The 114537-nt window shown below is 72.6% G+C and carries 103 protein-coding genes, 1 tRNA gene and 2 pseudogenes (1 of these 106 only partly in view); 48 read left to right on the top strand and 58 right to left on the bottom strand.

Translation table 11 applies throughout. The features are described 5' to 3' along the window. Positions 1-1872, bottom strand: partial view of an FAD-binding and (Fe-S)-binding domain-containing protein gene (locus B124_RS04875; protein ID WP_496501384.1) — the 5' portion only. 1173 nt of this gene lie to the left of the window's left edge; the window shows 1872 of its 3045 coding nt (coding positions 1-1872); the start codon lies at positions 1870-1872; its stop codon lies beyond the left edge, outside the window. A gap of 183 nt (positions 1873-2055) precedes the next feature. On the opposite strand from B124_RS04875, the gene B124_RS04870 reads away from it, so the two are divergent. The 8 genes from B124_RS04870 (at position 2056) to serC (ending at position 12774) form a co-directional block, all read left to right on the top strand. Then, positions 2056-3426: a glycoside hydrolase family 10 protein gene (locus tag B124_RS04870; protein WP_496501383.1), complete on the top strand. Its 1371-nt coding sequence runs from the start codon at positions 2056-2058 to the stop codon at positions 3424-3426. Between the two features lie 178 nt (positions 3427-3604). Then, positions 3605-4261 (top strand): hypothetical protein, encoded by a 657-nt coding sequence (locus tag B124_RS04865; protein WP_496501382.1) that lies wholly within the window; start codon positions 3605-3607, stop codon positions 4259-4261. 119 nt (positions 4262-4380) lie between these two features. Beyond that, positions 4381-5235: a hypothetical protein gene (locus B124_RS04860; RefSeq protein ID WP_496501381.1), complete on the top strand. Its 855-nt coding sequence runs from the start codon at positions 4381-4383 to the stop codon at positions 5233-5235. Positions 5236-5428: 193 nt separating this feature from the next. Continuing rightward, complete coding sequence (locus tag B124_RS04855; RefSeq protein WP_496501380.1) at positions 5429-9985, top strand: DUF6531 domain-containing protein; 4557 nt, start codon at positions 5429-5431, stop codon at positions 9983-9985. A gap of 79 nt (positions 9986-10064) precedes the next feature. After that, on the top strand, positions 10065-10436 hold the full coding sequence (locus tag B124_RS04850) for a hypothetical protein (RefSeq protein ID WP_496501379.1): 372 nt from the start codon (positions 10065-10067) through the stop codon (positions 10434-10436). Positions 10437-10530: 94 nt separating this feature from the next. After that, positions 10531-10959, top strand: coding sequence for a DUF7919 family protein (locus B124_RS04845; RefSeq protein ID WP_496501378.1), 429 nt, complete (start codon positions 10531-10533; stop codon positions 10957-10959). Between the two features lie 55 nt (positions 10960-11014). Then, the gene (locus B124_RS04840) at positions 11015-11344 is read left to right on the top strand and encodes a hypothetical protein (RefSeq protein ID WP_496501377.1); all 330 of its coding nucleotides are present in this window, start codon (positions 11015-11017) and stop codon (positions 11342-11344) included. Between the two features lie 311 nt (positions 11345-11655). Next, complete coding sequence (serC, locus tag B124_RS04835) at positions 11656-12774, top strand: phosphoserine transaminase (protein WP_496501376.1); 1119 nt, start codon at positions 11656-11658, stop codon at positions 12772-12774. A 69-nt stretch (positions 12775-12843) separates the two neighbouring features. On the opposite strand, the gene B124_RS04830 is transcribed toward serC, so the two are convergent. After that, positions 12844-13737 (bottom strand): ABC transporter permease, encoded by an 894-nt coding sequence (locus tag B124_RS04830; RefSeq protein ID WP_496501375.1) that lies wholly within the window; start codon positions 13735-13737, stop codon positions 12844-12846. Next, positions 13734-14738, bottom strand: a complete 1005-nt coding sequence (locus B124_RS04825; RefSeq protein ID WP_496501374.1) for an ATP-binding cassette domain-containing protein — start codon at positions 14736-14738, stop codon at positions 13734-13736. The genes B124_RS04830 and B124_RS04825 overlap by 4 nt, the downstream gene beginning before the upstream one ends. 84 nt (positions 14739-14822) lie before the next feature. Here B124_RS04825 and B124_RS04820 point away from each other — a divergent pair, with 84 nt between their 5' ends. Next, positions 14823-15677 (top strand): TetR/AcrR family transcriptional regulator, encoded by an 855-nt coding sequence (locus B124_RS04820; RefSeq protein WP_496501373.1) that lies wholly within the window; start codon positions 14823-14825, stop codon positions 15675-15677. 165 nt (positions 15678-15842) lie between these two features. Here the strand turns inward: B124_RS04820 and B124_RS04815 are convergent, their stop codons facing one another. After that, a complete protein-coding gene (locus tag B124_RS04815) occupies positions 15843-16859 on the bottom strand; it encodes a TolB-like translocation protein (protein ID WP_496501372.1) in 1017 nt (338 codons plus the stop codon). Between the two features lie 106 nt (positions 16860-16965). Here B124_RS04815 and B124_RS04810 point away from each other — a divergent pair, with 106 nt between their 5' ends. Together B124_RS04810 and B124_RS04805 are read left to right on the top strand one after the other, a co-directional pair. Beyond that, positions 16966-17949, top strand: a complete 984-nt coding sequence (locus tag B124_RS04810; protein ID WP_496501554.1) for an aldo/keto reductase — start codon at positions 16966-16968, stop codon at positions 17947-17949. Between the two features lie 253 nt (positions 17950-18202). Continuing rightward, positions 18203-18793: a Uma2 family endonuclease gene (locus B124_RS04805; RefSeq protein ID WP_496501371.1), complete on the top strand. Its 591-nt coding sequence runs from the start codon at positions 18203-18205 to the stop codon at positions 18791-18793. Positions 18794-18811: 18 nt separating this feature from the next. On the opposite strand, the gene thpR is transcribed toward B124_RS04805, so the two are convergent. The 3 genes from thpR to B124_RS04790 form a co-directional block, all read right to left on the bottom strand. Beyond that, positions 18812-19420, bottom strand: coding sequence for an RNA 2',3'-cyclic phosphodiesterase (gene thpR, locus B124_RS04800; protein ID WP_496501370.1), 609 nt, complete (start codon positions 19418-19420; stop codon positions 18812-18814). 153 nt (positions 19421-19573) lie between these two features. Beyond that, entirely contained in the window at positions 19574-22105 is a 2532-nt protein-coding gene (locus B124_RS04795) for an HAD-IC family P-type ATPase (RefSeq protein WP_496501369.1), read from the bottom strand. A 10-nt stretch (positions 22106-22115) separates the two neighbouring features. Beyond that, the gene (locus B124_RS04790) at positions 22116-22382 is read right to left on the bottom strand and encodes a DUF2530 domain-containing protein (protein WP_496501368.1); all 267 of its coding nucleotides are present in this window, start codon (positions 22380-22382) and stop codon (positions 22116-22118) included. A gap of 80 nt (positions 22383-22462) precedes the next feature. Here B124_RS04790 and B124_RS04785 point away from each other — a divergent pair, with 80 nt between their 5' ends. The 3 genes from B124_RS04785 (at position 22463) to B124_RS04775 (ending at position 25855) form a co-directional block, all read left to right on the top strand. Next, on the top strand, positions 22463-23926 hold the full coding sequence (locus tag B124_RS04785; protein ID WP_496501367.1) for an NCS2 family permease: 1464 nt from the start codon (positions 22463-22465) through the stop codon (positions 23924-23926). Positions 23927-24009: 83 nt separating this feature from the next. Next, on the top strand, positions 24010-24471 hold the full coding sequence (locus tag B124_RS04780) for a MarR family winged helix-turn-helix transcriptional regulator (protein ID WP_496501366.1): 462 nt from the start codon (positions 24010-24012) through the stop codon (positions 24469-24471). Positions 24472-24499: 28 nt separating this feature from the next. Next, positions 24500-25855 (top strand): MFS transporter, encoded by a 1356-nt coding sequence (locus B124_RS04775; RefSeq protein WP_496501365.1) that lies wholly within the window; start codon positions 24500-24502, stop codon positions 25853-25855. Positions 25856-25880: 25 nt separating this feature from the next. Here the strand turns inward: B124_RS04775 and B124_RS04770 are convergent, their stop codons facing one another. Beyond that, complete coding sequence (locus tag B124_RS04770) at positions 25881-29105, bottom strand: sacsin N-terminal ATP-binding-like domain-containing protein (protein ID WP_496501364.1); 3225 nt, start codon at positions 29103-29105, stop codon at positions 25881-25883. Positions 29106-29276: 171 nt separating this feature from the next. Here B124_RS04770 and B124_RS04765 point away from each other — a divergent pair, with 171 nt between their 5' ends. The 3 genes from B124_RS04765 to B124_RS04755 all read left to right on the top strand — a co-directional run bounded on the left by B124_RS04765 (position 29277) and on the right by B124_RS04755 (position 32232). Next, on the top strand, positions 29277-30503 hold the full coding sequence (locus B124_RS04765) for a hypothetical protein (RefSeq protein WP_496501363.1): 1227 nt from the start codon (positions 29277-29279) through the stop codon (positions 30501-30503). A 78-nt stretch (positions 30504-30581) separates the two neighbouring features. Beyond that, positions 30582-31523 carry a 2-oxoglutarate and iron-dependent oxygenase domain-containing protein gene (locus B124_RS04760; protein ID WP_496501362.1) on the top strand — a complete coding sequence of 314 codons (942 nt, stop codon included), beginning with the start codon at positions 30582-30584 and terminating at the stop codon, positions 31521-31523. 28 nt (positions 31524-31551) lie between these two features. After that, complete coding sequence (locus B124_RS04755) at positions 31552-32232, top strand: HAD family hydrolase (RefSeq protein WP_496501361.1); 681 nt, start codon at positions 31552-31554, stop codon at positions 32230-32232. Between the two features lie 25 nt (positions 32233-32257). Here B124_RS04755 and B124_RS04750 read toward each other — a convergent pair whose 3' ends face one another. Further along, positions 32258-32509: a hypothetical protein gene (locus tag B124_RS04750; protein WP_496501360.1), complete on the bottom strand. Its 252-nt coding sequence runs from the start codon at positions 32507-32509 to the stop codon at positions 32258-32260. Between the two features lie 169 nt (positions 32510-32678). On the opposite strand from B124_RS04750, the gene B124_RS04745 reads away from it, so the two are divergent. Continuing rightward, positions 32679-33062 carry a cold-shock protein gene (locus tag B124_RS04745; RefSeq protein WP_496501359.1) on the top strand — a complete coding sequence of 128 codons (384 nt, stop codon included), beginning with the start codon at positions 32679-32681 and terminating at the stop codon, positions 33060-33062. Between the two features lie 356 nt (positions 33063-33418). Here the strand turns inward: B124_RS04745 and B124_RS04740 are convergent, their stop codons facing one another. Beyond that, on the bottom strand, positions 33419-33556 hold the full coding sequence (locus tag B124_RS04740) for a hypothetical protein (RefSeq protein WP_496501358.1): 138 nt from the start codon (positions 33554-33556) through the stop codon (positions 33419-33421). Between the two features lie 374 nt (positions 33557-33930). On the opposite strand from B124_RS04740, the gene B124_RS04735 reads away from it, so the two are divergent. Continuing rightward, the gene (locus B124_RS04735) at positions 33931-35385 is read left to right on the top strand and encodes an NsdA family TPR-like regulatory protein (protein ID WP_496501357.1); all 1455 of its coding nucleotides are present in this window, start codon (positions 33931-33933) and stop codon (positions 35383-35385) included. Between the two features lie 8 nt (positions 35386-35393). Further along, a complete protein-coding gene (locus B124_RS04730) occupies positions 35394-35882 on the top strand; it encodes a hypothetical protein (protein ID WP_496501356.1) in 489 nt (162 codons plus the stop codon). A gap of 287 nt (positions 35883-36169) precedes the next feature. On the opposite strand, the gene B124_RS04725 is transcribed toward B124_RS04730, so the two are convergent. Genes B124_RS04725 through B124_RS04710 form a run of 4 tightly spaced genes read right to left on the bottom strand, consistent with a single transcriptional unit; the run spans position 36170 to position 39834 of the window. Further along, a complete protein-coding gene (locus B124_RS04725; protein WP_496501355.1) occupies positions 36170-37105 on the bottom strand; it encodes a 1,4-dihydroxy-6-naphtoate synthase in 936 nt (311 codons plus the stop codon). Beyond that, entirely contained in the window at positions 37102-37827 is a 726-nt protein-coding gene (locus tag B124_RS04720; RefSeq protein WP_496501354.1) for a futalosine hydrolase, read from the bottom strand. The genes B124_RS04725 and B124_RS04720 overlap by 4 nt, the downstream gene beginning before the upstream one ends. A gap of 16 nt (positions 37828-37843) precedes the next feature. After that, on the bottom strand, positions 37844-38380 hold the full coding sequence (locus B124_RS04715) for a hypothetical protein (protein ID WP_496501353.1): 537 nt from the start codon (positions 38378-38380) through the stop codon (positions 37844-37846). 26 nt (positions 38381-38406) lie between these two features. Next, positions 38407-39834: an MFS transporter gene (locus tag B124_RS04710; RefSeq protein ID WP_496501553.1), complete on the bottom strand. Its 1428-nt coding sequence runs from the start codon at positions 39832-39834 to the stop codon at positions 38407-38409. A 272-nt stretch (positions 39835-40106) separates the two neighbouring features. On the opposite strand from B124_RS04710, the gene B124_RS04705 reads away from it, so the two are divergent. Next, positions 40107-40967, top strand: a complete 861-nt coding sequence (locus B124_RS04705) for a DUF3027 domain-containing protein (RefSeq protein ID WP_496501552.1) — start codon at positions 40107-40109, stop codon at positions 40965-40967. A 109-nt stretch (positions 40968-41076) separates the two neighbouring features. Further along, on the top strand, positions 41077-43689 hold the full coding sequence (locus tag B124_RS04700; RefSeq protein ID WP_496501352.1) for a helicase-associated domain-containing protein: 2613 nt from the start codon (positions 41077-41079) through the stop codon (positions 43687-43689). Between the two features lie 51 nt (positions 43690-43740). Here the strand turns inward: B124_RS04700 and B124_RS04695 are convergent, their stop codons facing one another. Continuing rightward, positions 43741-44235, bottom strand: a complete 495-nt coding sequence (locus B124_RS04695) for an SRPBCC family protein (RefSeq protein ID WP_496501351.1) — start codon at positions 44233-44235, stop codon at positions 43741-43743. Between the two features lie 92 nt (positions 44236-44327). On the opposite strand from B124_RS04695, the gene B124_RS04690 reads away from it, so the two are divergent. Then, on the top strand, positions 44328-44807 hold the full coding sequence (locus tag B124_RS04690) for an iron chaperone (protein WP_496501350.1): 480 nt from the start codon (positions 44328-44330) through the stop codon (positions 44805-44807). A 111-nt stretch (positions 44808-44918) separates the two neighbouring features. After that, positions 44919-46565: a DNA repair helicase XPB gene (locus B124_RS04685; RefSeq protein WP_496501349.1), complete on the top strand. Its 1647-nt coding sequence runs from the start codon at positions 44919-44921 to the stop codon at positions 46563-46565. Positions 46566-46598: 33 nt separating this feature from the next. On the opposite strand, the gene B124_RS04680 is transcribed toward B124_RS04685, so the two are convergent. The 12 genes from B124_RS04680 to B124_RS04625 form a co-directional block, all read right to left on the bottom strand. Next, positions 46599-46973, bottom strand: coding sequence for a hypothetical protein (locus B124_RS04680; RefSeq protein ID WP_496501348.1), 375 nt, complete (start codon positions 46971-46973; stop codon positions 46599-46601). Between the two features lie 242 nt (positions 46974-47215). Next, positions 47216-48232 carry a Gfo/Idh/MocA family protein gene (locus B124_RS04675; RefSeq protein ID WP_496501347.1) on the bottom strand — a complete coding sequence of 339 codons (1017 nt, stop codon included), beginning with the start codon at positions 48230-48232 and terminating at the stop codon, positions 47216-47218. A gap of 26 nt (positions 48233-48258) precedes the next feature. Then, complete coding sequence (locus B124_RS04670) at positions 48259-49200, bottom strand: TIM barrel protein (protein ID WP_496501346.1); 942 nt, start codon at positions 49198-49200, stop codon at positions 48259-48261. A 67-nt stretch (positions 49201-49267) separates the two neighbouring features. Next, positions 49268-50770, bottom strand: coding sequence for a CoA-acylating methylmalonate-semialdehyde dehydrogenase (locus tag B124_RS04665; RefSeq protein WP_496501345.1), 1503 nt, complete (start codon positions 50768-50770; stop codon positions 49268-49270). 82 nt (positions 50771-50852) lie between these two features. Further along, positions 50853-52754: a 3D-(3,5/4)-trihydroxycyclohexane-1,2-dione acylhydrolase (decyclizing) gene (iolD, locus tag B124_RS04660; RefSeq protein ID WP_496501344.1), complete on the bottom strand. Its 1902-nt coding sequence runs from the start codon at positions 52752-52754 to the stop codon at positions 50853-50855. Then, positions 52751-53647 (bottom strand): 5-deoxy-glucuronate isomerase, encoded by an 897-nt coding sequence (gene iolB / locus B124_RS04655; RefSeq protein ID WP_496501343.1) that lies wholly within the window; start codon positions 53645-53647, stop codon positions 52751-52753. Before iolB ends, iolD begins: the two co-directional genes overlap by 4 nt. Then, on the bottom strand, positions 53644-54558 hold the full coding sequence (locus B124_RS04650) for a Cgl0159 family (beta/alpha)8-fold protein (RefSeq protein ID WP_496501342.1): 915 nt from the start codon (positions 54556-54558) through the stop codon (positions 53644-53646). The genes iolB and B124_RS04650 overlap by 4 nt, the downstream gene beginning before the upstream one ends. Positions 54559-54874: 316 nt before the next feature. Next, positions 54875-55873: a 5-dehydro-2-deoxygluconokinase gene (gene iolC, locus B124_RS04645; RefSeq protein WP_496501551.1), complete on the bottom strand. Its 999-nt coding sequence runs from the start codon at positions 55871-55873 to the stop codon at positions 54875-54877. A 51-nt stretch (positions 55874-55924) separates the two neighbouring features. Then, positions 55925-56749 (bottom strand): carbohydrate ABC transporter permease, encoded by an 825-nt coding sequence (locus B124_RS04640; protein ID WP_496501341.1) that lies wholly within the window; start codon positions 56747-56749, stop codon positions 55925-55927. After that, complete coding sequence (locus tag B124_RS04635) at positions 56746-57648, bottom strand: carbohydrate ABC transporter permease (protein ID WP_496501550.1); 903 nt, start codon at positions 57646-57648, stop codon at positions 56746-56748. The genes B124_RS04640 and B124_RS04635 overlap by 4 nt, the downstream gene beginning before the upstream one ends. Next, a complete protein-coding gene (locus tag B124_RS04630; protein WP_496501549.1) occupies positions 57648-59024 on the bottom strand; it encodes an extracellular solute-binding protein in 1377 nt (458 codons plus the stop codon). The genes B124_RS04635 and B124_RS04630 overlap by 1 nt, the downstream gene beginning before the upstream one ends. A 63-nt stretch (positions 59025-59087) precedes the next feature. Next, the gene (locus tag B124_RS04625) at positions 59088-60188 is read right to left on the bottom strand and encodes a carbohydrate kinase family protein (protein ID WP_496501340.1); all 1101 of its coding nucleotides are present in this window, start codon (positions 60186-60188) and stop codon (positions 59088-59090) included. Between the two features lie 118 nt (positions 60189-60306). On the opposite strand from B124_RS04625, the gene B124_RS04620 reads away from it, so the two are divergent. The 3 genes from B124_RS04620 to B124_RS04610 all read left to right on the top strand — a co-directional run bounded on the left by B124_RS04620 (position 60307) and on the right by B124_RS04610 (position 63107). Next, positions 60307-61065 (top strand): DeoR/GlpR family DNA-binding transcription regulator, encoded by a 759-nt coding sequence (locus tag B124_RS04620; RefSeq protein WP_496501339.1) that lies wholly within the window; start codon positions 60307-60309, stop codon positions 61063-61065. Next, positions 61062-62393 carry a 6-phospho-beta-glucosidase gene (locus tag B124_RS04615; RefSeq protein WP_496501338.1) on the top strand — a complete coding sequence of 444 codons (1332 nt, stop codon included), beginning with the start codon at positions 61062-61064 and terminating at the stop codon, positions 62391-62393. The genes B124_RS04620 and B124_RS04615 overlap by 4 nt, the downstream gene beginning before the upstream one ends. 123 nt (positions 62394-62516) lie before the next feature. Then, positions 62517-63107, top strand: coding sequence for a Uma2 family endonuclease (locus tag B124_RS04610; protein ID WP_496501337.1), 591 nt, complete (start codon positions 62517-62519; stop codon positions 63105-63107). 21 nt (positions 63108-63128) lie between these two features. Here the strand turns inward: B124_RS04610 and B124_RS04605 are convergent, their stop codons facing one another. Then, positions 63129-63767, bottom strand: a complete 639-nt coding sequence (locus B124_RS04605) for a TetR/AcrR family transcriptional regulator (protein ID WP_496501336.1) — start codon at positions 63765-63767, stop codon at positions 63129-63131. Between the two features lie 111 nt (positions 63768-63878). Between B124_RS04605 and B124_RS04600 the strand changes: the two genes are divergently transcribed. Both B124_RS04600 and B124_RS04595 read left to right on the top strand, forming a co-directional pair. Then, on the top strand, positions 63879-64523 hold the full coding sequence (locus B124_RS04600) for an FMN-dependent NADH-azoreductase (RefSeq protein ID WP_496501335.1): 645 nt from the start codon (positions 63879-63881) through the stop codon (positions 64521-64523). A gap of 282 nt (positions 64524-64805) precedes the next feature. Further along, positions 64806-65897: an amidohydrolase family protein gene (locus B124_RS04595; RefSeq protein ID WP_496501334.1), complete on the top strand. Its 1092-nt coding sequence runs from the start codon at positions 64806-64808 to the stop codon at positions 65895-65897. A gap of 80 nt (positions 65898-65977) precedes the next feature. On the opposite strand, the gene B124_RS04590 is transcribed toward B124_RS04595, so the two are convergent. The 4 genes and pseudogenes from B124_RS04590 to B124_RS04575 all read right to left on the bottom strand — a co-directional run bounded on the left by B124_RS04590 (position 65978) and on the right by B124_RS04575 (position 68672). Further along, positions 65978-66418, bottom strand: a complete 441-nt coding sequence (locus B124_RS04590; RefSeq protein WP_496501333.1) for a hypothetical protein — start codon at positions 66416-66418, stop codon at positions 65978-65980. 129 nt (positions 66419-66547) lie between these two features. Then, positions 66548-66790, bottom strand: a pseudogene (locus B124_RS04585) (dienelactone hydrolase family protein); the annotation flags it as partial. A 61-nt stretch (positions 66791-66851) separates the two neighbouring features. Beyond that, positions 66852-68360: an MDR family MFS transporter gene (locus B124_RS04580; RefSeq protein WP_496501332.1), complete on the bottom strand. Its 1509-nt coding sequence runs from the start codon at positions 68358-68360 to the stop codon at positions 66852-66854. A gap of 235 nt (positions 68361-68595) precedes the next feature. Beyond that, positions 68596-68672, bottom strand: a tRNA-Thr gene (locus B124_RS04575). Positions 68673-68850: 178 nt separating this feature from the next. On the opposite strand from B124_RS04575, the gene B124_RS04570 reads away from it, so the two are divergent. The 3 genes from B124_RS04570 to B124_RS04560 all read left to right on the top strand — a co-directional run bounded on the left by B124_RS04570 (position 68851) and on the right by B124_RS04560 (position 71465). Further along, the gene (locus B124_RS04570) at positions 68851-69987 is read left to right on the top strand and encodes an ABC transporter ATP-binding protein (protein ID WP_496501331.1); all 1137 of its coding nucleotides are present in this window, start codon (positions 68851-68853) and stop codon (positions 69985-69987) included. A gap of 261 nt (positions 69988-70248) precedes the next feature. Next, positions 70249-70662, top strand: a complete 414-nt coding sequence (locus tag B124_RS04565; RefSeq protein ID WP_496501330.1) for a hypothetical protein — start codon at positions 70249-70251, stop codon at positions 70660-70662. Positions 70663-70742: 80 nt separating this feature from the next. Beyond that, positions 70743-71465, top strand: a complete 723-nt coding sequence (locus B124_RS04560; RefSeq protein ID WP_496501329.1) for a nucleotidyltransferase family protein — start codon at positions 70743-70745, stop codon at positions 71463-71465. 138 nt (positions 71466-71603) lie between these two features. Here the strand turns inward: B124_RS04560 and B124_RS04555 are convergent, their stop codons facing one another. From B124_RS04555 to B124_RS04525, 7 genes are all read right to left on the bottom strand, one after another. Continuing rightward, positions 71604-72842 carry an IS110 family RNA-guided transposase gene (locus tag B124_RS04555; protein WP_496501328.1) on the bottom strand — a complete coding sequence of 413 codons (1239 nt, stop codon included), beginning with the start codon at positions 72840-72842 and terminating at the stop codon, positions 71604-71606. A 236-nt stretch (positions 72843-73078) separates the two neighbouring features. Then, on the bottom strand, positions 73079-74785 hold the full coding sequence (locus B124_RS04550; protein ID WP_496501548.1) for a DoxX family protein: 1707 nt from the start codon (positions 74783-74785) through the stop codon (positions 73079-73081). Positions 74786-74983: 198 nt separating this feature from the next. Further along, positions 74984-75937, bottom strand: a complete 954-nt coding sequence (rlmB, locus tag B124_RS04545) for a 23S rRNA (guanosine(2251)-2'-O)-methyltransferase RlmB (protein ID WP_496501327.1) — start codon at positions 75935-75937, stop codon at positions 74984-74986. A gap of 100 nt (positions 75938-76037) precedes the next feature. Then, on the bottom strand, positions 76038-77438 hold the full coding sequence (gene cysS, locus B124_RS04540) for a cysteine--tRNA ligase (RefSeq protein WP_496501326.1): 1401 nt from the start codon (positions 77436-77438) through the stop codon (positions 76038-76040). A gap of 321 nt (positions 77439-77759) precedes the next feature. Further along, a complete protein-coding gene (gene ispF, locus B124_RS04535) occupies positions 77760-78320 on the bottom strand; it encodes a 2-C-methyl-D-erythritol 2,4-cyclodiphosphate synthase (RefSeq protein ID WP_496501325.1) in 561 nt (186 codons plus the stop codon). Then, complete coding sequence (ispD, locus tag B124_RS04530) at positions 78310-79119, bottom strand: 2-C-methyl-D-erythritol 4-phosphate cytidylyltransferase (RefSeq protein WP_496501324.1); 810 nt, start codon at positions 79117-79119, stop codon at positions 78310-78312. The genes ispF and ispD overlap by 11 nt, the downstream gene beginning before the upstream one ends. Positions 79120-79779: 660 nt before the next feature. Next, positions 79780-80262, bottom strand: coding sequence for a CarD family transcriptional regulator (locus B124_RS04525; RefSeq protein ID WP_496501323.1), 483 nt, complete (start codon positions 80260-80262; stop codon positions 79780-79782). A gap of 556 nt (positions 80263-80818) precedes the next feature. Between B124_RS04525 and B124_RS04520 the strand changes: the two genes are divergently transcribed. Continuing rightward, a complete protein-coding gene (locus tag B124_RS04520) occupies positions 80819-81574 on the top strand; it encodes a hypothetical protein (protein ID WP_496501322.1) in 756 nt (251 codons plus the stop codon). Between the two features lie 91 nt (positions 81575-81665). Here B124_RS04520 and phoP read toward each other — a convergent pair whose 3' ends face one another. Both phoP and phoR read right to left on the bottom strand, forming a co-directional pair. Continuing rightward, positions 81666-82346 carry a two-component system response regulator PhoP gene (phoP, locus tag B124_RS04515; protein WP_496501321.1) on the bottom strand — a complete coding sequence of 227 codons (681 nt, stop codon included), beginning with the start codon at positions 82344-82346 and terminating at the stop codon, positions 81666-81668. Between the two features lie 97 nt (positions 82347-82443). Beyond that, complete coding sequence (phoR, locus tag B124_RS04510) at positions 82444-83730, bottom strand: two-component system sensor histidine kinase PhoR (protein WP_496501320.1); 1287 nt, start codon at positions 83728-83730, stop codon at positions 82444-82446. Positions 83731-83901: 171 nt separating this feature from the next. Here phoR and phoU point away from each other — a divergent pair, with 171 nt between their 5' ends. Continuing rightward, positions 83902-84579: a phosphate signaling complex protein PhoU gene (gene phoU, locus B124_RS04505; protein WP_496501319.1), complete on the top strand. Its 678-nt coding sequence runs from the start codon at positions 83902-83904 to the stop codon at positions 84577-84579. A gap of 482 nt (positions 84580-85061) precedes the next feature. Here phoU and B124_RS04500 read toward each other — a convergent pair whose 3' ends face one another. Next, positions 85062-85820: a phosphoglyceromutase gene (locus B124_RS04500; RefSeq protein ID WP_496501318.1), complete on the bottom strand. Its 759-nt coding sequence runs from the start codon at positions 85818-85820 to the stop codon at positions 85062-85064. Positions 85821-85960: 140 nt separating this feature from the next. Between B124_RS04500 and B124_RS04495 the strand changes: the two genes are divergently transcribed. From B124_RS04495 to B124_RS04460, 8 genes are all read left to right on the top strand, one after another. Continuing rightward, the gene (locus tag B124_RS04495; RefSeq protein ID WP_496501317.1) at positions 85961-87268 is read left to right on the top strand and encodes an MDR family MFS transporter; all 1308 of its coding nucleotides are present in this window, start codon (positions 85961-85963) and stop codon (positions 87266-87268) included. 118 nt (positions 87269-87386) lie between these two features. Beyond that, positions 87387-87659: a hypothetical protein gene (locus tag B124_RS04490; RefSeq protein ID WP_496501316.1), complete on the top strand. Its 273-nt coding sequence runs from the start codon at positions 87387-87389 to the stop codon at positions 87657-87659. After that, positions 87656-88858: a putative T7SS-secreted protein gene (locus B124_RS04485; protein WP_496501315.1), complete on the top strand. Its 1203-nt coding sequence runs from the start codon at positions 87656-87658 to the stop codon at positions 88856-88858. Before B124_RS04490 ends, B124_RS04485 begins: the two co-directional genes overlap by 4 nt. Further along, on the top strand, positions 88846-89502 hold the full coding sequence (locus tag B124_RS04480) for a hypothetical protein (protein WP_496501314.1): 657 nt from the start codon (positions 88846-88848) through the stop codon (positions 89500-89502). Before B124_RS04485 ends, B124_RS04480 begins: the two co-directional genes overlap by 13 nt. Positions 89503-89509: 7 nt before the next feature. Next, positions 89510-90148, top strand: a complete 639-nt coding sequence (locus B124_RS04475; RefSeq protein ID WP_496501313.1) for a hypothetical protein — start codon at positions 89510-89512, stop codon at positions 90146-90148. 66 nt (positions 90149-90214) lie between these two features. Continuing rightward, the gene (locus tag B124_RS04470) at positions 90215-91057 is read left to right on the top strand and encodes a class I SAM-dependent methyltransferase (RefSeq protein WP_496501312.1); all 843 of its coding nucleotides are present in this window, start codon (positions 90215-90217) and stop codon (positions 91055-91057) included. A 393-nt stretch (positions 91058-91450) separates the two neighbouring features. After that, positions 91451-92818 carry a D-inositol-3-phosphate glycosyltransferase gene (gene mshA, locus B124_RS04465; RefSeq protein ID WP_496501311.1) on the top strand — a complete coding sequence of 456 codons (1368 nt, stop codon included), beginning with the start codon at positions 91451-91453 and terminating at the stop codon, positions 92816-92818. 22 nt (positions 92819-92840) lie between these two features. Beyond that, complete coding sequence (locus tag B124_RS04460; protein ID WP_496501547.1) at positions 92841-93335, top strand: type III secretion system chaperone family protein; 495 nt, start codon at positions 92841-92843, stop codon at positions 93333-93335. Here the strand turns inward: B124_RS04460 and B124_RS04455 are convergent. Then, entirely contained in the window at positions 93301-93924 is a 624-nt protein-coding gene (locus B124_RS04455; RefSeq protein WP_496501310.1) for a TetR/AcrR family transcriptional regulator, read from the bottom strand. The two genes, B124_RS04460 and B124_RS04455, sit on opposite strands and share 35 nt — an antisense overlap. Before the next feature lie 82 nt (positions 93925-94006). Between B124_RS04455 and B124_RS04450 the strand changes: the two genes are divergently transcribed. Then, complete coding sequence (locus tag B124_RS04450; RefSeq protein ID WP_496501309.1) at positions 94007-94423, top strand: VOC family protein; 417 nt, start codon at positions 94007-94009, stop codon at positions 94421-94423. 16 nt (positions 94424-94439) lie between these two features. On the opposite strand, the gene B124_RS04445 is transcribed toward B124_RS04450, so the two are convergent. The 4 genes from B124_RS04445 to mshD all read right to left on the bottom strand — a co-directional run bounded on the left by B124_RS04445 (position 94440) and on the right by mshD (position 99378). Beyond that, positions 94440-94874: an NUDIX hydrolase gene (locus B124_RS04445; protein WP_496501308.1), complete on the bottom strand. Its 435-nt coding sequence runs from the start codon at positions 94872-94874 to the stop codon at positions 94440-94442. Further along, entirely contained in the window at positions 94871-95902 is a 1032-nt protein-coding gene (locus tag B124_RS04440) for a hypothetical protein (protein ID WP_496501307.1), read from the bottom strand. The genes B124_RS04445 and B124_RS04440 overlap by 4 nt, the downstream gene beginning before the upstream one ends. A 7-nt stretch (positions 95903-95909) precedes the next feature. Continuing rightward, a complete protein-coding gene (locus tag B124_RS04435; protein WP_496501306.1) occupies positions 95910-98171 on the bottom strand; it encodes an RNA degradosome polyphosphate kinase in 2262 nt (753 codons plus the stop codon). 262 nt (positions 98172-98433) lie between these two features. Continuing rightward, entirely contained in the window at positions 98434-99378 is a 945-nt protein-coding gene (gene mshD, locus B124_RS04430; protein WP_496501305.1) for a mycothiol synthase, read from the bottom strand. A 129-nt stretch (positions 99379-99507) separates the two neighbouring features. On the opposite strand from mshD, the gene B124_RS04425 reads away from it, so the two are divergent. Together B124_RS04425 and B124_RS04420 are read left to right on the top strand one after the other, a co-directional pair. Next, a complete protein-coding gene (locus tag B124_RS04425; protein ID WP_496501304.1) occupies positions 99508-101364 on the top strand; it encodes a bifunctional metallophosphatase/5'-nucleotidase in 1857 nt (618 codons plus the stop codon). Between the two features lie 138 nt (positions 101365-101502). Beyond that, positions 101503-102309 carry an SAM-dependent methyltransferase gene (locus tag B124_RS04420; protein WP_496501303.1) on the top strand — a complete coding sequence of 269 codons (807 nt, stop codon included), beginning with the start codon at positions 101503-101505 and terminating at the stop codon, positions 102307-102309. A gap of 69 nt (positions 102310-102378) precedes the next feature. Here the strand turns inward: B124_RS04420 and B124_RS04415 are convergent, their stop codons facing one another. From B124_RS04415 to B124_RS04400, 4 genes are all read right to left on the bottom strand, one after another. After that, the gene (locus B124_RS04415; RefSeq protein WP_496501302.1) at positions 102379-102798 is read right to left on the bottom strand and encodes an SSI family serine proteinase inhibitor; all 420 of its coding nucleotides are present in this window, start codon (positions 102796-102798) and stop codon (positions 102379-102381) included. A gap of 189 nt (positions 102799-102987) precedes the next feature. Then, entirely contained in the window at positions 102988-104487 is a 1500-nt protein-coding gene (locus B124_RS04410) for a sensor histidine kinase (protein WP_496501301.1), read from the bottom strand. Continuing rightward, positions 104484-105221, bottom strand: coding sequence for a response regulator transcription factor (locus B124_RS04405; protein ID WP_496501300.1), 738 nt, complete (start codon positions 105219-105221; stop codon positions 104484-104486). The genes B124_RS04410 and B124_RS04405 overlap by 4 nt, the downstream gene beginning before the upstream one ends. 4 nt (positions 105222-105225) lie before the next feature. After that, a complete protein-coding gene (locus B124_RS04400) occupies positions 105226-106251 on the bottom strand; it encodes a S1C family serine protease (protein WP_496501299.1) in 1026 nt (341 codons plus the stop codon). 285 nt (positions 106252-106536) lie between these two features. Between B124_RS04400 and B124_RS04395 the strand changes: the two genes are divergently transcribed. Further along, on the top strand, positions 106537-107103 hold the full coding sequence (locus B124_RS04395) for a Uma2 family endonuclease (RefSeq protein ID WP_496501298.1): 567 nt from the start codon (positions 106537-106539) through the stop codon (positions 107101-107103). Positions 107104-107539: 436 nt separating this feature from the next. Here B124_RS04395 and B124_RS04390 read toward each other — a convergent pair whose 3' ends face one another. Together B124_RS04390 and B124_RS04385 are read right to left on the bottom strand one after the other, a co-directional pair. After that, positions 107540-107749 (bottom strand): DUF397 domain-containing protein, encoded by a 210-nt coding sequence (locus B124_RS04390; RefSeq protein ID WP_496501297.1) that lies wholly within the window; start codon positions 107747-107749, stop codon positions 107540-107542. Positions 107750-107767: 18 nt separating this feature from the next. Further along, on the bottom strand, positions 107768-108208 hold the full coding sequence (locus tag B124_RS04385) for a DUF5753 domain-containing protein (RefSeq protein WP_496501546.1): 441 nt from the start codon (positions 108206-108208) through the stop codon (positions 107768-107770). On the opposite strand from B124_RS04385, the pseudogene B124_RS04380 reads away from it, so the two are divergent. Continuing rightward, positions 108130-108495, top strand: a pseudogene (locus B124_RS04380) (ATP-binding protein); the annotation flags it as partial. The gene B124_RS04385 and the pseudogene B124_RS04380 sit on opposite strands and share 79 nt — an antisense overlap. Before the next feature lie 143 nt (positions 108496-108638). Here B124_RS04380 and B124_RS04375 read toward each other — a convergent pair. From B124_RS04375 to B124_RS04365, 3 genes are all read right to left on the bottom strand, one after another. Next, on the bottom strand, positions 108639-109655 hold the full coding sequence (locus tag B124_RS04375; RefSeq protein ID WP_496501296.1) for a LacI family DNA-binding transcriptional regulator: 1017 nt from the start codon (positions 109653-109655) through the stop codon (positions 108639-108641). A 73-nt stretch (positions 109656-109728) separates the two neighbouring features. Beyond that, positions 109729-110469 carry a response regulator transcription factor gene (locus tag B124_RS04370; protein ID WP_496501295.1) on the bottom strand — a complete coding sequence of 247 codons (741 nt, stop codon included), beginning with the start codon at positions 110467-110469 and terminating at the stop codon, positions 109729-109731. Further along, complete coding sequence (locus B124_RS04365; protein WP_496501294.1) at positions 110466-110612, bottom strand: hypothetical protein; 147 nt, start codon at positions 110610-110612, stop codon at positions 110466-110468. The genes B124_RS04370 and B124_RS04365 overlap by 4 nt, the downstream gene beginning before the upstream one ends. 89 nt (positions 110613-110701) lie before the next feature. Here B124_RS04365 and B124_RS04360 point away from each other — a divergent pair, with 89 nt between their 5' ends. Further along, positions 110702-111637, top strand: a complete 936-nt coding sequence (locus B124_RS04360; protein ID WP_496501293.1) for an alpha/beta hydrolase family protein — start codon at positions 110702-110704, stop codon at positions 111635-111637. Here B124_RS04360 and B124_RS04355 read toward each other — a convergent pair. Then, positions 111625-112221 (bottom strand): Uma2 family endonuclease, encoded by a 597-nt coding sequence (locus B124_RS04355; protein WP_496501292.1) that lies wholly within the window; start codon positions 112219-112221, stop codon positions 111625-111627. The two genes, B124_RS04360 and B124_RS04355, sit on opposite strands and share 13 nt — an antisense overlap. A gap of 89 nt (positions 112222-112310) precedes the next feature. Then, positions 112311-114149 carry an ABC transporter ATP-binding protein gene (locus B124_RS04350; protein ID WP_496501291.1) on the bottom strand — a complete coding sequence of 613 codons (1839 nt, stop codon included), beginning with the start codon at positions 114147-114149 and terminating at the stop codon, positions 112311-112313. Positions 114150-114537: the final 388 nt, after the last annotated feature.

Raw genomic sequence — 114537 nt, 5'->3', positions numbered from 1 at the left:
CGCCTCGCGCACCTCCTCCGAGCGCCACCCGTCCGTGATGACCTCCCCCGCGAGCATCTCGTGCAGCAGGCGCGCGCGCCCGCGCGTGGAGTGCCGCTCCTCGCCCGTGGCCCGGAACGACGGGCACATCACCCCCGGACTCCCCGCCGGGTTCCGGCACTTGGCGACCCCGACGCACCGTCGCACCGCCGCCGCGAAGTCGCCGCCCTCAGGACCGTCGTGCGGATACCCGAACGCCACCGGCACCGGACCGCGCGGCAGCGGCGCGAAGCGCAGGTCGGCGTCGAGGGGGGCGGGGCGGGCGATCACGCCGGGGTTGAGGGCGTCGTCGGGGTCCCAGAGGTCCTTGAAGCCGCGGAAGAGGCCGGCGAGTTCGTCCCCGTACATCGCGGGCAGCAGCTCCGAACGCGCCCGCCCGTCGCCGTGCTCGCCGGACAGCGACCCGCCGTGCGCGACGACGAGGTCCGCCAGTTCCCCCGAGAACTCCCGGAAGCGGGCGACGCCGCCCGCGGTCAGCAGGTCGAAGTCGATCCGCACGTGGATGCAGCCGTCGCCGAAGTGCCCGTACGGCAGCCCGCGCAGCCCGTGCGCGGCGAGCAGCGCGCGGAACTCGCGCAGATACGCCCCGAGCCGCGCGGGCGGCACCGCGCAGTCCTCCCACCCGGGCCACGCCTCGCTGCCGTCGGGCATGCGGGTGGCGGTGCCGGAGGCGTCCTCGCGGATACGCCACAGGGTGCGCTGCGCGGCCGGGTCGGCGACGACGGCGTGGTCGACGGCGTCGGCGGCGCGGCACACCGCCTCGGCCGCGGCCCGCGCGGCGGCGGGGGTGTCGCCGCCTGTTTCGACGAACAGCCAGGCGCCGCCGCGGGGCAGCGCGTGCGCGTCGGGTACGAGATCGGCGGCCATCCCCTCGACGGTCAGGGGCCGCAGCGGCAGCAGCCCGGCCGCGGCCTCGGCGGCGGCGGACTCGTCGGCGTAGCCGAGGACGGCGAGGGCGCGGGCGCCGGGTGCCTCGACGAGGCGGACCGTGGCCTGGGTGAGGACGGCGAGGGTGCCTTCGCTGCCGGTGAAGGCGCGGGCGAGGTCGGCGCCGCGCTCGGGGAGGAGGGCGTCGAGGGCGTAGCCGGAGATGCGGCGGGGAAGGTCGGGCCAGCCGGGGAGGTCACGGGGGTACGAACCGGAGGCGCCGCCTCCGTCCCGTACGCCACCCGCCCCTCCCCCCGTCCTCCCGCCCGTACGCAACGTGGCCAGATGCCCGGCGACGAACTCGCCAAGACCCGGCAGCACCCCCAGATCCCGCTCCAGCCGCATCCCCCGCCCCCGGTACGTCACCACGTCCAGCGACCGCACGTTGTCGGCCGTCGTCCCCCACGCGACGCTGTGCGAGCCGCAGGAGTTGTTGCCGACCATCCCGCCGATCGTGCACCGGCTGTGCGTGGACGGATCCGGCCCGAACGTCAGCCCGTGCTCCGCCGCCGCACTCCGCAGCCGGTCGAGCACGAGCCCCGGCTGCACGACGGCGGTACGCGCCTCGGGGTCGAGCGCGACGAGCCGGTTCAGGTGCCGGGTGAAGTCGAGGACGACGCCCGCACCCACCGCGTTGCCCGCGATCGACGTACCGCCGCCGCGGGCGACGACGGGCGCGCCGTACTCCCGGCACACCTCCAGCGCGGCGGCGGCGTCGTCGGCGTCGCGGGGGGCGACGACGCCGAGGGGGACGCGGCGGTAGTTGGAGGCGTCCATGGTGACCAGGGCCCGGTCCCGGGTCCGGAACCCCACGTCGCCGCGGACGGCTTCGCGCAGCCGCCGCTCCAGCGCCACGACGTCCACACCGGTGTCCGTACCCGCGTCCGTGCCCGTCTGCGTATCCATGGCCCCAGCGTGCCGGACTCCCCCGCCCCGTCGCGCGTATTGACGTGCCCCATTTGCGCCTCTACCGTCCGACCCCAGAAAGATTCGAAATCAGTCCCGAATGTTTCGACACCCCGTGTCAACCGGATCCGGCGCCATCACTCCACCACCGCCCGCGCCCGCCCGCGGGGGAAGAAGGGGAACATGCGAAGACTCCGCAGCAGGCGGCCCAGGGCCCTGTTCGCCGCGCTCGCCGGCGCCCTCTGCCTGTACGGCCTCGGCACCGCCACCGCCGCCCCGGCGCACGCGGCTGACTCGCTGAACCAGCTCGCCGAGGCGCACGGCAAGTTCATCGGCTCCGCCGCCGCCACCTCGCACTTCTCCGACACCCGGTACACCGGGATCCTGGGCACCGAGTTCGGCCAGGTCACAGCGGAGAACGAGATGAAGTGGGAGACCAACGAGCCGTCCCGCGGCCAGTTCAACCACGGCCCCGGCGACCAGGTCGTCGACTTCGCCCAGCAGAACGGCCAGTCGGTCCGCGGCCACACCCTCGTCTGGCACAGCCAGCTCCCGGGCTGGGTCTCCAGCCTGCCGAGCAGCGAGGTGCGCACGGCGATGGAGAACCACGTCACGCAGGTCGCCGGACACTACGCGGGCGACATCTACGCCTGGGACGTGGTCAACGAGCCCTTCAACGAGGACGGCTCGTTCCGCAGCAGCCCGTTCTACAACGCCATGGGCACCGACTACGTCGCGCACGCGCTGCGCGCCGCGAAGGCGGCGGACCCGAACGCGAAGCTGTGCATCAACGACTACAACATCGAGGGCATCAACGCGAAGAGCACCGCGATGTACAACCTGGTACGCGACCTGAAGGCAGACGGCGTACCGATCGACTGCGTCGGTATCCAGGGCCACCTGGCGATCCAGTACGGCTTCCCGAACGACCTGCAGCAGAACATGCAGCGCTTCGCCGACCTCGGCGTGGACGTGGCCGTCACGGAGCTGGACGTACGGATGCAGTTGCCGGCCGACTCCCAGAAGGAAGCCACCCAGTCGCAGTACTACGCGAACGTCATCGACGCCTGCCTGGCCGTCGACCGGTGCGTCGGCGTCACGGTGTGGGGCTTCCCGGACAAGTACTCCTGGGTGCCGGACGTCTTCCCCGGCGAGGGCTCGGCGACCCTGTGGAACGACAGCTACCAGCCGAAACAGGCGTACAACGCCGTGGCGGAAGCCCTGGGCGGCGACCCGGGCCCGGGCCCGGGCCCCGGTGACGGCTGCAGCGCGAGCTACGCCGTACCCCAGGAGTGGAACGGCGGCTTCACCGGCGCCGTGACGGTGAGCTGCGACGGCGACTCGCTGAGCAGTTGGTCGGTCTCGTGGGACTACACGGCGGGCCAGCGCATCAGCAACGCCTGGAACGCGACGTGCCAGCAGAGCGGGGCAAGGGTGACCTGCACCAACGCCGCGTACAACGGCACGGTCCCGGACGGCGGCTCGGTCACGTTCGGCTTCAACGGCACCTGGACGGGAAGCAACCCGACCCCGGCAACACTGACCCTGGGCTGAACCCCCACCCGCCCGCCGGGGCCGCCGCCGAGGGCGGCCCCGGCGGACTGCTGTGTACGGGGCCCGTGGGGCTTCGGTGAAGCGTCGGCATCAAGCCAACGAACGTGCTGGCGAAACCCCGCACGCCACGGATAGCGTCTTCTACCCGTAGTGATCCCTCTCCTACCGGGAGCCTGACGTGAGACGCCGCCGCACCCTCCCCGCCACCCTCGCCGCCTTAGCAGCCACGAGCCTGCTGCTCACGGCCTGCGGTTCCGACGACGGGGACGGGGGTGACGACGAGAAGATCAAGGGCGCGGACGACGCTTCGTCGGCGCCGCCGTCACCGAAGGAGAGCGAACCGGAGGCAGACCGCCCGGAGATCACCTTCCCGTCATACGCGAAGAACGAGTTCGAAGCACAGGGGACGGGTGACCCCAAGAAGGACGCTGTTCTCGCAGACAACGCTGAGCGGATCAATTCGATCGATGACGCCATCTTCAACGGCACGACCGACACTGAGGCGCTGAGCTTCTACAGCACAGGCGAAGCACTGGCCAGCGCCAAGGAGTTCATCAAGGGCTACGTCGAGGCAAACGACAAGTGGGCGGGAGTCACTCGGTACTTCGACCGCACTGTGAACTTCCGGGACGACGGAGCCGCGGTGGTGATCTACTGTTCCGACGAGAGCGGCTCGGTGATCAGCAAGAATCCTGAGAGCGAGAAGCTCCCCGACGAGCCGGGCTCGGACAGAGCATATGTCTTGTACAACACTCGGCTTGAGAAGAACGGGGACGGCGTCTGGCAGACGACGAACGTCATCTCGAAGCGGGGGGCAGAACAGTGCACACCTTGAGCCGAGCAGGACGATTCGGCGTCGTCATTCTCTTATCCACCGGCGCGGTGTTACAGACCCATGGCCAGGCAATCGCCCAAACGAACGACGGGCGCGATGGCCACAGCAACGAGTCGGAGGTGGAGGACCCTGGCGGCTCCGGCCCCTCAGGGGGGAGCGGCAACGGCAACATCTATGCCCAGGTCGAGATCGTGTGGGACGAGGCCCGCAACGGTCCCGGCGGGGACGGCGGCGGGGCCGTGACCCCGGTGAGCGACTGGGAGCCGCCCCCCTGCTGGTACGGCCCGGCCTACACTCCCGACAAGTTCGAAGAATTGGCCCGGCGGGTATTCTTCGCAATGGTCCACGACCCCGACGGGCAGGACATCGCCTCGGACTTCATGGACAAGTACAGCGGCGGCGAGCCCTACGAGAACTTCAACCACGACAAAGCCGGTGAAGGCTACTGGTGGGACGACTTCTACGACAAGAGCCGCGTGAACGACCCTGCTGTCTTTGACTGCATGGAGCCGTGGTTCTGGGTCGACAAGGGTGAACCCCCGCCAGCGGAATACGAGAACGCCGTCACCCCCACGGTCCTGGCCGAACTCGCCTACGACAGGCTCCGCATCCCCCGCGACGAGGCGACCCTCCGCCCCGCAGCAGCCAACCAGAAGGTCAACCTGCCGACCTGGGTGTGGCTGGACGAAGGCACGTTCCACCCCGTGTCAGTCACCGCCTCCATCCCGGAAATCGGCATCGAGGCGACCACCACGGCCCGCCCGGTGGGCCTGCACATCGACCCCGGCACGGACGACGCCGAGCTGTACCCCGACGGCGGCGTCTGCCGCATCAACGACGACGGCTCCATCGGCACCCCGTACACGGCCGGCCGCTCCGGGGAAGCGCCGCCCTGCGGCCTGACATACCTCCGCTCCAGTGAGAGCACGGGCCCGTACGACCTGACGGCCACGGTCACCTGGGAGATCAGCTAGACCGGCACGGGCCAGTCCACCCCTGAGCGGTTGCCCGACGGTGTCTTCAACGCGACCACCGAGGTCGAGGTCGCAGAGATCCAGACCGTCGTCCGCTGACACCGACGCCGGCCGCCTTACCACGTAGCCATTACCTGACCAAGCCGTCCCATAGCCCGTTCGGGGCTACGCGCCGCTACCTCAGGGGGGATCCGTGAGCACCCGCCCCACCGACTGGCACATACTCGACCTCGACGAGGACCCGACGCCCGGGGATCCGGAACGGGTGAAGCAACTGGCCCGGGAGTTGCACGACTTCGCCGACGACGTGGCGGAGGCGTTACGCCAGATCAAGAGCATGGCGGGCGAGGACGCAATCCTGCGCTGGGCGGGCAAGACCGCGAAGACGTTCCAGGAAGAGTTCGAGGAAGTCCCCAAGAATCTCAAGAAGCTCCAGCGGTCGTACGACCTCGCCGGGGACGCACTCGCCGCGTACTGGCCGAAGCTGGAGCGCGCCCAGTCCCTGGCCGACAAGGCGTTAGCCAGGGGCCGCGAGGCCCGCAACGAGTTGTCGTCGGCGACCGGCCGGCTGGACTCGGCCAACTCCTGGCTCGAACGCGCCACCGCCAAGACCGAGGAGTACGACGAGAAAGAAGGCAAGGAAAAACCCGACGAGTCCGACGTCCGCGCCGCCGCCCGCAACGCCACCGACGCCAAGTCCGCCCAGACCAGCGCCCAACGGGCCGTCGACAACGCCGAAGGCGGCCTCGAAGCCGCCAAGAAGATGGCCGCCGACGCCAAGAAGATGCGCGAAGACGCCGCATCCGACGCCAAGGACACGCTGGAGGACGCCTCCGACGCCGGGATTCAGAACCGCAAGTGGTGGGAGAAGGCGGTCGACTGGGTCAAGGACAACTGGGACACCATCGTCAACGTCTGCAAGGTCATCGTCGCCGTCCTGGGCATCGTCGTCCTCATCATCGGCGGACCCCTCGCCTGGGTGGTCCTCGCCGCCGCCCTCGTCGTCCTCGCCGACACCCTCGTCAAATACCTGAACGGCCAAGCGAGCCTCTGGGACGTCGCCTTCGCCGCCCTCGACTGCATCCCCGGCATGAAGGGCCTCACCACCCTGGGCGGGCTGGCGAAGATGGCAAAGGGAGGCATGAAGGCCATGAAGAGCCTCAAGGCCATGAAAGCCGGGGTGCTGGGCCTGGCCAAGCGTGGACGCACCATGGTCGGCGACGCGGCACGAGGCGCCCGTGACCGGTTCAAGAGCGTCGTCAATAAACTCACCGACCCGATCGACCTGGCCACCGGTGAGATGTACCTCCCCCAGACCGACATCGAGTTACCCGGTCTTCTGCCCTTGGCATTCAACCGTCGCGTCGGCTCGGCGTACCGGTGCGGGTGGTGGTTCGGCCCCACCTGGACCTCCACCGTGGACCAACGACTGGAAATCGACGAGCAGGGTGTCATCTTCATCACCGAGGACGGCCGTCTGGTCACCTACCCCTACCCCACCGGCCCCGATGACGTGGTCCTGCCCGGCTCAGGCCCTCGCTGGCATTTGGCCCGTCTGGAGACCGGCGGCTACACGGTCACCGATCCACTCACCGGGCACACCCGCCACTTCCGGAGCCCGGACGACGACGGCCTCGCCCCGCTCCACCAGATATCCGACCGCAACGGCCACACCATCACCTTCGCCTACGACGACGCAGGCGCTCCGACCGACATCCGCCACTCCGCCGGCTACCACCTCCGCCTGACGACGGCGGACGACCGGGTCACCGCCCTCCACCTCGCAGGCGCCGCCGCCGACGGCACCGACGTGGAGATCAAGCGCTTCGGATACGACGAGGACGGCAACCTCACCGAGGACTACAACTCCTCCGGCCTCCCGCTCACCTTCACCTATGACGACCGCCTGCGCGTCACCTCCTGGACCGATCGCAACAACCACTCCTACGCCTACACCTACGACCAACATGACCGCTGCATCGCTGAAGGCGGCGAAGCCGGTCACGTAGCACTCACCCTTACCTACGGCACCACGGATCCCGCCTGGCCCGACTGCACCCTGACCACGCTCGCCACGACGGACGGCTCGACCACTCGGTTCGTCATCAACGACAACTCCCAGGTCATCGCCGAAATCAACCCCCTCGGCGCGGTCACGCGCAGCGAATACGACCACCACCACAACCTCACTGCAGAAACCAACCCCCTCGGCCACACCACCCGCTACAGCTACGACGACGACCGCTGCACCACCGTCACCCGCCCCGACGGAAGCGAGACCCACGCGGTCTACGACCGCCACCCCACCCCTGTCGAACTCATCAGTGCGGACGGCACGGTCTGGCGCCAGACCCTCGACGAGCGGGGTAACCGGACGGCACTGACGGACCCCGCGGGAAACACCACCCGCTACGCCTACGACGACGCAGGCCGGCTGGCATCGGTAACCGATCCATTGGGCGCAGTCACCACGGTGGAATGCAATGCCGCAGGCTTAGCCACCCGCATCACCGATCCCACCGGTGGTGTCGCCGCCTATGACTGGGACGCCTTCGGCCGTCTGATCGCCGCTACGGAACCCACCGGCACGACAACCCACCTGGAATGGACCGTCGAAGGTCAGCCCGCCCGTCAGATCGCTCCCGACGGAGCCGAGCGACGGTGGACCTACGACGGCGAAGGTAACTGCCTGACGCTCACCAACCCCACCGGGCACGCGACAACGTTCACCTACACCCACTTCGACCGGGTCGCCACCCGCACTGACCCCGACGGCACCACCCACACCTTCACGCACGATCACCACTTACGCCTCACCCAGGTCACCAATCCCCAAGGTCTGACCTGGGACTACGCCTACGACCCGGCTGGCCGGCTCATCGCGGAGTCCGACTTCGACAACCGCCACACTGTCTACGAACACGACCCCGCCGGCCGGCTCATCACCCGCACCACCCCCCTCGGCGCAACCCTCACCTACCGGCGCGACGCTCTCGGCCGTCTCACGGAGAAAAACACCGGCGACGCCGTCACCCGCTACACCTACGACCCGGCCGGCCGACTCGCATCGGCCACCGGCCCCGACGGCGAACTCAGTCTGCAACGCGACCTGATCGGGCAGATCACCGCGGAGGTGTGGAACGGCGAAACCGTCACCTTCGCCTACGACCCGGCAGGCCGCCGCACGCACCGGACCACTCCGTCCGGTCACACCAGCACCTACGCATACGACCCTGCGGGCCGCCGCACCCAGCTGACGACCGGCAGCCACACCATGACCTTCGCCCACGACCCCGCAGGCCGGGAAACCGAACGCCGCATCGGCGCTCTCACCCTCACCTCGGACTGGGACCCAGCCGGCCGCCTCGCCCGGCAGACCCTCGCCGCGGGGCTCACTCCCGTCCAATCCCGCGCCTACACCTACCGCCCGGACGGGTACCTCCTCGCTCTCGACGACCGGCTATCAGGCAATCAGACCTTCGACCTCGACCCCACCGGTCGCGTCACCCAGGTCACCGCCGCCGACTGGACCGAGACCTACGCCTACGACTCCCTCGGCGCCCAGATCACCGCCACCTGGCCCGCCGAACACACCACCCCCGACGCGACAGGGCAGCGCACCCACACCGGCACCACCCTCACCCGCGCCGGCCACTACCGCTACCAACACGACGACGCCGGACGGCTGATTCGCCGCACGCGGACCCGCGTCTCCAAGAAGCCCGAAACCTGGCGCTTCGCCTACGACACCGAAAACCGCCTCACCCACGCAGCGACCCCCGACGGCACCGAATGGCGCTACACCTACGATCCCCTCGGCCGCCGACGCAGCAAGACCCGCCTCACCCCCGGCACCGACAAAACGGCAGAAAAGACCACCTTCGCCTACGACGGCTCCACCCTCATCGAACAGAGCACCCACGCCCCCGAACTACCCAACGCCCTCACCCTCACCTGGGACCATGACGGCATCATCCCGATCTCCCAGACCGAGCGCATCACCGACGCCACCAGCCAGGACGAGATCGATGCACGCTTCCTCGCCATCGTCGCCGACCTCATCGGCACCCCCCGCGAACTCATCACGTCCAACGGCGACATCGCCTGGCGCACCCGCACCACCCTCTACGGCACCACCACGTGGAACCGCGGAGCGACCGCCCACACTCCCCTCCGCTTCCCCGGCCAATACGCCGACCCGGAAACCGGCCTCCACTACAACCTGCACCGCTACTACGATCCCACCACCGCCCACTACACCACCCCCGATCCCCTCGGCCTCGAACCCCACCCCAACCCCACCACCTACGTCCACAACCCCCACACCTGGGCCGACCCACTCGGCCTCGCCCCCTGCATTGCTCTCGGCCTGAGCCAAGGCGGACATCTGGTGGACTTCGCCAGACGAAATTCATTCGAACACTTCATGGGATTGTCCCTTGAGGACGCGCTGGCAAACGTCAGACACGTCGCCCACGAGGAACCGCAAAGGAGGATCCATGTCCTGCTCGACGGATTCGAAACCAGAGCTATGAATCCGTCACCACAAGAGCAGTTCGAGCATTTTTACCAACAGGGGATGGCGGGTTCGAATTGGATCACGACTCAGCGGGAGATGAACATAGTCGGTGAGTCTGTCCGACGCGGCAGTAGAGACTGGTCGTCCATCACATTTTGGCGCGATGGAGAGATTCAGGACCTGATAGAGCCGAACTTCGACGAGCTGCGGAGATCCTCTGGACTGGGGTAGCTCGACGCCATGTCGAACATGCGCCATACTTCCAGGCTGTGACTGCCCCGTGGGAACCAAGCGAAAGAGAGTGACATTCATGATGCTCGTTAGCTGGGAGCGCAACTTCAAGGTCTGGCATTACACATTTAGCTGGTCCCGGCTACTGCTCAGGAGCGGACGCCGAAATGAAGGCGAAACAAGGATCGAGGTTCTCTTTTCGAACGTCATCTATCTGCAGATTCCTACAGTACTGAGTAGGTTGGAAATTTCAGAAGCCCCCCTCTCCGAAGTGGATCTCCCGGAGGGAGTCAGCGAGGAGCCTGGTCGGCCCTGTAAGGTGTTCCGCCTCAACGAAGGTGCGGGGATGGTGATTGCGACGCATTGCGACTGGCGCGAGGACAACGAACAACTGGACGCACCCACCTCTTTCAGCCCCATGCGCGGAGTTCCGGGAATTGAGGTTGACTGAATTTACGCCAGGCACGCCGTGATCTCACCAGAAGTCGACCCGGCCGACGAACAGCGACTTATCTTTCTCGCTCTTACTGGAGCGGAGTGATTACGTGACAGCATTCGACGATCTTTCACCATATTCTTACCTTCCCGATAGCATCCCTCCGGGCGTGCCCATCCTCAACGTAGGCTGGCTGGATCCAGGGCACGTCTTTCCGGTAGGAAAAGCGCCCGCGAGCTTCCTCGAGAAGCTCGGTATCCTCTGCGCTCGCCATGCTCATGCGAAAACACGCGGCTGGCACTCGTGCAAACTGCAGCATGCGGGGTGCACCCCTCCCTATCCGATCACCATCCAGGTGGAGGACCGCTCGATTGCACTCGGGGGAGCTGAGATTCGCGTCGTTGACCGCAATGGCACCTGGCTGGCCGCTCCGGACCTGATCTACCACTACGTGGAGGAACACGATTATCTCCCGCCGGGAGCGTTCATCGACGGGGGGATGTGCCACAGGCTGGCCAGCGAGGACCACCAATCGTGATCCTTGCCGAGTTGTCGATCTACCGTGTGGGGTCCAGGAAGCGGTGAGACCGACTGTGGCAAACACCTGGAACGACTGGCTTCGCGCCTACGAGAGCGCGTACCTCTCCCCAGCGCCTCCGCTGCAATTGCCCTGCCCCAACTGCGGAGCACGCTCGCTGTTCCTCCTGTTCCGGGAGAAGACCCCCGACGCCATCGGGCACGCTTTCTTCTGGTGCGGATCGTGCTTGTCCGGGATCCATCTTTGTCGCGTCGAGGTGCCGGACGGTGCCGCTTTCGTCCCCTACGGCATGCCCGCGGACGAGCACCCGACTCCATCTGGCTACACCTTGATTCGTCCGGAACCCTCGGACGACGACGGAGATATCGAATCCGAAGCCTTCTGACGTGATGCGAGGAGCGCCTGACAAGTAACCGGTCGAGCGCAGCTCGGGGAGCACGTGCGGTACTTGGAGCACATGGTGGTGCCGGTCGGAATCGGCCGCCGTCTGCCGGCGCCGGGCTTCGTGGAGCGGGTGGACCCGGTGCTCGGGGCACGGGTGTGTTGCGGAAGTCGGCGCCGCGTGTGGTGTGCGGGTCGGGGCTGGCGCGGTGGTTCACGCCCCGCCCACTGCAGGTGGCCCAGTCTGTGGCTGTTCTTGTCTCAGAGGGTGGACGGGAGGGTCGTTCCGGCCGGGGCACGCCGTAGGCTTCGGGGGTGGCTGAGATCGAGATTCCCGCTGACATCAAGCCCGCCGACGGTCGCTTCGGATCGGGTCCGTCCAAGGTGCGCACCGAGGCGCTCGAAGCCCTGGCGGCCACCGGTTCCTCCCTTCTCGGTACGTCCCACCGGCAGGCCCCCGTGCGGGACCTCGTCGGCCGGGTGCGTACCGGGGTGCGTGAGCTGTTCTCGTTGCCCGAGGGGTACGAGGTGGTTCTCGGTAACGGTGGGGCCACCGCGTTCTGGGACGTCGCCACCCACGGGCTGATCGAGCGCAAGTCGCAGCACCTGTCCTTCGGCGAGTTCTCCTCGAAGTTCGCCAAGGCCGCCAAGCTCGCCCCGTGGCTGGACGAGCCGACCGTCGTCTCCTCCGAGCCCGGTACGCACCCCGAGGCGCGGGCCGAGGCCGGGGTCGACGTGTACGCGCTGACGCACAACGAGACCTCCACCGGCGTCGCCATGCCGCTGCGGCGGGTGGGCGGGGCCGACGACGGGGCGCTGGTGCTCGTCGATGCGACGTCCGGGGCCGGGGGGCTGCCGGTGGACGTGGCGGAGACCGATGTGTACTACTTCGCGCCGCAGAAGTCCTTCGCCTCCGACGGCGGGCTGTGGATCGCCGTGTTCTCGCCGGCCGCGCTGGAGCGGGCCGCGCGTGTGCACGCCTCCGGGCGGCATGTGCCGGAGTTCTTCTCGCTGCCCACGGCGATCGACAACTCCCGCAAGAACCAGACGTACAACACCCCCGCCCTCGCCACCCTCTTCCTCCTCGCCGATCAGCTGGAGTGGATCAACGGGCAGGGCGGGCTGGACTGGGCCGTGCGGCGCACCGCCGCCTCCGCCCGTACGCTCTACGACTGGGCCGAGGAGACGAAGGCCACCACGCCGTTCGTCGCCGACCCTGCCCAGCGGTCGCAGGTCGTCGGGACGATCGACTTCTCCGACGACGTGGACGCCGCCGCCGTCGCCAAGACGCTGCGGGCCAACGGCATCGTGGACACCGAGCCGTACCGCAAGCTCGGCCGCAACCAGCTCCGGATCGCCATGTACCCCGCCGTCGACCCCGCCGACGTCGAGGCGCTGACCCGCTGCATCGACTACGTGCTCGAGCGGCTCTGACAGCGGTTCAGCTGAGACGGCACGGGCCTGGCGCGGTTGCGCGCCGGGCCCGTGCCGTACGGGCACCGGTCAGTGCGACAGCCGCTGGTACCGCCGCACCGCCAGCGGCAGGAACACCGCCGTGATCACGACCGGCCACACCAGCGCCATCGCCATCGCGTGCTGCTCGATCCACGAGTCGCCCAGCCGCCCCGGGTTGCCGAACAGCTCGCGCACCGCGTTGGCCGTGGAGGACACCGGGTTCCACATGGCTATCGCGCCCAGCCAGTCCGGCATGTCCGCGGGTGACGCGAAGACGCTGGAGACCATGCCGAACGGGAAGGCGATCGCGAAGAGGTTGCCCGCCGCCTCCTGGTTGGGCACCAGCAGGCCGAGTACCACGCCGACCCAGATCAGCGCGAAGCGCAGCCACAGCAGCAGCGCGAACGCCGCCGCGGTCTCCAGCGCCGTGCCGTCCGAGCGCCAGCCGATGACCAGCGCGATCGACGCCATCACCGCCAGGTCCAGCGCGGCGCCGATGAGGTCGGACACGCCCCGGCCGCTGACGACGGCGGAGGGGGACATCGGCATGGAGCGGAAGCGGTCGGTGATGCCGTGTTCCTTGTCGATGGCGATCAGCATGGCGGTGTTCATGAACCCGAAGGCCATGGTCATCGCGAACATGCCGGGCATCGCGTACGACTTGTAGGCGTCGGCGCCGCCCTCCATCGCGCTGCCGAAGACGTAGACGAACAGCAGCACGGAGACGACGGGGAAGCCGAGCTGCCAGGCGATGTTCGACGGCTGCCGGCGGTAGTGCAGCAGCCCGCGGCGTACGACGGTCCAGCAGTCGGCGAACGCCCACTTCAGCGCCCCGCCGGGGGCCTGCTCTCGGGCGGGGGGCCGGGGGCCCTTGGCGATGCTGGCGGTGGCGGTGGCTGCGGCAGTGGCAGTGGCGGTGTCCGTTTCGGTGTCGGGGCTCATGCGGTTGCGGCCTCCTCCTTCTTGTCCGTGTTCTCTGTCGTCTCCTTCTCCGCCGTGGTGTGGCCCGTCAGGCTCAGGAACACGTCGTCGAGCGTGGGCCGGCGCAGCGCTATGTCGTCCACCGCGACCCCCTCGTCCTGCAGCGTGCGCGCCACCTCCGTCAGTGCCGCGACCCGGTCGGCGACCGCACCGTGCACCCGCAGCTCCTCCAGGTCGATGCTCGGGTCGGCGCCGGAGACCCGGGCGACGGCCTTCACCGCGTCCGGGATCTCCTCCGCCGAGCCGACGACGACCTCGATACGGTCGCCGCCGACCGTGTTCTTGAGGGCGGCCGGGGTGTCGTCCGCGATGGTCCGGCCGTCATCGATGACCGCGATGCGGTCGGCGAGCTTGTCGGCCTCGTCCAGATACTGCGTCGTCAGCAGCACCGTCGTGCCGCCGGCCACCAGATCCCGCACCGCCTCCCAGACCTCGCCGCGGCTGCGCGGGTCGAGGCCGGTCGTCGGCTCGTCCATGAAGAGCACGTCCGGCGCGAGGATCATGCTCGACGCCAGGTCCAGCCGGCGCCGCATGCCGCCGCTGTACTCCTTGGCGCCCTTGTCCGCGGCGTCGGTCAGCCCGAACTGTTCCAGCAGCTCCGCCGCGCGCTCGCGGGAGCGCCGGGGGCCGAGGTGGAACAGCCGGGCGAACATCTCCAGGTTCTGCCGGCCGGTCAGCACCTCGTCCACCGCCGCGTACTGCCCGGCGAGGCCGATCCGCCGGCGCACCTTGACCGGCTCCTTCATCACGTCATGCCCGCCGACGCGGGCCTGTCCGCCGTCCAGGCGGATGAGGGTGGACAGGATCCGGACCGCCGTGGTCTTGCCGGCGCCGTTCGGGCCGAGCAGGCCGTAGACCGTGCCGTACGGGACGGTCAGGTCGAAACCGGCGAGGGCCCGCTTCTCCCCGTAGCGCTTCTGCACGCCGTCCGCCGCGACGGCGTCACCCGTGCTTGCGTTCACACTCTTCCCCCTTATCTGAGTACGCCGTACTCATTTACGCATACGCCGTACGCAGATGGCAAGTCCGCAGCTAGACTGGGGTACATGGCGGCACGGGAACACAGCGGCAGCGGCGACCTCAGCCGCAGCATGGCCCTGCTCTGGGGCATCGAGGAACACGGCAAGCGCGGTCCGAAGCCGGCCATCTCGGTGGACCGGATCGTCTTCACCGCGATCCGCATAGCGGATGCCGAGGGGCTGGAGGCGGTCTCGATGCGCAAGATCGCCGGCCATCTGGGCGTGGGCACCATGTCGCTGTACCGGCACGTGCCCGGCAAGGCCGAGCTGCTCGACCTCATGCTCGACGGCGTCGGCCCCGTCGAGCCGGAGGACGCCGAACGCTTCCGGAGCTGGACCTGGCGGGAGCGGCTGCGCGCCCTGGCCCAGGGGTTCTGGCAGCACTACCTCGCCCACCCCTGGCTGCTCCACGTCGACCAGGGCCGGCCGGTGCTCGGCCCCAACGGGCTGGACGGCTTCGAGCTCGCCCTCAGCGGCTTCGACGAACTGCCGCTCACCGACCAGGAGAAGGTCGGCTTCGTCACCGCCGTCGACGCCGCCGCCTCCGGCCTCGCCCGGACGCACGTCAACGCCAGGCAGGCGGAGGAGCGTACCGGGATCAGCGACCAGGAGTTCTGGGAGGCCCAGTCTCCGGCGCTGGAGAAGGCGATGGAGTCCGGGCGCTATCCGCGGATCGCGAAGCTCGCCGAGAACGCCTTCTCCGGGGCGCCCGAGGAGGCGTTCATGTTCGCGGTCGACCGGATGCTGGAGGGCCTGGAGGCACTGCTCGACGCCCGCCGTGCGGCGGGGTGGACACCGCCGCCGGTCTCCTGGCGGGTCTCCGACGTGATGGACGGGCCCGCGGGGAGCGCGCCGGGGTGCCATGAGGAAGAGCACGCCTGAGGGCTCCGCGCGCCCGTTCTGTCTGCAGGGCCCCGCGCGCCCGTTCTGCCTTCAGGGCCCAAGCCCCGCACACCCACCCCAGGGTAGGCCGCCCCACCGACAATCACGTCTCCGTACGACCGCCGGGCCCGGCCCCGCGCCCCCTGCTCCCGGTCCCGGTCCCGGTCAGTCCGCCCGCGGGCGCCGCGCCAGCGCGCGGCGCAGCAGCAGCACCGCGCCGACACCGCCGCCGACCAGCAGCACCGACGTCACCGGGCTGCGGTCCTCGTCGTCCCCGTCCCCGCTCGCGCCGTCCCCGGCACCGCCCCCCGGCTCACCCGAGCCGCCCGACTCCGACGACGACTCGCCGCCCCCCTCGGCCTCCCGCCAGATCAGGTCGCTCTGCTCCCCCTCGCTCCCGAAGACGATCGCCGACCCGTCCGCCGTGTACGTCATCGACTCACCCTGCGACTGCAGCGGCGCGTCCAGCCGCCCGGCCTCCTCCGGCTTGCCGTTCTCGAACCGGTACATCCGCCCGCCGAGGTAGCTGCGCAGCGCCATCCGTGTGCCGTCCGGCGAGAACGCCCCGTCCGTCACCCACAGGTTGACCGGCCCGACCCGCCGGAAGATGTTCATCGACCCCGTCGACAGCTCCTTGGGCCCGGCGTACATCGCCGCGCCCCCGTCCTTCTTCTTGCTCACGATGTACACGCGCCCCGTCTTCGGGTGCACCAGCAGCGCCTCGGCGTCCCGCGGCCCGTCCTCGTACTGCACCTCGTACTGCACGGCGTCCACGGTCGCGTTCCTGAGCTGCTTCGGCTCGGGGAAGCGGTAGACCCACACGTACGACCAGGAGCCTCCCATGTTGTCGCCGATGTCGCCGACGTAGAGCTGGTTGCCGGGACCGAGGGAGATGGCCTCGACGTCGCGCGGCTCCCCTATGCCGCGCAGCGTGATCGTGGCCAGCGTCTCGCCGGTCTCGCCGTCCACGGCGTAGATGTACGGGCCGTCGTCGGAGTCGTTGTGCGTCCAGTACACGCCCTCGTGCTGCCGGCTGGCGGCCAGGCCGCTGGACTCGGTGATACGGGGGTCGGTGAGTATCACGTCGTCCTGTGCCGCGGCGGGCGGGGCGTACGCGGCGGAGGTCGCCACCGCCGCCGCGGTGAGCAGGGCGGCGGCGGTCGGCAGGCGGTGGGCGCGCATGGTGCCAAGCCTGCCATGTCCGCGCCCGTACGCGGACCGGATGCGCCCCCGCTCCGCGCGCGATGTGCTTGCTTCGAGCGCGCTCGAAGGAGTTGGCTTGATCCTCATGAGGTATACGCAGTTGGGACGTACGGGACTCAAGGTCAGCCGCCTCGTGCTCGGCACCATGAACTTCGGGCCGCACGCCGACGAGGCCGACAGCCACGCCATCATGGACGCCGCCCTCGACGCCGGCGTCAACTTCTTCGACACCGCCAACGTCTACGGCTGGGGCGAGAACAGGGGCCGTACCGAGAAGATCCTCGGCACCTGGTTCGCGCAGGGCGGCGGGCGCCGCGACAAGGTCGTGCTCGCCACCAAGGTCTACGGCTCGATGGCCGCGGACCGCGGCACCACCTGGCCCAACCACGACCGGCTCTCGGCGCTCAACATCCGCCGCGCGGTCGACGCCAGCCTCCAGCGGCTGCAGACGGACCACATCGACCTCTACCAGTTCCACCACGTCGACCGGCACACGCCGTGGGACGAGATCTGGCAGGCGATCGACGTCCTCGTCCAGCAGGGCAAGATCCTCTACGCCGGCTCGTCCAACCACGCGGGCTGGCACATCGCGCAGGCCAACGAGGCGGCGCGGCGGCGCGGCTCGCTGGGTCTGGTCAGCGAGCAGTGCCTGTACAACCTGCACGAGCGGCGCGCCGAGATGGAGGTGATCCCGGCCGCCGAGAGCTACGGCCTCGGCGTCATCCCGTGGTCCCCGCTGGGCGGCGGGCTGCTGGGCGGCGCGCTGCGCAAGGAGCGCGAGGGCGGCGCGGCGCGGTCGGCGGATGCGCTGTCGAGCGACGCGGTGCGCGCGAAGGTGCAGGCGTACGAGGACCTGGTCGCCGGACACGGCCTGGACCCGGCGGAGGTGGCCCTCGCCTGGCTGCTGACGCGCCCGGGCGTCACCGGCCCGATCGTGGGCCCGCGCACGAAGGAGCAGCTCACGTCGGCGCTGCCGGCGCTGGACCTGACGCTGTCGGACGAGCTGCTGGCGTCGCTCGACGAGATCTTCCCGGGGCCGGGGCCGGCGCCGGAGGCGTTCGCGTGGTGAGCGTGGTGCGCGTTCGGTAGCCGGGGGCTCAGCCGCCGAAGGCGGCGGCGATGGCGACGACGGCGAAGATCAGCACGAGCGTGGCGCTGACGACACGGATGCGGGTCTTGGCGTTCACGCGTACGAGCTTACGGGCCCGCCGCCCCGAGAGGGCGGCGGGCCCGCGCCATTGGCGCGGGCCGTGACGACTCACCGTGAGTATCGTTGTACTACCGGCTGCGGCGTTTGGGCGGCAGCGGGGAGGAGCGGCACGATGACCGTCGTGGAGACCGACAGGATCGAGATGGCCGACAAGAGCGACGAACTCACCCTCGACGTGATGTTCGAGTGGCTGGAGCGCATGCCCGTCCCCGAGGGATACAAGGTTGAGATCGTCGAGGGGAATATCTACATGTCGCCGCAGCGGCAGACGCACTGGGAGATCACGCTCGCCATCATCGAGCAACTGCGCGGCCGGTATCCCCGGAAGCGCATCGCCTCCGACGTCCGCATCGACTTCCCCGGGTACCTGAACGGCTTCGCCTCCGACGTCACCGCGTTGGCAGAGAACGCCGTGCGCGGGACTGGGAACCGCTGGCGCCCGCAGGACGTGGAGTTCGTGGCCGAGGTGATCTCCAAGAGCACCGCCGCCAACGACTACGGCCCGAAGAAGGCCGCGTACGCCACTGCGGGCGTGCCCGCCTACCTGATCGCCGACCCGTACACCGGCAAGTGCCATCTCTACAAAGTGCCCAGGGACGGCGAGTACCGCAGCGAACTCACCATCGACTTCGGTGAGCAGATCGACCTCACCGACACCCCCGTCGGACTCAAGCTGGCCACCGACGAGTTCCCCCGCGACTGACAGTGACTGAGCCCCGCGCTACGTCCCGCCCCCGCCCAGGGGCCACGTGGCCAGGGGCTCGTAGTCGGGCTGGGCGCCCGGGTGACCCGGGGGTGGGGGGTGGCTCTGGACCAGGGTGAGGTCGGTGATGTCGCGTCGGGCGGTGGTGAAGTCGCGCAGGGCGTACGTGAACGGGGTCAGGTCCGTGCCGGCGCCGTGGCGCTGGCGGGCCAGGGTCAGGTGCGGGTGGTAGCACCGCTCGGGGGCCTGCCGGGCGCCCCTCGGCGCCGTCGGCGGCACCCCCGACGTGCGGCGGCCCGCCGCCCCCGCGCCCGCCGCGAGCCGGCCCAGCTCCTCGACGTCGCCGGCCGCCCCCGTCCACAGCAGCGTGTCGGAGAACCGCCCGCCCCCCGTCAGCCGCAGTCCGACCGGCCCCCGGCGGCGCCGCGCCGCCCGCGCCAGCCGCTCCCCCAGCTCCGGGACGGACCAGGCCGGCACCTCTCCGTAGAACGCGACCGTGACGTGCCACCCCTCCGGCTGCACCCAGCGCAGCCGCCCGGCGCCGGGCAGCCGCCGCAGCCGCTCCACCGCCGCAGCCAGGTCAGCCAGCACCTCCGCCGGGGGGATCAGGGCCGCGAACAGCCTCACCGGAACCACCTCACGGGGACAGCCTCACCGGGGCCGCCGCGCGGGGACCACGTCGCGGGGACGACCTCAACCAGACCGCCGCACCGGGACCACCTCGACCGGACCGCCACACCGGGATCATCTCACCGGCGCCGTCTCAGTCCGGGAACCGTCTCAGTCCGGGAACCGTCGCCCCACCCACCGCCACGCGAACTCCAGCAGCACCGACGCCGCCACCGCGACCCCCACCGCCGTCCACGGCATCTCCGTACCCACCAGCTTCAGCGCGAAGAAGTCCTGCAGCCACGGCGTGACCAGCACGATCACGAACCCCAGCGCCATCGTCACGACCAGCCCGACCCGCCACCACGTGTACGGCCGCGCGATGATCGCCAGCACCCACATCGCGATCAGGAACAGCGTCAGCGTCGCCGCCGACGTCTCCGCGTCCAGCGCGCCGTGCCCCGAGTAGTGCCGCCGCGCCAGCATGTACGTCAGGAACGTCGCCGTCCCCGCGATCAGCCCCGCCGGGATCGCGTACCGCATCACCCGGCGGACGAAGTGCGGGCGCGCCCGCTCCTTGTTCGGCGCCAGGGCCAGGAAGAAGGCCGGCACGCCGATCGTCAGCGTCGACAGCAGCGTCAGGTGCCGCGGCAGGAAGGGGTACGGCACCTGGGTGGCGACGACGAGCAGCGCGAGCAGCACCGAGTAGACCGTCTTGACCAGGAACAGGTTCGCGACCCGCTCGATGTTGCCGATGACCCGGCGGCCCTCGGCGACCACCGAGGGGAGGGTGGAGAAGCTGTTGTTCAGCAGGACGATCTGCGCGACGGCCTTCGACGCCTCCGAGCCCGAGCCCATGGACACGCCGATGTCCGCGTCCTTCAGCGCCAGCACGTCGTTGACGCCGTCGCCGGTCATCGCCACGTCGTGGCCCCGGGACTTCAGCGCGGCGACCATGTCCCGCTTCTGCTGCGGGTTGACGCGGCCGAAGACCGCGTTGTCGTCGAGGACGGCGGCCATCTCGTCGCGGTCCTTCGGCAGCGTGCGCGCGTCGACCGTACGGTCCGCGCCCGCCATGCCCAGCTTCGCGGCCACCGCGCCCACGGACACCGCGTTGTCGCCCGAGATGATCTTCGTTTCGACCCGTTCCTCCGCGAAGTACCTGAGGGTCTCGGAGGCGTCCGGGCGGAGCCGCTGCTCCACGACGACCAGCGCGGCCGGCTCGACGTCGCGCGCCACCTCCGGGTCGTCCAGCTCCCGGGCGGCGCGGGCGAGGAGCAGCACGCGCAGGCCCTGCGCGTTCAGGTCGTCGATCTCGGCGAGCGAGGCGTCGCCGGCCGGCAGCAGCACGTCGGGGGCGCCCAGCAGCCACGTACCGGCGCCGGCGGCGAAGCCCGCGTCGCTGAACGAGGCCCCGCTGTACTTGCGCGCCGAGGAAAACGGCAGCGCCTGCGTGCAGCGCAGCTCCTCGGTGTCCGGGTACGCCTCGACGATGGCCTGCAGGCTGGCGTTCGGCCGCGGGTCGGACGAGCCGAGCGCGCCCAGCACCCGCCGTACGCCGTCCTCCGCGGCGCCGCCCAGCGGGCGCAGCTCGGTGACGTCCATGCCGCCCTCGGTGAGGGTGCCGGTCTTGTCGAGGGCGACGACGTCGACCCGCGCGAGCCCTTCGATCGCGGGCAGCTCCTGCACGAGGCACTGCTTGCGGCCGAGCCGGATGACCCCGATCGCGAACGCCATGGAGGTGAGCAGCACCAGCCCCTCGGGCACCATCGGCACGATGCCGCCGACCATGCGGCGGATGGCGTCCTGCGGGCCCTCGTTCTCGACCACGAGCTGGCTGATGACCAGGCCGATGGCGGCCGGGATCATCATGTACGTCACGTACTTGAGTATCGTGCTGATGCCGCTGCGCAGCTCGGAGTGGACGAGCGTGAAGCGCGACGCCTCCTCCGCCAGTTGCACGGCGTACGCCTCGCGCCCCACCTTCGTCGCCGTGAACGCGCCGCCGCCGGCGACGACGAAGCTGCCGGAGAGCACCTTGTCGCCGGGCTGCTTGACGACGGGGTCGGCCTCGCCGGTGAGCAGGGACTCGTCGATCTCCAGGCTGTCGGACTCCAGCACCTCGCCGTCGACGACGACCTTGTCGCCGGGGCCCAGCTCGACGAGGTCGCCGAGGACGATCCCGGCGGTGGGGATCTCCTGGGTCCGGCCGTCGCGGCGCACCTGCGGCTTGGCCTCTCCTATGACGGCGAGGCTGTCGAGGGTCTTCTTGGCGCGCAGCTCCTGGATGATGCCGATGCCGGTGTTCGCGAGGATCACGAAGCCGAAGAGGCTGTCCTGGATGGGCGCGACGGCCAGCATGATGATCCACAGGACGCCGATGATGGCGTTGAAGCGGGTGAAGACGTTGGCGCGGACGATGTCGGCGGTGGAGCGGGAGGAGCGTACGGGGACGTCGTTGACCTCGCCGCGGGCGACGCGCTCGGCGACCTCGGCGGTGGTGAGCCCGTCGTGGCGCCGCGCAACGGCAGCCGCCTCCGTGCCCGTTGCCCCGCCCGCCTGGCCGTCCGCCGTACTGTCCGCCGTGCCGTCCCGTTGCCCGTCCGGCTTTCCGTCCCGTTTCCCGTCCTGCGCCCCACCCGGCCCGCCGCCCGGCTCCGGCCCCTCGCCGCCGTCGGAGGCTGTCTCGACCCGCTGCGTCATGCGTACGACGTTACGTGTTCGGCTGAGCGCCTGCGCGCCCGCCCCGGGCGAGCGCGGCCTCGCGGCGGCGTACGTACCAGATGCCGACGAGGCCGAGGCCCGCGCCCGCGAGGCACGTCCACAGCCACCACAGGCGGTCGTGGTCGTCCAGCCAGCCGACGAACGGCAACTGGATCAGGAAGAGCACCAGCCACAGCACGGTGCCGCCGACGGTCACCGCCATGATGTCGCCCTCGAACGGCTCCGGCGCGGGATGCCTGTACGCCTTCTTGGCCATGTCACCAGGGTACGGGCAGGTCGCGGCGGCATACTGAGCGGGCGCCGAAGTCCGGCCGCTGTTCAGCGCGAAGGTCACGCATGCCCCCCACAGCGAAGACCGCCGGCACCGGCCCCGCCAGCGGGCCCCCGCCTTCCTCGCCCCTCGACGCCTACTTCCACATCTCGCGGCGCGGCTCGTCCATCACCCAGGAGCTGCGGGGCGGGCTGGCGACGTTCTTCGCCATGGCGTACATCATCGTGCTGAACCCGATCATCCTGGGCTCGGCGACGGACAAGTTCGGCCACAGGCTGGACCACGGCGAGCTGGTCACGGCCACGGTGCTGGTCGCCGCGGTGACCACGCTCCTCATGGGCGTCCTCGGCAACGTCCCCGTGGCGTGCGCCGCGGGCCTGGGCCTCAACGCGGTGGTCTCGCTCCAGCTCGCGCCGGAGATGGCGTGGGCGGACGCGATGGGCATGGTGGTGCTGGCGGGGCTGATCATCATGCTGCTGGTGGCCACGGGGCTGCGGGAACGGGTGATGTCCGCGATCCCGGACGGCCTGCGCAAGGCCATCGCGATCGGCATCGGCCTGTTCATCGCCCTCGTCGGCCTGGTCGACGCGGGCTTCGTCACCCGCAACCCGGACTCCGCGCACACCACCGTCCCGCTCACCCTGGGCACCGCGGGCCGCCTGGAGGGGTGGCCCGTGCTGGTCTTCCTGCTGGGCCTGGGGCTGACCTTCGTGCTCCTGGTCCGCCGCATCCGCGGCGCGATCCTGGTCAGCATCGTGACGATGACGCTGGTCGCGATGGTCATCCACGCGGTCGACGACCTCCCGGAGGACGCGTGGGGCCTGACCGCCCCGGTGCTCCCCCACACCGTCGTCGAGGCTCCCCACTTCGGCCTGCTCGGCGAGGCGAGCCTCTTCGGCGGCTTCCGCGAGGCGGGGATCCTGACGGGCTGTCTGTTCGTCTTCACCGTGCTGCTGTCCGGCTTCTTCGACGCGATGGGCACGATCCTCGGCGTCACCGAGGAGGCCCACCTCCTCGACGAGCACGGCCGCCTGCCGGAGATGAACCGGGTCCTCATGGCCGACGGCGCCGCCGTCGCCCTCGGCGGCGCCGCCTCCGCCTCGGCGAGCACGGCCTTCGCGGAGTCCACGGCGGGCGTCGGCGAGGGGGCGCGTACGGGCCTGGCGAACCTCGTCACGGGCGCGATGTTCCTGCTGGCGCTGGTCTTCACCCCGCTGGTGACGATCGTCCCGTCCCAGGCGGCGACGCCGGCGCTGGTGGTGGTCGGCTTCCTGATCATGGCGTCGAACATCGGCAGCATCGACTGGTACGACCTCACGATCGCGGCCCCGGCGTTCCTGACGATCGTCCTGATGCCCTTCAGTTACAGCATCACGGTCGGCATCGGCATGGGCTTCCTGGCCCACGCGCTGCTGCGTACGGTGGCGGGCCGCCCGAAGAGCGTCCGCCCGGCGCTGTGGGTGACGTCGGTGGTGTTCGTCGTCTACTTCGCCCTCGACCCCGTCGAGCGCTGGCTGGGCCTCGACTGACAGTGCGCCGCCCGGGCCCGTAACCTCCTCTGTCCCGGCTCACTCATTTTACTTAGATAAAGTAATGAGGTACTCTAATGAACATGCCTGACCTGTCCCAGGAGGAGAACGCCGCCGCGGTGAACTCGCTCCGCTCCGCGATCATGCGGCTGACCCGCCGGCTGCGGCACCAGCGCGTGGACGAGTCGCTGAGCCCGACCGAGATGTCGGTGCTCGGCACGCTCTTCCGCTGCGGTCCCCTCGGCCCCGGTGAGCTGGCGCGCAAGGAGCACGTACAGCCGCCGTCGATGACGCGCATCGTCGCCATGCTGGAGACCAAGGGGCTGGTCCGGCTGGAGCCGCACCCGGAGGACCGGCGGCAGAAGGTCGTCAGCCAGACCGAACAGGCCGTCGCGATGCTCGAGGAGAGCCGCCGCAAGCGCAACGCCTGGCTGGCAGACCTGGCCGGCGGGCTGTCCGAGGAGGAGTGGGCCACGCTGCGCGCCGCCGCGCCGGTGCTCGAAAAGCTCGCTCACCTGCCGATGCAGGAGGCCGCACCACGCTGACGAAGGACGATGACCGGAGGAGAAAGCCTTGAGTACGGGACCCGGAGCAGACTCCGCACCCGCACCCATACCCGATGACTACGAAGAAGAGGAGCGCAGGAAACAGGGCACGTTCAGCTCACTGAGGATCCGCAACTACCGGCTCTTCGCCGGCGGCCAGGTGGTCTCCAACACCGGCACCTGGATGCAGCGCATCGCCCAGGACTGGCTGGTGCTCAGCCTCACCGGCTCCGCCACCGCCGTCGGCATCACGACCGCGCTGCAGTTCCTGCCCATGCTGCTCTTCGGCCTCTACGGCGGCGTCCTCGCCGACCGGCTGCCCAAGCGCAAGCTGCTCTTCGCCACCCAGGCGTCCATGGGCCTCATCGGCCTCGCGCTCGCGGCGCTCACGCTGAGCGGAGCCGTGACGGTGTGGCACGTCTACCTCATGGCGTTCCTGCTCGGCCTCGCCACCGTCGTCGACAACCCGGCGCGGCAGGTGTTCGTCGCCGAGCTGGTCGGCAAGGACCAGATGCAGAACGCCGTCAGCCTCAACGCCGCCAACTTCCAGACGGCCCGCCTGCTCGGGCCGGCCGTGGCCGGTGTGCTGATCACCGCCGTCGGCAGCGGCTGGGCGTTCCTGCTCAACGGGCTGTCGTTCCTCGCCCCCATCACCGGGCTGCTGCTCATGCGCACCGCGGAGCTGCACCGCGTCGAGCGCGCGCCGCGCGGCAAGGGGCAGTTGCGCGAGGGCCTGAAGTACGTCGCCGGGCGGCCCGAGCTGCTGTGGCCGATCGTGCTGGTCGGCTTCATCGGCACGTTCGGCTACAACTTCCCGATCTGGCTCACGGCGTACGTGGACGAGGTCTTCCACGGCGACGCCGGCACCTACGGACTGCTGAACTCGCTGATGGCCGCCGGCTCCCTGGGCGGCGCGCTGTTCGCGGCGCGGCGCGGCGCCAGCCGGCTGCGGCTCGCGGTGGTCGCGGCGGTGGCGTTCGGCGTGCTGGAGATCGTCGCGGCGGTGTCGCCCGCGTTCTGGCTCTTCGCGGCGCTGCTGGTGCCGGTGGGCGCGTTCGGGCTGCTCTTCAACACGACCGCGAACGCCCACATCCAGCTCACCACGGACGAGGCCATGCGCGGGCGGGTGATGAGCCTGTTCGTCATGGTGTTCGTCGGCGGCACGCCGATCGGCGGGCCGGTCGTCGGCTGGGCGACGGACGCGTTCGGCGCCCGGATCGGCTTCCTGACCTGCGGGGTGATCTCGGCGGTCGCGGCCGTCACGGTGGGTCTTGTGCTGGCCCGGGTCGGCGGGCTGCGGCTGCGGATAGACCTGCGGCGGGGGCGCAAGCACGTCGCGTTCGTCCCGTCGCAGCGGGCGGAGGAGCTGGCCCCGGCGGCGTGACGCCGGGGCGCTCCCGTACGGGCCCTCAGTCGAACCAGCGGGCCTCCTCCAGCTCCCGCGTGCGCGTCGGGTCCTCCAGCAGCGCCGCCGCCTCGAACCGCCGCTGCCACTGCCCCGTCGCCCACGCAAGACCCGCGGCCAGCCCTTCCATCGTCGCCGCGTGGACCGTGCCGTCCGGGGTGCGGCGCCAGTCGAGTTCGGCGCCGCCGGCCGTCAGGTGTTCGTGTTCCTCGTACGTCGCCGGGGTGTCCGGGCCCAGCAGGTCCCGTACGGGCTGCGGGACCTCGCGGGTCTCGCCCGCCGTCTCCACCCTGGCTGCCGTCGCCTCGTATGCCTCCGTCAGCCGCCGCACCTGCAGCAGCTCCCCCAGCGCCGCCGCCTGCGGCGGGGCGACCGGGAGCAGGGGGCGGCCGGTGGCCAGCGGCACCAGGTCGGGGGCGTCCGCGACGAGGGCTTCGCCGGCCGGCACCACCTCCGTGGCGCCGTCGCGGACCGCGCGGAGGTCGTCCGGGAGGGTGACGTCGGCGGGGTCGAGATCGGCGAGGAGGGTGTACAGGGCGTGGAGCTGGGGCGGGGTGACGTCGCTCGCGGGGTCGGCGAGGCGGGCCAGCAGCTCCGCGGCGCCGCCCGGTTCGTCCAGGAGCGCGGCGGCGGAGGTGCGTACGCCCAGGGCCCGCAGCACCTGCTCGTCGGCGACCGCGGAGGCGTCGGCCGGCTCGTACAGCCCGGTGAGCAGCGGGTCGCCGCCCGCGGCGCGCAGGCCGGCGGGCGGGCGGCCGTCGAGCACCGGGTTGCCGCGCAGCCACCAGGCGGTGTACGGGCGTACGAGGTGCGCCTCGCCGTCCGGCAGCAGGACGCGCGCCGGGCGCGTCAGGGCCTCGCGCAGCGGCGGGCGGGAGAGCAGCGCGAGCGCCTGCGGCCAGTGCGCGTCGTCGACCAGGTCGAGGTCCCGTACGCCCACCAGATCGGTCAGCACCGGCGGCACGGGGGTGTCGGGCAGTTGGTCGAGGACGTCCTCGCACCACACGTCGACCGCGTCGAGCAGCCCGGCGTCGTCGGCCTGGGGGTAGGGGTCGTCGCGGGGCTCCAGCTCGTCGGGGTCGAGGACGACGTCCTCGGCCCGTACGAGCACGAAGTCCGCCTGCACCCCGACCGCCGTCAGCGGCTCCCGGCCCCACCGCTCGACCAGGTCGGCGGCGCAGACCGCCAGCTCCCCCGGCCGGATGACGGCGGCGAACGGGCTGCCGGGGCAGACGAGTTCGGCGGCGGGCGCCGGGTCGCCGTCCTCGTCGGGCAGCGCGAGGGCGCCCAGCCACGGCTCGTCGCCCGGTTCGAGGTGCGCGTCGCGTACCAGCCCGAGGACGATGTCCGCCAGTTCCTCCGGATCCGGCGCGCCCTGCTCGGGCCCCTCGTCGAACCACACCTCCCCCGCGTCCAGCGACCCCGCCACCGCCGCCCGCACCTGCGGCGTCGTCAGCACGGCGCGCGGCGTGGCGGGCACGGCGCCCAACTGCTCCAGCACGGGGTGCGCGGCGACGGGGTCGGCGACGCGCAGCCCGAGGCGGGCGAGGCGGGCGGACTGGCCGGGGTGGTGGGGGTGGCCGGACTGGTCGCCGGGGCCGCCGGCGGGCAGCAGCACCTGGCGCGGGCCGATGACGACGCGGCCGTCGGCGAGCGGTACGGGCAGGCCGCTCAGCTCCTCGGGGTCGGTGCCGGCGAGGGAGTCGTAGAGGCCGTGCCACCAGGCGGCGGGGCGCTCGACGCCGCTGAGCCGCTCGACGAGTTCGCCGAGCGGCACCCGCGCGACGCCGAGGGTGCGCAGCTCGCCGCGGCGCTCCAGGCCGGCGGGCAGCAGGTGCGGGAAGACGTCGCCGAGCCGGCGCACCGTCTCGGCGCCGGCGCCCTCGGCGACGAGCGCGTCGCGGGGGCGCAGCGGCTGCGGCTTGGCGCCTTCCTCGGGCACGGCGGGCGGCAGGAACGCGACGCCGGGGAGGAGTTGCAGGATGCCGGCGCGCAGGGCGCCGTCCAGCTCGCCGCGGCCGAGGGGGCCGGGGACGAGGTCGATGGTGCCGGGGGTCAGCGGGTCCCAGTCGGCGAGGAGTCCGGCGTACGCGTCGGCGGCGCGCTCGACGAGGAAGTCGGTGAGCGGGCCGGGGGCGAGGTGGCGGCGGGTGGGTTCGAGGGGGAAGGAGGCGATGAGGAGCGCGGGGACGCCGAGGGGTTCCTCGGTGGGGGTGGGGGCGTGGAGTACGGGGGCGGTGGCGGGTGCGGCGGGGGTGCCGTCGGCGGCGACGGGGACGGCCCAGGTGACGGTCCAGGTGGGGCGGAGGCGTTCCTCGACGGGGCGGTCGGCGAGGAGACCGGGGTCGAGGCGGCCGGCGGCGGTGCGGGTGCGGTAGCGGGTGGCGGTGGGCGGCTCGGCGGCGTGGGGCTGTCGGTCCGTACGGCCGGTGTCCTCGATGACCGTGTACGGGCCGTCTTCGCGGCGGCGCAGCGTGCGTACGCCTTCGGGGGCCTCGACGACGACCTCGGCGAGGCCGGGCAGGGCGAGCAGGAGCGCGTCGTCGATGCCGGCGAGCAGGCGGACGGCGAGGGCGGCGGCGGCCGGGTCGCGCAGCGGCAGGCGGACGGCGGTGTCGTACCCCTCGGGCACGGCCGGGGCGTCGGCTTCCGCGAGGGGCAGGGGGAGGCGGAGCAGGGGGACGTGGCCCTCACGGCGGGCGGCCTCGTCGGCGAGCGCGGGGTTGCGCTCGGCGGCCGTACGGACCAACTCCCGCGCCTCCGCCAGCGACCACCGCACCCGCGCGCCGCCCCGCGAGACGGCCTCCGGCGCGTCGCTGACGGCCAGCACGGCGGAGAACCCGACCCCGAACCGCCCGACGGCCTCGCCGGTGTCCTCCCCCCGCTTGGCGGACGCCCGCAGCGTGGCCAGCGACTCGACACCGGCGGCGTCGAGGGGGGCACCGGTGTTGGCCACGGTCAGCACCCCGGCGGACTCCGCGACCCCGACGGCGGACTCCGGGCCCGCTGTCAGCGTCAACCGGAGGCGCCCCGACGCCCCCGTGCGGGCCGCCGCGTCTGCCGCGTTCTGCGCCAGCTCGACCACCAGGCGGTCGCGGTAGCCGCCGAGGGCCAGGTCCTCCTCCGCGTTGGCGTCCTCCCGGAAGCGGGCGGCCGATGCCGCCCAGGCGTCGAGCGCCGCGGTGCGCAGCCGGTCGGTGGGGTCGACCAGGGGGTCCAGGGGGTCCACTGAGGCTCCTTGTCGCGGGGGGTGCCGGTCGCCGCAGCGTATTCGGTCCCCCGCCGCATACGCGCGGCGCACCGCCCGCCACCGGTGGCGGGCGGTGCGCGCGGGGGCGAGAGGGTGCCCGTACGCGCGGTACGGTCGAGAGGTCAACAGCGCACGGCCGTAGGGGATTCGGTGGGCATCGAGAGCGACCAGCTCGTATACGACTACCTGAGCCGCGTCGGCGACATCGCACAGCAGCGTGCCCTGCCCTCCGGGCAGCGCATGCGGCTGGTCAACGAACTGCGGGCCGGCATCGACAAGGTGCGCGCCGCCGAGGGCGCGCACAGCGTGGCCGCGGTGAAGCAGGTGCTCGCCCGGTTCGGCAGCCCCGGGGACATCGTCGAGGCCGCCAAGCGGGACCCCGCCTCCGCGGTGCCGGATGTCGCGGTGCAGCCCGGGGAGCCGCCGGCCGGGGGCGGCGGGCTGACGTCGCGGCTGCCGCGACCGCGGGTGGGCGGGTCCGAGAGGTGGCTGGGCAAGCTGCCCCGGCCCCGTACCGGCACCGAGCCGGGGCGCCAGAAGCCGAGGCGGCCCGCGCCCGAGGTGCCCGGGCCCGCGCCCGAGGACTTCACCCCGCCCGCCGAGCCGCCCCCCACCGCCGCCGCCCCGCCGCACCTCGCCGGCGAGGACGAACTCGACTCCGCGCACGCCGACCCCGACTGGTGGCGGGTGGAGCCCGCGCCGTTCGCCGGCCCGATGCCCGGCGCCGGCAGCGGCGCCGACAACATGCCGGGGTTCACCGGCGGCATCGAGATCCCGGAGCTGTTCGAGCAGCCGGAGCAGCAGGACGGCGACGAGGGGGAGAAGGGCGGGCAGAAGGGCGACGGCACGGGCGCCATGGGACGTGCCGCGCGCGCCGCGAGGGCGGCCAGGGACGCGAACGCCGGGCGCGCGGCCCGCGCGGCGAAGGCCAAGCAGGCCCGCCGCGAAGCGGCGGAGGCCGAGGCCGAGGACGACTTCGAGGACGAGGAGCCCGCGGCCCCGAGCCGCCGCGGCGCCGCCACCCGCGAACTCCTGCGCAGCGCAGGACTGCTGGAGGTGCTGGCGATGGGCGCGCTGCTGGGGGGCGCCGCGCTCGGTCAGTGGATGGCCTCGGTCGTCGGCTGGGCGCTGGTGTACACCTCGCGCCGGCTGTCGATGACGGAGAAGAAGTGGGCGGCGCTCGGCGTGCCGGGCACGGTGGGGTTCGCCGGGCTGGCGTGGCTGTGGGGGCGGAATCAGGGGCGGTGGGGCGAGCCGTTGAAGGACGGCACGCTTGGGCAGGAGTTCGAGAACATGCTGCCCGCCCTCGTCCAGTTCGCGGCGGTCGCCTCGACGCTCTTCCTGCTGTGGCGGGCACGGCGGCGGCTGCGCGGATAGGGCCGGGCAGGGCGGAGCTGTACGGCACCGTCCCCCGACGCCACAATGAGGCCCACGACTCCGCAGAGAGGCAGCCCCATGAGCAACTCCCCCGTCGGCCTTGTCGACCTCGCCTCGTGGCGCTCCGGCGGACCCGAGGAGCGGCAGCAGGTCCTCGACCGGCTCGACGCGTCGCTGCGCGGGACCGGGTTCGTCATGGTGACCGGCCACGGCGTGGACCCCGCCCTGCGCGAGCAGGTCAGGAAGGCCGCCCGTACGGCCTTCGACCTGCCGCCCGCGGTCAAGGACGGCTACCGCAACGAGGGCAACGGCGGCTGGACCGGCCCCGGCGGCATCTCCGCGGGCGCCATCCAGGACGCGGCGAGCCTCCCGGACCTGGTGGAGCTGTGGAGCCTGTATCCCCACCACCCGGGAGTGTGGCCGGCCGAGGCGCCCGCGCTGCGGGAGCCGCTTGAGGAGTACGCGCGCCAGATGCGGCGCCTCTCACTCGACCTGCTGGAACTCCTCGCCGCCGCTCTCGGCGAGCCCGCCGGCTTCCTCACCCGCTACGACGCGGACGCGGCCTGGACGTGCAACGTCAACTGGTACGGGAGCAGGCAGCAGACCGGCGAGCCGCGCCCGGGGCAGTTCCGCCTCGGCGCGCACCAGGACTGGGATCTGATGGCCGTACTGGACCGTCAGCACGGCCTGGGGTGCCTGCAGATCCGCACGGGCCCGTCGGACGACGCGGACCCGGAGGCCGGCTGGGAGGACGCCCCGTACCACCCGGAGGCCGACGCCCTGACCGTCAACCTCGGTGAGCTGGGGGCCATGTGGAGCAGCGGGCGGTGGCGGGCGGGCTGGCACCGCGTGCTGCCGCCGCCGGCGGACGCGCCGGCGGAACAGCTCATGTCGCTGGTCTGGTTCTACAACCCCGGCCCAAAGACGCCGATGCCCCCGGCCGCCGCCGCGCAGGGGGAGGCCGCCGCCACCGTGGGCGAGTTCCTCGACGAGCGGCTGAAGGCCATCCTCCTGTCCTGACGCCGCAGGCAGCAGGCACAATCGACGTGTGCCTACTCCCTTTTCTCCGCCGCCCTCCGCCCCATCGCCGGCGTTCACCGTCGGCTTCGACCTGGACATGACCCTCATCGACTCCCGGCCGGGAATCAAGGCGGTGTACGAGGCGCTCGTCGCCGAGACCGGCGTGTACATCGACACCGACCTCGTGACCTCCCGCCTCGGCCCGCCGGTGGAGAGCGAGCTGGCGAACTGGTTCCCCGCCGACCGCGTGGCCGCCCTCGGCGACCGCTACCGCGCCCTCTACCCCGACCACGGCGTCACCCCCGCCACCGCCCTGCCCGGCGCCGCCGCGGCGATCGCGGCGGTGCAGGCCGCCGGCGGCCGGGCCCTCGTGGTCACCGCCAAGAGCCGGCCGCTGGCGAAGCTGCACGTCGACCACCTGGGCCTGGCCCCGGACGCGGTGGTCGGCGGGCTGTGGGCGGACGCGAAGGCGCAGGCGCTGACGGAGTACGGGGCGTCGGCGTACGTCGGCGACCACGTCGGGGACGTCGCGGGGGCGCGGGCGGCGCGGGTGCTGTCGGTGGCGGTGACCACGGGGCCGTGCCCGGCGGCGGAGCTGCGGGCGGCGGGGGCCGATGTCGTACTGCCGGATCTGACGGCGTTCCCGGAGTGGCTGGCGGCGTACCGGGCGGAGGCCCGGGGCGGCGCGGGCGGCGGCCGGGGCGCGTAACGCCGCGGGCCTGTGCGCCGCCGCGCTACGGCGCCGCCTGCCCGGCCGCCTGCCGGGCCGCGCGCCGGGCCGCGGCGGCGGAGCGGAACAGCCCGGCAAGCGCCAGCCCGAAGCCGGCGCCCATCAGCATCGACACGAGATACGCGGCTGTCGGCAGCGGGTCCGCCCCGATGAAGAACGGGATGAAAGTGACGAGCGTGCCGAGTGCGCCGACGAGGAAGACGATCGCCCCGGCGCGCACGAGCAGGTCCCCGGGGCGGGAGGTTCCGGTGTTCACGCAACCAGAGTAGGCGTCGTCGCCGGTGGCGGGGGATATGCGCTGAGGAAGCACCCGGCGACATCTTGTCACCACGCGGGGGACCATTAGCCTTGAGGTGGCGGGTCACTGGACCCGCTCTCCTGCTCTTTCAGCAGCGAGTACGGAAACGAAGACAGGGCGACGACACGTGCCTACCGGCAAAGTCAAGTGGTTCAACAGCGAGAAGGGCTTCGGCTTCCTCTCCCGCGACGACGGCGGTGACGTCTTCGTGCACTCGTCGGTGCTGCCGGACGGGGTGGAGACGCTCCGGCCGGGTCAGCGCGTCGAGTTCGGCGTGGTGGCCGGGCAGCGCGGCGACCAGGCGCTGTCCGTGACGCTGCTGGACCCCACCCCGTCGGTCGCCGCCGCGCAGCGGCGCAAGCCGGACGAGCTGGCGTCGATCGTGCAGGATCTGACGACGCTGCTGGAGAGCGTGACGCAGCAGCTCGAACGCGGCCGGTACCCGGACAAGGCACACGGCCGCAAGATCGCCGGGATGCTCCGGGCCGTCGCCGACCAACTGGACATCTGAGGACGCCGGGCGGAGAAGGCTTCCGCTGCCCGAGCTCCCCGGCGGGACACCCCGGGCGGGTTGCGGGTGCGGGTCGGGTCGGGTCGGGTCGGGTCGGGTCGCCGGACGACATCGGCCGGCGGGGGCCTGTGCCGGGGGCCCCGGCCGTCGGACGGCCCGGGTGGGGTGCGAGGCCGCGATGGGGCGGGCGGGTGCACGCCGCCGGGCAAAAGTCGAGCACCATGGGCGATTTGCACCAGTTTCACGGAGGGGCAACCCCGACTTTGTCCCGCGGACACACACGGACCGCCCCTCCGTCGGCTGATCCACCGGGGGCAGCCGGGGCGGCGGCGCGGGCCGCTCGGCGGCGCTCACGGTCACGCCTTCCCGCGGCAACGCGGGCACCAGCAGGGCGGGTAGACGCCGCCGGGCTGGAGAACCTCGAAGTCGCGGTCGTAGAAGCGTTTCTGACGCCCCCAGGTACGCCCGCCGTCGCGGGACACGCGCAGCGTCATGCGAGGACGGTCAGACGGTGGCTGAGGCGCGGGTCGATGTGGCGTGGCGGGCACTCAGGCCACCTCCGTGCCGTGGATGAGGTGCGGCCCGATGTCGATGCCGGCGCGGTGGCGTCCCAAAGCGGGCAGTAGGCGACTCAGCCGTTCGAAGATCCTGGCGATACAGTGCGGCATGTCGACGCTCCTTCGTAGCGTGGGCCACCCCCCCGGGCCGTTCGCGCGGTCGCGGGGGTCTGTTACGCACCGAGGGTCGTGGACTGTGTGCATTTCCGGCATCACCATGGGGTATTGCCGCGGTGGTAATACACTCGCCCCGCCTTCAGATCCGGCGCACCGCATGGCTACGATCACCTCGGAAGCGAAAGCCGCTCACCATGGCCCCCACCGATAGCCCGCTCTGTGCAGAGGTCCTCGATCGGGACGACCTGCGCCGAGCACTGGCAGAGCACGACTTCGCCTCCGCCTTCAGCCTCATCAAGAAGTGGGGCGGCTTATCGCAGAACAGGATCGCGTCGGCGTGCGGGCTCACCCCTGGCAAGGTGAGCCGGATCATCAGCGGGGCGCAGCAGGTCACCTCCTTCGATGTCCTCTGCCGCATCTCTGACGGCCTGCGGATTCCCGGGCTCTTGATGGGTCTGGCCCCGCGACCGTGGGAGGCGCGCAGCAAGCCGCGCGAGGAGCCCACTCCACGTGCGCTGTCAGCGGCTGGGGGCGGTCTTCCGGACACTGTGTGGCAGGCCGATGCCACCACGGAGTTGGCCGCCCGCTTGACAAGGAACGATCTCATGATGGACCGCCGCGCACTTACTCAGGCTTTGACCAGCGCCGTCATCACCGGCGCTCCCCTGCTCGACTCGCTTGAGGGCTGGCTTCAGCGCCCAGCACCTCCTGCACAGGCGCCCAGACGGCGTGGCCGCCTCGGCGTCCGTGAGGTACAGGAGCTGGAGGCCATCGCGCGAGCCTTCCGTCACTGGGGGCATCGGCGCGGCGGCAGCCTGCACCGCAAGGCTGTCATCGGCCAGCTTAATGCGGTCGCGACGGCCCTCGACGAGCACCAGGCACCTCTGATCGAGCAACGCCTGCACCGGGTCATGGCCCAGCTCGCTGGCAGCGCCGCCACGATGGCATGGGACTCCGGGATGCAGCGTCACGCTCAGAAGTACTACCAACTCGCTCTTCGATCCGCACACGCAGGCGACGACACCGCCTTCGGAGCCAACATCCTCGCCGGGATGGCACGACAGATGCTGTACGCAGACCGGGTGGCCGACGCGGAAGCGCTGGTACGCCTGGCCCAGGATGGGGCGCGGAACACCGCCGGACCGCGGGTGCGCGCGATGCTGCATACACGCGAGGCATGGGCCTATGCCGCAGGTGGCCGGGTGCAGGCATTCTGGCGGGCGACCGGCCAGGCCGCCGAAGTCCTCGCCACTGCCGACGACAAGACAGAGCCGTACTGGATCGAGTACTTCTCCGATGCCGAGCTTGCCGGAGTGACCGGCGGGCGGCTCCTTGACCTCGCGCGGAGAGAGCCCCGCTACGCAGAGACAGCGGCGCAGCACATCCGCCAGGCCCTCGCCGATCGCGGTCACGACGCGGGCCGCAGCCACGCCCTTGACAGCATCGGCCTCGCCGAGTGCCATTTCCTCTCCGGCGATGTCACCGGGGCAATCGAGCAGACCCACAGGGCAGTTGACGCCGCCTCCCGGACTCACAGCGCGCGAGTCCGCGTTCAGCTCGGCCAGCTCTACCCCTATACGGTGGGCCGTGAAGCGACGCGGGCCCTGCGCGAGGCACGGGACAGGATCCGCACGCTGCTGGCCGACTGAGGAGGACCGTGACCACCCTCGCCGTAACCGGGCACATGGACCTGACCGACGACAGCATCCCAGCTATCCGCGCCGCACTCGACAAGTTGCTCACCCCGCACGCAGACGGGCACCTCGTCGGCATCTCATGCATCGCCAAGGGAGCGGACAGCCTCTTCGCAGAGGCGGTCCTCGCAGCCGGTGGCCGGCTCGTCGCGGTCATCCCCTCGCGAGACTACCGGCAGACCAAGGTCAAGCCCGATCACGCAGGTCTCTTCGACCGGCTCCTCGACGAGGCAGCCGAAACGGTGGTCATGCCGTACGGAACCGCGAATCGCCGCGCCTACGAGGCAGCCAACCGCACACTGCTTGAGCGGGCAGACAGGCTCGTCGCGGTCTGGAACGGCGAACCGCCGTCAGGAAAGGGCGGTGGCACCGCGGACACCGTCCTGGAAGCCCAGGCCGCTGGCATCCCCGTTGACGTGGTGTGGCCGAACGGGGCAGCACGGCACTCTTGACGTGAAGCTGCACGGCATGTTGACCAGTTCCCACGCACGTCGGCGATCCCCAGGGCGCACACGAGTCCTCCCGACGGAGGCGGGTGTCGCTCAAGTCGGTGCCGAATCTGGTGGCCCGCGGCGAGGTCCGCAGCCCGTCCGCGGTCTCGGCCCTGCTGACGCTGCAACACCTGCCTCCCAGTCAGAACGCGGGTTCCGCGGCGGCCACGGGGTGACAAGCGGGGCACCGCCCGATGTGCGGGGGCGCGGAGTGGGCGGGGCCGGGGCCCGGGGGGGCGTAGTCGCCGCTACGGGAACGCCAGCGCGTCCGGGGCGACGGGGGGCACCAGGCCCTCCGCCGCCGCCTTCGTGAGCAGGCCGCGCACGGCCGCGTAGCCGTCCTCGCCGAGGTCGGCGGTGAACTCGTTGACGTACAGGCCGATGTGCTGGTCCGCCACCGCGGGGTCCATCTCCTGCGCGTGCTCGCGCACGTACGCCCGCGAGGCTTCCGGGTCCTCCCACGCCATCCGCACCGAGGCGCGGGCCGCGGCGGCGAGCGCGTGCAGCGTCTCGGCACCGAGGCCGCGGCGGGCGACGATGGCGCCGAGGGGGATGGGCAGGCCGGTGGCGGCCTCCCAGTGCTCCCCCATGTCGGCGAGGCAGCGCAGGCCGTAGTCCTGGTAGGTGAAGCGGGCCTCGTGGATGACGAGCCCCGCGTCGACCTTGCCGTCGCGGACGGCGGGCATGATCTCGTGGAACGGCATGACGACGACCTCGCCGACGCCGCCCGGCACTTCGGCCGCGGCCCAGAGCCGGAAGAGCAGGTAGGCGGTCGACCGCTCGCTGGGCACGGCGACGGTGCGCCCGGTGAGATCCCCGGGCTGCTGCGCGGTGGCGGTCAGCACCAGCGGCCCGCAGGCCCGGCCGAGGGCGCCGCCGCAGGGAAGCAGGGCGTAGCGGTCGAGGACGTAGGGGAGGACGGCGTACGAGACCTTGAGCACGTCGAGCTCGCCGCGTTCTGCCATGCCGTTGGTGACGTCGATGTCGGCGAAGGTGACGTCGAGCGGCGGGGCGCCGGGGACGAAGCCGTGGGCCCAGGCGTGGAAGACGAAGGTGTCGTTGGGGCAGGGGGAGTAGGCGATCCGGAACGGCTGGGTGTCTGGGGTGTCCGGGGTGTCCGGGGTGTCCGGGGTGTCCGGGGTGTCCGGGGTGTCCGGGGTGTCCGGGGTGTCCGGCGAGGTCATCGGGGCTCCTCTGGGTGGGGTGGGGCGGCGGGGTCGGGGAGGGCCGTGAATGCGGTGGTCAGGGCTTTCAGCGCCTCCGGGATGCGCCACGCGGCGCGGTCGCGGGGGCCCACGGTGTTGGACACCGCGCGGATCTCCAGCACCGGGACGCCGTACCGGGCGGCGGCCTCGGCGACGCCGAAGCCCTCCATCGCCTCCGCCGCGGCGCGCGGATGGCGCCGCAGCAGTTCGGCGGCCCGCTCGGCGGAGCCCGTCACGGTGGACACGGTCAGCACGGTGGCCAGTATCGCGCCGGTCGCCTCCGCCGCGGCCCGCGCTGCCGCCGGTGGCGGGCGGTGCGCGACGGTGCCGAAGCCCAGCTCCGTGACGGGCACGAAGCCGTCGGGTGTCTCCGCCCCCAGGTCCGCGGCCACGATCTCGTCCGCCACCACCACCCCGCCCACGGGCGCGGCGCCCGGGAAGCCGCCGCCGATCCCGGCGGCGATGACGAGGCCGTACGGAACGGGCGCCGCCGCGAGCGCCGTGGCGGTGGCCGCCGCGGCAGCCGCGGGGCCCACCCCGCCGGTCACGACGTCGTAGCCCCGCCCGGCCCGGCCGACGGCCTCGGCCTCGGCGGCGACGGCAGCGATGACCAGCACCCGCGCCCCGTGCACCCGCGCCCCGTGCGCCTGCACCCGCGCCTGCGCCGGCTCCGGTCCCTGCTCCTGCCCGCCCCCGGACATCAACTCCGCCGTCCCGTCAGGACTTGAGGCGCTTGACGTCGATGCTCCACACGCCCTTGGGCTCGCCTTCCCCGTCCATCTCCACGATGCCGACCTTCGCCTTGTCGCCCTGCACGACCTGGCCCGTCTGCGACCTCTCGTTGAACAACTGCTCGCCGTCGAACGTCACATACGTCTTCTTGCTCGGCTCCAGCGGCGCCGCCGGCTTGTCGTTCACGAAGAGCAGCCACCCGTTGTCCGCGATGTCGGGGTCCACGCCGATGCGGACGGTGTCCTTCGCGTTCGCCGTGATCGAGTGCTCCGCGTTCTCCGCGAGGCAGGTGGCCGTCTTCTGGTCGGAGAGCTTCTTCCCGTCGTCGTAGCACTGCGCTTCCGCGCTCGCCGTCCGGCCGCCCACCGTGATCTGGGCCAGCGGCGTCGGCTTCTCGCACGCGGAAAGGACGAAGCTGGAGACGACGACGGCACCGAGAGCCGCCGCGGCGCGGCGGCTGCGAGGGCCGCCGCAAAGGCCGCGGGCACGGGAGAACGCGGTGGTGGCGGGCGCTGTGGTCATGCGGGCAGGCTACCTGTCGGCCCCGGTCAGGCCACGCGGGGGTGCGGCGTGCCGTGCCGGGCGGCGGTGAGCAGCCCTCGTACGGTCGTGGCCAGCCCCGCGGCGACGACGGCCGCGCCCGCCGCCATGCCGCCGACCCCGTTCAGCGGCAGCAGGATGCCGATCGCGCCGCCCAGGACCCACGACAGTTGGATCACGGTCTCGGAGCGCGCGAAGGCCGACGTGCGCACGTGCTCGGGCACGTCCCGCTGGATCAGCGCGTCCAGCGACAGCTTCGCCAGCGACTGCGCGAACCCCGCCATCGCGGCGACGCCGATCACTGCCGGCAGCGAGTAGAAGACCGCCGCCAGCACCGTCGTGGCCAGGGCGAGCGACAGCAGCACGGCGATCAGCTTCTCCGGCCCGCGGGAGCGCAGCCAGGAGCCGATGACCGAGCCCAGCGCGTTGCCCGTGCCGGCGGCGACCGCCGCCATGCCGAGCGTCAGCTCCGGCCGCAGCCCGCCCGGCGGGTTGTCGCGCAGCAGGAACGCCAGGAAGAGCGTCATCAGCCCCGACAGCACCCGCAGCGCGGCGTTGGCCTGGAGGGCGTACAGCACCGAGGGGCCGACGGAGCGCAGTCCCGGCTTCTGCGGCGTACGCAGCCGGCTCTCCTCGCCCGACGCGAGCCGCGCCTTGCCCTCACCGCGCGCGGAGTCCACGGCGTGCGGCATCCGGAACGCCAGGTAGACGCCGAAGCCGAAGACGATCATCGCCCCGTACAGCGGGAAGCCGGGGCCGATCAGGTGCAGCAGCCCGCCGACGGGCGCGGCAAGACCGGTGGCGAGCAGACCGGCGAGCGTCACCCGGCTGTTGGCCTTCACCAGCGAGATGCGCCGCGGCAGCAGCCGCGGCACGACGGCCGAGCGCACCACCCCGTACGACTTGGAGCACACCAGCACCCCGAGCGCCGCCGGATACAGGATCAGGTCCCCGCTCTGCACCGCCCCCGACAGCACCAGCGCCAGCAGCAGCCGCGCCAGCATCGTGGCGGCCATGGCCGCGCGGCGGCCGTGCGGGATCCGGTCAAGCAGCGGGCCGACGACGGGGGCGAGCAGCGCGAACGGCGACATCGTTATGGCCAGGTAGAGCGCGACCCGGCCGCGGGCCTCGTCGGTCGGTACGGAGAAGAAGACCGTCGACGCCAGCGCGATGGTGATCATCATGTCGCCGGCGGCGTTGACCATGTGCAGCTCCATCAGCCGCCCGAGGCCCGACTCCCCCGCGCCCTGCGCGTGCGTGGCCCGGCGGATCCGCCGGCCCGCGCCCACGACCGGCCGGCGCACGGCACGCCCCACCGCCCGGCCCGCCTGCTGCAGCGGGCCGGTCACGGAAGCCGTCCGGTCGTCGACCACCTCGCCATAGTGCCCGCAGGCGGGACCGTAGGGCGAGGACCCCGCGGGGGCGCACACGGTCATCCGGTGACCCACGCGTGGTCCGTACGGGGCACACGGCAGCCCGGCGGGGGGCACGCGGGCGCGGCGGGGGCCGGTGGCAGGCGGCGGGCGTACGGTCCCGGCGCGGCGCCAGGTAGGGTGAACGACGCGCCTAAGAGTGTGTCGTGAGGATACGAGCGTTGACGCGGCCCCCCGGTCCGCTCCCTCGGCTCCCCCGTCCGCCCGGCCGTCCGTACCGAAAGACTGTGAGCCAGCAGATGAGCCCTGCGAACAGCCCCGCCAAGACGACCGCCGTGCGCGGCGCCGCGGTACGCGGCCGTGTCACCCCGGACCAGCAGTGCGCCGACGCCGTCGGCCTCGCCCGCGAGGCGGCCGTGGCGGCCGCGGGTGCGGAGCAGGTCGGCGAGCACATCGGCGTCACCGCCGACGACACGCGCGTGGTGACCCACCTCTTCGAGTGCCGGCTGCCCGGCTACCGCGGCTGGCGCTGGGCGGTGACCGTCGCGCGGGCGTCCCGCGCGCGGACGGTGACGCTCGACGAAACGGTGCTGCTGCCGGGCCCGGACGCCCTGCTGGCGCCGGAGTGGGTGCCGTGGAGCGAGCGGCTGCGCCCCGGCGACCTGGGTCCCGGCGACCTGCTGCCCACGGAGGGCGAGGACCTGCGGCTGGAGCCGGGGCTCGCGGTGGGCGACGAGGAGCTGGAGCCGGTCGGGCCCGCGGAGGCCGTGGAAGCAGCAGGGGCAGCGGAGGCCGCGGGTGCGGAGGCCGGTCCGGTCGCCGAGGGGGCGTTGCCCGGCGTGCCGCGCCGCGGGGAGATCGCCGCCGTCGCCGACGAACTGGGCATGACCCGGCGCCGGGTGCTCTCCCGCTACGGCCTGCACATCGCCGCGGACCGCTGGGAGGAGGACTACGGCCCCAAGACGGCGATGGCCCAGGCCGCACCGGCGTCGTGCGTGAGCTGCGGCTTCCTCATGCCGCTCGCGGGCTCGCTGCGCCGCGCCTTCGGGGTCTGCGCGAACGAGTTCTCGCCGGCGGACGGACACGTGGTCTCCCTCGCGTACGGGTGCGGGGGGCACTCGGAGGCGGCGGTGATGCCGAAACCGGTGGAACCGGCGCCGCCGGTGCTGGACACGATGGGCGCGGACCCGACGTAGTCCTCGCCGGACGGTCCCTGCCGGACGGGGGACCCGCGGGAGGTCGTACGAGCCGGGACGGCCGGCTCCGTCCGGTGCGGGGCGTTCAGCGAGGACTACTGTGGATCGGATGACGACCGGCAACCCCGCCCGGACCCTCGCCGAGGAACTCCGCGGCCGACCGGACACCGCGCTTGCCGAACTGCTCCGTGCCCGGCCCGACCTCGTCACCCCCGTACCGGGTGACCTCACCCAGCTCGCCACCCGCGCCGGCACCCGCGCCTCCGTCGTCCGCGCGCTCGAACGGCTCGACCAGTTCACGCAGCAGACCGCCCAGGCCCTCGCGATCGCGCCGGACCCGTGCCCGTACGACGTGCTGGCCGGGCTGATGGGCGACGAGCCCGACACCGTGGCCGCGCTGCCGCGCGCCGTCGCGGAGCTGCGGACGCAGGCGCTGGTGTGGGGGGACGAGCAGCGGCTGCGGCTGGTCCGTACGGCGCGGGAGCTGCTGACGCCGCCGGCGTCCGCCTCGGCGACCGGCCTGGGGCCCGGCGCCGCGGAGGCGGCGACGGGGATGTCGCCGGGGCGGCTGCAGCAACTGCTGGCGAACACGGGGCTGCCGGCGACTCATGACCCCGTCTCCGCCGTGGAGTCGCTGACCGCGCTGTTCCGCGACCCGAAGCGGATGGCGGACCTGCTGGACCAGGCGCCGCCGGAGGCGGTGACGGTGCTGGGGCGGCTGACGTGGGGGCCGCCGTACGGCACGGTGTCGGCGCAGCCGCCGGCGCACGTGCGGTGGCTGCTGGACCGCGGGCTGCTGCTGCCGACGGCGCCGGGGAGCGTGCTGCTGCCGCGCGAAGTGGCGCTGCACCTGCGCTTTGGGCGGGCGCACCGGAGCGTGGCGGCGGTGCCGCCGGAGCCGGTGGCGGCCGGGTCGTACGGGATGCGGGTGGTCGACGCGACGGCCGCGGGGCAGGCGGCGGCGGCGGTGGAGACGGTCGAGGAGCTGCTCGGCCAGTGGGCGACGGCGAGCCCGCCGGTGCTGCGGGCGGGGGGTCTGGCCGTACGGGACCTGAAGCGCACGGCGACGGCGCTGGACGTCGCGGAGCCGCGGGCGGCGTTCTGGGTGGAACTGGCCTACGGGGCGGGGCTGCTGGCCTCGGACGGCGAGACGGACGAACGGTACGCGCCGACCCCGGCGTACGACGAGTGGCTGGCGCTGCCGGCGGCCGAGCGGTGGGCGGAGCTGGTGGCGGCGTGGCTGGCGGCGACCCGGACCCCGGGGCTGGCCGGCGGCCGGGACGGCAAGGGCCGGGTGCTGTCGGCACTGGGCGAGGGCCTGGACCGCGGCGCGGCGCCGGAGGTACGGCACGCGGTGCTGGGGCTCCTCTCGGGGCTGCCCGAGGGCACGGCGCCGACGGCGGACTCGGTGGTGGCCCGGCTCCGCTGGGAGCACCCGCCGCGGGGCGGGGTGCCGGCGGAGGGCGAGGAGGAGGACCTGCGCACGCGGCTGGCCCGCTGGACGCTGGAGGAGGCGGAGCTGCTGGGCGTCACGGGCCGCGGCGCACTGGCCGCCCACGGCGCCGCGCTGCTGACCACGCCGGACGCGGACACGGACGCGGGCGGCGCCCGGACCACGGCAACAACGACCGGCTCGACCCCGGCCGCCGAGTCTCCCCCGCACACCCGCCCTAGGGTAGGCCGCCCCTCCGACACGCACCCCGCTCGACCGCCCGCCACCCCCGCCGAGGCCCACGCCGCCGCGCTCCGGGCCGCCGGCGTGCTCGCGCCGCACCTGCCGCCGCCCGTCGACCACGTGCTGCTGCAGGCCGACCTCACCGCCATCGCGCCCGGCCCCCTCCAGCGCGGACTCGCCGCCGTGCTCGGCGTCCTCGCCGAGGTCGAGTCCAAAGGCGGCGCCACCGTCTACCGCTTCACCCAGGGCTCCGTACGGCGCGCGCTGGACGCCGGGCGGTCCGCCGCCGAGCTGCACGACTTCCTCGCCGCCCACTCCCGCACCCCCGTGCCGCAGCCGCTCAGCTACCTCATCGACGACGTGGCCCGCAAGCACGGCCGGCTGCGGATCGGCGCCGCTGGCGCGTACCTGCGCTGCGACGACGACGCCCTCCTCGCCGAGATCCTCGCCGACCGGCGCGCCGCCGAGCTGCGGCTGCGCCACCTCGCGCCCACCGTCCTCGTCTCCCCCGCCCCGCCCGACGTCCTGCTGGCCGGGCTCCGCGCGATGGGCTACGCCCCCGCCGCCGAGTCGCCGGACGGCGCCGTCCTCGTCGCCCGCGCCGCCGCGCACCGCACCCCGCCCCGGACGCCGCCGACCCCCGTCCCCGACGGCCCGCCCGTCCCGGACGCCACCCTCCTCGCGGCGGCCGTCCGCGCCGTACGGGCCGGAGACCGCGCCGCCACCGCCCCCCTCCGCGCCGAACCCGGCGCCCCGCAAGCCCCCGCCACCGCCACCGCCACCGGCGCCGCCGCCCCGCCCCCCGGCGGCCTCCCCCGCACCCCCGCCGCCGAGACCCTCGCCGTCCTCCAGACCGCCGTCCTCGGCAGCGCCGTCGTCTGGATCGGCTACGTCAACGCCGACGGCGCCGCCAGCCAGCGCGTCATCGCCCCCGTCCGCGTCGAGGGCGGCTACGTCACCGCGTACGACCACACCGCCGACGAGGTGCGCACCTACCCCCTCCACCGCATCACCGGCGCCGCGGAACTCGCCGACGAGCCCACCTGAGGCCGACCGGGTCAACCGGATCAACCGGATCAACCGGCATCCTGCAGCCGGTCACCCCTGCCCGGCGCCCACCCCGCCCACCCCATCCACCCGGTCCACCCGCCGCCCCGCCCCGTACTCCCGTACCGCGATCCGCGCCAGCTTCGTCAGCATCATCCCGTTGCGCACCGCGACCAGGTAGTCCACCGGCAGCCCGTGCATCCTCGTCCCCGGTCCGCGCAGCGGGTGCCACTCCAGGAAGAACAGCGTGTGCTCGCCCCACGGCTCCAGCCGCATCGCGATCCGCGCCGCCCCGAACGGGTCGGCCTTCGCCTCCAGCTCCAGCCGCCGGCCCGGCTCGCAGACGCGGACGACGCAGGTGTCGTCCAGCACCACGGGGCCGACGCCGACGCGGACCCGCAGCCGGGCGCCCAGCAGGGGCCAGTGCGGGTCCGCGGCGAGGACCTGCCGGGTGCCGGTGACCCACTCGCCGTAGCGGTAGCCGTCGCTCAGCAGGTCCCAGACCGTGTCGGGCGGGGTCAGGATCAGACGGCGGCTGCGTGCCACTGAGGACCTCCGGTCAGTTCTGGAGAAGTCATCGCCGGTCGTTCTTCGTAATCTGAGACGCGTACCCGGTCAGACCCCAGAAAGGTACTGCGATGGCGGACGCGAAGAAGGCAGCCACGGCCGAGGACGGCGAGTCCTACGAGGGCTTCACCGAAGAAGAGATCGCGGCCATGAAGGAACGCGCGAAGGAGATCAAGAAGGCCAAGCGCGGCGGCGCCAAGGCGGACCCGGTGGCCGAGCTGCTGGAGAAGATCGCCGAGATGCCGGAGTCCGACCGGGCCCTCGCCGGGAGGCTGCACACCCTCATCACCGAGGCGGCGCCGGAGCTGTCCCCGCGGCTGTGGTACGGGATGCCCGCGTACGCCTCGGGCGCCAGGAACGGCAAGGGCGGGAAGATCGTCTGCTTCGTGCAGGCCGCGGACAAGTTCAAGGCGCGGTATCTGACCCTCGGCTTCAACGACGCCGCGCACCTCGACGACGGCACCATGTGGCCGACCTCCTTCGCGATCACCGAGCTGACGCCCGCCCACGAGAAGACGGTCACCGAGCTGGTGAAGAAGGCCATGAGCTGACCGCCGCACGCCCGCCCCGCCGCGAGGTAGACTTCCCTGTTTCCCATTGCCCGGTGTCCCGAGTTGCCCGGTGTCCCGAGCCGGGCGCGGCCGTAGGGGGAGGAGGTGCGCATGGCCTGCCTGATCGTGCAGTCCGACAAAACGCTCCTGCTGGAAGTCGACCACGAACTGGCCGAGGAGTGCCGGCGCGCCATCGCGCCCTTCGCCGAGCTGGAGCGCGCCCCGGAGCACATCCACACCTACCGCGTCACACCCCTCGGCCTGTGGAACGCGCGCGCCGCCGGGCACGACGCCGAGCAGGTCGTGGACGCCCTCATGACCTACTCCCGCTATCCCGTGCCGCACGCGCTGCTCGTGGACGTCGCCGAGACCATGGCGCGGTACGGGCGGCTGACGCTCACCAAGCACCCCGCGCACGGGCTGGTGCTGTCCACCACCGACCGGCCGGTGCTGGAGGAGATCCTGCGCTCCAAGCGGATACAGCCGCTGGTCGGCGCGCGGCTCGACGACGACACCGTCGCCGTGCACCCCTCGGAGCGCGGGCAGATCAAGCAGGCGCTGCTGAAGCTCGGCTGGCCCGCCGAGGACCTCGCGGGGTACGTGGACGGAGAGGCGCACCCGATCGCGCTGGTCGAGGACGGCTGGGCGCTGCGCCCGTACCAGAAGCAGGCCGTCGAGGGCTTCTGGCACGGCGGCTCGGGCGTCGTCGTGCTGCCGTGCGGGGCGGGCAAGACGCTCGTCGGCGCCGGGGCGATGGCCGAGGCGAAGGCGACGACGCTGATCCTCGTGACGAACACGGTCGCGGCCCGGCAGTGGAAGAGCGAGCTGCTGCGCCGGACGTCGCTGACCGAGCACGAGATCGGCGAGTACAGCGGCGCCCGCAAGGAGATCCGGCCGGTCACCATCGCCACGTACCAGGTGCTGACGACGCGCCGCAAAGGCGTCTACCCGCACCTGGAGCTCTTCGACTCCCGCGACTGGGGGCTGATCGTCTACGACGAGGTGCACCTGCTGCCGGCGCCCGTCTTCAAGTTCACCGCCGACCTCCAGGCGCGCCGCCGGCTCGGGCTGACGGCCACGCTCGTACGGGAGGACGGCCGCGAGTCCGACGTGTTCTCGCTCATCGGGCCCAAGCGCTTCGACGCCCCGTGGAAGGAGATCGAGGCGCAGGGCTACATCGCGCCCGCGGACTGCGTCGAGGTGCGGGTGAACCTCACGGACGCCGAGCGGCTCGCGTACGCCACGGCGGAGGCGGAGGAGAAGTACCGCTTCTGTGCCACGACCGACACCAAACGCAAGGTCGCCGAGGCGCTGGTCGCCCGGCACAAGGGTGAGCAGACGCTCGTCATCGGGCAGTACATCGACCAGCTCGACGAGCTGGGCGAGCATCTGGACGCGCCCGTCATCAAGGGCGAGACGACCAACGCCCGCCGGGAGAAGCTGTTCGACGCCTTCCGCAGCGGCGAGATCGGCGTGCTGGTGGTGTCGAAGGTCGCGAACTTCTCGGTCGACCTGCCGGAGGCGACGGTCGCCATCCAGGTCTCCGGCACGTTCGGCTCGCGGCAGGAGGAGGCGCAGCGGCTCGGCCGGGTGCTGCGGCCGAAGGAGGACGGGCACGAGGCGCGGTTCTACTCGCTCGTCGCCCGCGACACCATCGACCAGGACTTCGCCGCGCACCGGCAGCGGTTCCTCGCCGAGCAGGGGTACGCGTACCGGATCGCGGACGCGGACGACGTCCTGGCCGGCGACGACGCCTGACGGCCCCGGCGGCGGGCCGCGGGGTGAGCGGTCTCAGGACGACGCCGTGTACCCGTACGCCAGCACCGCGAACGCCACCGCCGGCGCCGCCAGCGCCCCCAGCACCAGCGCCACCCCGAGCCGCTCCCGGCCGCCGCCCGCCTCGGCCAGCCGCCGGCCGACGGACTGCAGCACGGCGCCGGCCAGCAGCAGCGTGAGGACGCCCAGGCCGAGGCCGGCGGCGGAGCCGGTGCTCATGTCCTGGATACGGTCGCACGGCCCGGTGTGGTCGGGCGGCGTGCAGTAGTCGCGCTCGCCGCGGAACGTCGGGATCAGCAGCGTCATCAGCGTCGCGGGTAAGGCCCCCAGCGCGTACGCGATCCGGCCCAGCGTCGTCGTCACGCCGACCCACGACGGCCGGCTCAGCATCGGTGGCTCCGTCAGCGACATCCCTGTACCCCCGTAACCCCCTGTGGACACGCCTGCCGCGGAAGGAGACGTGCCGGAGTGGGGCCGGGGTTCCCGCGGCCCGGCCCCTCCCCCGCGAGCGGGGGCCGGGGCCGCGGGAAACACGGCCGGCCGGGGCGGTGCCCCGGCCGGGGGTACCGGCCCGGTTGACCGGGCCGGAAAGCGGGCCGGCCCGCGCGTCAGGTGGCGGACCGGCCCGCGGCTCAGGCGTAGAACGCCGGGCGCTCGACGAGGTTCACGTCCACCACCGCGCCCGTCTGCTGCGCCTCGACCGTCGCCGCCGCGACCGCCGTGGCGGCGTAGCCGTCCCAGGCGCTCGGTCCTGTGGCAGCGCCCGCGGCCACCGAGTCGACCCACGCCTGCACCTCGACGTCGAACGCCTCGGCGAAGCGCCCGCCCCACTCCTGGTCGATCTCCGTGCCGATCCGGGCCGCCGCGCGGACCTCGGCGCGCGCCGGGTCTGGCAGCCGGATCAGGCCGGTCTCGCCGACCGTCTCGCACTGGATGTCGTAGCCGTACTGGCAGTTGACGAAGACCTCCAGGTCGATACGGACCCCGCCGGCCGTCTCGAAGAGCATGAACTGCGGGTCCTTCAGGTGCGGGAAGCGGTGCGAGGTGGCGCGCGGCATGATGACCTGCGCGGAGACGATCTCGTCGTCGAGCAGCCAGCGGGCGGCGTCGATCTCGTGCACGCCGGTGTCCTGCGCGGCCATCTCGGTGGTGTACCGCTCGGCCTGGGTCCGGTTGCGGTGGGCGCAGTGCATCATCAGCGGCCGGCCGATGCCGCCGCCGGCGATGACGCGCTTCAGCTCCCGGTAGCCCGGGTCGTAGCGGCGCATGAACCCGACCTGCACCAGCCGCCGCCCGTACGCCTCCTCCGCGGCGAGCACGCGCAGCGCGTCCTGGGCGGTGGTGGCCAGCGGCTTCTCGCAGAGCACCGGCTTGCCCGCGGCGATCGCGGCGAGCACGTGCCCGGCGTGGGCGGCGTGCCAGGACGAGACCAGCACCGCGTCCACGTCGTCGGCGCCGATCAGGGACCCCTCGATGTCGGCGGCCGACGCGACCCGCGCGCCGCCCGCCTCCGCCGCGGCCTTCTCGGCCGCCGTCTCGTCGATGTCGGCGACGGCGCTGACGCGGGCGCCGCTGATGACGCGGCTGATGCGCTCGATGTGCTCGCGGCCGATGGCGCCGGTACCGACGACTCCGATGCGTACGGTCATGACGTCTTGCTCCTCAACGCTCGTTCTCAGCGGGGGCGGCGCGTGCCGCTGAGGCCGACGCCCGCCAGGTAGTCGCGGGTGCGGACCGCGATCGGCAGCGGCACGTCCGGCTCGCACGGCCACAGGTCCTGCTCGACGACCACGAACAGCTCCGCGTCCAGACCGGACAGCGCCTCGACGATGTCCGCCGGGTTGGGCACGCCCGCCGGCGGCTCGACCGCCACACCGCGGCTGACGGCCTCGCTGAACGACAGGTTCTCGGCCCTGACCTGCTCGATGATCACCGGGTCCATCTGCTTGATGTGGACGTAGCCGATGCGCTCGGCGTAGCGGCGGATGAGGTCGACGGCGTCGCCGCCGCCGTACGCGACGTGGCCGGTGTCCAGGCAGAGGTTGGCGTAGCGGGAGTCGGTGGCGTTCAGGAAGCGCTCGATCTCCGGCTGGGTCTGGATGTGGCTGTCGGCGTGCGGGTGGACGACGAGCCGGACGTCGTAGTCGTCCAGGAGGATCTTGCCGAGGTCGTCGGCGGCCTTGCCCAGCGCCGTCCACTGCTCTGCCGTCAGCTCCGGCGGCTCGGTGAAGTCGCCGGTCTTCTCGTCGCGGTACAGCGGCGGGATGAGCACGAGGTGGTGGGCGCCGGCGGCGGCGGTGAGTTCGGCGACACGGCGGACGTTGGCCAGCGTCTCGTCCCACTCCGCGGGGCGGTGCAGGGCGCCGAAGATCGTGCCGCCGGAGACCTGGAGGCCGCGGTCGGCGAGTTCGCCGGCGAGGCGCTGCGGGTCGGTGGGCAGATAGCCGTACGGGCCCAGCTCCAGCCACTTGTAGCCGGTCTCGGCCAGCTCGTCGAGGAAGCGGGTGTAGGGGACCTGGTGCTCCTCCTCGGGGAACCACACCCCCCAGGAGCAGGGGGCGGAGCCCAGGCACAGATTGCCAGCGGCGGGGCGCGGGACGCCGGGTGCGTTCGTCATGAGGGTGCGGCCTCTCGGTGGTCGGGGGCTCGTGAGTCTCGGGCTCGTGAGTCTCGGGGCGCGGTGTTCAGTTGGCGGTCGGGAACGCGAACGCCGCGCCGCGGGCCGCCGGGTTGCCGCCGGCCGGCCAGCGGGTGGTGACGACCTTCGGGCGGGTGTAGAAGTGCACGCCCTCCGGGCCGTGGACGGGGCTGTCGCCGATGAGCGAGTCCTTCCAGCCGCCGAAGGAGTACGCGGCCATCGGCACCGGCACCGGCACGTTGATGCCGACCATGCCGACGTGCACCCCGCGCTGGAAGCGCCGGGCGGCGCCGCCGTCGCCGGTGAACAGGGCGGTGCCGTTGCCGTACGGGTTGGCGTTGATGAGCGCGATGGCCTCGTCCAGGGTGGCGACGCGGATCACCGCGAGCACCGGGCCGAAGATCTCCGTACGGTACGCGTCCATCGTCGCGCTGACGTGGTCGAGCAGCGTCGGCCCGGTGAAGAAGCCCTCCTCGTGGCCGGCGACCTTCAGGTCGCGCCCGTCGACGACGACCGTCGCGCCCTGCTCGGCCGCCGAGGCGACCGCCCCGTCGACGCGCTCCTGCGCGGCGCGGGTGACGAGCGGGCCCATCTCGCTGGCCGGGTCGTCGCCGGGGCCGACGCGCACCGCGCGGGCCTTGCGCTGCAGCGCCTCGACCAGCGGCTCGGCCGCGTCACCGACCGCGACGGCGACGGAGATCGCCATGCAGCGCTCGCCGGCGGAGCCGTAGGCGGCGGCGATGAGCTGGTCGGAGGCGTAGTCCAGGTCGGCGTCCGGCAGGACGACGGCGTGGTTCTTCGCGCCGCCGAGCGCCTGGACGCGCTTGCCGGCGGCGGTGGCGCGCTCGTGGACGTAGGTGGCGATGGGGGTGGAGCCGACGAAGGAGACGGCGGAGATGCCGGGGTGGTCGAGGAGGGCGTCCACGGCCGTCTTGTCGCCGTGCACGACGTTGAAGACGCCGTCGGGCAGCCCGGCGTCCGCGTAGAGCCGGGCGACGAAGTTGGAAGCGGACGGGTCGCGCTCGCTGGGCTTGAGCACGAACGTGTTGCCGGTGGCGATGGCGATGGGGTGCATCCACAGCGGCACCATCGCGGGGAAGTTGAACGGGGTGATGCCGGCGCACACCCCCAGCGGCTCGCGGAAGGACAGGACGTCCACGCCGCGCGAGTACTGGTCGGAGTAGCCGCCCTTGAGGGCGTCGGCTATCCCGCAGGCGTACTCGACGACCTCCCGGCCGCGGACGATCTCGCCGCGCGCATCCGAGATGATCTTGCCGTGCTGTGTGGAGATGATCCGGGCCAGCTCGTCCTCGTGCTTGGCCAGCAGCTCGCGGAAGGCGAACATCACGCGCATCCGCTGGGACAGCGAGCTCTCGCTCCAGGTCTCGTACGCCGTGGCGGCGGCGGTGACGGCGGCGTCGACGTCTGCGGTCTCGGCGAGCAGGACGCGGGCCTGCTCGCGGCCGGTGGCCGGGTCGTAGACGGGGGCGGTGCGGGTGGCGGAGGCGGCGGTCAGACCGCCGGCGATCCAGTGCTCGATCGTGTGCATATGAGGGTCTCGCTTAACTTGCCGGTGCGGTACAGGAGTTGCGGATCGTCGGCGGTCCGGGGCGGTCGGGGGGCGGGGAGGGTCAGAGGTACGGGCGCTGGGCGCGCTTGCCGGCGCGGTACTCCTCGTACGCCTTGCGCGTGGAGTCCAGCTCGGAGACCTCGCTCACCGGCACGTCCCACCACGCGGAGCTGGGCGGGTTGGGCCCGGTCAGGTCGGTGACGACGTGCACCACCGTGGTGCGCTCCGCCTCCTTGGCCCGTACGAAGGCGTCCCGGAACTCCGCGACCGTCGTCGCCCGCAGCACGTCCGCGCCGAGGCTCGCGGCGTTCGCGGCCAAGTCCACGGGCAGCGGCCCGCCGTCGAGTTCGCCGGTGTCGGGGTTGCGGCCGGCGTAGCGGGTGCCGAAGCGCTGGGAGCCCAGCGACTCCGAGAGCGCGCCGATGGACGCGAAGCCGCCGTTGTCGAGGAGGACGACGATCAGCTTCAGGCCCTCGGCGACGGCGGTGACGATCTCCTGGGAGAGCATCAGGTACGAGCCGTCGCCGACAAGGACGACGACCTCGCGGTCCGGCGCGGCCAGCTTCACGCCGATGCCGGCGGCGATCTCGTAGCCCATGGTGGAGTAGGCGTACTCGACGTGGTACGCCTTCGGGTCCCGGGCCCGCCAGAGGGTCTGCAGGTCACCGGGCATGGACCCGGCGGCGTTGATCACGACGTCGCGGTCGCCGGCCAGGTCGTTGACGGCGCCGAGGATCTCCGTCTGCGCGGGCAGCGGGCCGTGGGGCCGCTCGGGGTGGTAGACGGCGTCGGCGGTGCGGTGCCAGTCGTCGGCGAGTTCGCGTACACGCGCGCGGTAGGCGTCGTCGGCCTGCCAGTCGGCAAGTTCCGTATCGAGCGCCTGAAGGCCCGCGCGGGCGTCCGCGACCAGCGGCTCCGCGGCGTGCTTGACGGCGTCGAGGCGGGCGGCGTTGAGGTTGACGAACGCCACGTCGGGGCGGGCGAAGACGGTGCGGCTGGCGGTGGTGAAGTCGCTGTAGCGGGTGCCGACGCCGAGGACCACGTCAGCCTCGGCGGCGAGCGCGTTGGCGGCGGCGGTGCCGGTGGCGCCGAGCGCGCCGACGGCGGAGGGGTGGTCCCAGGGCACGGCGCCCTTGCCGGCGTGGGTGTCGGCGACGGGGATGCCGGTGCGCAGCGCGAACGCCCGCAGCGCCTCCCACGCCTCGGAGTACACCGCGCCGCCGCCGGCGACGAGCAGCGGCCGGCGGGCGCCGCGCAGCAGCGCGACGGCGCGGGCCAGCGCCGCGGGCTCGGGCGCGGTCCTGGGCACGTGCCACACCCGGCGGCGCAGGAACGCCACCGGCCAGTCGTACGCCTCGGCCTGCACGTCCTGCGGCAGCGCGAGGGTGACGGCGCCGGTCTCGGCGGGGTCGGTGAGCACCCGCATCGCGGCGAGCGCGGCGGGGATGAGCTGCTCGGGGCGCTCCACGCGGTCGAAGTACGCGGAGACGGGGCGGAGCGCGTCGTTGACGGACAGGTCGCCGTTGCGCGGGTCTTCGAGCTGCTGGAGCACCGGGTCGGCGGCGCGGGTGGCGAAGACGTCGCCGGGCAGGAGGAGGACCGGCAGCCGGTTGGTGGTGGCCAGGGCGGCGCCGGTGACCATGTTGGTGGCGCCGGGGCCGATGGAGGAGGTGCAGGCGTAGGTCTGCAGCCGGTTCACCGTCTTGGCGTAGGCGGTGGCGGAGTGGACCATGGCCTGCTCGTTGCGGGCCAGATAGTACGGGAGGTCCGCCTCGCCGGTACGGGCCGCCTGGAGCAGCGCCTGCCCGACGCCGGCGACGTTGCCGTGGCCGAAGATGCCCCACATGCCGGGGATCAGCCGCTGTTCGACGCCGTCGCGTTCGCTGTACTGGCTGGCCAGAAAGCGCACCAGCGCCTGGGCGGTGGTGAGCCTGACGGTGTCCTTGCCGTGTGCCTCGCTCATCGCGTCCCTCCTCCGAACGGCAGCCTCGGGTCGGTCTCCTGGTCTTCCCAGGTGCTGCGGATCCAGCCGTGTGCCGGGTCGTCGCAGATCAGCCAGGCCCGTTCGGCGCCGGGTCCGGCCATGACGTTCAGGTAGTACAGGTCGTAGCCGGGTACGGCCATCGACGGGCCGTGCCAGCCGTGCGGGATGAGCACGGTGTCGCCGCTGCGCACCTCTTCCAGCACCTCCAACGGCCGCTCGGCGGTGCCGTAGACGCGCTGGTAGGCCATGCCGGGGCCGCCGTCGGGGCCGTCGGCGACCTCGAAGTAGTAGATCTCCTCCAGCTCGCTCTCCTCGCCCGCGCGCGCCTCGTCGTGCTTGTGCGGCGGGTAGGAGGACCAGTTGCCGCCGGGGGTGAGCACCTCGCAGACCAGCAGCCGGTCGGCGTCGAAGGTCTGCGGCAGGCAGTAGTTGTGCACCTCGCGGCTGCACGTGCCGGCGCCGCGCAGCTCCACGGGGACGTCCGCGGCCGGCCCGTAGCGCACCGGCAGCCGCCGCTCGCAGCGCGCCGAGGGCAGCGCGAACCGGCCGCCGCCGGGGCTGGTGATGCGGACCTCGGCGTCGCGCGGCACGTAGGCGAAGTCGGTCGGCGCGCCGAAGACGCCGTCGCGGCCGGTGCGGCCATCGAGAACCAGCCGTTCGCCGTCGGCCTCGACGGTGCAGCCGCCGGCCAGCGGGAGCACGAGGTGCTCGGCGTCGCCGGTGGCCAGCGTCTGGCTCTCGCCGGGGGCGAGTTCGAGGATGCGCAGGCCGGAGTAGCCCCAGCCGGCGGACTGCGGGCTGATGACCGTACGGTACGGGCCTTCGGCCGACTCTCCGCCGCGTACGAAGAGGTTGTCGTTCCGATCGCTCACAGCAAGCTCACCGCCCGGTCCACTGCCCCGCTCACGTCGCCGTCCGCCGGGTACAGCAGCGAACGGCCCATCACCAGCCCCTGCACGCCGGGCAGCCGCAGCGCCTTGCGCCAGGAGTCGAACGCCGCGCGCTGCGCATCCGCGCCGCCGACGTCGCCGCCGAGCAGCACCACGGGCAGCGTGGTCGCGGCGACGACGCGCTCCATCTCCGGGACGACGGGCAGCTTCAGCCACGTGTACGCGCTGCGCCGGCCGAGCCCGGAGGCGATGGAGACGGACTTCACGACGGCGTCCGGGGACAGGTCGTTGCGCACCCGGCCGTCCTCCCACCGGGACAGGAACGGCTCGACCATCGCGATGAGCCGCCGGTCGGCGAGCGCGTCGACCGCGCGGGCGCTGGCCTGGAGGGTGGCGGCGGTGGCCGGGTCCTCAAGGGCGATGCGGGTGAGCATCTTGCCGCCGTCGAAGCCCATGGCCTCGATGGTCTCGGCGTCGTAGCCGGTGAAGCGGTCGTCTATCTCGAAGGAGGAGCCGGCGAGGCCGCCGCGGTTCATGGAGCCGAAGACGGACTTGCCGTCGAGGACGCCGAGGAGGAGCAGATCCTCCAGGATGTCGGCGGTGGCCAGCACGCCGGTGACGCCGGGGCGCTCCAGGGCCAGGCACAGCCGCTCCAGCAGCAGCCCGCGGTCGGCCATGGCGAACGCGTCGCCGCCGACGGCGTTGGCGCCGCGGGCGGGGTGGTCGGCGGCGATGATCATTGCCCGGCCGCCGGTCCCGCCGCCAGTCTCGCCGCCGGTCCCGTCGCCGCCGAGGGGCGAGGCCGCGGGGCGGCGGGCTGCCGCCGCGGCGGCGATCGCCTCGGGGTGGTTGACGCGGGCGGCGGTCAGGTCGCCGATGTTCTCAACGCTCATGCGTGGTTCTCCGGGAAGTGGGCGCGTGCGCGGGTGGTCGCAGTCGCTGCTGCGGTGCGCACGTCGATCGTCGCACTCGCCGGCCGCGTACGCTGTGCGCGCTCTGCGCGCAGCGTCACGGGCGTGCCCTGCGAGCGCTGCGTGCCGAGCGTGCGCCCGTTGTCACAGGGGCCGCCTACCCTTGGGTGGGTGTGCGGGGGATGGGGGGTGCGCGATACGGAGCCGTTCGCTCCGCTCGTGCGCGGACTCGCCGGCCCGCGCAGGCACGACCCCGCGGGCCCCCGGTGCCCGCCCCCCGGTGCGCTCCTCGTTCCCCTCACGCCTCATCCCCGGCCTCCGCCTGCGCCCCTGCTCCTGCCTGTGCGGCAGCCCCTGCCGCAGCCGCGCGCAGGCGCGCCTCCACCTGCTCCGCCGTCGGCATCGCGTCGGAGCAGGCCAGCTCCCCCGCCACGTGCGCCCCGGCCGCGTTGGCGAAGGCGATCGTGCGGTTCAGCTCCCAGCCCTCCAGCATCCCGTGGATCAGCGCCCCGCCGAAGGCGTCCCCCGCGCCGAGGCCGTTGACGACCTCCACCGGCACCGGCGGCACCTCCGCCTCCGCGCCGTCGCGGTGCACGGCCAGCACCCCCCGCGGGCCCTGCTTGACGACGGCCAGTTCCACCCCCGTCGCCAGCAGCGCCTGCGCGGCGGCGCGCGGTTCCCGCTCCCCCGTGGCGACCGCGCACTCCTCCAGGTTCCCGACTGCCACCGTCACGTGGGCCAGCGCCTCGCGGTACAGCCCCCGCGCCGGCCCGTCCGCGGAATCCCCCGCCCCCTCGGGCCAGAACATCGGACGCCAGTCGAGGTCGAAGACGGTGTGCGCCGCCCGCCCGCGGGCTTCGAGCGCCGCCAGCGTCGCCGTCCGCGAGGGCTCCTCGCTCAGCCCGGTGCCCGTCATCCAGAACACCCGCGCGGCACGCACCGCGTCGAGGTCCAGCTCGTCCACCGCCAGGTCCAGGTCGGGCGCCTTGGGGTAGCGGTAGAAGTACAGCGGGAAGTCGTCCGGCGGGAAGATCTCGCAGAACGTGACGGGAGTGGGCAGCGCCGGTGAGGTGCCCACGAAGTCGGTGCCGACCCCGTATCCGCGCAGCGCGTCGCGGACGAAGGTGCCGAAGGGGTCGGCGCCCGTCTTCGTGATCACCGCCGCGCCGTGCCCGTAACGGGCGGCGGCGACGGCGACGTTGGTGGCGCTCCCGCCGAGATACTTGCCGAAGGTGCTGACCTCCGCGAGCCCGACGCCGGTCTGGAGTGGATAGATGTCCACCCCGACCCGCCCCATGGTCACCACGTCGTACGGCTTCGGCTCCGGCACTGCCACTCCCAACTCCCTCTACTCCTTCACCGCTCCGGTGAGCATTCCCTCGATGAACCGCCGCTGCAGCGCGATGTACACGACCACGACCGGCAGTGCGATCAGCACGGCCGCCGCGGCGAGCAGCGAGGTGTCCGAGGTCTGCTGTCCCTGGAAGAAGGCCAGGCCCAGCGGTACGGTGCGCAGCCCCTCCTCGCTGATCATGACCAGCGCCATCAGGAACTCGTTCCACGTCCACATGAACGTGATGACGATCATGGTGGTGATCGCCGGCCGCCCCATCGGGACGAGGATCCGCCACAGGGTGGTGAAGCTGTTCGCTCCGTCCACCCGCGCCGCCTCCATGACGGACTGCGCGCTGTTGCGGAAGTACGTCCGCATCCAGAACACGCCGAACGCCAGCGACTGCGCGGTCTGCGGCAGGATCAGCGCCCAGTACGTGTCGGTGATCTCGTAGTGCCGCAGGTCGAAGTAGAGCGGTACGACCAGCGCCTCCTGCGGCAGCGTCAGGCCGATGACGAACACGTAGAACAGGATGTTCGAGCCCGGGAACTTCATCACGCCGAAGGCGTACGCCGCCAGGATCGACAGCACCGTCGCGACCGTGACCACCACGACCGCCACGAGGATCGAGTTCCCCAGATACGTGCCGAAGTGGCCCTGCTGCCAGGCGTCGGAGAAGTTGCTCCAGTTCAGGCCGCCCTCGGGCAGCGAGAACCCGGTGTTGAGCGAGCCCTTCTCGCCGAACGCCGTCGACAGGATGCCGATGACCGGCGTCAGCGAGATGACGGCGAAGATCGAGAGGATGCCGTAGGTGAAGGTGCGTTCGATCTTGGAGCTCATGAGCGGCGTCCTTCGACGAGCCGGGAGACCGTGACGGTCAGGGTGAAGATCAGCACGGTGAGCGCGACGCCCACGGCTGCTGCGGAACCGACCTGGTTCAGCTCGAAGGCGCGGTGGTAGACCTCGTACGCCGGCACGGAGGTGGCCTCACCGGGGCCGCCGCTCGTCATGACGTAGATGAGGTCGAAGTTGCGCAGTCCGGCGACGATCGTCAGGGTCAGCGCGACCGCTATCTCGGCGCGCAGCGCCGGCAGCGTGACGGCGAAGAACTCGCGGAACGCGCCCGCGCCGTCCAGCCGCGCGGCCTCGTACAGCTCCCTGGGGATGCGCTGGGCACCCGCGAGGAACAGCACGAGACACAGACCCGTCATCACCCAGGTGCCGACGATGCCGACCGCGGGCAGCGCCCAGTCGTAGTCGCCGAGCCAGGGCCGGGCCCAGGAGTCCAGGCCCACGCCGCGCAGCACGTCGTTCAGCAGCCCGTCGGGCGCCAGGATCGACTGCCACGCGACGCCGACGACGACCATCGCCAGCACCTGCGGAAGGAACAGCACGGTGCGGAAGAACGTCATGCCCCGCACCCGGATCCGCGACATGGCCGCCGCGAGCAGCAGGCCGATACAGACCGGGAGCACCGAGTAGAAGATCAGCAGCACCAGCGCGTGCCCGAACGGGGCCCGCAGGGACGGGTCGGTGAAGATGTCGGCGTAGTTGTCGAAGCCCGCGGAGGTGGCCCGGGTCAGGCCGTCCCAGTTCAGGAACGACAGCCAGACCGACTGCCCGAACGGGACCAGCAGGAACAGCGCGTAGATGACCAGCGCGGGCAGGACGTAGAGGTACCCGACCGCGCGCGGCTCTCCCGGCGCGCGGCGCCCGTAGGCGGCGGTGACGGACTTCATCACGACCCCGCAGGCTCGGCGCCGTCGCCGCGCTGCTTCTCCATGAACGGCCCGTAGTCGTCCTGCAGCTTCTTGGCGAAGCCGTCGGGCGAGGTCTTGCCGGCGATGAGGTCCTGCAGCCCGGCGGAGACGGTGTCGTAGAACGTGGGCGTGGTGTAGTCCAGGTACGGGACCAGGCCGTCGTTCGCGTTCAACTGCTTCCACGCCGCGATCATCTGGCCGTCGGGGCTCTCCGGGTCCACCGCGTCCGCGGCCTTGCCCGGGACGGCCGGCAGCACGCCGTTCTCCGTCATCACGTCGGCCGCGTGCTCGTTGGTGATGAAGTCGAGGTACGCGGCGGCGACCTCGGGGTGCGGGGACTTGGAGGTCACGGACCAGGACAGGCCCTGGCCGCCGGTGGTGACGGGGCTGCCGTCCTCAGTAGCGGGGGGCGGGGCCATGACGCCGAGGTTGTCGCCCATGGGCTTCTTGAGGTCGGCCTGCAGCCAGGTGCCGGCGATCAGGTAGGCGCCGTCGCCGCCGGCGAACTGCTTGTAGGAGTCGTCGTAGCCGCGGCCGTTGGCGTCCTTGGGCAGGTAGCCCTTGTCGATCCAGTCGGCGAGTTCGGCGGCGGCGTCCTTCGTGTACGCGTTGTCGAAGCCGTCGCCGCGGCCGAGGATGGTGTTGCGCGCCTCGGCGGCGCCGTGCTGGTCCTGGAGCACGCCGAAGTTGTGGATGGCCGGCCACTGGTCGAGGTTGCCGAACTGGATGGGCAGTTCGCCCTCGCCCTTGAGGGTGGCGAGGCTGTCCGTGAATTCCTTCCAGGTCTTCGGCGGCTCGATGCCCGCGTCGGCCAGCTTTTCCTTGTTGTAGTAGACGCCGATGAACTCGCCGGTCTGGGAGACGCCGTAGAGCCGGCCGGTGCCGAACTTCTTCCCGTCGGCGGAGACCCGGTTCAGGTTCAGCAGGGTGCTGGGATAGCGCGTGTTCCAGTCGTAGATGCCCGCGTAGTTGTCGAGCGGCATCAGCAGCCCGGCCTGCACGAAGGCGACCATGTCGGGATAGCCCTGGTTGGCCTGCACGATGTCGGGCGGCTTGTTCCCGGACAGCGCGAGCTTCAGCGTCGTCTTCAGGTCGTCGAAGCTCCGCGAGACCCGCTTGATCTTGACGTTCGGGTACTTCTCCTGGAACTCCTTGTTGAGCTGCTCCAGCTCCGCGTGCTGGCCGCCGCGGACCTCCTGGTCCCACACGGTCAGCGTCACGTTCCCCGCCTTCGACGGGTCCGGTATGCCGCCCGCGGCGCCGGCGCCCCCGCCTTCGACGGCTCCGGAGCCGTCGGTGCCCGGCACACAGCCGGCCGCCATGACGGCGAGTCCCGCGGCGAGCGCGGCGGGCACGAGTGCCTTTGTCCGCCGTCTACCGCCGCCCTTGTTGCGCAATCCCATCAGAACTCCTTCGTTCTACTCGTCCCGGAAACCGATGGTCGGAATGGCCCGCCGGCGCGGACGCTGCCGCACCAGGGCCGGGACCAGGCCGTCCAGGAAGTCGTACCGCCGGGCCACCTCGGCGGCGTCCGCGTCGCCCGCCTTGGCGCGGGCGGCGGCCTCGATCCACCACGCGGCCACCTCCGTCCAGTCGGGCGCGGACAGCGAGCCGCCGAAGTGCTGCACGGACAGCGCGGCGGTGAGGTTGGCGAAGGCGAGCCGGTCGGCGAGCGGCCAGCCCGCCAGAGTGCCGGTCATGAAGCCGGCGACGAACACGTCGCCGGCGCCGGTCGGGTCGAGGGCGTCCACGAGCAGGCCGGGGACGTCGGCGGTCTCACCGGTGATCCCGTCCACGGCGACGGCGCCCTCGGGCCCCTTGGTCACCACGGCGATCGGCACCAGTTCGGCGAGGGCGCGCACCGCCTGCTCCGGGGAGTCGGTGCGGGTGTACTGCATCGCCTCTGCGGCGTTGGGCAGGAAGGCGTGGCTGTAGCGCAGCCCGGTGAGCGCGGACAGGTCCCAGCGGCCGGTCTCGTCCCAGCCGACGTCGGAGAAGACCTTCGAGCCCTTGTCGTGCGCGTGCCGGACCCACTCCTCGTCCCGGCCCGGCTCCAGCGACGCCACAATGGAGCGGGCGCGCGGCAGCTCCGTGCAGACGGGCGCGGGCGCGGGGTGCTCGTGCGTCACCATGGTGCGCTCGCCCTCGTACGCCATGGAGACCGTGACCGGCGAGTGCCAGCCGGCCAGCCGCCGCGACGGGCTGAGGTCGACGCCCTCGCTCTCCGAGAGACTCTCCCAGATGTAGTCGCCGTACAGGTCTGCGCCGAAGCTCGCGCAGAGCGTGGTGCGCAGCCCGAGGCGGGCGAGCGCGGTGGCCATGTTCGCGATGCCGCCCGGGCTGGAGCCCATGCCGCGGGCCCAGTTCTCGCTGCCGCGCACGGGCGCGGCAGCGAGACCGGTGAAGACGATGTCCATGAACACGGTGCCGGTGAGGAGAACGTCGTGCTCCGGATCGCCGGGAGCCCGTGTGCCCGCCAGCGGATCAATCGCTGTGCGGACCGCCGAGGGAGTGCTCAACGGCGTGTCCTTCCTGCTTGTGGTTCACATTGAGCGACACCCTGCACCGCCGCGACGGATTTTGCAAGAGGTCACTCACACTCGCGCAAACTCGCTCACGTGGAGTACATTGCCGAGCATGCTGCGAGAGACGCGCCACGAGAAGCTGCTCAGCATCCTCGGTGACGAGGGCGTGCTGCCCGTCCGGGAGATCGCCAAGCGACTCGGCGTCAGCGAGGCCACGGCCCGCCGCGACCTCACCGAGCTGGGCCGCGCCGGCCGGCTCACCCGGGTCTACGGCGGCGCCGTAGCCGCCCGCGCGGACGACGAGAGACCCTTCGCCGAGGTCGCAGACGACGACCCCGGCGGCCGGGAGTCCGTCGCCGCCCGCGCCGCGGAGCTGGTCGAGGACGGCGACGTCGTGCTGCTCGACATCGGCACCACCACGCTGGCCCTGGCCCAGCGGCTGCGCGGGCGCCCTGTGACCATTGTCACCAGCAATCTCGCGGTCTACGAGGAACTGCGCGACGACCACGCGGTCACCCTGATCCTGCTCGGCGGCGAGGTCCGGCGGAACTACCGCTCGGTCGTCGGCGTGCTCACCGAGTCCAACCTCCGTGAACTCTACGTCGGCCGGCTCTTCCTCGGCGCCAGCGGGATCCTCCCCGACGGCAGCGTGCTGGACAGCACCCACGTCGAGGTACCCGTCAAGCGGGCCATGATCAGGGCGTCCCGGCAGGTGGTGCTGCTCGCCAGCGCCGGCAAGTTCCCCGGCGACTCGGGGCTCGTCCGCATCTGCGGCCCCGAGGACGTGCACATGCTCATCACGAACACGTCATCGGACCCGGTGACCCTCGCCGCCTTCGGCGAGGCCGGTGTGGAGGTAGTCACAGTATGAGGCTGACAGTGCTGGGCGGCGGCGGATTCCGCGTGCCGCTGGTGTACCGGGCCCTGCTCGAGGACAGCGGCGACGAATCCGGTCGGTGCACCGAGCTCGTCCTGTACGACACGGAGCCGCGGCGCCTGGAGGCCATCGGCGCCGTCCTCGCGCAGCACGGCGCCGACGCCGCGACGAGAGGCGCCCGGCCGCCCGCGGTGCGTACCACCACCGACCTCGACGACGCCCTGCGCGACACGGACTTCGTCTTCTCCGCCATCCGCGCCGGCGGCCTTGAGGGCCGCAGCCGCGACGAGCGCGCGGCGCTGACCGAGGGCCTGCTCGGCCAGGAGACCGTCGGCGCCGGCGGCGTCCTGTACGGGCTGCGCTCCGTACCCGCCGCCATGCACATCGCCGAGCGGGTCGCGGCCGTCGCGCCGAACGCCTGGGTCATCAACTTCACCAACCCCGCCGGCATGGTCACCGAGGCCATGCAGCGCCTCCTCGGCGACCGCGTCATCGGCATCTGCGACTCCCCCGTCGGCATGGCCCGCCGCGCCGCCCGCGCCCTGGGCGTGGACCCGGACCGCACCGAGCTGGACTACGTGGGCCTCAACCACCTCGGCTGGCTGCGCCGCATCCTCGTCGACGGCGAGGACCGCCTGCCGGCGCTGCTCGCCGACTCCGCGGCGCTGGAGTCCTTCGAGGAAGGCAAGCTCTTCGGCGCCGAGTGGCTCCAGGCGCTGGGCTCGCTGCCCAATGAGTACCTGCACTACTACTACTTCAACCGCGAGGCGGTCGCCGCGCTGACCAACGCCCCCGCGACCCGCGGCGAGTTCCTGCGCGAGCAGCAGGCGGCGTTCTACGCCGCCGCGGAGGCCGACCCGGGCGAGGCGGCGGCGGTGTGGGAGCGCACGCGCAAGGAGCGCGAGGCGACGTACATGGCGGAGAGCCGGGAGAGCACGGGCGGCTGGCAGCGCGACACGTGCGACCTGGACGGCGGCGGCTACGACCGCGTCGCCCTGGCCCTGATGCGCGCCATCGCCCGCGACGAGCGCGCCACCCTGATCCTCAACGTCAAGAACCGCACCACGGTCCCGGGCCTGGACGCGGACGCGGTCATCGAGGTCCCCTGCCGCGTGGACGCGAACGGCGCCCACCCGCTGCCGACCCGCCCGGCGGAGGCGGACCAGCTGGGTCTGATGCTGACGTTGAAGGCCGTGGAACGCTCGACGATCGCGGCGGCGGACACGGGCAGCCGCGCGCAGGCGCTGCGGGCGATGGCGCTGCACCCGCTGGTGGACTCGGTCAACGCGGCGAAGCGGCTCCTGGAGACCCGGGGGGCCTGACGGCGGGGCAACCCGGACCGTCAAGGGGACGCCGGTCGGTCACTCGCGCGAGTGGCGGGATCGGCGTTCCCGGTGGGTACGCTGGCCGTACGGGCGAGGATCCGTCGTATGGGAGCACCTGCTATGAGCGTGGCACCGAAGAAGCCGGAGCACACGACCCCGGCATGGCCGATGCCGCCATCCGGTGGCTACACGGCCGACGACCTGGACACGCTCCCCGACCTGCCTCCGCACACGGAGCTGATCGACGGGAGCCTTGTTTTCATGACGCCGCAAAGCATTTTCCACTCCGTGACCAACCGCATGCTGGAGAACGGTCTCCTGCGCACGGTCCCCGACGACCTGGTGGTGCTGCGCGAGGTAACGGTGGTGATCGGGGAGAAACAGCGGCCCGAACCTGATCTCATCGTGGTCAAGAGGGACGCGGTGACCAAGCTTGCGCAGACCAGTTTCCAGGCCGAAGACGTGCTGCTCGCCGTGGAGGTCGTCTCGCCCGAGTCCCTGGACCGTGATCGGGAGACCAAGCCCCTGAAATACGCTAAGGCGGGCATCCAGCACTTCTGGCGGGTCGAGAACAAGCGAAACCATCCAGTTGTGCACGTCTACCAACTGGACGAAGCTACAAGGCAGTACATGCTCACGGACATTCACACGGACCGGCTGAAGCTCACGCTCCCGTACAGCATCGACATCGACCTCACCCTCGCGTACTGAGCCCGCCGCCGGCGACCCCGCTCAGGCACGGCCGCAGACTCGTGTGACCAAGACCTCCCACCCCTCCGCCAGCGCCCGCAGATAGCGGCTTCCGTCGAGGTCGTCCGGCGCCTCCGGCGCCCCCGCGGGGGTGGCGAGGTAGAGCAGGGCCGGGCCCTCCAGGGCGGCGGCGAGCTGCAGGGTCAGGGCGTCGAGGTGCTGCCGGTCCAGGCCCGCCTGCGCCAGCAGGAAGCGGATGTGCGGGCGGGTGATGCCCGCGCCGACCGGTATCGGCTGGTTGCGGTCCAGCGCCGCGCGCGCGACCGCGTGGTGCTCCAGCAGGAAGCAGATCCGGCCCTGGCCGTACGCGATCAACCGGTCCACCGGGTCGCCGCCCGGGCCCAGCGGCGGCGGGCCGGAGAGCACGCGCTGCTGAAAGGCGCGTTCGTCCTCGTCCAGCAGGGCGACGAAGATCCCCGCGCGCGTACGGAAGCGGCGGTAGACCGTGCCCTTCCCCACACCGGCCTGCTCCGCCAGGCCGTCCATCGTCACGTTCTCGGCACCGTCCTCGGCGATCATCCGGCGGGCCGTGTCCAGGAGCAGCCTGCGGTTTCGCGCCGCGTCGGCCCGCTCCGCGCGGGGCTTCTCCAGAGGGATCAGGTCACCGTCCACGGACGCCACCGTATCGTCAGGAATAGAACCGGGGTAAAGTCCGCTTACGCTGGTCGTGAGAGTCCGACGCGCGGCGCCCCCGCCCAGCGCGGCACCCCCTGCATACGGAGACAAACCCGCATGAACCTCTTCCGCATCGACGCCAGCATCCTCCCCGGCACCTCCGCCTCCGCCGAGCTCGCCGACACGGTCCAGAACGAGTGGGCCCTCGCCCACCCCGACGCGCAGGTCGCGCGCCGCCACCTCGGCACCGACCCCCTCCCCGCCGACGCCTGGGCCCTGGCCACCACCGCCGACTTCACCCCCGCCTCCGAGCGCACACCCGCACATCTGGAGGCCAAGGAGCTGGCCACGGAGCTGGCCGCCGAACTCGACCGCGCCGACGCCGTGCTGCTGGCCGTGCCGCTCTACAACTACGGCGTCTCCCAGCACTTCAAGACCTGGGCCGACCTGGTCCTCAACGGCGCCGGCGCGACCACCCCCGTGCTCAAGGAGAAGCCCACGGTGCTGGTGACCACCAAGGGCGGCGGCTTCCAGCCGGGCGCACCGCGGGAGGGCTGGGACCACTCGACCCCCTACCTGCGCCGGGTGCTGCTCGACATCTGGCAGGCCGACCTCACGGTGATCGAACGCGAGCTGACCCTGGCCGCCGTCAACCCCGCCATGGAGGGCCTGCGCGACCAGGCCGCGCAGCTCCACTCGGACGCGCTCGACGCCGCCCGCGACGCCGGCCGCACCCTGGCGGGCACGGCGGCCCGGGTCTGACGGCGGGGCAGGCTCCCGATCGCCAAGGCAACGCCGGCCGGTCACTCACGCGAGTGACCGGCCGGCGTTCTTGACGGGTACGCCGCCCACGCCCCCGCGCGTACGTGCGGCACGGCCCCGTACGTACGGCACTTCCGCACCCCGTGCACCGTGCGCGTAGCCCGTTCCGGTCATCTGCCGGTCCGTGCGGCGGGGTAACGCCCCGCGCTCCTCGCCGCGATCACACAATCCCTTCGTCGTCACTCCCCCCGCTCCACCGCCGAAGGGATCCGCGTGCCGTACGTGAGTCGCAGGACCGCCGTCACCGCCACGACCTGGCTCGCCGCCGTCGTCGTCCTGGGGCCCACCGCCGGGTCCGCCGCGTCCGCGGCCGACGAGGACTGCTTCGACCGCCGCACCGAGCCGTACACCTCGGTCGTCGACGGGCATCTGCACTTCCGGCCCTTCGGCGGCGAGGCCATCCCGTTCCGCGAGATGGTCGGCTACCTCAGGCGCACCGGCGTCCAGCACGCCGGGGTCTTCGGCATCGGGCAGAAGCTCCCCGTCGACTCCGACTGCGCGTACTACCTCGACTGCCCCGGCACGCCCGTGCTCCCCAGCATGAAGAACGACTTCGTCAACGCCGAGAACGCCGTGGAGCACAAGCAGGAGGACGTCGGCCTGGCGCTGTCCATGACGTTCCCCGACCTCGCCCACCCCGAGACCGTGCCGGGCGGAATGGAGCTGCTCGACAAGGAGTTCCCGGGGATGTTCCAGTGGATGGGCGAGGTCAACGTCATCAAGCAGGCCCTCCTCCCCAACAAGCACGAGCCCGCGGACGAGACGGACATCGAGGAGTGGGCACCGTTCATGGACGAGCTGCGCCGGCGCGGCATGCCGATCACCCTCCACTCCGACCTCGGCAACGACCAGGATCCGACGCGCTATCTGCACCTGATGGAGCGGGTGCTGGCGCTGTACCCGCACAACAAGATCGTCTGGGCGCACATGGGGCTCTCCAAAGAGCTGCCGGCCATGGACCCCGACGAGCACATCGGCATCATGAAGCGGCTCCTGGACCGCTACCCGGGCCTCACGCTCGACCTGAGCTGGCGGGTGCTGGAGGACCTGTACTTCGGCAGGCCGGGCGTGCGGGAGAAGTACGCGGCGCTGTTCGACGCATATCCGGAACAGGCGATCCCGGGGACGGACTTCGTCGCGTCGCGGAACAAGGACTTCGGGGTCTACAAGGAGGAGCTGGCGGTGACCAGCCGGATCAACAAGGCGATGGGGGACGAGGCGTTCCGGCGGATCGCGCTCGGGCAGAACTACTTCGACCTGCTGGGGATCAAGAAGCGCGCGCCGGAGATCTGCGAGGCGCAGGGGAACAGCTGACGCACCCCGCCCGCGTCCGGCCGGCGCACTCCGGCCGGACGCGGGCGGGGCTGTGACCACCGCCGCGACCACCGCGGCGACTACCGCGGCGGAGTCTCGTCGTCCGGCGGCCGGGTGCCGATGTGCAGGCTCTCGGCGTGGAAGTCGCGGCCCTGGACGACGGTTCCGCGGACCTCGCCGCTGACGACGTTGGTCACCGAGTCCGCCCCTGCCGGCAGCGGCGGCAGCTCCTCGCGCCAGGTCCGTAACGCGGCGCGGAACTCCCCGTCCAGCGCCGCCCGTACGGCCAGCGCCGTGCTCAGCGCCTGCGCCCGCGCCTCGTTGTCCGGGTCCGCCGCCAGTTGCTCCAGCTCCGCCGCCGCGGAGCCGCCGCCGGCATCGGCGTCGGCGTCGGCGTGGGGGCCGCCCCGCCGGAACGGCCGGCGCACCAGCCGCGTCAGCCCCGCCCACCCCTGCCGGCCGATCTCTCCGCCCGCCCCGCCGGCCAGCGCCATCAACAGCCCCACGGACACCGGATCCATCCGAACCACCCCTGCCTCGTCACTCGTCGCTCGTCACTCGCCGCACGTCCACGGTCACGCAACGGCAAGGACGACGGAAGGTGCCGGACAGGTTCCGTCAGCTTCCGGCCGGCCGCGGCCGGCCGGGGCTCACTCCGGGACGGGCAGGCACTCGGCGAGCAGGGCGAGGACGTCGCGCCAGGCGCGCTGCGCGTGCCGCGGGTGGTGGCCGGCGCCGGGGACCGTACGGTGGCCGACCGGCCCGTGGTGGAAGGCGTGCAGGGCGCCGCCGTAGACCGTGAGGCGCCAGTCGACGCCCGCGGCCTGCATCTCGGCGGCGAACGCCGCCCGTTGGGCGGGCGCCATGATCGGGTCTTCCGACCCGACCCCGGCCTCCGGGGCGCCCGGGTGTTCTGCCAGCGGCAGAACACCCGGGCCGGCCGCCGCCCGGCCCCTACGTAGTGATGCGCTCGTCGGCGGCGGGATCCGCCTCGGTGGCCGGGGCGCCCTCCCCGTGGGCGAACTCCTCGGCGCGGCCGCTCGCCACCCGGTTGGGCAGCGTCGCCGCGAGGGCGATCATCAGCACCGCCAGGCCCGCCGCCACCCAGAACGCCAGCCTCATGCCGCCGACCTGGGCCGGGATCGGGCCCGTGCCGTCCTCCACCAGGCTCGTCGCGCGCGCGGACATCACCGTCACCACCAGCGCCGTCCCGAACGCCGCCGCGACCTGCTGCAGCGTGCCGAGGATGGAGCTGCCGTGCGAGTACAGGTGCGGGGGCAGCACGCCCATGCCGAGGGTGAAGAGCGGGGTGAACATCGCCGCCAGGCCCACCATCAGCAGCACGTGCAGGGCCAGGATCTGCCAGTACGGCGTCGCCGTCGATATCTGCGTGTAGCCGAGGAGACCGGCCGCGATGCCGGCCGCGCCGGGCAGCACCAGCCAGCGGCTGCCGAACCGGTCGTACGCCTTGCCGACCGCCGGGCCCAGCAGGCCCATCGCCAGACCGCCCGGCATGACCAGCAGGCCCGTCTCCAGCGGGCTCAGACCACGGATGTTCTGCAGGTACAGCGGCAGCAGGATCATCGCGCCCATCATCGCCAGGAACCCGATGGACGTGACGACCAGGGAGAGGGTGAAGGTGCCGTACCGCAGGGTGCGCAGGTCCATCAGCGGCGTGCCCTTGCGCTGGAGCATGAGCTGGCGGAGGGCGAAGAGGCCGATGGCCGCGAGGCCGCCCACGGCGATGCCGATGCCGATGCTCCTGCGGTCGGCCTCGCCGATGAGGCTCAGCCCGTACACCAGACCGCCGAAGCCCAGTGCCGCCACGCAGACGCTGCCCCAGTCGATGGAGCTGACCTGCGGCTCGCCGATGTCCTCCAGCTTGCGCAGCCCGAACACCGTCACCAGGGCCGCGATCGGCAGCACCGCCACGAACAGCAGCCGCCACGAGCCGGCCTCCAGGATGACCCCGGAGACCGCGGGCCCCAGCGCGGGCGCCGTCGACATCGCCAGGGTGACGTGCCCCATCACCTTGCCGCGGTGCTGCGCGGGCACCACCGCCATCAGCGTGGTCATCAGCAGCGGCATCATCACCGCCGTGCCCGCGGCCTGCACGATCCGGCCGGCCAGCAGCACCGCGAACGTCGGCGCCACGGCCGAGATGACGGTGCCGACGAGGAACGTGCTCATGGCGACCGTGTACGCCCCGCGGGTCGTGACCCGCTGCAGGAACCAGCCCGTGACGGGGATCACCGCGGCCATGGTGAGCATGAACGCCGTGGACACCCACTGCGCCGACTGCTCGGTGACGTGCATCGACTCCATCAGCCGCGGGATCGCGTTGACCATGATGGTCTCGTTGAGGATCACCACGAACGTCGCCAGGACCAGCAGCCGTACCACGGTCGGCGTCCGGCCCTCCGCCTCCCCGGCGGATGATCGTTTCGTTGTCGCGGCTCGCATCACAGCTCCTCGCTCGGGTTCCTGATCACAGTCACCGGTGCAGCCGAGGGCCGCGGACTGGATGGTTCGGTCGTTCCACCGAGACAGACCGGCGGGCACGCCGGAACTCATCGGCGTATCGAGACTCGCACGTCACCCCGGGGCGCCGCCTCCCCGTTTCGCCCGGCGGGGGCCCCGGCCGTACCCGCAGACAAGCGCAGGTCAGAGGGGTAACAAGGGGCCCGGAGGGCCGCGGTGGAGCCCCCTGTCGGATTCGAACCGACGACCTACGCTTTACAAGAGCGTTGCTCTGGCCAGCTGAGCTAAGGAGGCGCGCCCGTGCAGTGTAACCGGGGCGCCGGGTGGCGGGGTGATGCGTTTTCGGGACCTGCCGGGTGGTGACAAGGGGGCTGACCGGCAGGTACGGTCGGCGCCAGGGTTCACCCAGTGGACTACACCACATCCTTTACTCGGATCGTCCGGCACGTTCCTGCCGGTGAAGGGAAACACCATGGCAACGGTTTCGTTCGACAAGGCCACCCGGATCTACCCGGGCTCCGAAAAGCCCGCGGTCAGCGAGCTGGACATCTCCATCGAGGACGGCGAGTTCCTCGTCCTGGTCGGCCCCTCCGGCTGCGGCAAGTCGACCTCCCTGCGCATGCTCGCGGGTCTGGAGGACGTGAACTCCGGCACCATCCACATCGGCGACCGCGACGTCACGCACCTGCCCCCGAAGGACCGGGACATCGCCATGGTGTTCCAGAACTATGCGCTGTACCCGCACATGACCGTCGCCGACAACATGGGCTTCGCGCTCAAGATCGCCGGCGTGCCGAAGACCGAGATCCGGCAGAAGGTCGAGGACGCCGCCAAGATCCTCGACCTCACCGAGTACCTGGGCCGCAAGCCGAAGGCGCTCTCCGGTGGTCAGCGGCAGCGTGTCGCGATGGGCCGCGCGATCGTCCGCGAGCCGCAGGTGTTCCTCATGGACGAGCCGCTGTCGAACCTCGACGCCAAGCTCCGCGTCCAGACCCGTACGCAGATCGCCGGCCTCCAGCGCCGCCTCGGCGTCACCACCGTGTACGTCACCCACGACCAGGTCGAGGCCATGACCATGGGCGACCGGGTCGCGGTGCTCAAGGACGGGCTGCTCCAGCAGGTCGCCACGCCGCGCGAGATGTACGACAAGCCGGCCAACCTCTTCGTCGCGGGCTTCATCGGCTCCCCGGCGATGAACCTGGTCGAGGTCCCGATCACCGACGGCGGCGTCAAGTTCGGCAACAGCGTCGTGCCCGTCAGCCGCGAGGCCCTGTCCGCCGCGTCCGACAAGGGCGACACCACCGTCACCGTCGGCGTCCGCCCCGAGCACTTCGACCTGGCCAACGGCGACGCGCCCGCGGACAAGAAGCTGTCGAAGGAGTCGGGCGACGCCCCGGCCGGCCTGGCGGTCACCGTCAACGTCGTCGAGGAACTGGGCGCCGACGCCTACGTCTACGGCTCCGCCAACGTCGGCGGCGAGGACAAGGACCTGGTCGTCCGCGTCTCCGGCCGCGCCGTCCCGGACAAGGGCGCCACGCTGCACATCGTCCCGCGCTCCGGCGAGACGCACGTGTTCTCCACCTCCTCCGGCGCCCGGCTCACCGACTGACGGACTGGGCGGCACCGCCCGGCAGTTCGTACGGAAGGCGCCGCACCCTCGCGTGGGTGCGGCGCCGTTCCGCGTTTCCGGCCCGTACGGAATCCGCCCCCGGACCGTACGGACACCGGGTCGCGCAGCGGCAAGTGCGTCGGAAAGTCCGGCACTTCGTTCGACGTCCACGTCAACACGGAATTCGAACTTCCCGGCCAACCGTGCCCGTAAGGGTGACTCCATGTCGCCGAATCACTACCGCTCGCTACCATCGCCCTCGTGAAACAGGCAGCCCGCCGTATCGGCAGAACCATCGCATTCGTCCTCCCCGTCGTACTCGTGCTGTCGGGTACGCTCGCGGTCGCCACCGTCCCCTGGGCCTCGCCCTCGGCCGACGCCCGGATGCTCAGCGCCTCCGCGGAGAGCTCCGCCGCGAAGTCCGGCGCCCGTGCCCCGCAGGAGGTGCTCCGGGACCGCCTCATCGCGGAGTTGCAGGAGAAGGACCCGGGCGTCGCGCTCACCCAGCTCCAGCGCGAGGTGCACGCCCGGCCGTCGCTCGCACGGCACTGCGCCGGGATCGCCCGCGCGCTCGGCGAGGCGGCGGTGGCCAAGTACGGGGTCGCCCGCGCGCAGTCGTTCTCGCGCCCGGTGTGCGACACCGCGTTCGCGTCCGGGGTCGTCACGGCCCAGTAGGGACGTCGGACACCTGCCGGCCGGCAGCGGAGGCCCCCGCACCCGCGGCCTTTTGCTACCGGCCGGTTAGGGTGCGGGGTATGACCGCAGCCGCAGCAGCACTACCCACTCAAGCCGTGGTCCTTGCCGGGGGGCAGGGGTCACGGCTTCGTCCGTACACGGACGACCGCCCCAAGCCGATGGTCGAGATCCCGGGCACCGGCGTGCCCATCATCGGGCACCAACTGGCGTGGCTGGCGGCCGAGGGCGTCACGGACGCGGTGGTGTCCTGCGGGCACCTGGCCGAGGTGCTGCAGAAGTGGCTGGAGGCCACGGAGCTGCCGCTGAAGGTGAGTTGCGTGGTCGAGAAGGAGCCGCTGGGCCGGGGCGGCGGGCTGAAGTTCGCGGCGGCGTCGCTGCCGCGGCCCGAGGAGCCGTGGTACGCGACGAACGGCGACATCTGGACCCGGTTCTCGCTGCCCGCGATGGCCGCGTTCCACCAGGAGCGGGGCGCGGACGCCACGCTGGCGCTGGCGCGGCCCCACATGCCGTGGGGCGCGGTGGAGACCGACCAGTTCGGGCACGTTATCGACTTCATCGAGGCGCCGCCGTCGCCGTACCTGATCAACGCGGGGGTGTACGTCTTCTCCGCCGCCTTCCGCGACCTGCTGCCGGAGCGCGGGGACCACGAGCGCACGACCTTCCCGCGGCTGGCGCGTGAGCGGCGGCTGGCGGGCTTCCCGCTGCCGCAGGGGGCGTACTGGCGGGCCATCGACACGGCGAAGGACCTGACGGAGGCGGCGAAGGAGCTGCGCCGGGGGTAGGGAGCCGCGCGAAGCAGGAGCCAGGGCTGTACGGGCCGGGCTTCGCGGACGGTACGGGCGTACGGGCCGGGGTCCGCCCCCGGCCCGTACGCCACCCGCCTAATACGAAAATCCCGTGACCTTGATTGTGTCCGCAGTTCAGGCGGCTTCTACTGGCTGGAGGGTGACTTGGTAGCCGAGTTGGTTGAGCTGGCCGACGAGCCGTCGGGTCTGGCGGGTGCGGCCGGTGCGTTCGAGGAAGTACTGGCCGCCGAGGTCGGCGTATGCGGTGTCGTGGGTGAGCATGTGCCACATCGCGATGAGGACGGAGTGCTCCAGGGCGACCAGGGCTCTCTTCTTGCCGCGGCGGGCGGCGATGCGTCGGTAGCGGGCGGCGAGGTAGGTGTCCTTGGTGCGGGCGGCGGAGACCGCGGCCTGCCCGAGGGCGGCCTTCAGCCAGGGGTTGCCGTGCCGGGTCTTGCCGGTGGGCTGTCGTCCTGCCGATTCGTGGTTGCCGGGACAGACGCCGGCCCAGGAGGCCAGGTGGCCGGCGCTGGCGAAGCGGGCCATGTCCGCACCGGTCTCAGCCAGGATCACCGGGGCGGTGCGCGGGCTGATGCCGGGGATCGTGGTCAGCAGCTTGAGCTGGCGGCGAAAGGGCGCCACGTGCTTCTCGATCCGCTCGGTGAGCCGGGACTCGGTCGTGGTGCAGGCGTCGATGCGGTCCAGCATGGCCCGCGCGAGGAACGCGTGGTGGTCACCGAAGCGGCCGGTCAGCGCCTGGGTGAGCAGCGGGCGTTTGCCGCGCATGCTGCCCAGGGCCAGCTCGGCGAGCACCTGCGGGTCCCGCTCGCCGGCGATCAGGGCCTCCAGCATGGCCCGTCCGGAGACACCGAGGATGTCGCTGGCCACGGACGACAGCTTGATCCCGGCGTCCTCCAGGAGCTTCTCCAGCCGCTGGGCCTCCCGGGTGCGTTCGCGGACCACCTCGGTGCGGTAGCGGGTCAGATCCCGCAGCTGGCGGATCGGCTCCGGTGGCACGAACGACGGGCGGACCAGGCCGTGCTCGACGAGTTCGGCGATCCACTCGGCGTCCTTGACGTCGGTCTTGCGGCCCGGGACCGCCTTCATGTGCCGGGCGTTGAGCAGCCAGCACTCGATCTCGTGCTCCAGCAGGTAGAACACCGGCTTCCAGTAGATGCCGGTGGCCTCCATGCCGACCAGCGTGATGCCCTCGGCCAGCAGCCAGTCCCGCATCGCCAGCAGATCGCGGGTCATGGTGGAGAAGGTACGGGTCTCCTTGCGGCGCCGCTTGCCGGTGCCGGGCACGCGGATCGTGACCTTCACGTCCGCCTTGCTGATGTCGATCCCCGCACAGCGTTCGTGCAGTACGTCCATTGCCCCGGCACCCCCTTCGCTCCTCGGCCGCGAGCACGTGACCGTCCGGCAGGGGTCCGGCAGGCGGAAGACTCTAATACGCGTGCTCGAAGCAACACTTCCGGGTGCCTGTCGAGGGACCCCCAGCGTCCTACTAACCCTCGGGCTCGGATCACGCCATTGGCGGTCGACGTCCGCCGGACGACCACACACCGATTTTCACCCGCTCAGGGTGGCCCCGCCAGGGGCTCGGATTACTAACCCAGCAGTCCGCCCACCAGCCCCGGTGGCTTCTCCTCCCCGTCCCCGCCCGTCGGCTCACCGCCCGACGGGCTGCCGCCCCCCGTGCTCCCCGCACCCCCGTCGCCCGACTCCGCCGGACCCGCGCCCGCGCCCGGGTCCGTGCGGGACCCCGCGTCGGAGGGCGGCGGCGCCGGGTTCTCGGCGGACGGGGGCGGCGGCGCCTGCGACGCCGGGGGCGCCGCGGGCTGCTGCCCCGGGGGGTCGCTGCCCCGCTCCGTCGCCGGACCCGCCTCCTTCGTCCCCGGCCCCGCACTCGCGGCGGGCGAGGACGCCTCGCCGCCCGGCTCCGCGGAGCCGTCCCGCGACGGGGTCGCCGAGCCCGCGTCGCCGCCCCGGGCCTTGCCGCCGGGCGTGGCGGGCAGCGGGGTGCCCGGCAGGTGGTTGACGGGCGGCTCGTCGGGGCCCGGCACCCGTACCGTGCTCGACGACCGCACCGCCGCGCCCAGCATCGACCCGACCAGCAGCGCGAGCCCCACGATCACCGTGGCCAGCACCGTCCCGCGGCGCAGCACCCGGCGGCGCAGCTCCCACAGCTCCGAGCGCGGCCCCAGCGTGCGCCACGCCTCGCCGGCGAGGCGGGCGTCGAGGGAGTAGACGGGGGCGCCGGCGATCACCAGCGGGGACCAGGCGGCGAGGAACAGGGCGTCCGTCGCGTCGTACGCGGACGAAGGCTGCCACGCCACCGTCACCAGCAACCCGAGCGCGAGCAGCCCGCCGATGGCCGCCGCGAGCCGCTGCCACAGCCCGCAGATCGTCAGCACGCCGACGATGATCTGGAGGAACGCCACCGTCAGCCCGGTGCCGACGGGGTGCGCGAGCCCGATGTCGTACAGCGGCTCGGCGAGGAACCACGGGTCCATCCGCGCCAGCCAGCTCCGGATCGAGCCGCGCTCGCCGCCGTCGAAGAACTGCGGGTCGCTGAGCTTGCCCATGCCGGCGTAGAGGGAGACGAGGCCGAGGACGATGCGCAGGGGCAGCAGGACGACGCCGAGGTTCATCCGGCGGCCGGGGTAGTAGGCGTGCCGTACCGGGTCGGCGCCGTGGCGCTGGGTGCGGCGGCCGTCGTCCTGGCCGGCGCGGGTGCCGGCGCCGGCTGCGCCCGGCTCGCCCGGCTCGGCGTACGGGTCGTACGGCCCGTCGGGGCCGCCCCGGCCGCCGGCGTACGGACCGGCGGGCTCCGGGACGCGCCCGAGCGCCGGCGTGGCATCCCCGGCGCCGCCCGGCGGCACGCCGGTGCCGTCGATGCGGGGCAGGCGGTGGGTGGCGTCGTCGGCGAGGGACGGGAGCACCTGCGTCGCGTCCGCCGGGATCACCTGCGTCGCGTCGGCGGTGCGGGGCAGGAGCTGCGTCGCCATCGCGTCGGCGCCGCCCGCGGCGGGCCGGCCGGCGTCGTCCCGGGGGATGGCCTGGAGCAGCCGGCCCGCGGCGGTGTCGTCGGCGCGCCCGGTCCACACCACGGGCACCCGCCGCCCCGCCCCCGCGGCCCCGGCGCCCGCCCCCGCCCCCGCCCCCACCAAGGCCGGTGCCGGCGCCAGCCCGACGCCCCCGTACAGCGGTGCGCCCGCCGCGGCGAGCATCCGGTGGGAGGAGGGCCCGAGCTGCACCCGGAAGCTCGGGCTGTCGACGTTGATCCGGGTGGGCTCGCTCGGCACCCGCACCATCGTCAGCCGGCCGGTGTCCTCGGGCTCCTGGGCGCGACCACCCGTGGGGGCAGGCGGTGTTCTGGTGTCCACACTCCACTAACCGAGTGACGCGGCGATTGGACACTGCCTGACACGGGCCTTTTGTGTCGGAGGCCCGTCAAACACACCGTTCGCGGGGGCTCGTGTCGATTCGCCGCGCGCCGCCCCCTTCGGTGTTCACGCCCGCCTGCGCGCCGCCTCGTACAGCACCACGCCCGCCGCGACGCCCGCGTTCAGCGACTCGGCGCCGCCCGGCATCGGGATCCGTACCCGTACGTCGCAGGTCTGGCTCACCAGCCGCGACAGGCCCTTGCCCTCGCTGCCGACCACGATGCACACCGGCCCGTCCAGCAGGTCGAGGTCCGGCAGCTCGGCCTCGCCGTCGGCGGCGAGCCCGACGACCATCACGCCGGCCTTCTGGTACGTCTCCAGCGCGCGGGTCAGGTTCGTCGCCCGCGCCACCGGCGTACGCGCCGCCGTGCCCGCCGACGACTTCCACGCACCCGCCGTCATCCCCGCCGCCCGCCGCTCCGGGATGACGACCCCGTGCCCGCCGAAGGCGGAGACGGAGCGGACTACGGCGCCGAGGTTGCGCGGGTCGGTGACCCCGTCGAGGGCGACGGCGAGCAGGCCCGCCGGGTCCTCGGCGGCGGCGTCGAGCAGGTCCTCGGGGTGGGCGTACTCGTAGGGCGGGACCTGGAGCACCAGGCCCTGGTGGTTCAGCCCGTCCGTCATCCGGTCCAGCTCAGGGCGCGGCGCCTCCATCAGGTGGACGTCGCCGCGGTCGCCGGCGAGCTGGAGGGCGGCGCGGACGCGGTCGTCGCTGTCGACGTACTGCTGGACGTACAGCGTCGTGGCCGGCACGCCGTCGCGCAGCGCCTCGTACACCGCGTTGCGGCCGACGACCAGCTCGCTGCTGCCCTTGCCGCCGCGGCGCGCGGCGGGACGCGCGGTGGCGGCCCGCTTCGACCGGGCCTTGGCGGCGCGCTGCTTGGCGTGCCCGGGGCGCTGCTCGGCGGGCGGCGTGGGGCCCTTGCCCGCCAGGGAGCGGCGGCCCTTGCCGCCGCTGCCCTTGGTCGCGCCCTTCTTGCTCGCCGTTCTGCGGCCTCGGCGCTGACTGTTCCCGGCCATGGGGGTTCCACCTGCTCCTGCGTTCGTCGTTCGCTACGTCATGAGTGTGCCGCCCGGTCCGCCGGGCGGCACACGCGGGCGCGTACGCCCGGCTCTGCTGTCAGCTCAGCGTCCAGCGCGGCCCGTCGGGGGTGTCCTCGATGGCGAGGCCCGACTGCTGGAGCTGGTCGCGAAGGGCGTCCGCCGCGGCGTAGTCCTTGCGCGCCCGCGCCGCCTCGCGCTGCTCCAGCACCAGCCGGACGAGCGTGTCGACGACCCCGTGCAGCTCCGCGCCGCGGTCGGTGCCGGCCGTCCCCGTCCAGTGTGCGTCAAGCGGGTCGAGACCCAGCACGCCCAGCATGGCGCGTACCTCGGCGAGGCGGGCGACGGCGGCTTCCTTGTCGTCGGCGGACAGGGCGGCGTTGCCGTGCCGGACCGTGGTGTGCACGACGGCGAGCGCCTGCGGCACCCCGAGGTCGTCGTCCATCGCCTCGGCGAACGCGGACGGCACCTCCGCGGCCGGCGCGACGGGCTCCCCGGCCTTCTCGGTCACCCGCTGCACGAAGCCCTCGATACGCGCGAACGCGGCCTCGGCCTCGCGCAGGGCCTCCTCGCTGTACTCGATGGTGGAGCGGTAGTGCGGGGTGCCCAGGTAGTAGCGCAGGACGATGGGGCGCCAGCGCTTGACCATCTCGGAGACGAGCACCGAGTTGCCGAGCGACTTGCTCATCTTCTCGCCGCTCATGGTCACCCAGGCGTTGTGCAGCCAGTAGTCGGCGAAGTCGTCGCCGGACGTCCTGGACTGCGCGATCTCGTTCTCGTGGTGCGGGAAGACGAGGTCGATGCCGCCGCCGTGGATGTCGAAGCGGGAGCCCAGGTACTTGTGGGCCATCGCCGAGCACTCCAGGTGCCAGCCGGGCCGGCCGCGGCCCCAGGGGGTCTCCCAAGACGGCTCGCCGGGCTTGGCGGCCTTCCACATGGCGAAGTCCCGCTGGTCGCGCTTGCCGGTCTCGCCCTCGCCCTCGGGCTGGCGGAGGTTGTCCAGCTCCTGGTTGGACAGGGCGAGGTAGTCCGGGTACGAGCGGACGTCGAAGTAGACGTTGCCGTCGGCGGCGTAGGCGTGCCCGGAGTCGATGAGCGCGCGCATCATCTCGATCATCTCGGGTACGTGCCCGGTGGCGCGGGGCTCGTACGTGGGCGGGAGGCAGCCGAGCGCCTCGTAGCCGGCGTTGAAGGCGCGCTCGTTCTCGTACCCGATGGCCCACCAGGGGCGGCCCTGGTCGGCGGACTTTTCGATGATCTTGTCGTCGATGTCGGTGACGTTGCGGACGAACGTCACGTCGTAGCCGCGGTGGAGCAGCCAGCGGCGCAGGATGTCGAAGTTGAGCCCCGACCGGATGTGCCCGATATGCGGGGCGGCCTGCACGGTGGCGCCGCACAGGTAGATCGAGACGCAACCCGGGGTGATCGGGGTGAAGTCACGGATCTGCCGGGCGCTGGTGTCGTACAGGCGAATGGTCACTCCTCAAGGGTAGTAGGACCCGGACACCCCGGTCGCCGCAGCCCGCGTATAGCCACCCTGAACCACCCCGGCCTCCCAGCCCTCTGAACCACCCCGGGCCGTCCCAGCCCCACCAGCCGTCCCAGCGCCCAAGCACCCTCAGCCCCCACACCCGCCCTAGGGTAGGCCGCCCCACTGACACCGGACACCGGACACCGGGCGCGGGGCGCGGGGCGCGGGGCGCGGGGCGCGGGGCGCGGGGCGCGGGGCGCGGGGCGCGGGGCGCGGGGCGCGGGGCCGCGGGGCCGCGGGGCCGCGGGGCCGCGGGGCCGCGGGGCGGGGTCAGCCCGGCGGCGGCAGGACGAGCGCGGTGGCGATGGCCGCCAGGCCCTCGCCGCGGCCGGTGAGCCCGAGGCCGTCGGTCGTCGTGCCGGAGACCGACACCGGCGCCCCGGCCGCGGCCGACAGCGCCTCCTGCGCCTCCGCCCGCCGCTTGCCGATCTTCGGCCGCACACCGATCACCTGGATCGCGACGTTGCCGATGCGGAAGCCGGACGCGCGCACGATACGGGCCGCCTCGCCCAGCAGCACGACGCCGGCGGCGCCGGACCACTCCGGGCGGCCGGTGCCGAAGTGCGCGCCGAGGTCCCCGAGGCCGGCGGCGGAGAAGAGCGCGTCACAGGCGGCGTGCGCGGCGACGTCGCCGTCGGAGTGGCCGGCCAGGCCCTGGCTCTCGCCCTCCCAGAGCAGGCCCGCGCACCACAGCTCGCGCCCCGCCTCGAAGGCGTGCACGTCGGTGCCGACGCCGATGCGCGGCAGCACGCCGTACGCACCGGGCGCACCGGGCGCAGATGCACCGGGCGCACCGGCGCCCGCGCCGACCACGGTGCCGTCAGAAGGCATCCGTCGCCCTCCTGCGCGCCAGTACGGCCTCGGCCAGCACCATGTCCAGCGGCCGTGTCACCTTGAACGCCTCCTCGTGCCCGGGTACGAGCACGACCTCCACGCCCAGCCGCTCGACCATGCCGGCGTCGTCCGTGGCGCCCTCCCCGGTGGCGGGCACCCGCTCGTGGGCCTCCGTCAGCACCCGGCGGTCGAAGCCCTGCGGGGTCTGCACGGCGCGCAGCGCGGCCCGCTCGGGGGTGGCGACGACCGGCTCCGGGCCGCCCGGCTCGCCGCCGGGCACGACCTGCTTGACGGTGTCGGTGACGGGCAGCGCCGGTACGACAGCGGGCGCCCCGGCCCGTACCGCCTCGGCGACGGCATCCACGGTGTCCACCGGGACCAGCGGGCGCGCGGCGTCGTGCACGAGCACGACGTCGACGTCGTCGGGGAGTGCGGCCAGCCCGAGCCGTACGGAGTCCTGGCGGGTGTCGCCGCCGGGGACGACGACGACCTCGGTCCCGTCGAGGTACTCCAGGTGGTCGTCGAGCAGGGTGCGCACCTGCGCCGCCTCATCGGGCGGGCCGACGACGACGACCATGGACACCGCACGGGCGCGCGCGAGGGCGCGCACGGCGTGCACGAGCATCGGCGTACCGCCGAGGGCGCGCAGGGCCTTGGGCGCGCCGGGGCCGAGCCGCACTCCGCGGCCGGCGGCGGGGATCACCGCGGCGCACCTGTGCGGACCGGAAGGGTCCGGGTCGCCGGGCCGGGTACGTACGGACGCGGCGGGCGAGTCAGACGAGCCTGACGGAGACATTGCGGTGTTCAGGTTTGTGTCCTTGGACGACATGGGTATGGCCAAAAGCGTGCCGGGCACGTGCTTCGTGCCCCCACCGCGGAGCTCGCTGCCGACCCCCTTCCGTGACGCACATGGTCGCAGTAGCTACCCGGGCCCGGCACGGCGTGTCCACGTGAAAGCGGGACAGCCGTCGGCCCGGCGCGCCGCACGCGAGCATACGCACGCGCGGCGCGGGAGCCTACGACTGTCCCAGAAACCCGGCACGCTTCCAGGCCGTCGGACGGACGTGAAAGGACGAGCGGGGACAAGCGGACGGACCACGAAGCACGTGACCGGGCAGCGCTGACGGCGACGGGCCGAGAGCGACGCAGGCCGACGGCACGGGCCGACAGCGACGGAGAGCGAGCGCCTTTACGGCACGCGGCCGACGACCGGCACCGAACCAGCGGCGCTGAACCGGCAACGGCGAACGCCAGCGCTGAACCAGCCAGCGCTCGACGACGACGGCGAGCACCGCCGACGCCGGACACACAGCCGAGCGAACACCTCTGCGCGATCACTGCCGAGCGACCTCACCGGGCAGCCACGGCAGCACCCAACCGGGCGATGCAGCGGCCGTCACGGCCACGGGCACCCAAGGGCACCGCCTGCGTGACGTGAGACGCCGTCAGGCGCCGTTCAGGACGCCAGCACCTCGTCGAGCAGCGCTTCCGCCTTGTCCTCGTTCGTGCTCTCACACAGCGCCAGCTCGCTCACCAGGATCTGACGGGCCTTGGCGAGCATCCGCTTCTCTCCGGCGGAGAGACCGCGCTCGCGCTCCCGGCGCCACAGATCCCGGACGACCTCGGCGACCTTGATCACGTCACCCGAAGCGAGCTTCTCCAGGTTCGCCTTGTACCGCCGGGACCAGTTGGTGGGCTCTTCCGCATACGGTGCGCGCAGCACCTCGAAGACCCGCTCCAACCCTTCCTGGCCCACCACATCGCGTACCCCGACGAACTCGGCATTGTCCGCCGGCACGCGCACCGTCAAGTCGCCCTGCGCGACTTTCAGCACCAAGTAGGTCTTGTCCTCACCTTTGATCTGGCGAGTTTCGATGGCCTCGATCAGCGCGGCCCCATGATGGGGATAGACCACGGTGTCGCCAACCTTGAACGTCATGTGACAGGTACCCCTTCCGTGGCTATCCAGGGTAACACGACCCAGGCCGCTTCTGAATGGCGTTTTCGCAGGTCAGAGCCCGTCTCGGGGCTTGACAAGCGCCCCCGGAACGTGCTTCGCCCGGCACCGGAATCATGGTTTCCGCAGGTGAGGTGGCCTCTGCACGAAACCCGAAACGCGAAGGTCACCCGCCACCGGAAGACTCGACAGGGCGGCGATCGTCCCGATTTGTCGGAGTCGGCCGGTGAAGTCGCGCTGCTCCGTTCGGCCGATCACGAACGAATCCGGCCGGATTCCGGAATTGATCACACGGGCAGTGATCGATATCCGCGTTCTCGCTCAGCCGGTGTTCCCTTGCTTGTTCCCCCGCCACTTCCCGCGCGGATATTGCCGGGCATTAGCACGGCCGTACGCGCGGACCGGTGCGAAGGCGCCCGGCGGGTGACAGGCGGGTCGGGTCCGTGCCCCCGAAACGGGGTCGGTACTGTTCCCTCCAGCACCAACGTCACCGCAGCCAAGCCGAACCGGCCTTCACGTCCAAGGAGATGCCGCCGCCGTGAGCAGCAGCATTCGACGCGGCACGCTCGCCGCGACCACCCTCGCTCTCTCGCTCGCCGCCCTCACCGCCTGCGGGACGGGCAACAACGCCGAGACCCTGAAGATCAACCCCGACAACGCGCGCGTCACCGCGGGCGACATCCGGATCCAGAACGCGGTGGTGATCACCCCGCCGGCGGACACGGAGGGGCCGGCCGCGGTCTCCGCCCGCATCTTCAACAACGGCGGCCAGGACCAGACGCTGGAGCGGCTGACGTTCACGAACGGGGGCCGGGACCTGGAGCTGGCCGGAGAGGACGGGCAGGGCGGCGTGGTCGTGCCGGCGGGCGGCTCGGTGATGCTGGGCGGCGAGGGCAACGCCTCGGCGGTCCTGCCCGACGGGCACGACGCCGGGCACGGGACGACGAAGAAGCTCTCCTTCGAGTTCAGCGAGGAGGGCGAGGTACGGATCGCCGCGTTCGTCGTCGGTGACGACGGCGACTACGCGCACTTCGCCGCGACCGAGTCGCCGAGCCCGCTGGAGACCGACACCGCGACGTCCTCCCCGGACGCCGAGCCCGGCGAGGACGCGGGCACGGGCACGGACGCCGCCGAGGACGCGGACGGCACCGAGGGCACGGACGGCACCGAGGCTCCCTCGGACACGGACACGGACACGGACACCGCCGACCCCGACGCCACGGCGGACCCCGCCGAGGGCACCCCGGGCACGGACGGCGCCACGGCCTCCGACAGCCCGGTCATCGAGCAGTAAGCGGTACGCCCCGGCGCCGCCGCGCGCCGGGGCCGGGTGCCCGTTCGTTCCGTACGGCGCACGCGCACGCGCACCCGCCGCACAGGCCCGCCTACGGCTCGAACTTGTAGCCCAGGCCGCGGACCGTCACCAGATACCGCGGCGCGCCCGGGTCCGGTTCGATCTTCGCGCGCAGCCGCTTGACGTGGACGTCGAGGGTCTTGGTGTCGCCGACGTAGTCGGCGCCCCAGACCCGGTCGATGAGCTGCATCCGGGTCAGCACCCGGCCGGCGTTGCGCAGCAGCATCTCCAGCAGGTCGAACTCCTTCAGCGGCAGGTCGACCTTGGCGCCGGCGACCGTCACGACGTGCCGGTCGACGTCCATGCGCACCGGGCCGACCTCCAGGGCCGCCGGCTCCGCCTCCTCCGGTTCGCCGCGGCGGCGCAGGACCGCGCGGATCCGCGCGACCAGCTCCCGTGAGGAGAAGGGCTTCGTCACATAGTCGTCAGCCCCTATCTCCAGCCCGACGACCTTGTCGATCTCGCTGTCCTTGGCGGTCACCATGATGACCGGGACGTTCGACCGGCCGCGCAGTTGGCGGCACACCTCCGTGCCGGGCAGCCCCGGCAGCATGAGGTCCAGCAGCACCAGGTCGGCGCCGTTGCGGTCGAAGTCGTCGAGTGCTTCGGGGCCCGTGACCGCCACGGCCACCTCGAAGCCCTCCTTGCGGAGCATGTACGACAGTGCGTCGCTGAACGACTCTTCGTCCTCGACGACAAGAACCCGGGTCACGCTCTGACCTCCGAGGGGGACGGACAGCACAGGGTGGAAGGGGACGAGAGGGCCGGGCGGCGAGCGATGAGGCCGCGCCCGGCGGTGGGCACGCGGGTCACGGAATGACCTCCGGAGCTGTGTCTGACGCGTCGGTCCCGTCGTACCGGAGCCGGTCCTCGCCGTCGAGGTCCTCCGGGCCGATGAGAGCTCCGCTGCGGCCGGTGTCGGGCCGGCCGCTCTTCGGACGTGCGGCCTCGGGCAGCCGCAGGGTGAACGTGGAGCCCTGGCCCTCAGCGCTCCACACCGTGACCTCCCCGCCGTGCGAGGCGGCCACGTGCTTGACGATGGCGAGACCGAGACCGGTCCCGCCGGTGGCCCGCGAGCGCGCCGGGTCGACCCGGTAGAAGCGCTCGAAGACCCGCTCGCGGTCCTTCTCCGAGATGCCGATCCCCTGGTCGGTGACCGCGATCTCGATCACGTCGCCACCCGTGGCGGGCAGCCGGCGGGCCGCGATGCCGACCCTGGTACGGGCCGGGCTGTAGTTCACGGCGTTCTCCACCAGGTTGCCCAGGGCGGCGGCGAGCTGGCCGCGGTGGCCCCAGACGTGGAGCCCGGCCGTGCCGCCGGTGGCGATGGTGATCTGCTTGGCGCCGGCCTGCTGCCGGCACCGCTCCATGGCCTCGCCGACCAGCTCGTCGACCCGTACCGGCTCGGCGCCCTCCAGCGGGTCGTCGTTCTGCACCCGGGAGAGGTCGATCAGCTCCTGTACGAGGCTGGTCAGCCGGGTCGCCTCGCCCTGCATGCGGCCGGCGAAGCGCGTCACCGCCTCGGGGTCGTCGGCGGCGTCCATGACCGCCTCGGAGAGCAGGGACAGCGCGCCGACCGGGGTCTTCAGCTCGTGGCTGACGTTCGCGACGAAGTCGCGGCGGACCGCCTCGATGCGGCGGGCCTCGGTCATGTCCTCGACCAGCAGCAGCACCAGCCGGGAGCCGAGCGGCGCCGAGCGGGCGGAGACCGCCAGCGCGCCGCCTCCGGAGGCGATGCGCCCGCTGCGCCGGGGCAGGTCCAGCTCGACCTGCCGGATCTCGCCGTCGCGCCGGGTGTCGCGGGCCATGGCCAGCATCGGCTCCACCGTCAGCCGGCCGCCGCGCACCAGCCCCAGGGCGTACGCCGCGGAGCTGGCCTTGACGACGGCCTCGTCCTCGTCGAGCACGACGGCGGAGGAGCGCAGAACGGAGAGCACGGTGTCGACGCCGGGCGGCAGGACCGATTCCGTGTGCAGCGAGGTGCGCGTGGGCCTGGCCTGCTCGCGCTCGCTCCACCGGAACGCGAGCACGGCGATCACGCCGGTGCACAGCCCGGCGAGCGCTGCCGCCGCGGCGACCGCCGCGTTCACGTCCATGACTCCAGGTTAGGCACCTCGCGGACCCCTTCCACAGCCATCCGGGTGCGGTCTCGAACACTGGTTGCCAAGAGTTCACTCTCAGGTCGGTCCCGATTCACTAAGTGGCGCGTCGTCCCCTGCATGGTGGATGCTGCATAAATCGGCATAGAGGACGGACGGGACACTGGGATGCGCGACTCTTACCACGAGGAGCTGGACTCGATCGGCGAGGGCCTGGTCGACATGGCCCGGATGGTCGGCTCCGCCATGGGCCGTGCCACGGCAGCGCTGCTCGACTCCGACCTGCAGCTCGCCGAGAGCGTGATCGCGGGCGACGAGAGGGTCGACGACCTCCAGCGCGAGCTGGAGACGCGGGCCATCCAGTTGCTCGCCCGGCAGCAGCCCGTGGCCACGGACCTGCGGATCGTGGTGACGTCCCTGCGGATGAGCGCCGACCTGGAGCGCGCCGGCGACCTGGCCCAGCACGTCGCCAAGCTCGCCCGGCTGCGCTACCCCGGCCGCTGCATACCGGACGACCTGCACGCCACGGTCCTGGAGATGGGGCAGCTCGCGCAGCGGCTGATGGCGAAGGCCGCGGAGGTCATCACCACCAAGAACGTCGACCTGGCGCTGGAGCTGGAGCAGGACGACGACAGGATGGACTACCTGCACCGCAAGATCTTCCAGCACCTGATGGACGACCGCTGGAAGCACGGCATCGAGACCGCGGTGGACGTGACCCTGATCGGGCGCTACTACGAGCGCTTCGCCGATCACGCCGTGTCCTGTGCGGGCCGCGTGGTGTATCTGGTGACCGGCGAGCACGCCGACGAGCTGAGCCCGACGGCGCCGGTCGAAGGGGCGTAGCGGCCGGAGCGCGGGGGCACGGGACCCGCGCGCGCCGGGCGCGCCCGCGGGCGGCTCACGCGCCGGGCGCGGCATCCGGGACGTACGGCCGTACGAGGGCGGCAGATGCATCCGCGCGCCCGCATGTGCGCCCCGGCCGCCGGGGCAGCCTCCCGGTGGAAGGGAACACTCTGCTAGGAGGTCCGCATGCCGGAAGAGTTCACCTCCCGCACCCGTGCCGACCCGCGCGCCACGGCACGGCCGCCGCGGATGCGCCCGAAGATGACCCCGCTGCCGAAGTTGAGCTCCTGCAGTTGCGGCCCCGGCTGCTCCTGCGGCTGCCAGTCGGGCGGGTCGTGCAGCTGCGGCGGGAGCTGCGGCTGAGACCGCGAAGCCGCGGAACCGCGGAACCGCGAGACGCAGCCTGCGACAGACGCCCGCAGCCCCTGCCCTGACGATGCCGGGCAGGGGCTGCGGTTACGTGTGTCCGGTGCGCGGTCCGCTTATTTCTTGCCCTGGTTCGCCACGGCCTTGATCGCCGAGGCCGCCGCCTCCGGGTCGAGGTACGTGCCGCCGCTGCCGACCGGGCGCAGGTCGGCGTCCAGCTCGTACGCCAGCGGGATGCCGGTGGGGATGTTCAGCCCCGGGATGTCCGCGTCGGAGATCCCGTCGAGGTGCTTGACCAGCGCCCGCAGGCTGTTGCCGTGCGCCGCGACCAGCACCGTCCGCCCGGCCTGGAGGTCCGGCACGATGCTGTCGTACCAGTACGGCAGGGCCCGCTCCAGCACGTCCTTCAGGCACTCGGTCTTCGGCCGCAGCTCGCTGGGGATGTGCGCGTAGCGCGCGTCGTGCGCCTGCGAGAACTCGCTGTCGTCGTCGATCGGCGGCGGGGGCGTGTCGTACGAGCGGCGCCAGGTCATGAACTGCTCCTCGCCGAACTCGGCGAGGGTCTGCGCCTTGTCCTTGCCCTGGAGCGCGCCGTAGTGCCGCTCGTTGAGCCGCCAGGAGCGCGCGACCGGGATCCAGTGCCGGTCGCAGGCGGCCAGGGACAGGTTGGCGGTACGGATGGCGCGCTTGAGCAGCGACGTGTGGACGACGTCCGGCAGCCAGCCGGCCTCGCGCAGCAGTTCGCCGCCGCGCACCGCCTCCTTCTCGCCCTTGTCGGTGAGGTTCACGTCCACCCAGCCGGTGAACAGGTTCTTGGCGTTCCAGTCGCTCTCTCCGTGGCGGAGGAGGATCAGCTTGTACGGTGCGTCGGCCATGGCTCCGAGCCTAATCGAGCGGCCGGATCCGGCCCCCGGTGGCCCGGATTGACGGCAGCCGTCAATCCGGTGGCGATACGGCGACCCCGCTTCGTAACATCCATTCATCTGCCGTGCCACTTACATCCGGGGGTTCCGCCGTGGCTGTCACCCGCATCGGGCGCGCCGCCCGCGAGACCGTCTCGGGCCTGCCCCGCGAGTTCTGGTGGCTGTGGACCTCCACGCTCGTCAACCGGCTCGGCGGCTTCGTCGCCACCTTCATGGCCCTCTACCTCACGCAGGAGCGCGGCCACTCCGCGTCGTACGCCGGGCTGGTGGCCGCGCTGTACGGGTTCGGCGGCGTGGTCTCCTCGCTCGGCGGCGGCGTGCTCGCCGACCGCCTCGGCCGCCGCCCCACGCTGATGCTCGCGCAGTCCGGCACCGCCGTGACCGTCACCGCGCTCGGCTTCACCACCCACCCCGTGGCCATCCCCGCCGTCGCCTTCGCCGTCGGCATGGCGTCCAACGCCTCCCGGCCCGCGGTGCAGGCGATGATGGCGGACATCGTCCCGCCGGAGGACCGCGTACGGGCCTTCTCGCTCAACTACTGGGCGATCAACCTGGGTTTCGCGGTCTCCTCCACCGGCGCCGGCTTCATCGCCGAGTACAGCTACCGCGCCGGGTTCCTCATCGAGGGCGCCATGACCCTCGCCTGCGCGGTCCTCGTCTTCGTCAAGCTGCCCGAGTCCCGGCCGGAGCAGCCCGCCACCGCCGCCGGCGCCGAGGACGGCGCGGCGGAGTCCGTGAGCCTGGGCACGGTGGTGCGCGACGGGCGGTTCATGGGCGTCGTCGGGCTGTCGTTCCTGATCTCGCTGGTGTTCATGCAGGCGTACGTCTCGCTGCCGGTGGCGATGGGCGACCAGGGCTTCTCCAGCTCGGACTTCGGCCTCGCCATCGCCGTCAACGGCGTCCTGATAGTCGTCCTGCAGATCCCCGTGACCCGGTTCATCGAGCACCGCGACCCGCGGGCGCTGCTCGTCCTCTCCTCGCTGCTGACGGGCTACGGGTTCGGGCTCCACGCCTTCGCCGGGTCGGTCGCCGTGTACGCGCTCGTCATCTGCTTCTGGACCCTCGGCGAGATCGTCAACGCGCCGACGCAGACCAGCATCGTCGTCCGCCTCTCCCCCGTCCACGGCCGCGGGCGCTACCAGGGCATGTACACCACCTCCTGGGCCGTCGCCGCGCTCGCCGCCCCGCTGCTGGGCGGGTGGGTCATCGACGCCGCCGGGGCGGACTGGCTGTGGGCGGGGTGCGCGGCGGTGGGCACGGTGGCGGCGGCGGGGTACGCGCTGCTGATGCGGGGGCTGCCGAAGGAGGACCCGGTTCCGGCGGCGGAGCCGGTGACGGCACCGGCCGCGGCTCCGGCCGCGAAAGAGGTCATGAAACCGGCCGAAAACGTCATTGATTAACCGTCAGACAGGCGTCTGTAGAAACCACTTGCGTCACACCGGTAGCGTCTAGCCCCCAGAAAGCCGCCGTTCCGGTCCGAGGGGAACGCACGTGTCCGACCTGTACATCGACAACGCCATGCTTAAACGCGTCCGCCACAACCTTGCCCATATCGGCGAAGTACTGGACAAGCCGGCCCGCGCGATGGCGGACGTGGACGCCAAGGCCATGGGGGCGAGCGCACTGGAGAGACGCATGGACGAGTTCGGCGACGAGTGGTCGTACGGGTTCGGACAGTTGCGTAAATTCGCCAAGGGCGCGACCGAGGCGCTCGACCAGATCGAGAAGGGCTTCGCCGACCTCGACAGGGACCTCGCCGCCGAGCTGTCCAAGGCGGCGGAGCAGAAATGAGCGCACCCACCGCCGCGGACTTCCCCACGCTGGGATTCGTCCCGTGCCCCGGCGACTACGAGATAGCCAAGGACACCGCCGCCACCGTCCGCCGCACCTCCGACGCGCTGGGCGAGATATGCAAGGTCCTCGAAGGCGCCGACGAGGGCGACTGGCGCGGCAAGGCCGCCGACGCCTTCCGGGCGCTGCTCGCCGACGAGTTCCGCCCCAAGGTCAAGGACGCGTACAGCGCCTTCTCCACGGCCCGTACGGTCCTCACCGACTGGGCCGAGAACATCGACCGCCAGCAGCGGGCGGCGGACAAGCTCGAAGAAGAGGCCGCCGAGCTGAAGCGGACCGCGGAAGCGGAGGCGCGCAAGGAAGCAGAGGAGGAGGGCGGGAAGGGCGGGAAGGACGGCAAGGGCGGGAAGGAGGGTGCGGAGTCGGGCTCCGCGTCCGAAGAGGACCCGCTCGCCGACGTACGCCGCCGGGCGCACCGCCTCCAGGACGACTACGAGCAGGAAGGCCGCGACGCCGCCACCCGGCTGAAGAAGGCCCTCGACATCGCCCCCAACGAGCCCGGCTTCTGGGACAAGGTCGGCGACGCGGTCGGCGGGGCGCTGGAGGCCATCGGCCAGGCCGTCATGGACCCGATGGGCACGCTCGCGGAGCTGGCCCCGCTCTTCAAGACGCTCGGCGACATCGCCGGCCTGCTCAGCACCGTCACCGGACTGCTCGCGCTCGTCCCCGGGCTGCAGTTCCTCGGCGCCGCCTCGCTCGCGCTCGCGGGCGTCGCGCTCGTCGCGCACTACCTTTCCGCGGTCGGCACCACCGGCAGCTTCCTCAAGGCCCTCACCACCAAAGACGTCATCATGGACGCCATCGGCTTCGGCCTCGGCAAGATCGGCGCGCGCTTCGGTGACGAGATCCTGGCCGCCGCGAAGGCGAGCAACCAGCCGACGCGGATGGTCGCCCAGCTCGGCGGCAAGCTGCCGGCCATGGAGCTGCCGCAGGGCTACTTCCAGTTGGCGCGCGGGGCCTCGTACAGCATGAGCGTGCGCGAGTTCGGCATGCGCACCGGGCAGTACTTCACCACCTGGACCGGCAACGTCTTCACCGCCGAGGGCTCGCACGACACCATCGACACCGCAAAGAAGCTCGTCACCTGGGACTTCGGCGCACTGACGAACAAGGACACGGTGGCGCCATGGGCACGCTGACCCCCGGCCGGATCCAGTTGTACGCGCCCGTGGACTGGTTCGACCTGATGGCCGACGGCGACGACCGCGAGGCGACGCGGGCCCGCTGCGCGGAGCTGGTGCGGCTGACGTACCCGAAGACGCCGGCGGAGCGGCGGGAGCAGTTCACCGACGCGCTGCTGGCGTGGCACGACATGCTGTACGCGGACGGGGTGCTCATGAACGGCATCGTCACGGCGCCGCTGCCGAGCAGCGGGGAGCAGGCGGCGTGGCTGGTGTTCGCGGGCGTCGTCGAGGTGCCGGAGAGCCCGTCGGACCTGGACCTGGGCGAGCTGATGACGGCGGTGTTCGCGGAGCACTACAAGGTGGCGCCGGCGTACACGGAGGCGTACGCGACGGACATGGGGATGGGCTTCGGCTTCGTGGCACAGCCGGCGCTGCCGGCGGCGGCCGTGGCGGAGGTGGAGGGCGTCGGCGAGGGGCCCGTGCAGGTGGGCCTGGCCGGGGCGCTGGCCACGCCGGTGGGCGGCGGGCTGGGCCTGCTGGTGATCGGCACGAGCCTGAACCCGCTGCAGGCGGGGGAGTTGGCGGGGCTGGTCGCGGTGATCGCGGGCCGGTCGGCGTTCGTGGCCGAGGCGGCGGATGCGTACGGGGCCGCGGGATAGCGGCTCGGTGACGCCGGCGGAGATCGTCGCGCGCAACCGGCGGCTGATGCGGGAGTTGCTGGCGCGGCCGGAGCCGGAGGCGCCGCGGCGGAGCCGGGTGCCGCTGGTCGCCGCGCTGGCCGCGCCGGGGGTGGCGGCGTTCTGCGTGCTGGCGGTGGTGCGCCCGCGCAGCGCCGCGAACGTCGCGGTGGCGGCGGGGATCGCGGCGGGGGTGGTGGCGCTGCTGCTGCCGGGCGCGCTGGCCGTACGCCGCCGGGCGGACCGCCGGCTCACCGCCGCCGCGGCCCCGGCACGCGCGGCGCTGAGCGGTGCTGTGGCGAGGGCGGCAGGGCCCGTGCCCGTGCTCTACGGGCTGAACACCGTCCCGGCGTACGCCACCGAGCCGGCGGCGTGGGACCGCGGCCCGCAGCGTCCGGGCGCGGTCGCCGTCACGGCGGACGCGCTGCTGCTCCGCGGCGCGGACGGCGCGGCGCTGGACCTACCGCTCCCGGCGCTGTTCGGCGCGGTGGACCAGCCGGGGACGTGGCCGGCCCAGGGCTGCGTGGATATCCACCTGCACACGGGCGAGGCGATCCAGCTCCGCACCCCGCGCCGCGGCGAACTCGTCGCCGCACTGAAGGCCGCCGGCGTACGGGTCCTCCGCTGACGCGCCCCCTGGCCCGGGCGGATGCGGTGTCCGGGGCCCGCGGGGGCCGGCTCGTACGCTGGACGGATGGCGTCCCAGCAGCGGCCCGCGCGCCCCGCGTCCGGCTCCCGGCCGGTCGGCTCCGCGACCCGCGGAACGACCAACCCCAACCGGCTGCGCCGCATGGACCGCTGGATCACCGCCGCCCACGGCGCCGCCCTGCGCCGCACCGCGCGCGCCGCGGGCCGGGCCGTCGCCGTCGACCTCGGCTACGGCGCCGCCCCCTGGACCGCCGTCGAGCTGCTGGAACGGCTCCGTACGGCCTGCCCCGCGGCCGAGGTCGCGGGCGTGGAGATCGAACCGGAGCGGGTCGCCGCGGCGCGCCCGTACGCGCGCGAGGGGCTGACGTTCCTGCGCGGCGGCTTCGAGATACCGCTCCCCGGCGGCGTCCGCCCGGCGCTGATCCGGGCGGCCAACGTGCTGCGGCAGTACGGCGAGGAGGAGGTCCCGGCGGCGTGGGCGCGGCTCACGGCACGGCTCGGCCCGGACGGGCTGCTGGTGGAGGGCACCTGCGACGAGGCGGGGCGGCGGCACGTCTGGGTGGCGCTGGGCCCGGAAGGCCCCCGCACCGTCACCTTCGCCGCCCACCTGGCGACCCTCGGCGCGCCCTCGGACCTGGCGGAGCGGCTGCCGAAGGCGCTGATCCACCGCAACGTCGCGGGGGAGGCGGTGCACGCGTTCCTGCGTGACTTCGACCGCGCGTGGGCGTCGGCGGCGCCGTACGCGCCGCTGGGTGCGCGGCAGCGCTGGATCCGTACGGCGAGCGCGCTGTCGGCGGACTGGCCGTTGACGGACGGCCCGGGCCGCTGGCGCCAGGGGGAGCTGACGGTGGCCTGGCGGGCGCTGGCGCCCCGCGGCTGGCGGGCGTAGCGGCGCGCGGGCCGCGCCGTGCCGCGGCACCGGCCGGCTCCGCGGAGCCGACCGCGCATGGGTGTGTCCGGCGGCGCACCCCTGCGCCCGGACGCGCACCCCGTGTTCGGCGGCGCCCGCCCAGCCTCTCCCCGCGCCCTGCCCCGCCGTTCGCGCCCGCCTCCGGCCGGCCTCGGGCGCCTTCGCCGTACGGGCACACGGCACGGTGCGCACCGCCTCACCGCGCCCGGCACACCCCAGCCGTCCAGCCGCGTCCTGCCCACGGCAGCGCGCCCGCCCCGAGCCGGCCTCCCCCGGCCGTCCCCGCCACCTCCTCGGGAATGAAACCGCCACCCCCGGTGTTCACCCCATCACGGAGAGGAGAACGGCGATTCCGAGGAGGAACCAGCAGCCGTGAGCCACCACCTGTCCCGGCTTCGCGCGCTCGCGCGGCACCGGCGACCGCGTCGCGTCGCCATGCTCTCCGTGCACACCTCCCCCCTCCACCAGCCCGGCACCGGCGATGCCGGGGGCATGAACGTCTACATCGTCGAGCTGGCCCGGCGGCTCGCCGAGATCGGCGTCGAGGTCGAGGTCTTCACCCGCGCCACCACCGCCGCCGTCCCGCCCGCCGTCGAGCTGGCGCCCGGGGTGCTCGTGCGGCACGTGGCCGCCGGGCCGTACGAGGGGCTGGCCAAGGAGGATCTGCCCGCGCAGCTCTGCGCGTTCACGCACGGCGTCATGCAGGCCGAGGCCGGCCACCGGCCCGGCTACTACGACCTCGTGCACTCCCACTACTGGCTCTCCGGCCACGTCGGGTGGCTCGCCGCCGAGCGCTGGGGCGTGCCGCTGGTGCACGCCATGCACACCATGGCCAAGGTCAAGAACGCCGCCCTCGCCACCGGCGACAGCCCCGAGCCGCCCGCCCGCGTCATCGGCGAGAGCCAGGTCGTACGGGCCGCGGACCGGCTCATCGCCAACACCGACGACGAGGCGCACGACCTGATCCACCACTACGACGCCGACCCCGCCCGGGTCGCCATCGTGCGCCCCGGCGTGAACCTCGACGTCTTCCGCCCCGGTGATCCGGGCACCACCCGCACGGACGCCCGCGCCGACGCGCGCGCCGCGCTCGGGCTGCCGCAGGACGCCTTCGTGCCGCTGTTCGCCGGCCGCATACAGCCGCTGAAGGCCCCCGACGTGCTGTTGCGTGCCGTCGCGCTGCTCCTCGACCGGACGCCGGCGTTGCGCGAGCGGCTGGTGGTGCCGGTGGTGGGCGGGCCGAGCGGCAGCGGGCTGGCCAAGCCGGAGTCGCTGCAGAAGCTGGCGGCGCGGCTGGGAATCAGCGACGTCGTGAGGTTTGAGCGGCCGGTGGCACAGAAGGCGCTCGCGCGCTGGTTCCGGGCGGCTTCGGTGCTGGTGATGCCGTCGTACAGCGAGTCGTTCGGGCTGGTCGCGCTGGAGGCGCAGGCGTGCGGGACGCCCGTGGTGGCGGCGGCGGTCGGCGGGCTGCCGGTCGCGGTGCGCGACGGCGCCACGGGGCTGCTGGTCGACGGCCACGACCCGGCGGACTTCGCCGACGCGCTGGGGCGGCTGGCCGCCGACGCGGCGCTGGCCGACCTGATGGGCGCGGCGGCGGCCGGGCACGCGGCGGGCTTCGGCTGGGATGCCGCCGCCCGCGCGACGGCCGACGTGTACGCCGCCGCCATCGCCGGGCACCCCGGCGGCGTACCGCCGCGCGTGGGCGGCGCGCCCGGTCGCCTACGATCGCCGCATGGCTGAGGCAGCGGGCACGGACCCGACCATGAGTGCGGCGGCGAAGGTCGTCGAGGGCACCCTCCGGGAGTCGGGGATCGACTACGAGTCGCCCGCGGCGGGCACGTACGTCGTCTCCCTGCCCGGCACGCGGAAGCTGTCGACCACCTGCCAGCTCATCGTCGGCCGGCACTCCCTGTCGGTCAACGCGTTCGTGATCCGCCACCCCGACGAGAACGAGGCCGGGGTCCACCGCTGGCTGCTGGAGCGCAACACCCGGCTGTACGGGGTGAGCTTCGCCGTGGACCGGCTCGGCGACATCTACCTCGTCGGCCGGCTGCCGCTGGCGGCGGTGACGCCGGCGGAGCTGGACCGGGTGCTGGGCACGGTGCTGGAGACGGCGGACGGCAGCTTCAACAGGCTGCTGGAGCTGGGCTTCGCGACGGCGATCCGCAAGGAGTACGCGTGGCGTACGGCGCGCGGGGAGTCGACGCGCAACCTGGAGGCGTTCACGCACCTGACCCGCCCGGAGCAGCCGGAGTAGTACGGAGCGCGTCCAGCATCCGCTCCAGCGCCGCCCACGTGCCGGCGAGATCGTCAGGGCCGGCGTCGGCGGCCAGCCACAGCGCCGCCTCGTTCATCGCGCCCGACAGCAGGTGCGCCAGCGGCGCCACCGGCTGCCGCGCCACGACCCCCGCCGCCACCAGCTCCGTCAGCGCCTCCGTCAGATGCCGCGCCGATGCCGCCTCGTCCATCGCCCGCCACTCGCTCCACCCCAGCACCGCGGGCCCGTCGACGAGCATGATCCGCTGCAGCTCGGGGTCCGTGCTCGCGGTGAGGAACTCGCGGCAGCCGGCGGTCAGTTGCCCCCACGGGTCCGGGTGCCGCCCGGCGGCCTCCGCGACGCGCCGGCCGACGTCCTGCTGCACCTCCGCCAGCACGGCGCGGAAGAGGTCCGCCTTCCCGTCGAAGTGGTGGTACAGCGCGCCCTTCGTCACGCCGGACGCGCGCACGATCTCGGCCAGCCCCACGGCCCCGTAGCCGCGGCTCGCGAACAGCCGCCTGCTCTCGCGCAGCAGCGCCCGCCTGGTCTGCTCCCGCTGCTCCGCCCTGACTCCGCCGCGCGCGGTCATGGCCACCTCACCTTCATTTGACGTACCGATGGTATGCGAACTACGGTTCTTGACATACCGATGGTACGCGAAGGGGTCGACCATGCATCTGACCAGCTTCTATCCTGTGATCGGCACGAACCGTCTCGCCGAATCCCGGGACTTCTACGTCCGGCTGATCGGCTTCGAGGTGACCTTCGAAGCCGACTGGTACGTGAGCCTGCGCAGGCCCGGCGACCCGCCGTACGAACTGGCCCTGCTCGACCCCGCGCACCCGACGGTCCCCGAGAGCCACCGCGTGCCCACCCGGGGCCTGCTGCTCAACTTCGAGGTCGCGGACGTCGACGCCGAGTGGCAACGGCTCGTCGTACGCGAAGGGCTGCGGCCCGAGCTGGAGCTGCGCAGCGAGGACTTCGGACAGCGGCACTTCATCATCGCGGACCCGAACGGGATCCTCCTCGACGTGATCACGCCGATCGCGCCGACGGGCGAGTTCGCCGAGCAGTACGCGACGCCGTAGGCGGCGGCGCGGTCCCTCAGGCCGCCTCGGAGGGCAGGGCGGCCAGCAGCGCGTCGACAAGGGTACGGTCGCGGCCGTGGGTCAGCCTGCGGCGGGCCGCGGCGGGCGGCAGCCAGACGACGCGGTCCACCTCGTGGTTCGGGACGAACGCGCCGGCAGCCGCCCGGGCGGCCCAGTAGCGGACCTCCTTGGGCCGGCCGTCCGCCACCCGGTAGTGGGTCGTGGGCAGCGGGGCGCCGGGCTCGCAGGCCATGCCGGTCTCCTCGGCGACCTCGCGGCGGGCGGCGGCCAGGGAGTCCTCGCCGGGCTTGAGCTTGCCCTTGGGGTGGGACCAGTCGTCGTACTCGGGGCGGTGGACCAGGGCGATCTCCAGCCCGCCGGCGGCGTGCGGCGCGGGCCGCCACAGCACGCAGCCGGCGGCGCGGATCAGGTCCGCCGGGTGGTCGGTCACTCGCGCTCTCCTCTCGTCTGCCAGAGCCTGCCGAAGGTGAAGCGCGCGGCTTCCGCCTCGTGGCGCTGGTCGGCGTGGAGTACGCCGAGGGCGTAGGCGGTGGCGGGGGCGATCCGCGGGGTCGCGGCGGCGGAGGCGGCAGCGGCGGCGGCTTCCACGGCCTCCCGGTCGCGGTCGAGCGCGGCGCCCGCGGCGGGCAGCGGCGGCCCCGGCGGGGATACGGGGACGGTGCCGGGCGGGCACGCCGCCAGGACCTCCGCGGCGTGCCGGGCGCGGCGGACGAGGGCGTGGACGTGCCGCCAGGGGGCGTCGTCGCGGTCGTCGGCGGCGGCGAGGCCGCGGGCCAGGGCGGCGGCGTTGTACGGGCGGCCGGCGCGGGCCAGCGGCAGGGCGGCGACGGCGGCGGCCAGCGTGCGGCGCAGCTCGGCGTGGTGTGCGGGCAGCGCGGCGGCGGGCCGCCGGGCGGCGCCGGTCAGCGGCGCGTCGGACACGAGCAGGGCGACGGCGTCGGCGAGGGCGTGGTACCGCGCGGACGTCAGCGCGTCCAGCGCCTCGGAGTGCGCCCGGCTCCGCGCCAGCCCGAGCCGCCGCTCCAGCAGCGCCGCCGCCCGCGCGGCCCCGGGCGCGGCGGCGGGCGCGATGGCGGAGACCACGCCGGCGCGCTCGTCCGCGTCCTCCCCCGACAGCCTTCGCAGCGCCGTCACCAGCCGGTCCCGCCGCGCCGCGCACAGGTACTCGCGCAGCACCGTGGCGCCCAGCCAGTGCAGCTCCCCCGCCGTCCGCTCCGCCCACTGTCCGTCCAGTAACGGGCGGAAGCTCCCCAGCGTGTCCGCGATGCGCAGCGCCGCGTCGTGGACCGCCCCCGCGACGGCCGCCGCCCCCGCCCCGGCCACCGCCTCGGCGCCCGCGGCCTGGGCCGGCAGATCCCGCAGGCCGCGCAGCAACTCCGTGGCCTGCGTGCTCAGGTACCCGGTCAGCACCTCGCCCGCGGCGAGCGCGCCGCCCGGCGCGCCCGCCGTGGCCGCCACGGATGCCTCATGCCGCGATGCCACGCCGGCGCCTCCGGGCGTCGATGAGCATTTCCTGCACGTTCGCCAGCGGGTTCCCCGCGTCGTCCACCGCGTTGCGGGTCCAGTCGCCGTTGGAGTCCAGGTGCCAGGAGTCCACCGCGTCGGACATCCCCGTCTCCAGCAGCCGGTTCAGCGCCTCCCGGTGCGCCGGGTCCGCGACCCGGACCAGCGCCTCGATGCGGCGGTCGAGGTTGCGGTGCATCATGTCCGCGCTGCCGATCCACACCTCCGGCTCGCCCCCGTTGCCGAAGGCGAAGATCCGGGAGTGCTCCAGGAACCGGCCCAGGACGCTGCGTACCCGGATGTTCTCCGAGAGGCCCGCCACCCCCGGCCGCACCGCGCAGATGCCGCGCACCCAGATGTCGACCGGCACGCCCGCCATCGAGGCCCGGTAGCAGGCGTCGATGACGGCTTCGTCCACGATCGAGTTGACCTTGATACGGACGTACGCGAGCTGCCCGGCCCGGTGGTGCGTGATCTCGCGGTGGATGCGGTGGACCAGCCCCTCGCGCACCGACGTCGGCGCGACCAGCAGCCGGCGGTAGTTCTCCCGGCGCGAGTAGCCCGAGAGCCGGTTGAACAGGTCGGAGAGGTCCGCGCCGACCTGCGGGTCGGCGGTCAGCAGGCCGAGGTCCTCGTACAGCCGGGCGGTCTTCGGGTGGTAGTTGCCGGTGCCGACGTGGCTGTAGCGGCGCAGGATCTCGCCCTCCTGCCGGACGACGAGCGACAGCTTGCAGTGCGTCTTCAGCCCGACGAGCCCGTACACGACATGGCAGCCCGCCTCCTCCAGCTTCCGCGCCCACTTGATGTTCGCCTGCTCGTCGAAGCGCGCCTTCAGCTCCACCAGCACCAGCACCTGCTTGCCGCTCTCCGCCGCGTCGATGAGGGCGTCGACGATCGGCGAGTCACCGGAGGTGCGGTACAGCGTCTGCTTGATGGCCAGCACGTCCGGGTCGGCCGCGGCCTGCTCCAGGAACGCCTGTACGGAGGTGGAGAAGGAGTCGTACGGGTGGTGCAGCAGCACGTCGCGCTCGCGCAGCGCCGCGAAGATGTCGGGCGCGGACGCCGACTCGACCTCGGCGAGGTCGCGGTGCGTACCGGCGACGAACTTCGGGTACTTCAGCTCCGGCCGGTCCTGCGTGGCGATGCCGAAGAGCCCGGTGAGGTCGAGCGGTCCTGGCAGCGGGTAGACCTCGGCCTCGGAGATCTTCAGCTCGCGCACCAGCAGGTCCAGCACGTACGGGTCGATGGACTCCTCCACCTCAAGCCGCACCGGCGGCCCGAAGCGGCGCCGCATCAGCTCCTTCTCCAGCGCCTTCAGCAGGTTCTCCGCGTCGTCCTCCTCGACCTCCAGGTCCTCGTTGCGCGTCACCCGGAAGGTGTGGTGGGCGAGGACCTCCATGCCCGGGAAGAGGTCTTCGAGGTGCGCGGCGATGACGTCCTCCAGCGGTACGAACCGCTGCGCGCCGCCGACCGTGGCGGTCTCCAGGAACCGCGGCAGCAGCGGCGGCACCTTGACGCGGGCGAAGTGGCGGTGGCCGCTGACGGGGTTGCGGACGACGACCGCGAGGTTCAGGGACAGCCCCGATATGTACGGGAACGGGTGCGCCGGGTCGACGGCCAGCGGCGTGAGCACCGGGTAGATCTGCTGCCGGAAGAGGGTGAAGAGCCGGGCCTGCTCCTTCTCGCCCAGGTCGGCCCAGCGGATGAGGTGGATGCCCTCGTCGGCCAGCGCCGGCTGCACGTCCTGCTGGAAGCAGGCGGCGTGCCGCGCCATCAGCTCGCGCGAGCGGTTCCAGATCAGGTCCAGCACCTCGCGGGGCTGCAGCCCGGAGGCGGAGCGGGTGGCGACGCCGGTGGCGATACGGCGCTTGAGGCCGGCGACGCGCACCATGAAGAACTCGTCCAGGTTGCTGGCGAAGATCGCCAGGAAGTTCGCGCGCTCCAGCAGCGGGGTGGCCGGGTCCTCGGCCAGCCCCAGCACCCGTTCGTTGAACGCCAGCCAGCTCCGCTCCCGGTCCAGGAAGCGGCCCTGCGGCAGTTCCTCGTCCGCCTCCCGCTCGGCGTAGTCGTCGGCGTCGGCGTCGATGTCCGGGTCGATCTGCTGGACCCCGCGCTGCATGGCGGGGGCCACGGGGTGCGGGCGGCGCGCGGCGATCGAGCCCACCGACGGCTGGGCCGGCTGCGCGGGCTGGGCGGGGGTGACGAGGGGCGAGCTGTCGTCCATGCCCCTATTCTCCCGTGTCCGAGGCCGCCTCGGCACGGCGGAGAGGTTCGCGGCGGAGCGCTGCATCCACCGATGCTCGCAACCGAGGTTGAACCGAGGGTAACGACCCGGCCAACCCTCGGTTCCGTCCGGGCTCCGCCGGGCCTGGAAGAGACTGCCTGCACCCGGGGGTCCGGGAGATCCGCGCAGGGAGGCCGCCGGCCCCCGGCCCCGGCCCTCGGGGCTCCGAGTGCCGTCCCGGAGCGGTGTGGGGGCCGGGTGGCTAGCCCTCCGTGCGGTACATCAGGTCCGTTTCGTGGGTGCGGAAGCCCATGCCCTCGTAGACGGCGACCGCCGGGGCGTTGTCGGCGTCCACGTACAGCATCGCCGTCGGCATGCTGCGGTCGTACGCCAGGTAGCGCAGCCCGATCGTCGTCAGCGCCTTGCCCAGGCCGCCGCCCTGCGCGTCGGGGTGCACGCCCAGGACGTACACCTCGCCCAGTTGCTCCGCGCTGTGCACCTTCGTCCAGTGGAAGCCGACGATCTTCCCGGCGCGCTCGGCGAGGAAGAAGCCGCGCGGGTCGAACCAGGGCTCCGCCTTGCGGTCGTCCAGGTCGGCCTGCGTGAGGGAGCCCTGCTCGGGGTGGTGGGCGAAGGCGGCGGCGTTGACGGCCAGCCACTCCGCGTCGTCCTCGCCGGGGCGGAACGTACGCACCGTGACCCCCGCCGGCAGCCGCGGCCCGGGCGCGGTGTCCGCCGCGAACCCGTCCAGCGGCATACGCATCTGACGCAGCTCGCGGAAGAGGGTGAGGCCCAGCAGTTGCGCCAGGTGCCGGGCCGCGGGGTGGCCGCCGTGCGCCCACAGCCGCATCCGCTGGCCCGACTCGGTCAGCAGCGCGCGGCCCAGCGCCCGGCCGTGGCCGCGGCGGCGGTACGCGGGGTGGACGACCAGCTCGGCGGCGGGCGGCTCGACGGGGTCGGTCTCCTCCAGTTGCGCGTAGCCGGCGGGTTCCGTGCCGTCGTACAGCAGGACGTGCCGGACGCCCTCGCGGCGGCCTCTGCGCAGGGTGAGCCGGCCCTGCTCGGAGACGGCCTGCCGGCCGTCGGCCTCGGCGGCGGCGTCGATGATGCCGAGCACGGCGTGGGACTGCGACGGCGTGAGCTCGTCGAGCACCTCGATGCGCCTGCCGCGCGGCTTTCCCGTGTCGGTCGTACCGGACTCCGTCATGGAGAAAGCCTAAGGCCAGCGGGACGTCCGACAAGCTTCGGGATTCGTTCAGTCGCCGTTGCAGACGCGCTACGCGCGTCGACCCTATGCTGCCGAGCGGTGTTTCCGCGTCGCGCCGAGGGGGCGTTCATGGAGAGGTCTCGAACAACACAGCAGCGGGCAGGCAGGGTTCGTACGGCACCGGCCAGGCGCAGGGCCGCGGCGGCGGCAGCGGCGCTGGTGGTGGCCGGGGGCCTCTTCGCCGCGGCGCAGCCGGCGGGCGCGGACTCCGCGGACGGCGGGGACAGCGCGCAGCGCCCGGGCCGCGGCCGTACGGTCGACGTCCAACTGCTGTCCTTCAACGACTTCCACGGCAACCTCGAACCCCCGCAGGGCTCCTCGGGGGTGATCACCGAACTCCGGCCTGACGGCTCGACGGAGGACATCGCCGCCGGCGGCGTCGCATACCTCGCCTCCTCCCTGCGCGACGCCCGCGCGGGCCACCGCTACTCCGTGACCGCCGCCGCCGGCGACCTCGTCGGCGCCAGCCCGCTGATCTCCGGCCTCTTCCACGACGAGCCCACCGTCGAGGCCATGAACGGCCTCGGCCTCAACGTCGCGGGCGTCGGCAACCACGAGTTCGACGAGGGCCGCGCCGAGTTGCAGCGCCTGACGGACGGCGGCTGCCACCCCGAGGACGGCTGCTACACCGAGGGCCGCACCTTCGCGGGCGCCGACTTCCCCTACCTCGCCGCCAACGTCACCGACGAGCAGACCGGCGAGCCGGTCCTCGACCCCGTGTTCGTCTGGGAGCAGCAGGACGTGAAGATCGGCTTCATCGGCGTGACGCTGGAGGCCACCCCCGACATCGTCTCCGCCGAGGGCGTCAAGGGCCTGGAGTTCCACGACGAGATCGAGACGCTCGACACGTACGCGGAGGAACTGCGGCGGCAGGGCGTGGAGTCCATCGTCGCGCTCGTGCACGAGGGCGGCTTCCCCGCGGAGTCGGCGGGCGGCGCGTACAACTACGACTGCGACAGCCCCGCCCCCGGCGCCGGCATCTCCGGCCCGGTCGCGGAGATCGCCCGGGGCACGTCGGCCGACGTCGACGCCTTCGTCACCGGCCACACCCACCAGCCGTACGCCTGCACCATCCCCGACCCCGAGGGCAAGCCGCGCAGCGTCACCTCCGCGTCGTCCTTCGGCCGGCTCTACACCGACACCACGCTGACGTACGACCGCCGCAGCGGCGACATCGTCCGCACCGCGACCGAGGTGCCGCACGCCGAGAACCACGTGGTCGACCGCGAGCAGCCCAAGGCGCCGGACATGACCGCGCTGATCGAGGAGTGGAACACGCTCGCCGCGCCGATCGCGGCCAAGCCCGTCGGCTACGTCTCCGGTGACATCCCGCGCGAGGGCACCGAGTCCCCGCTCGGCGACCTCGTCGCCGACGCACAGCTCGCCCACGCCCGGACGCTCGACGAGGGCGCGCAGGTGGCGCTGATGAACCCCGGCGGGATCCGCGCGGACCTCACGTACGCGGCCTCCGGCGACGAGGGCGACGGCGTCGTCACGTACGGGGAGGGCTTCACCGTCCAGCCGTTCTCGAACACCGTGAACCTGACGAGCCTGACCGGCGAGCAACTGCTCCAGGTGCTCCGCGAGCAGGTCAGCGGCGTCAACGAGGAGTCGCCGAAGGTCCTCCAGCCGTCCGCGGGCCTGACCTACACCCTGGACCTGACCAAGTCCGGCGCCGACCGCGTCGTCGCCGACTCCGTCCGGCTCGACGGGCAGCCGCTGGACCCGGCGGCCACGTACCGCGTCGCCGTCAACTCCTTCCTCGCCGGCGGCGGCGACGGCTTCCCGACCCTCGCCGAGGGCACAGAACCGCTGGTCGGCGGGGACGACCTGGCGGCGCTGGAGAGCTATCTGACGGCGAACTCCACCGCGGACGAGCCGCTGGCGCCGCCGGCAGCCGACCGGATCACGGTGGTGGGGCAGTAGGAGACCCGGCAGCAGGAGATCGGCAGGGGGTGAGCGGCCAGCGGCCGGAACCGGCTGCGCCGCTCACCCCCGTCTGCTGTGATGGTCACCCCGCGCGTCCTCCCCGCCGGCGGGCGGCGGCTTCCACGGAGGTACGAGATGAACAGCAACGAGGACGCGGCGACCCCGGCGGTCGACGCCAGCGTGCCGCACGCGGCGCGGATCTGGAACTACTGGATGGGCGGCAAGGACAACTACCAGTCCGACCGGGACGCCGGCGACGCCGTGGCGCAGGTCTACCCGGACATCGTCACCATGGCCCGGCAGTCCCGCCAGTTCCTCATCCGCGTCGTGTCCCACCTGGCGCGGGAGGCGGGCGTACGGCAGTTCCTGGACGTCGGCACCGGCCTGCCCACGATGCAGAACACCCACGAGGTGGCCCAGCAGATCGCCCCCGCGTCCCGCATCGTGTACGTCGACAACGACCCGCTGGTGCTCACGCACGCCCGCGCCCTGCTGGGCAGCACCACCTCCGAAGGCGCCACCTCCTACGTCCATGCCGACTACCACGACCCGGAGCAGATCCTCGCCGGCGCGGCGGACACCCTGGACTTCGGCGAGCCGGTGGCGGTGATGTTCATGGGCGTGCTGGGCTACGAGCCGGATCCGGCCGAGCTGCGCCGCATCGTGGGCCGGATCATGGCGGCCGTGCCGTCGGGCAGCCACCTGGTGCTGTGGGACGGCACCGACACCGGCGAGGCCGTCGTCGAGGGCGGCGAGAAGCTCATCGAGGCCGGCGGCGTCCCGTACCACCTGCGCAGCCCGGAGGAGCTGGGCAGGTGCTTCGAGGGGCTGGAGCTGACCGAGCCCGGCATGGTGCCGATCACGCACTGGCGGCCGGCCGCCGCGAGGGTGGGGTCGGTCGAGCCGATCGACGCGTACGGCGCGGTGGGGCGCAAGCCGTAGCGCGCCGGGACGCCGGTGCCCCGCCGCGCTCTGAGCGGCGGCGGGGCAGGCGGGGCCGGGCGGGGCGGGTTAGAAGTTGAAGACGTTCCCGCCGGTCGCGAGGTCCGCCATGCAGGCGTTGGGGAAGACCTCGGAGACGTAGTCGACGGGCTTGCCGCGCCAGGTGCCGGTGGCTCGCAGCTCGACGGGCTCGTACTGCATCGTGCACGCGCCTTGCTTCTCCGTCAGGTCCTCGAACCGCCCGTCGACCTCCGTCAGGTCCGTGCAGGCCGACTCCGCGGCGGGGTGCGTGCCGCCGGCCGGGTCGCAGTTGAGGACGGCGAGGCCGCCCTTGGCGCGGTCGCTGACGTACTTCGTCGTCAACTGCAGGTGCGTGGCGTCGAACGGCTCGGGCAGCGGGCGCTCGGCGGCGGCGGTGGCGGCGGTGAGCGGGAGCAGCACGGCGGCGGTGGCGGTGGCCAGGACGGCGGCGAAGGGCCGGACGGTCATGGGGGGTTTCTCCTCGGCGAGGGGTGGGGTACGGGGTCTGGAACGTCAGAGATACCCCAGTTGGTCAGCGACGCGCGGCACCGTCACCCGAAGGAGGCATGTCCTTCGAATGCGCCGGCGTACCCCGTACGGGTGCTGATACCGGTTCCGCGCCTCCCGCGGCCTACGCCGAACGGCGCCCCGCCCCCGTCACCCGCCTGCCGTCCACCCCTCCGACCGCTGCTCCGCCCGCTGCTCCGCCCGCCGCCCCCGGATCGCCGCTAAGGACCCCGGCGGCGGCTCCGGCGCCCCCGGCAGCCGCAGCAGCGCCTCCGTCCCGCCGCCGGCCGCCCGGCGCAGCTCCACGGTGCCGCCGGCCTGCTGGACCGTACGGGCCACGATGGACAGCCCGAGCCCGCTGCCCGGCCGGCTGCGGGCCGACGGCGAACGCCAGAACCGCTCGAAGACGTGCGGCAGCTCCGCCTCCGGGATGCCGGGACCGTGGTCGCGCACCCGCAGCAGCCCGTCGCCGCCGAGCCGGAGTTCGACCTCGCCGCCGGCGGGCGAGAACTTCGCCGCGTTGTCCAGCAGGTTGACCACGGCCCGCTCCAGCGCCGCGGGTTCGGCCCGTACGAACCAGGGCGCAAGCTCCGCCGCGATCCGCACCTCCGGCGCCCGCAGCCGCACCCGCCGCACCGCCCGCTCGGCGATCTCATCGAGCGCGACGACCTCAAGCTGCGCCTTGTCCGGCGCCGCGTCCGGGCGCGACAGCTCCTGGAGGTCGCCGATGAGCGCGGCCAGCTCGGTCATCTGTGCGGTGACGGAATCCAGCAGTTCCCTGCGCTGCCGCGGCGGCAGCTCGCGGCCGGACTCCTCGCTGCGGGCGAGCAGCTCGATGTTCGTACGCAACGAGGTCAGCGGCGTGCGCAGCTCGTGCCCTGCGTCGGCGATGAGCTGCTGCTGCCGCTCCTGGGAGGTGGCGAGGGCGGCGGTCATGGCGTTGAACGAGCGGGACAGCCGGGCGATCTCGTCGTCGCCGTCGACGGGGATCTCGACGGCGAGGTCCTCGGTACGGGCGATGTGCTCGACGGTGTGCGTCAGCCGCTCCACGGGGCGCAGGCCGGCGCGGGCGACCACGAGCCCGATCGCCCCGGCGCCCAGGACGCCGCCGCCGGCGACGAGGGCAAGGACGAGGGCGAGGGTGCCGAGGGGGTCGGTGACCTCGCTGAGCGGGCGGGCCAGGGAGATGGCGGTCGGCTGGCCGTTCACCGTGGGGCCGTTGATCGTACGCACCCGCCATTCGGTGCCGTCCGACTCCACGTCGTGCAGGAGGTCGGTGCGCTGCTGGCCGGACTGCGCGGCGATCGCCCGGTCCGTCTCGGTGACCGCGATCGTCCGCTCACCCTGCAGCCAGCAGGCCGTGCCGTCCGCGAGTACGAGTTGCACGGTCATCCGGTCCGTGTTCAGGTCGAGGCTCTCCGGGGGGCCCGCGGGGCGCGCGTCCACGCAGCCGACGGTGCGAAACACGTCGGGCAGGGTTGTTCTCGGCACCTCGGCCTGCTGGAGCGAGTGGTCCAGCTGGTTCATGAGCTGGTCGCGGGTGATCAGCCAGCAGGCGAACGCGGCCACCGCCACCGCCACCGCCACCGCGGCGGCCGTGAGCAGGGCCAGCCGCGAACGCAGCGGAAGTCGGCCGAGACGGGAGGTCACCTGCCGCCGCCCGCCCGGCTCTCCCCCTCGGGGGCGCGCAGCACGTAGCCGACGCCGCGCACCGTGTGCACCAGCCGCGGGGCGCCGCCGGCTTCCGTTTTGCGGCGCAGGTACATGACGTAGACGTCGAGGGAGTTGGAGCTGGGCTCGAAGTCGAAGCCCCAGACGGCCTTGAGGATCTGCTCGCGCGTGAGCACCTGCCGCGGATGGCTGAGGAAGAGCTCCAGCAGCGTGAACTCGGTGCGGGTCAGCTCCACCGGCCGGCCGCCGCGGGTGACCTCGCGGGCGGTGAGGTCCATCCGCAGATCGCCGAACTCCAGCGTCTCGGCGGCCTCGGCCCGCTCACCGCCCTCGGCGTACGCGCGGCGGCGCAGCAGCGCGCGGATCCGGGCGAACAGCTCGTCCAGCTCGAACGGCTTGACGAGGTAGTCGTCGGCGCCCGCGTCGAGCCCCGTCACGCGGTCGCCGACGGTGTCGCGGGCGGTGAGCATGAGGATGGGCACCCGGTCGCCGGCGGCCCGCAGCCGGCGGGCGGCGGTCAGGCCGTCCATGCGTGGCATGAGCACGTCGAGGACGACGAGGTCGGGGCGGTACGAGACGGCCTTGTCGAGGGCGTCGAGGCCGTCCACGGCGAGTTCGGTCCCGTAGCCCTCGTAGGCGAGGCTGCGCTCCAGCGCCTCGCGTACGGCCGGCTCGTCGTCGACGATCAGGATGCGCTGCTGCTGCTCGGTCACGGCCTCAATTGTTCCTGAGGTCGTCGAGGATGTGCTTCACATCGTTGATGGGGATGGCGAAGCCGAGCCCGACGCTGCCCGCGGAGGAGCCGTCCTGCGGCGCGTACATCGCCGAGTTGATGCCGACGATCCGGCCGTTCATGTCGACGAGCGCGCCGCCGGAGTTGCCGGGGTTGAGCGAGGCGTCGGTCTGGATGGCCTGGTACGTGGTCGTCTGCGACCCGAGCCGCCCGTTGTACTGGCCGCCGCCGAAGCCGAACGGCCACTGCTCGCCGCCCTGCGGCTGCTGCTGTTCCTTCTCGACGGTCACGTCGCGGTCGAGCGCGGAGACGATGCCGCTGGTGACGCTGCCGCTCAGGCCCTCGGGGGAGCCGATGGCGACGACCTCGTCGCCGACCTTGAGGGAGTCGGAGTGGCCGAGCGTGGCGGGCTTGAGGCCGGTCTTGCCCTCCACCTTGATGAGGGCCATGTCGAGGTCGGCGTCCGTGCCGACGACCTCGGCGGTGGCGGTGGACCCGTCGCTGAAGGTGACCTCGACCTGCTGGGCGCCGGAGACGACGTGGTTGTTGGTCAGGATCTCGCCGCTCTCGCTGATGACCACCCCGGAACCGGTCGCCTCCCCGGCGGTCGAGGAGGACTGGATCTCCACGACACTGGGCCCGACGGCGGCGGCGACCCCGGCGACGGACCCGCTGTTCCCGGCGGAGACCTGGGTCCCGCTGGCGGCGCCGACGGCACTGCTCCCCGTACCGGACGAATCGGTCAGCTCCCCGACGAGCGCGGCGCTGCCACCCCCGACCACGGCCGCAACGAGCGCGGCGGCGGCAAGCAGCCCGAGCGGCCCCTTCGCCCGCCTGCGCCGCGGTGGCCCGCCGTCGGGCGGCGGGCCACCGAACCCGGCGTAGCCGCCGTGGCCGCCGTACGCGGCCTGGGGGTCGTGGCCGGTCTCGGCCGGGGTGGCGGGCACGACCCCGTCACGACCGGCTGCGAAGGCGGGCTGGGTGCTGGTGCGGTATGTCTGCTCCGTCATGTCTTCGACGATCCCCGGGGATTCTGAGAGCCGTCTGAGACGGATGTAAGAAGCGGAGTAAAACCGCGTTTGCCCGATATAAAGCCGCGGGCGGCGGCCCGCGGCGGACACGCGTGGAACGATCACGCCGGACACCTTCCGGACGGAAGTGGGGAACTGTGCTGTAGGTGGGTCGCCGCCGCCGAGAAGGTTCGCGGGCACTCTTGATCACGTGTGTGCGGCCGACAGGCAGGGATCGGCCCGGCCCGTACGATGGCGGTAGCGCGCGATGGGCAGGGAGGCACAATGAGCACGATGTACCCGCAGTACGCGCAGTGGCTGCGCCAGGCCCGGCGCTCGATGAAGCTGCCCAAGTCGGTCAAGCTGCTCTTTGACCAGGGGCGCTTGTACATGTCGCCGGTGACGGAGGCGCACAGCGAGGCGGACGATTCGATCCGCTCCCAGCTGGCGGACCAGTTGGGCGGAGAGCCGGCCCTGCACGTCACGCGTGACAAGGGTGTGCTGCCGGAACTCGACGGCTACACGCCCGAGCCGGATGTGCTGGTTGTGGACGCCGGCGCGCTGGGTCCCGGGGACGCATTCGTCGACCAGAAGCATGTGCACTTTGTGGCCGAGAGCGTATCCCGCTCGGCGGTGGGGCAGGACTACGGCCGAAAGCTCAACCAGTACGCGGCCCGCGGAATCCCGACGTATCTGATCGTGGATGTACTGGCCGGCGAGTCCGTGCTGTACCAGGCGCCGAAGGGCGACGAGTACACTTCGGCCATCCCTTACAGCTTCGGCGAGAAGATCGCTTTTGCCCTCGCCGGGGTTCCGGTGACGGTACGCACGGACTTCAAGAAGATCCGCTGAACCTGTGTCGCCGCCGCGGCCTCCCGTCCCTGGGCGGGAGTGCCGACGACGAGGGCGGCGCCGATCCAGAACCACCAGCCCCGAAGCGAGGCCCACCCCGGCTCCATGCCCCGGCCAGGCCCAGTGACGACGAAGCCGCCGCGACTCGCAGCTATACGCGGGGAATCCGGCACCATACGGAGCCCGAAGGCCGGCTACCGCCCCGCCGCGCGCACCCACAGGGCCGAAACCGCGCGGGCGACCACCCCGCAGCCCCCGAATGGACACAACGGGGACAAACTCCGGGTAACCACCAAGCCAAACTCACACAAATCACCCACGCAGCCCGACTTTTGCGCACTTAGGCGCGCTCGCACCCCTTCCACGCATCGGCCCAGCCGCCGCCTCGACGACCGGGCCGACCCGGTGCGGTCGCACAGACCGCCGCCGGCAGCAGCTACGTCCGCGGGAACTCCCCGCGCTTGACGGCCGCGACGAAGTCGGCCCACGCGACAGCGCTGACAGCGAGCACACCGCCCGCGGGGTCCTTGCTGTCCCGGACGGCGCGGCCGTCCGGGCTTACGGCCGCGACCTCCACGCAGTTGCCGGACTCACCGCTATAGCTGGACCTGCGCCACGCAACGCTGCCGTACTCCGGTGACTGCATACCGTCCCCCTCCGGGTACTAGTCAAACGTCGTTCTCAAACGGGCGATCAGATCACGGCTCTCGGCCGGAGCCAGAGCCGTGGACCGCAGCGAGTCGAACGTGAGCGTATACGTATCGATCTCTTCCGCGGTCTCCAGGTAGAGCGTGCCTGTCTTGTGCTCCACGCACACAACGTCGGAATAGGCGGGCGTGGGGAAGCTGAACAGCACGAAAGCCCCCATGAGCCCAGCATGCGCGCCCGCGCGGTGCGGGACAACCTGCAGCTCCACACTCGGATGCTCCCCCACCGCCAGCAGCCGGTCGAGCTGTGCGCGCATCACCTTCGTACCGCCGACGCACGTCAGCAGCGCGGCCTCCCCCTGGATCACACACACCCGCGGTGGATCGTCACCCTCCAGCACCCTCTGCCGTTCCATGCGGATGCCGACCAACTCGTCCACGCGCTCCCGGCCGAGCATCGCGTTGCTGCCCTCCACAAGCGCCCGGGCGTAGTCCGCGGCACGCCAGAAGCGTGGGCCGTGCCCGGACCGCTCTGAGAGCCCAGTTGGGGCTGTGGGGCGTGGATCAGGACGTGGCCGATACGGCCGTGCTGCTGCTCTCCGAACTGGTCACCAACGCCGTGCGGCACGGCAAGGTGCCCCCCGGGCGAGAAATCGGCACCCGGTTCGCCCTGCGGGCGGGGGCACTACGACTGGAAGTCGCGGATGCCAACGACGACTGGCCCCACCCCCGCATCGCGGGCGAGGACGACGAGAGCGGGCGCGGGCTGGCGCTCGTGGACGCGCTTGCCGATGACGGGGGGTACCTCTTGGCGGACGAACGGCATCGGGAAGTGCGTGTGGGTGCAGCTCCGGCTGCCGCCGGACCGGGGTTGACGCCCCGGGCCCCCTACGGGCAGCCGCAGGAGCGGCGGGTGACCAGGTTCGACGGGAACTGCTTCAGGCGTTCGCGGCGGGTGGCCAGGGGGGTTTCGTCCAGGACCAGGTCGACCGCCGCGCGGGCCATCGCCGGGCGGTCCGAGGCGACCGTCGTCAGGGGCGGGTCCGTCAGGCCCGCCTCCTTGACGTTGTCGAAGCCGGCCACCGCCAGTTCGCCCGGGACGTCGATGCGCAGTTCGCGGGCCGCGCGGAGGATGCCGATGGCCTGGTCGTCGGTGGCGCAGAAGATGGCCGGGGGGCGGTCCGGGCCGGCGAGGAGCTTGAGGCCGACCTGGTAGGCGTCGTAGCGGTTGTACGGGGACTGGAAGAGGCGGCCCTCCGTCGAGCGGCCTGCCGCGCGCATCGCGAGGCGCCAGCCCTCCACGTGGTCGGTGACCGGGTCGCCGGTGGTCGGGGTGGTCTCGACGCCGCCCAGGCAGGCCACGTACGCGTGGCCGTGCTCCAGCAGGTGGGTCGTCGCCTGCCGGGCGCCGCCGACGTCGTCCGTGACGACGACCAGGTCCTCCGGCTGGTCCCGGCGCTCGTGCATGAGCACCACCCGGGCGTCCCACGCGTCGATCTCCGCCGCCGCGGCCGGGCTCGGGCCCTGGCTGACGAGGATCAGGCCGGAGACGCGCATGCCGAGAAAGGCCCGCAGATAGTGGACCTCGCGGTCGTCGAGATAGTCGGAGTTGCCGACGAGGACCATCTTGCCGCGCTCGGACGCCGCCTGCTCCACCGCGTGCGCCATCTCGCCGAAGAACGGCTGCCGCGCGTCCGGCACGATCATGCCGATGAGGTCCGTACGCCGCGAGGCCATGGCCTGCGCCACGCGGTCCGGGCGGTAGCCCAGCTCCTTTATCGCCGCGAGCACCCGCTCCCGGGTGGCCGGGGCGACCGGCCGGGGTCCGTTGTTGATGACGTAGCTCACGACCGCGGTCGAGGTCCCCGCCAGTCGTGCCACGTCGTCCCGCGTCACCTTGGCCACGGCGCAAGTCTACGCGTGATGACTGCCCGCACTACCCCGCCTTGTGATGCCCTGGCCACAGGTGCAGAACGCGCTATGCGCGCGAGCGGCGCGCCTCCTGCGCCGCGCCCTTCTGCTCCTGCTTGTCGGTCTTCTTCTCGGCCTTCTCCGGCACCACGAAGCGGTAACCCACGTTCCGTACGGTGCCGATCAGCGACTCGTGCTCCGGCCCGAGCTTCGCCCGCAGCCGCCGTACGTGGACGTCCACGGTGCGGGTGCCGCCGAAGTAGTCGTAGCCCCAGACCTCCTGCAGCAACTGGGCCCGGGTGAACACCCGCCCCGGGTGCTGCGCGAGGTACTTCAGCAGCTCGAACTCCTTGAAGGTCAGGTCCAGCACCCGGCCCTTCAGCTTCGCGCTGTACGTGGCCTCGTCCACCGTCAGGTCGCCGTTGCGGATCTCGGTGGGGCTCTCGTCCGCGGGAAGCTGCTGGCGGCCCAGCGCCAGCCGCAGCCGCGCCTCCACCTCGGCCGGACCCGCGGTGTCCAGCAGTACGTCGTCCACACCCCACTCGGCGGTGACGGCGGCGAGCCCGCCCTCGGTCACGACGAGGATCAGCGGGCAGCCGGGGCCGGTGGAGCGCAGGAGCTGGCAGAGGCTGCGTACCTGCGGCAGGTCGCGGCGGCCGTCGATGAGGATGACGTCGGCGCCGGGGGTGTCGATCAGGGCGGGGCCCTCGGCGGGGGCCACCCGGACGTTGTGGAGCAGGAGGCCGAGCGCGGGAAGCACCTCCGCGGAGGGCTGCAGGGCGTTGGTCAGAAGCAGCAGCGAGCTCACGGGCGCACCTCCCGGTGCGCGGCGGTGGCGGCGGGAGCGGGGACGGGGATCGTGGTGATCACGGTCACGTTCGCGGTCGCGGCCACGTTCGCGGTCGCGGTCGCGGTTGTCAGGGTCTTGGCGCTGCCTCTGCGTTTGCCCATGTGGTCGGCCTCCTCAGCAGGTGGCATGAAAGCACGAAAGGACCCGGGGGCAACCTTGCCCGGGTCCTTCACACGTCAGAATAGCCCACATGAGCTCCACCTCCGCGGCTTCGTCCGGTCGGCGAGACGCTGCCCCCGGTTCTTCCCTGCCCGGCCCGCCGGGTTCGCACACGGCGTTGCTGCGGGCCGCGGACGGGGTGCCGATCGAGGCAGCGTACGTCCCGGGGCCGGGGCCGGGGGCCCCGGCGGTCGTGGTGGCGCACGGCTTCACGGGCGCGCTGGAGCGGCCGGCGATCCGGCGGGCGGCGGCGGTGTTCGCGCAGCGTGCTGGGGTGGTGACGTTCTCGTTCCGGGGCCATGGGGGCTCCGGCGGGCGGTCGACGGTCGGGGACCGGGAGGTGCTGGACCTGGCGGCGGCGGTGGCGTGGGCGCGGTCGCTGGGGCACGGGCGGGTGGCGACGGTGGGGTTCTCGATGGGCGGATCGGTGGTGCTGCGCCACGGCGCGCTGTATCGCGCGGAGGCGCGGGGGTTCGCGCGGGGGCGCGAGGAGCGCGCGGGGGCGTACGCGGACGCCGGCTCAAGCCCGGCCGGGGGCGGTACGGCGAAGGGGGCGTACGCGGACGCCGTGGTGTCCGTCAGCTCCCCGGCCCGCTGGTACTACCGCGGTACGGCGCCGATGCGGCGGCTGCACTGGATAGTGGAGCGCCGTACGGGCCGCGCCGTCTCCCGCCTCGCCCTGAAGACCCGCATCCACGACCGCCGCTGGAACCCCGAACCCCTCTCCCCCACCGCCGCGGTCCCCCTGATCGCCCCGGCCCCGCTCCTCATCGTCCACGGCACCCGGGACGCCTACTTCCCCCTGGACCACCCCCACGCCCTCGCCGCGGCGGCCGGGCCGGGCGCGGCGAAGCTGTGGCTGGAGGAGGACTTCGGCCACGCGGAGAACGCGGCGAGCGACGAGCTGCTGGGACGGATCGGAACGTGGGCGGCGGAGGCGGTCGGGGCGGAGGGTCAGCGGACGTAGTTCTTGAGCTGTTCGGTGTCGAGTTCGATGTTCACCGGGTCAGGGATGACGACAGGCTCGCCGAAGGGGGCTGTGTGTGAGTCCCAGTAGCAGGCACGGTCCGTATCAGGGTGAGTGAAGACGGTCACGGTGCACGAGGACCGGTCGACCAGCAGGTGGACCGGGATGCCCACGGCCGCGTAGGCGGACGGCTTCTCGCGTCGGTCACGACGGTCGGTGTCGGAGTCGAAGGAGGTGACTTCGACGGTCATCAGCACGCCGTCGGGCTCCGCCCATTCACCCTGGCCGGCGAAGTGCTCCCACGGAGCCAGCACGCCGTCCACCCAGGCGCGCCCTTCCCGGTACGCCTCTACCTTGAGTCGCTTTTCGGCGAAGAGCCCAAGCTCCGGCCTGCTCTGCATGCAGCGACGCAACAGCCACATGATGATCGTGTCGTGATCTCCGTCGGCCACAGGCTTTTCCCTGATCTCCCGAGCGATGTACTCCAACCTGACCGCCTTGCCCGACACCTTGTAGGCGTGACTGGCGATCTCCTCGAACTCCTCGACCGTCGCCTGCGACGTGCGCTCTGCCATAACGGTCATGGTGCACCCCCTTCCGGGTCGCGGCCAGTCTCGCCCGCCCGCGCCGGGCCGATCATCGGTCCGGGACGGAGTCCACCCGCTCGGGTGACCTAGATCGTTTCTGCTACCGGCTCCGCGAACTGCGCCTGGTACAGCCTCGCGTACGCGCCCTCCGCCGCCAGCAGTTCCTCGTGCGTCCCCTGCTCCACGATGCTGCCCGCCTCCATCACCAGGATCACGTCCGCGTCGCGGATCGTCGACAGGCGGTGGGCGATCACGAAGCTCGTGCGGCCCGTGCGGAGTTCCGCCATCGCGTGCTGGATCAGGACCTCCGTGCGGGTGTCCACTGAGCTCGTCGCCTCGTCCAGCACCAGGATCGCCGGTTCCGCGAGGAACGCGCGGGCGATGGTGACGAGCTGTTTCTCGCCCGCCGAGACGCCCGTGCCCTCCTCGTTGATCACCGTGTCGTAGCCGTCCGGGAGGGTGCGTACGAAGCGGTCGACGTGGGTGGCCTTCGCGGCGGCGACGATCTTGTCCTGCGGGGTGCCCGCCGGGGCGCCGTACGCGATGTTCTCCGCGATCGTGCCGCCGAACAGCCAGGTGTCCTGCAGCACCATCCCGATCTGCGCGCGCAGCTCCTCGCGGCTCATCTCGGCCACGTTCACGCCGTCGAGCAGGATCCGGCCGCCGGCCACCTCGTAGAACCGCATCAGCAGGTTCACCAGCGTCGTCTTCCCCGCCCCCGTCGGGCCGACGATCGCCACCGTCTGGCCCGGGCGCACCGTCAGCGACAGGTCCTCGATCAGCGGCTTCTCCGGGTCGTACGAGAACGAGACCCCCTCGAACGCCACCTCGCCCCGCACCGGCGCCGCCGGGCGGGCCGGCTGTTCGGCGTCCGGCTCCTGCTCGTCGGCGTCCAGCAGTTCGAAGACCCGCTCCGCCGAGGCGACGCCGGACTGCACCAGGTTGGCCATCGACGCGATCTGCCCCAGCGGCTGGCTGAACTGCCGCGAGTACTGCACGAACGCCTGCACGTCGCCGATCGACAGCGCGCCGGAGGCGACCCGCAGGCCGCCGATGACGGCGACCAGCACGTAGTTGAGGTTGCCTATGCACATCATCGCCGGCTGGATCAGCCCGGAGATGAACTGCGCCCGGTAGCCGGCCCGGAACAGTTCGTCGTTCTCCTCGCGGAAGGTCTCGGCCGCCTCGTCGCGGCGGCCGAAGACCTGGACCAGGGAGTGGCCGGTGTACATCTCCTCGATGTGCGCGTTCAGCTTGCCCGTGGACGCCCACTGCGCCACGAACTGCGGCTGCGCCCGCTTGCCGACCCGGGTCGCGACCGTGATCGACAGCGGCACCGTCACCAGCGCGACCAGCGCCAGCAGCGGCGAGATCCAGAACATCATCGCCAGCACCCCGGCGATCGTCAGCAGCGACGTCACGATCTGGCTCATGGTCTGCTGAAGCGACTGCCCGACGTTGTCGATGTCGTTGGTCGTACGGGAGAGGATCTCGCCGCGCTGATTGCGGTCGAAGTACGACAGCGGCAGCCGCGACAGCTTGCCCTCCACCTCCTCGCGCAGCCGGAAGACCGCCCGCTGGACGACGACGGCCGTCAGCCGCGCCTGCGCGAGTCCGAGGCCCCACGCGGCGGCGTACACGAGGGCCGCCCACAGCAGCGTCACGCCGACGGCGTCGAAGTCGATGCCGTCGGTGGGGCGGGCGGAGCCGGTGTCGACCTGGCCGCCGTAGACGCCGGCGACGACGAGGTCGGTGGCGTGGCCGAGGAGCTTCGGGCCCGCGACGGTGAGCGCGACGCTGGCGGCGCCGAGGGCGAGGATGGCGCGGATCAGGGTGCGGTCGGGGCGCAGGGTGCGCAGCAGGCGGACGGCGGAGCCGCGGAAGTCCATCGAGCGCTCGACGGGCGGGCCGCTGAACATGCGCATGGGGCCGCCACCGGCGGCGGGGCGCGGGCCTGGCGGCTGCTTCCCCGCGCCCGGCCCTGGTTCCCCGGACGGTTTCTTCCCCTGTTCCTCCGCCGGTTCCTTCGGCGGCGCGCTCACTGGTGCACCATCCTTGTGTCGGTGGTCGTGTGACTGCTGATGCACCCGAGGTGCCGCCGGGTTACCGCCCTGCTCGCTCGACGCGTTGATGACGTCCGGCATGAGTTCTGCGGGATCCGGCGGTTGCCCGGGGCGTGGAGACCGTCGACAGGGCTGAGCGCCGTCGAGCGCCGAACAGTGAGCGGACTGGCAGACACGCTCCGGCACCGATACGAGGGTGCCTCCCCACTGGGTCTAGCAGCGGAGAGGCTGACATGGAGTCTGCCAGCAC

Source organism: Streptomyces sp. CNP082 (assembly GCF_059570535.1).
The sequence above is the reverse complement of the archived record's forward strand: the minus strand, read 5'-3'. Positions and strand labels throughout refer to the sequence as shown.

Bases quoted from the DNA above. Each gene is read 5' to 3' on its own strand.
- B124_RS04870 (WP_496501383.1), top strand. From the start codon at position 2,056: ATGCGAAGACTCCGCAGCAGGCGGCCCAGGGCCCTGTTCGCCGCGCTC.
- B124_RS04850 (WP_496501379.1), top strand. From the start codon at position 10,065: ATGATGCTCGTTAGCTGGGAGCGCAACTTCAAGGTCTGGCATTACACA.
- B124_RS04830 (WP_496501375.1), bottom strand. From the start codon at position 13,737: ATGAGCCCCGACACCGAAACGGACACCGCCACTGCCACTGCCGCAGCC.
- B124_RS04820 (WP_496501373.1), top strand. From the start codon at position 14,823: ATGGCGGCACGGGAACACAGCGGCAGCGGCGACCTCAGCCGCAGCATG.
- B124_RS04815 (WP_496501372.1), bottom strand. From the start codon at position 16,859: ATGCGCGCCCACCGCCTGCCGACCGCCGCCGCCCTGCTCACCGCGGCG.
- B124_RS04810 (WP_496501554.1), top strand. From the start codon at position 16,966: ATGAGGTATACGCAGTTGGGACGTACGGGACTCAAGGTCAGCCGCCTC.
- B124_RS04805 (WP_496501371.1), top strand. From the start codon at position 18,203: ATGACCGTCGTGGAGACCGACAGGATCGAGATGGCCGACAAGAGCGAC.
- B124_RS04795 (WP_496501369.1), bottom strand. From the start codon at position 22,105: ATGACGCAGCGGGTCGAGACAGCCTCCGACGGCGGCGAGGGGCCGGAG.
- B124_RS04790 (WP_496501368.1), bottom strand. From the start codon at position 22,382: ATGGCCAAGAAGGCGTACAGGCATCCCGCGCCGGAGCCGTTCGAGGGC.
- B124_RS04785 (WP_496501367.1), top strand. From the start codon at position 22,463: ATGCCCCCCACAGCGAAGACCGCCGGCACCGGCCCCGCCAGCGGGCCC.
- B124_RS04780 (WP_496501366.1), top strand. From the start codon at position 24,010: ATGCCTGACCTGTCCCAGGAGGAGAACGCCGCCGCGGTGAACTCGCTC.
- B124_RS04760 (WP_496501362.1), top strand. From the start codon at position 30,582: ATGAGCAACTCCCCCGTCGGCCTTGTCGACCTCGCCTCGTGGCGCTCC.
- B124_RS04740 (WP_496501358.1), bottom strand. From the start codon at position 33,556: ATGACGCTGCGCGTGTCCCGCGACGGCGGGCGTACCTGGGGGCGTCAG.
- B124_RS04735 (WP_496501357.1), top strand. From the start codon at position 33,931: ATGGCCCCCACCGATAGCCCGCTCTGTGCAGAGGTCCTCGATCGGGAC.
- B124_RS04725 (WP_496501355.1), bottom strand. From the start codon at position 37,105: ATGACCTCGCCGGACACCCCGGACACCCCGGACACCCCGGACACCCCG.
- B124_RS04720 (WP_496501354.1), bottom strand. From the start codon at position 37,827: ATGTCCGGGGGCGGGCAGGAGCAGGGACCGGAGCCGGCGCAGGCGCGG.
- B124_RS04715 (WP_496501353.1), bottom strand. From the start codon at position 38,380: ATGACCACAGCGCCCGCCACCACCGCGTTCTCCCGTGCCCGCGGCCTT.
- B124_RS04710 (WP_496501553.1), bottom strand. From the start codon at position 39,834: ATGACCGTGTGCGCCCCCGCGGGGTCCTCGCCCTACGGTCCCGCCTGC.
- B124_RS04700 (WP_496501352.1), top strand. From the start codon at position 41,077: ATGACGACCGGCAACCCCGCCCGGACCCTCGCCGAGGAACTCCGCGGC.
- B124_RS04690 (WP_496501350.1), top strand. From the start codon at position 44,328: ATGGCGGACGCGAAGAAGGCAGCCACGGCCGAGGACGGCGAGTCCTAC.
- B124_RS04685 (WP_496501349.1), top strand. From the start codon at position 44,919: ATGGCCTGCCTGATCGTGCAGTCCGACAAAACGCTCCTGCTGGAAGTC.
- B124_RS04680 (WP_496501348.1), bottom strand. From the start codon at position 46,973: ATGCTGAGCCGGCCGTCGTGGGTCGGCGTGACGACGACGCTGGGCCGG.
- B124_RS04675 (WP_496501347.1), bottom strand. From the start codon at position 48,232: ATGACCGTACGCATCGGAGTCGTCGGTACCGGCGCCATCGGCCGCGAG.
- B124_RS04670 (WP_496501346.1), bottom strand. From the start codon at position 49,200: ATGACGAACGCACCCGGCGTCCCGCGCCCCGCCGCTGGCAATCTGTGC.
- B124_RS04665 (WP_496501345.1), bottom strand. From the start codon at position 50,770: ATGCACACGATCGAGCACTGGATCGCCGGCGGTCTGACCGCCGCCTCC.
- iolD (WP_496501344.1), bottom strand. From the start codon at position 52,754: ATGAGCGAGGCACACGGCAAGGACACCGTCAGGCTCACCACCGCCCAG.
- B124_RS04650 (WP_496501342.1), bottom strand. From the start codon at position 54,558: ATGAGCGTTGAGAACATCGGCGACCTGACCGCCGCCCGCGTCAACCAC.
- iolC (WP_496501551.1), bottom strand. From the start codon at position 55,873: ATGGGGCGGGTCGGGGTGGACATCTATCCACTCCAGACCGGCGTCGGG.
- B124_RS04640 (WP_496501341.1), bottom strand. From the start codon at position 56,749: ATGAGCTCCAAGATCGAACGCACCTTCACCTACGGCATCCTCTCGATC.
- B124_RS04635 (WP_496501550.1), bottom strand. From the start codon at position 57,648: ATGAAGTCCGTCACCGCCGCCTACGGGCGCCGCGCGCCGGGAGAGCCG.
- B124_RS04620 (WP_496501339.1), top strand. From the start codon at position 60,307: ATGCTGCGAGAGACGCGCCACGAGAAGCTGCTCAGCATCCTCGGTGAC.
- B124_RS04615 (WP_496501338.1), top strand. From the start codon at position 61,062: ATGAGGCTGACAGTGCTGGGCGGCGGCGGATTCCGCGTGCCGCTGGTG.
- B124_RS04610 (WP_496501337.1), top strand. From the start codon at position 62,517: ATGAGCGTGGCACCGAAGAAGCCGGAGCACACGACCCCGGCATGGCCG.
- B124_RS04600 (WP_496501335.1), top strand. From the start codon at position 63,879: ATGAACCTCTTCCGCATCGACGCCAGCATCCTCCCCGGCACCTCCGCC.
- B124_RS04590 (WP_496501333.1), bottom strand. From the start codon at position 66,418: ATGGATCCGGTGTCCGTGGGGCTGTTGATGGCGCTGGCCGGCGGGGCG.
- B124_RS04580 (WP_496501332.1), bottom strand. From the start codon at position 68,360: ATGCGAGCCGCGACAACGAAACGATCATCCGCCGGGGAGGCGGAGGGC.
- B124_RS04570 (WP_496501331.1), top strand. From the start codon at position 68,851: ATGGCAACGGTTTCGTTCGACAAGGCCACCCGGATCTACCCGGGCTCC.
- B124_RS04560 (WP_496501329.1), top strand. From the start codon at position 70,743: ATGACCGCAGCCGCAGCAGCACTACCCACTCAAGCCGTGGTCCTTGCC.
- B124_RS04555 (WP_496501328.1), bottom strand. From the start codon at position 72,842: ATGGACGTACTGCACGAACGCTGTGCGGGGATCGACATCAGCAAGGCG.
- B124_RS04550 (WP_496501548.1), bottom strand. From the start codon at position 74,785: ATGGTGCGGGTGCCGAGCGAGCCCACCCGGATCAACGTCGACAGCCCG.
- rlmB (WP_496501327.1), bottom strand. From the start codon at position 75,937: ATGGCCGGGAACAGTCAGCGCCGAGGCCGCAGAACGGCGAGCAAGAAG.
- ispF (WP_496501325.1), bottom strand. From the start codon at position 78,320: ATGCCTTCTGACGGCACCGTGGTCGGCGCGGGCGCCGGTGCGCCCGGT.
- ispD (WP_496501324.1), bottom strand. From the start codon at position 79,119: ATGTCTCCGTCAGGCTCGTCTGACTCGCCCGCCGCGTCCGTACGTACC.
- B124_RS04525 (WP_496501323.1), bottom strand. From the start codon at position 80,262: ATGACGTTCAAGGTTGGCGACACCGTGGTCTATCCCCATCATGGGGCC.
- phoR (WP_496501320.1), bottom strand. From the start codon at position 83,730: ATGGACGTGAACGCGGCGGTCGCCGCGGCGGCAGCGCTCGCCGGGCTG.
- phoU (WP_496501319.1), top strand. From the start codon at position 83,902: ATGCGCGACTCTTACCACGAGGAGCTGGACTCGATCGGCGAGGGCCTG.
- B124_RS04500 (WP_496501318.1), bottom strand. From the start codon at position 85,820: ATGGCCGACGCACCGTACAAGCTGATCCTCCTCCGCCACGGAGAGAGC.
- B124_RS04490 (WP_496501316.1), top strand. From the start codon at position 87,387: ATGCTTAAACGCGTCCGCCACAACCTTGCCCATATCGGCGAAGTACTG.
- B124_RS04485 (WP_496501315.1), top strand. From the start codon at position 87,656: ATGAGCGCACCCACCGCCGCGGACTTCCCCACGCTGGGATTCGTCCCG.
- B124_RS04480 (WP_496501314.1), top strand. From the start codon at position 88,846: ATGGGCACGCTGACCCCCGGCCGGATCCAGTTGTACGCGCCCGTGGAC.
- B124_RS04470 (WP_496501312.1), top strand. From the start codon at position 90,215: ATGGCGTCCCAGCAGCGGCCCGCGCGCCCCGCGTCCGGCTCCCGGCCG.
- B124_RS04460 (WP_496501547.1), top strand. From the start codon at position 92,841: ATGAGTGCGGCGGCGAAGGTCGTCGAGGGCACCCTCCGGGAGTCGGGG.
- B124_RS04455 (WP_496501310.1), bottom strand. From the start codon at position 93,924: ATGACCGCGCGCGGCGGAGTCAGGGCGGAGCAGCGGGAGCAGACCAGG.
- B124_RS04450 (WP_496501309.1), top strand. From the start codon at position 94,007: ATGCATCTGACCAGCTTCTATCCTGTGATCGGCACGAACCGTCTCGCC.
- B124_RS04435 (WP_496501306.1), bottom strand. From the start codon at position 98,171: ATGGACGACAGCTCGCCCCTCGTCACCCCCGCCCAGCCCGCGCAGCCG.
- mshD (WP_496501305.1), bottom strand. From the start codon at position 99,378: ATGACGGAGTCCGGTACGACCGACACGGGAAAGCCGCGCGGCAGGCGC.
- B124_RS04425 (WP_496501304.1), top strand. From the start codon at position 99,508: ATGGAGAGGTCTCGAACAACACAGCAGCGGGCAGGCAGGGTTCGTACG.
- B124_RS04420 (WP_496501303.1), top strand. From the start codon at position 101,503: ATGAACAGCAACGAGGACGCGGCGACCCCGGCGGTCGACGCCAGCGTG.
- B124_RS04415 (WP_496501302.1), bottom strand. From the start codon at position 102,798: ATGACCGTCCGGCCCTTCGCCGCCGTCCTGGCCACCGCCACCGCCGCC.
- B124_RS04400 (WP_496501299.1), bottom strand. From the start codon at position 106,251: ATGACGGAGCAGACATACCGCACCAGCACCCAGCCCGCCTTCGCAGCC.
- B124_RS04395 (WP_496501298.1), top strand. From the start codon at position 106,537: ATGAGCACGATGTACCCGCAGTACGCGCAGTGGCTGCGCCAGGCCCGG.
- B124_RS04390 (WP_496501297.1), bottom strand. From the start codon at position 107,749: ATGCAGTCACCGGAGTACGGCAGCGTTGCGTGGCGCAGGTCCAGCTAT.
- B124_RS04385 (WP_496501546.1), bottom strand. From the start codon at position 108,208: ATGCTCGGCCGGGAGCGCGTGGACGAGTTGGTCGGCATCCGCATGGAA.
- B124_RS04365 (WP_496501294.1), bottom strand. From the start codon at position 110,612: ATGGGCAAACGCAGAGGCAGCGCCAAGACCCTGACAACCGCGACCGCG.
- B124_RS04360 (WP_496501293.1), top strand. From the start codon at position 110,702: ATGAGCTCCACCTCCGCGGCTTCGTCCGGTCGGCGAGACGCTGCCCCC.
- B124_RS04355 (WP_496501292.1), bottom strand. From the start codon at position 112,221: ATGACCGTTATGGCAGAGCGCACGTCGCAGGCGACGGTCGAGGAGTTC.
- B124_RS04350 (WP_496501291.1), bottom strand. From the start codon at position 114,149: ATGCGCATGTTCAGCGGCCCGCCCGTCGAGCGCTCGATGGACTTCCGC.